The sequence below is a fragment of the Staphylococcus sp. 2S1 genome (genome assembly GCF_046721335.1).
Taxonomy (GTDB): Bacteria; Bacillota; Bacilli; order Staphylococcales; family Staphylococcaceae; genus Staphylococcus; species Staphylococcus equorum_A.
The window spans coordinates 1,268,773-1,384,115 of record NZ_JBEUUJ010000003.1; the positions used below are offsets into that span (position 1 = coordinate 1,268,773).

74 protein-coding genes and 41 pseudogenes (1 of these 115 running past the window's edge) are annotated in these 115,343 nt (G+C 32.8%); 82 read left to right on the top strand and 33 right to left on the bottom strand.

Annotated features, from left to right (window positions below; genetic code table 11):
* The 3 genes and pseudogenes from ABLV90_RS06655 to ABLV90_RS06665 form a co-directional block, all read left to right on the top strand.
* Nucleotides 1–129: the 3' portion of an SA0570 family protein gene (locus ABLV90_RS06655; protein ID WP_460872386.1), read on the top strand. It extends 378 nt beyond the left edge of the window; only the last 129 of its 507 coding nucleotides appear in the window; the start codon falls outside the window, past its left edge; its stop codon occupies nucleotides 127–129.
* Between the two features lie 150 nt (nucleotides 130–279).
* Nucleotides 280–991, top strand: a pseudogene (locus tag ABLV90_RS06660) (hypothetical protein).
* A gap of 207 nt (nucleotides 992–1,198) precedes the next feature.
* Nucleotides 1,199–2,012: pseudogene (locus ABLV90_RS06665) on the top strand (alpha/beta fold hydrolase).
* A 280-nt stretch (nucleotides 2,013–2,292) separates the two neighbouring features.
* Here ABLV90_RS06665 and sarA read toward each other — a convergent pair.
* From sarA to ABLV90_RS06680, 3 genes and pseudogenes are all read right to left on the bottom strand, one after another.
* Nucleotides 2,293–2,668: pseudogene (sarA, locus tag ABLV90_RS06670) on the bottom strand (global transcriptional regulator SarA).
* Between the two features lie 361 nt (nucleotides 2,669–3,029).
* Entirely contained in the window at nucleotides 3,030–3,968 is a 939-nt protein-coding gene (locus ABLV90_RS06675; RefSeq protein ID WP_427707556.1) for an efflux RND transporter periplasmic adaptor subunit, read from the bottom strand.
* Nucleotides 3,969–4,086: 118 nt separating this feature from the next.
* Nucleotides 4,087–5,017, bottom strand: a pseudogene (locus ABLV90_RS06680) (DMT family transporter).
* Nucleotides 5,018–5,248: 231 nt separating this feature from the next.
* Here ABLV90_RS06680 and ABLV90_RS06685 point away from each other — a divergent pair.
* Nucleotides 5,249–5,482 (top strand): hypothetical protein, encoded by a 234-nt coding sequence (locus tag ABLV90_RS06685; protein WP_069815159.1) that lies wholly within the window; start codon nucleotides 5,249–5,251, stop codon nucleotides 5,480–5,482.
* A 140-nt stretch (nucleotides 5,483–5,622) separates the two neighbouring features.
* Here ABLV90_RS06685 and ABLV90_RS06690 read toward each other — a convergent pair whose 3' ends face one another.
* Both ABLV90_RS06690 and ABLV90_RS06695 read right to left on the bottom strand, forming a co-directional pair.
* Nucleotides 5,623–5,805 (bottom strand): DUF2922 domain-containing protein, encoded by a 183-nt coding sequence (locus ABLV90_RS06690; RefSeq protein ID WP_460872387.1) that lies wholly within the window; start codon nucleotides 5,803–5,805, stop codon nucleotides 5,623–5,625.
* A gap of 53 nt (nucleotides 5,806–5,858) precedes the next feature.
* Nucleotides 5,859–6,065 (bottom strand): sigS mRNA-stabilizing protein SroA, encoded by a 207-nt coding sequence (locus ABLV90_RS06695; RefSeq protein ID WP_069815161.1) that lies wholly within the window; start codon nucleotides 6,063–6,065, stop codon nucleotides 5,859–5,861.
* Between the two features lie 148 nt (nucleotides 6,066–6,213).
* Here ABLV90_RS06695 and ABLV90_RS06700 point away from each other — a divergent pair, with 148 nt between their 5' ends.
* The 10 genes and pseudogenes from ABLV90_RS06700 (at nucleotide 6,214) to ABLV90_RS06745 (ending at nucleotide 15,475) form a co-directional block, all read left to right on the top strand.
* Complete coding sequence (locus ABLV90_RS06700; protein ID WP_460872388.1) at nucleotides 6,214–6,765, top strand: tyrosine-type recombinase/integrase; 552 nt, start codon at nucleotides 6,214–6,216, stop codon at nucleotides 6,763–6,765.
* Nucleotides 6,766–6,788: 23 nt separating this feature from the next.
* Nucleotides 6,789–9,184: pseudogene (locus tag ABLV90_RS06705) on the top strand (DUF4040 family protein).
* Entirely contained in the window at nucleotides 9,171–9,596 is a 426-nt protein-coding gene (gene mnhB2 / locus ABLV90_RS06710) for a Na+/H+ antiporter Mnh2 subunit B (RefSeq protein WP_002508405.1), read from the top strand. The pseudogene ABLV90_RS06705 and the gene mnhB2 overlap by 14 nt, the downstream one beginning before the upstream one ends.
* Nucleotides 9,593–9,943 (top strand): Na+/H+ antiporter Mnh2 subunit C, encoded by a 351-nt coding sequence (gene mnhC2, locus ABLV90_RS06715; RefSeq protein ID WP_460872389.1) that lies wholly within the window; start codon nucleotides 9,593–9,595, stop codon nucleotides 9,941–9,943. The genes mnhB2 and mnhC2 overlap by 4 nt, the downstream gene beginning before the upstream one ends.
* Nucleotides 9,930–11,437, top strand: a pseudogene (gene mnhD2 / locus ABLV90_RS06720) (Na+/H+ antiporter Mnh2 subunit D). The gene mnhC2 and the pseudogene mnhD2 overlap by 14 nt, the downstream one beginning before the upstream one ends.
* Nucleotides 11,437–11,919 (top strand): Na+/H+ antiporter Mnh2 subunit E, encoded by a 483-nt coding sequence (mnhE2, locus tag ABLV90_RS06725; RefSeq protein ID WP_069815169.1) that lies wholly within the window; start codon nucleotides 11,437–11,439, stop codon nucleotides 11,917–11,919. The pseudogene mnhD2 and the gene mnhE2 overlap by 1 nt, the downstream one beginning before the upstream one ends.
* Nucleotides 11,916–12,217, top strand: a pseudogene (mnhF2, locus tag ABLV90_RS06730) (Na+/H+ antiporter Mnh2 subunit F). Before mnhE2 ends, mnhF2 begins: the two are co-directional and overlap by 4 nt.
* Nucleotides 12,192–12,638 carry a Na+/H+ antiporter subunit G gene (locus ABLV90_RS06735; RefSeq protein WP_460872390.1) on the top strand — a complete coding sequence of 149 codons (447 nt, stop codon included), beginning with the start codon at nucleotides 12,192–12,194 and terminating at the stop codon, nucleotides 12,636–12,638. Before mnhF2 ends, ABLV90_RS06735 begins: the two are co-directional and overlap by 26 nt.
* Nucleotides 12,639–13,132: 494 nt before the next feature.
* On the top strand, nucleotides 13,133–15,184 hold the full coding sequence (locus ABLV90_RS06740) for a cation:proton antiporter (RefSeq protein WP_460872391.1): 2,052 nt from the start codon (nucleotides 13,133–13,135) through the stop codon (nucleotides 15,182–15,184).
* Between the two features lie 222 nt (nucleotides 15,185–15,406).
* Nucleotides 15,407–15,475 (top strand): hypothetical protein, encoded by a 69-nt coding sequence (locus tag ABLV90_RS06745; protein WP_460872865.1) that lies wholly within the window; start codon nucleotides 15,407–15,409, stop codon nucleotides 15,473–15,475.
* Nucleotides 15,476–15,922: 447 nt separating this feature from the next.
* On the opposite strand, the gene mntC is transcribed toward ABLV90_RS06745, so the two are convergent.
* The 3 genes and pseudogenes from mntC to ABLV90_RS06760 all read right to left on the bottom strand — a co-directional run bounded on the left by mntC (nucleotide 15,923) and on the right by ABLV90_RS06760 (nucleotide 18,445).
* A complete protein-coding gene (mntC, locus tag ABLV90_RS06750; RefSeq protein ID WP_427705324.1) occupies nucleotides 15,923–16,864 on the bottom strand; it encodes a manganese ABC transporter substrate-binding lipoprotein MntC in 942 nt (313 codons plus the stop codon).
* Nucleotides 16,861–17,698, bottom strand: a pseudogene (locus tag ABLV90_RS06755) (metal ABC transporter permease). The gene mntC and the pseudogene ABLV90_RS06755 overlap by 4 nt, the downstream one beginning before the upstream one ends.
* A gap of 23 nt (nucleotides 17,699–17,721) precedes the next feature.
* Nucleotides 17,722–18,445 (bottom strand): annotated as a pseudogene (locus tag ABLV90_RS06760) (metal ABC transporter ATP-binding protein).
* Between the two features lie 120 nt (nucleotides 18,446–18,565).
* Between ABLV90_RS06760 and ABLV90_RS06765 the strand changes: the two are divergent.
* Entirely contained in the window at nucleotides 18,566–19,210 is a 645-nt protein-coding gene (locus tag ABLV90_RS06765) for a metal-dependent transcriptional regulator (RefSeq protein ID WP_460872392.1), read from the top strand.
* 147 nt (nucleotides 19,211–19,357) lie between these two features.
* Here ABLV90_RS06765 and ABLV90_RS06770 read toward each other — a convergent pair whose 3' ends face one another.
* Nucleotides 19,358–20,107: a M50 family metallopeptidase gene (locus ABLV90_RS06770; protein WP_277575867.1), complete on the bottom strand. Its 750-nt coding sequence runs from the start codon at nucleotides 20,105–20,107 to the stop codon at nucleotides 19,358–19,360.
* A gap of 242 nt (nucleotides 20,108–20,349) precedes the next feature.
* On the opposite strand from ABLV90_RS06770, the gene tarA reads away from it, so the two are divergent.
* Nucleotides 20,350–21,096, top strand: a complete 747-nt coding sequence (gene tarA, locus ABLV90_RS06775) for an N-acetylglucosaminyldiphosphoundecaprenol N-acetyl-beta-D-mannosaminyltransferase TarA (RefSeq protein WP_427705321.1) — start codon at nucleotides 20,350–20,352, stop codon at nucleotides 21,094–21,096.
* Nucleotides 21,097–21,174: 78 nt separating this feature from the next.
* Here tarA and tagH read toward each other — a convergent pair whose 3' ends face one another.
* Entirely contained in the window at nucleotides 21,175–21,969 is a 795-nt protein-coding gene (gene tagH / locus ABLV90_RS06780; protein WP_069832639.1) for a teichoic acids export ABC transporter ATP-binding subunit TagH, read from the bottom strand.
* Between the two features lie 395 nt (nucleotides 21,970–22,364).
* Between tagH and ABLV90_RS06785 the strand changes: the two are divergent.
* The 4 genes and pseudogenes from ABLV90_RS06785 to tagD all read left to right on the top strand — a co-directional run bounded on the left by ABLV90_RS06785 (nucleotide 22,365) and on the right by tagD (nucleotide 25,956).
* A pseudogene (locus ABLV90_RS06785) lies at nucleotides 22,365–23,166 on the top strand (ABC transporter permease).
* Between the two features lie 152 nt (nucleotides 23,167–23,318).
* Nucleotides 23,319–24,410, top strand: a pseudogene (gene tarB, locus ABLV90_RS06790) (teichoic acid glycerol-phosphate primase TarB).
* Complete coding sequence (locus ABLV90_RS06795) at nucleotides 24,407–25,465, top strand: glycosyltransferase family 2 protein (protein ID WP_460872393.1); 1,059 nt, start codon at nucleotides 24,407–24,409, stop codon at nucleotides 25,463–25,465. Before tarB ends, ABLV90_RS06795 begins: the two are co-directional and overlap by 4 nt.
* A gap of 92 nt (nucleotides 25,466–25,557) precedes the next feature.
* Nucleotides 25,558–25,956 carry a glycerol-3-phosphate cytidylyltransferase gene (gene tagD, locus ABLV90_RS06800; protein WP_021339380.1) on the top strand — a complete coding sequence of 133 codons (399 nt, stop codon included), beginning with the start codon at nucleotides 25,558–25,560 and terminating at the stop codon, nucleotides 25,954–25,956.
* A gap of 230 nt (nucleotides 25,957–26,186) precedes the next feature.
* On the opposite strand, the pseudogene pbp4 reads toward tagD, so the two are convergent.
* A pseudogene (gene pbp4, locus ABLV90_RS06805) lies at nucleotides 26,187–27,481 on the bottom strand (penicillin-binding protein PBP4).
* Nucleotides 27,482–27,721: 240 nt separating this feature from the next.
* Between pbp4 and ABLV90_RS06810 the strand changes: the two are divergent.
* From ABLV90_RS06810 to ABLV90_RS06865, 12 genes and pseudogenes are all read left to right on the top strand, one after another.
* Complete coding sequence (locus ABLV90_RS06810) at nucleotides 27,722–29,440, top strand: ABC transporter ATP-binding protein (RefSeq protein ID WP_021339382.1); 1,719 nt, start codon at nucleotides 27,722–27,724, stop codon at nucleotides 29,438–29,440.
* Between the two features lie 389 nt (nucleotides 29,441–29,829).
* A complete protein-coding gene (locus ABLV90_RS06815; RefSeq protein WP_021339383.1) occupies nucleotides 29,830–31,059 on the top strand; it encodes a NupC/NupG family nucleoside CNT transporter in 1,230 nt (409 codons plus the stop codon).
* Nucleotides 31,060–31,627: 568 nt separating this feature from the next.
* Nucleotides 31,628–32,464, top strand: coding sequence for a YitT family protein (locus tag ABLV90_RS06820; protein ID WP_021339384.1), 837 nt, complete (start codon nucleotides 31,628–31,630; stop codon nucleotides 32,462–32,464).
* A gap of 458 nt (nucleotides 32,465–32,922) precedes the next feature.
* Entirely contained in the window at nucleotides 32,923–33,726 is an 804-nt protein-coding gene (locus tag ABLV90_RS06825; RefSeq protein WP_069832646.1) for an ABC transporter ATP-binding protein, read from the top strand.
* 9 nt (nucleotides 33,727–33,735) lie between these two features.
* A pseudogene (locus ABLV90_RS06830) lies at nucleotides 33,736–34,738 on the top strand (FecCD family ABC transporter permease).
* Nucleotides 34,735–35,753, top strand: a pseudogene (locus ABLV90_RS06835) (FecCD family ABC transporter permease). Before ABLV90_RS06830 ends, ABLV90_RS06835 begins: the two co-directional pseudogenes overlap by 4 nt.
* A 163-nt stretch (nucleotides 35,754–35,916) precedes the next feature.
* Nucleotides 35,917–36,884: pseudogene (gene dhaK / locus ABLV90_RS06840) on the top strand (dihydroxyacetone kinase subunit DhaK).
* 33 nt (nucleotides 36,885–36,917) lie between these two features.
* The gene (dhaL, locus tag ABLV90_RS06845; RefSeq protein ID WP_069832650.1) at nucleotides 36,918–37,493 is read left to right on the top strand and encodes a dihydroxyacetone kinase subunit DhaL; all 576 of its coding nucleotides are present in this window, start codon (nucleotides 36,918–36,920) and stop codon (nucleotides 37,491–37,493) included.
* Nucleotides 37,494–37,495: 2 nt separating this feature from the next.
* The gene (gene dhaM, locus ABLV90_RS06850; protein ID WP_069832651.1) at nucleotides 37,496–37,858 is read left to right on the top strand and encodes a dihydroxyacetone kinase phosphoryl donor subunit DhaM; all 363 of its coding nucleotides are present in this window, start codon (nucleotides 37,496–37,498) and stop codon (nucleotides 37,856–37,858) included.
* Between the two features lie 173 nt (nucleotides 37,859–38,031).
* Nucleotides 38,032–38,532, top strand: a complete 501-nt coding sequence (locus ABLV90_RS06855) for a hypothetical protein (RefSeq protein ID WP_002508377.1) — start codon at nucleotides 38,032–38,034, stop codon at nucleotides 38,530–38,532.
* A gap of 469 nt (nucleotides 38,533–39,001) precedes the next feature.
* Nucleotides 39,002–40,070 (top strand): annotated as a pseudogene (locus tag ABLV90_RS06860) (hypothetical protein).
* 272 nt (nucleotides 40,071–40,342) lie between these two features.
* Nucleotides 40,343–41,375: pseudogene (locus tag ABLV90_RS06865) on the top strand (alpha/beta hydrolase).
* A 226-nt stretch (nucleotides 41,376–41,601) separates the two neighbouring features.
* Here ABLV90_RS06865 and ABLV90_RS06870 read toward each other — a convergent pair.
* Nucleotides 41,602–42,109 (bottom strand): annotated as a pseudogene (locus tag ABLV90_RS06870) (N-acetyltransferase family protein).
* A 121-nt stretch (nucleotides 42,110–42,230) separates the two neighbouring features.
* Between ABLV90_RS06870 and ABLV90_RS06875 the strand changes: the two are divergent.
* The 5 genes and pseudogenes from ABLV90_RS06875 (at nucleotide 42,231) to ABLV90_RS06895 (ending at nucleotide 46,870) form a co-directional block, all read left to right on the top strand.
* The gene (locus ABLV90_RS06875) at nucleotides 42,231–43,148 is read left to right on the top strand and encodes a Rossmann-fold NAD(P)-binding domain-containing protein (RefSeq protein WP_069815222.1); all 918 of its coding nucleotides are present in this window, start codon (nucleotides 42,231–42,233) and stop codon (nucleotides 43,146–43,148) included.
* A gap of 16 nt (nucleotides 43,149–43,164) precedes the next feature.
* Nucleotides 43,165–43,840: pseudogene (locus tag ABLV90_RS06880) on the top strand (response regulator transcription factor).
* Nucleotides 43,833–44,862, top strand: a pseudogene (locus ABLV90_RS06885) (sensor histidine kinase). Before ABLV90_RS06880 ends, ABLV90_RS06885 begins: the two co-directional pseudogenes overlap by 8 nt.
* A gap of 369 nt (nucleotides 44,863–45,231) precedes the next feature.
* Complete coding sequence (locus ABLV90_RS06890) at nucleotides 45,232–45,849, top strand: DUF47 domain-containing protein (protein ID WP_002508370.1); 618 nt, start codon at nucleotides 45,232–45,234, stop codon at nucleotides 45,847–45,849.
* Between the two features lie 13 nt (nucleotides 45,850–45,862).
* A complete protein-coding gene (locus ABLV90_RS06895; RefSeq protein ID WP_460872394.1) occupies nucleotides 45,863–46,870 on the top strand; it encodes an anion permease in 1,008 nt (335 codons plus the stop codon).
* 326 nt (nucleotides 46,871–47,196) lie between these two features.
* Here ABLV90_RS06895 and ABLV90_RS06900 read toward each other — a convergent pair whose 3' ends face one another.
* Nucleotides 47,197–48,009 carry a LysM peptidoglycan-binding domain-containing protein gene (locus ABLV90_RS06900; protein ID WP_069815230.1) on the bottom strand — a complete coding sequence of 271 codons (813 nt, stop codon included), beginning with the start codon at nucleotides 48,007–48,009 and terminating at the stop codon, nucleotides 47,197–47,199.
* Between the two features lie 428 nt (nucleotides 48,010–48,437).
* On the opposite strand from ABLV90_RS06900, the gene ABLV90_RS06905 reads away from it, so the two are divergent.
* The 4 genes and pseudogenes from ABLV90_RS06905 to ABLV90_RS06920 all read left to right on the top strand — a co-directional run bounded on the left by ABLV90_RS06905 (nucleotide 48,438) and on the right by ABLV90_RS06920 (nucleotide 51,239).
* Nucleotides 48,438–49,097 carry a Bax inhibitor-1/YccA family protein gene (locus ABLV90_RS06905; RefSeq protein WP_069815232.1) on the top strand — a complete coding sequence of 220 codons (660 nt, stop codon included), beginning with the start codon at nucleotides 48,438–48,440 and terminating at the stop codon, nucleotides 49,095–49,097.
* A gap of 334 nt (nucleotides 49,098–49,431) precedes the next feature.
* Nucleotides 49,432–49,789 (top strand): annotated as a pseudogene (locus ABLV90_RS06910) (transcriptional regulator, SarA/Rot family).
* 230 nt (nucleotides 49,790–50,019) lie between these two features.
* A complete protein-coding gene (locus ABLV90_RS06915) occupies nucleotides 50,020–50,736 on the top strand; it encodes a YebC/PmpR family DNA-binding transcriptional regulator (RefSeq protein ID WP_069815234.1) in 717 nt (238 codons plus the stop codon).
* Nucleotide 50,737: 1 nt separating this feature from the next.
* Nucleotides 50,738–51,239 (top strand): annotated as a pseudogene (locus tag ABLV90_RS06920) (cupin domain-containing protein).
* A 112-nt stretch (nucleotides 51,240–51,351) separates the two neighbouring features.
* Here the strand turns inward: ABLV90_RS06920 and ABLV90_RS06925 are convergent.
* Complete coding sequence (locus tag ABLV90_RS06925) at nucleotides 51,352–52,464, bottom strand: 5-methyltetrahydropteroyltriglutamate--homocysteine S-methyltransferase (protein ID WP_460872395.1); 1,113 nt, start codon at nucleotides 52,462–52,464, stop codon at nucleotides 51,352–51,354.
* 212 nt (nucleotides 52,465–52,676) lie between these two features.
* On the opposite strand from ABLV90_RS06925, the pseudogene ABLV90_RS06930 reads away from it, so the two are divergent.
* The 5 genes and pseudogenes from ABLV90_RS06930 to ABLV90_RS06950 all read left to right on the top strand — a co-directional run bounded on the left by ABLV90_RS06930 (nucleotide 52,677) and on the right by ABLV90_RS06950 (nucleotide 57,703).
* Nucleotides 52,677–53,406, top strand: a pseudogene (locus ABLV90_RS06930) (DUF402 domain-containing protein).
* 215 nt (nucleotides 53,407–53,621) lie between these two features.
* A pseudogene (locus tag ABLV90_RS06935) lies at nucleotides 53,622–54,478 on the top strand (LysR family transcriptional regulator).
* 95 nt (nucleotides 54,479–54,573) lie between these two features.
* On the top strand, nucleotides 54,574–55,782 hold the full coding sequence (locus tag ABLV90_RS06940) for a sugar efflux transporter (protein ID WP_460872396.1): 1,209 nt from the start codon (nucleotides 54,574–54,576) through the stop codon (nucleotides 55,780–55,782).
* Between the two features lie 6 nt (nucleotides 55,783–55,788).
* Nucleotides 55,789–56,277 (top strand): DUF456 domain-containing protein, encoded by a 489-nt coding sequence (locus ABLV90_RS06945; RefSeq protein ID WP_069815247.1) that lies wholly within the window; start codon nucleotides 55,789–55,791, stop codon nucleotides 56,275–56,277.
* A 265-nt stretch (nucleotides 56,278–56,542) separates the two neighbouring features.
* Nucleotides 56,543–57,703, top strand: a complete 1,161-nt coding sequence (locus ABLV90_RS06950) for an MFS transporter (RefSeq protein WP_460872397.1) — start codon at nucleotides 56,543–56,545, stop codon at nucleotides 57,701–57,703.
* Nucleotides 57,704–57,940: 237 nt separating this feature from the next.
* On the opposite strand, the gene ABLV90_RS06955 is transcribed toward ABLV90_RS06950, so the two are convergent.
* Nucleotides 57,941–58,624 (bottom strand): DUF1129 family protein, encoded by a 684-nt coding sequence (locus ABLV90_RS06955; RefSeq protein WP_069832660.1) that lies wholly within the window; start codon nucleotides 58,622–58,624, stop codon nucleotides 57,941–57,943.
* A gap of 95 nt (nucleotides 58,625–58,719) precedes the next feature.
* On the opposite strand from ABLV90_RS06955, the gene ABLV90_RS06960 reads away from it, so the two are divergent.
* The 4 genes from ABLV90_RS06960 (at nucleotide 58,720) to ABLV90_RS06975 (ending at nucleotide 60,787) form a co-directional block, all read left to right on the top strand.
* The gene (locus ABLV90_RS06960) at nucleotides 58,720–59,190 is read left to right on the top strand and encodes a GNAT family N-acetyltransferase (protein ID WP_427705299.1); all 471 of its coding nucleotides are present in this window, start codon (nucleotides 58,720–58,722) and stop codon (nucleotides 59,188–59,190) included.
* A 42-nt stretch (nucleotides 59,191–59,232) separates the two neighbouring features.
* Nucleotides 59,233–59,445 carry an SA0632 family lipoprotein gene (locus ABLV90_RS06965; protein WP_460872398.1) on the top strand — a complete coding sequence of 71 codons (213 nt, stop codon included), beginning with the start codon at nucleotides 59,233–59,235 and terminating at the stop codon, nucleotides 59,443–59,445.
* Between the two features lie 380 nt (nucleotides 59,446–59,825).
* Nucleotides 59,826–60,122 (top strand): hypothetical protein, encoded by a 297-nt coding sequence (locus ABLV90_RS06970; protein ID WP_069832662.1) that lies wholly within the window; start codon nucleotides 59,826–59,828, stop codon nucleotides 60,120–60,122.
* A 98-nt stretch (nucleotides 60,123–60,220) separates the two neighbouring features.
* Nucleotides 60,221–60,787 carry a GNAT family N-acetyltransferase gene (locus ABLV90_RS06975; RefSeq protein ID WP_069832663.1) on the top strand — a complete coding sequence of 189 codons (567 nt, stop codon included), beginning with the start codon at nucleotides 60,221–60,223 and terminating at the stop codon, nucleotides 60,785–60,787.
* Between the two features lie 168 nt (nucleotides 60,788–60,955).
* Here the strand turns inward: ABLV90_RS06975 and ABLV90_RS06980 are convergent.
* Nucleotides 60,956–62,387: pseudogene (locus ABLV90_RS06980) on the bottom strand (PLP-dependent aminotransferase family protein).
* A gap of 182 nt (nucleotides 62,388–62,569) precedes the next feature.
* Here ABLV90_RS06980 and ABLV90_RS06985 point away from each other — a divergent pair.
* The gene (locus tag ABLV90_RS06985; protein ID WP_427705294.1) at nucleotides 62,570–63,187 is read left to right on the top strand and encodes a LysE/ArgO family amino acid transporter; all 618 of its coding nucleotides are present in this window, start codon (nucleotides 62,570–62,572) and stop codon (nucleotides 63,185–63,187) included.
* A 142-nt stretch (nucleotides 63,188–63,329) separates the two neighbouring features.
* On the opposite strand, the gene ABLV90_RS06990 is transcribed toward ABLV90_RS06985, so the two are convergent.
* The 4 genes from ABLV90_RS06990 to ABLV90_RS07005 all read right to left on the bottom strand — a co-directional run bounded on the left by ABLV90_RS06990 (nucleotide 63,330) and on the right by ABLV90_RS07005 (nucleotide 66,275).
* Nucleotides 63,330–63,896 carry an LOG family protein gene (locus ABLV90_RS06990; protein ID WP_002508350.1) on the bottom strand — a complete coding sequence of 189 codons (567 nt, stop codon included), beginning with the start codon at nucleotides 63,894–63,896 and terminating at the stop codon, nucleotides 63,330–63,332.
* Between the two features lie 2 nt (nucleotides 63,897–63,898).
* Entirely contained in the window at nucleotides 63,899–64,363 is a 465-nt protein-coding gene (locus tag ABLV90_RS06995) for a YaiI/YqxD family protein (protein ID WP_460872399.1), read from the bottom strand.
* Nucleotides 64,364–64,368: 5 nt separating this feature from the next.
* Complete coding sequence (locus ABLV90_RS07000) at nucleotides 64,369–65,070, bottom strand: hypothetical protein (protein WP_021339403.1); 702 nt, start codon at nucleotides 65,068–65,070, stop codon at nucleotides 64,369–64,371.
* Nucleotides 65,071–65,399: 329 nt separating this feature from the next.
* On the bottom strand, nucleotides 65,400–66,275 hold the full coding sequence (locus tag ABLV90_RS07005; RefSeq protein WP_460872400.1) for an undecaprenyl-diphosphate phosphatase: 876 nt from the start codon (nucleotides 66,273–66,275) through the stop codon (nucleotides 65,400–65,402).
* A gap of 265 nt (nucleotides 66,276–66,540) precedes the next feature.
* On the opposite strand from ABLV90_RS07005, the gene ABLV90_RS07010 reads away from it, so the two are divergent.
* Both ABLV90_RS07010 and cydC read left to right on the top strand, forming a co-directional pair.
* Nucleotides 66,541–68,172 (top strand): ABC transporter ATP-binding protein/permease, encoded by a 1,632-nt coding sequence (locus tag ABLV90_RS07010; RefSeq protein WP_460872401.1) that lies wholly within the window; start codon nucleotides 66,541–66,543, stop codon nucleotides 68,170–68,172.
* A pseudogene (gene cydC / locus ABLV90_RS07015) lies at nucleotides 68,169–69,846 on the top strand (thiol reductant ABC exporter subunit CydC). Before ABLV90_RS07010 ends, cydC begins: the two are co-directional and overlap by 4 nt.
* 144 nt (nucleotides 69,847–69,990) lie before the next feature.
* Here cydC and ABLV90_RS07020 read toward each other — a convergent pair.
* Entirely contained in the window at nucleotides 69,991–70,434 is a 444-nt protein-coding gene (locus tag ABLV90_RS07020) for a global transcriptional regulator MgrA (RefSeq protein WP_069815266.1), read from the bottom strand.
* Nucleotides 70,435–70,659: 225 nt separating this feature from the next.
* On the opposite strand from ABLV90_RS07020, the gene ABLV90_RS07025 reads away from it, so the two are divergent.
* The 5 genes and pseudogenes from ABLV90_RS07025 to mdh all read left to right on the top strand — a co-directional run bounded on the left by ABLV90_RS07025 (nucleotide 70,660) and on the right by mdh (nucleotide 74,577).
* Nucleotides 70,660–71,586 carry a CobW family GTP-binding protein gene (locus ABLV90_RS07025; RefSeq protein WP_285323620.1) on the top strand — a complete coding sequence of 309 codons (927 nt, stop codon included), beginning with the start codon at nucleotides 70,660–70,662 and terminating at the stop codon, nucleotides 71,584–71,586.
* A gap of 31 nt (nucleotides 71,587–71,617) precedes the next feature.
* Nucleotides 71,618–72,527, top strand: a pseudogene (locus tag ABLV90_RS07030) (aldo/keto reductase family oxidoreductase).
* Nucleotides 72,528–72,552: 25 nt separating this feature from the next.
* A complete protein-coding gene (locus ABLV90_RS07035) occupies nucleotides 72,553–72,843 on the top strand; it encodes a hypothetical protein (RefSeq protein ID WP_460872402.1) in 291 nt (96 codons plus the stop codon).
* A 69-nt stretch (nucleotides 72,844–72,912) separates the two neighbouring features.
* A complete protein-coding gene (locus tag ABLV90_RS07040) occupies nucleotides 72,913–73,524 on the top strand; it encodes a DedA family protein (RefSeq protein ID WP_069832670.1) in 612 nt (203 codons plus the stop codon).
* Between the two features lie 116 nt (nucleotides 73,525–73,640).
* Nucleotides 73,641–74,577, top strand: a pseudogene (mdh, locus tag ABLV90_RS07045) (malate dehydrogenase).
* 338 nt (nucleotides 74,578–74,915) lie between these two features.
* Here the strand turns inward: mdh and ABLV90_RS07050 are convergent.
* The 3 genes from ABLV90_RS07050 to ABLV90_RS07060 form a co-directional block, all read right to left on the bottom strand.
* Nucleotides 74,916–75,191, bottom strand: a complete 276-nt coding sequence (locus tag ABLV90_RS07050; protein ID WP_081325302.1) for a hypothetical protein — start codon at nucleotides 75,189–75,191, stop codon at nucleotides 74,916–74,918.
* Nucleotides 75,188–75,805, bottom strand: a complete 618-nt coding sequence (locus ABLV90_RS07055) for a DUF1361 domain-containing protein (protein ID WP_069815278.1) — start codon at nucleotides 75,803–75,805, stop codon at nucleotides 75,188–75,190. Before ABLV90_RS07055 ends, ABLV90_RS07050 begins: the two co-directional genes overlap by 4 nt.
* A 416-nt stretch (nucleotides 75,806–76,221) precedes the next feature.
* On the bottom strand, nucleotides 76,222–76,641 hold the full coding sequence (locus ABLV90_RS07060) for a PPC domain-containing DNA-binding protein (RefSeq protein ID WP_069832673.1): 420 nt from the start codon (nucleotides 76,639–76,641) through the stop codon (nucleotides 76,222–76,224).
* Between the two features lie 195 nt (nucleotides 76,642–76,836).
* Here ABLV90_RS07060 and norA point away from each other — a divergent pair.
* The 11 genes and pseudogenes from norA (at nucleotide 76,837) to ABLV90_RS07115 (ending at nucleotide 90,200) form a co-directional block, all read left to right on the top strand.
* Nucleotides 76,837–77,998: pseudogene (norA, locus tag ABLV90_RS07065) on the top strand (multidrug efflux MFS transporter NorA).
* 244 nt (nucleotides 77,999–78,242) lie between these two features.
* On the top strand, nucleotides 78,243–78,983 hold the full coding sequence (locus tag ABLV90_RS07070) for a hypothetical protein (protein ID WP_460872403.1): 741 nt from the start codon (nucleotides 78,243–78,245) through the stop codon (nucleotides 78,981–78,983).
* 173 nt (nucleotides 78,984–79,156) lie between these two features.
* A pseudogene (gene galU / locus ABLV90_RS07075) lies at nucleotides 79,157–80,030 on the top strand (UTP--glucose-1-phosphate uridylyltransferase GalU).
* Nucleotides 80,031–80,112: 82 nt separating this feature from the next.
* Nucleotides 80,113–80,601, top strand: coding sequence for a Cys-tRNA(Pro) deacylase (gene ybaK / locus ABLV90_RS07080; RefSeq protein WP_460872404.1), 489 nt, complete (start codon nucleotides 80,113–80,115; stop codon nucleotides 80,599–80,601).
* 226 nt (nucleotides 80,602–80,827) lie between these two features.
* Nucleotides 80,828–81,586 (top strand): DeoR/GlpR family DNA-binding transcription regulator, encoded by a 759-nt coding sequence (locus ABLV90_RS07085; protein ID WP_460872405.1) that lies wholly within the window; start codon nucleotides 80,828–80,830, stop codon nucleotides 81,584–81,586.
* A complete protein-coding gene (gene pfkB / locus ABLV90_RS07090) occupies nucleotides 81,583–82,521 on the top strand; it encodes a 1-phosphofructokinase (protein ID WP_427707568.1) in 939 nt (312 codons plus the stop codon). The genes ABLV90_RS07085 and pfkB overlap by 4 nt, the downstream gene beginning before the upstream one ends.
* Nucleotides 82,508–84,436, top strand: a pseudogene (locus tag ABLV90_RS07095) (fructose-specific PTS transporter subunit EIIC). The gene pfkB and the pseudogene ABLV90_RS07095 overlap by 14 nt, the downstream one beginning before the upstream one ends.
* A 218-nt stretch (nucleotides 84,437–84,654) precedes the next feature.
* Nucleotides 84,655–85,812: an N-acetylglucosamine-6-phosphate deacetylase gene (gene nagA, locus ABLV90_RS07100; protein ID WP_427705278.1), complete on the top strand. Its 1,158-nt coding sequence runs from the start codon at nucleotides 84,655–84,657 to the stop codon at nucleotides 85,810–85,812.
* Between the two features lie 303 nt (nucleotides 85,813–86,115).
* Nucleotides 86,116–87,465 carry a hemolysin family protein gene (locus ABLV90_RS07105; protein WP_285323633.1) on the top strand — a complete coding sequence of 450 codons (1,350 nt, stop codon included), beginning with the start codon at nucleotides 86,116–86,118 and terminating at the stop codon, nucleotides 87,463–87,465.
* A gap of 233 nt (nucleotides 87,466–87,698) precedes the next feature.
* Nucleotides 87,699–88,539 (top strand): annotated as a pseudogene (locus ABLV90_RS07110) (aldo/keto reductase).
* 596 nt (nucleotides 88,540–89,135) lie between these two features.
* The gene (locus ABLV90_RS07115) at nucleotides 89,136–90,200 is read left to right on the top strand and encodes a glycosyltransferase family 2 protein (RefSeq protein WP_460872407.1); all 1,065 of its coding nucleotides are present in this window, start codon (nucleotides 89,136–89,138) and stop codon (nucleotides 90,198–90,200) included.
* 298 nt (nucleotides 90,201–90,498) lie between these two features.
* Here ABLV90_RS07115 and ABLV90_RS07120 read toward each other — a convergent pair whose 3' ends face one another.
* From ABLV90_RS07120 to queC, 5 genes and pseudogenes are all read right to left on the bottom strand, one after another.
* Nucleotides 90,499–90,750 (bottom strand): GlsB/YeaQ/YmgE family stress response membrane protein, encoded by a 252-nt coding sequence (locus ABLV90_RS07120; RefSeq protein ID WP_460872408.1) that lies wholly within the window; start codon nucleotides 90,748–90,750, stop codon nucleotides 90,499–90,501.
* 64 nt (nucleotides 90,751–90,814) lie between these two features.
* Nucleotides 90,815–91,408: a hypothetical protein gene (locus ABLV90_RS07125; RefSeq protein WP_460872409.1), complete on the bottom strand. Its 594-nt coding sequence runs from the start codon at nucleotides 91,406–91,408 to the stop codon at nucleotides 90,815–90,817.
* Nucleotides 91,409–91,646: 238 nt separating this feature from the next.
* A complete protein-coding gene (queE, locus tag ABLV90_RS07130; protein WP_460872410.1) occupies nucleotides 91,647–92,363 on the bottom strand; it encodes a 7-carboxy-7-deazaguanine synthase QueE in 717 nt (238 codons plus the stop codon).
* Nucleotides 92,356–92,782 (bottom strand): annotated as a pseudogene (gene queD, locus ABLV90_RS07135) (6-carboxytetrahydropterin synthase QueD). The gene queE and the pseudogene queD overlap by 8 nt, the downstream one beginning before the upstream one ends.
* A 1-nt stretch (nucleotide 92,783) precedes the next feature.
* Entirely contained in the window at nucleotides 92,784–93,455 is a 672-nt protein-coding gene (queC, locus tag ABLV90_RS07140; RefSeq protein ID WP_069833304.1) for a 7-cyano-7-deazaguanine synthase QueC, read from the bottom strand.
* 253 nt (nucleotides 93,456–93,708) lie between these two features.
* Here queC and ABLV90_RS07145 point away from each other — a divergent pair, with 253 nt between their 5' ends.
* From ABLV90_RS07145 to ltaS, 7 genes and pseudogenes are all read left to right on the top strand, one after another.
* Nucleotides 93,709–94,302, top strand: coding sequence for an anthranilate synthase component II (locus ABLV90_RS07145; RefSeq protein WP_069833305.1), 594 nt, complete (start codon nucleotides 93,709–93,711; stop codon nucleotides 94,300–94,302).
* A pseudogene (locus ABLV90_RS07150) lies at nucleotides 94,286–95,429 on the top strand (chorismate-binding protein). Before ABLV90_RS07145 ends, ABLV90_RS07150 begins: the two are co-directional and overlap by 17 nt.
* Nucleotides 95,429–96,037, top strand: coding sequence for an aminotransferase class IV (locus tag ABLV90_RS07155; RefSeq protein WP_069833307.1), 609 nt, complete (start codon nucleotides 95,429–95,431; stop codon nucleotides 96,035–96,037). The pseudogene ABLV90_RS07150 and the gene ABLV90_RS07155 overlap by 1 nt, the downstream one beginning before the upstream one ends.
* 235 nt (nucleotides 96,038–96,272) lie before the next feature.
* The gene (locus tag ABLV90_RS07160) at nucleotides 96,273–96,476 is read left to right on the top strand and encodes a hypothetical protein (protein ID WP_069815314.1); all 204 of its coding nucleotides are present in this window, start codon (nucleotides 96,273–96,275) and stop codon (nucleotides 96,474–96,476) included.
* Between the two features lie 22 nt (nucleotides 96,477–96,498).
* The gene (gene pxpB, locus ABLV90_RS07165; protein ID WP_069815315.1) at nucleotides 96,499–97,206 is read left to right on the top strand and encodes a 5-oxoprolinase subunit PxpB; all 708 of its coding nucleotides are present in this window, start codon (nucleotides 96,499–96,501) and stop codon (nucleotides 97,204–97,206) included.
* Nucleotides 97,194–98,198 carry a 5-oxoprolinase subunit C family protein gene (locus ABLV90_RS07170; RefSeq protein WP_069815316.1) on the top strand — a complete coding sequence of 335 codons (1,005 nt, stop codon included), beginning with the start codon at nucleotides 97,194–97,196 and terminating at the stop codon, nucleotides 98,196–98,198. Before pxpB ends, ABLV90_RS07170 begins: the two co-directional genes overlap by 13 nt.
* A gap of 781 nt (nucleotides 98,199–98,979) precedes the next feature.
* Nucleotides 98,980–100,924 (top strand): annotated as a pseudogene (gene ltaS, locus ABLV90_RS07175) (polyglycerol-phosphate lipoteichoic acid synthase LtaS).
* Between the two features lie 192 nt (nucleotides 100,925–101,116).
* Here the strand turns inward: ltaS and ABLV90_RS07180 are convergent.
* A pseudogene (locus ABLV90_RS07180) lies at nucleotides 101,117–101,938 on the bottom strand (ZIP family metal transporter).
* Between the two features lie 128 nt (nucleotides 101,939–102,066).
* Between ABLV90_RS07180 and ABLV90_RS07185 the strand changes: the two are divergent.
* The 6 genes and pseudogenes from ABLV90_RS07185 to ABLV90_RS07210 all read left to right on the top strand — a co-directional run bounded on the left by ABLV90_RS07185 (nucleotide 102,067) and on the right by ABLV90_RS07210 (nucleotide 110,579).
* Nucleotides 102,067–103,951: pseudogene (locus tag ABLV90_RS07185) on the top strand (ABC-F family ATP-binding cassette domain-containing protein).
* 13 nt (nucleotides 103,952–103,964) lie between these two features.
* On the top strand, nucleotides 103,965–105,743 hold the full coding sequence (recQ, locus tag ABLV90_RS07190; protein WP_069833311.1) for a DNA helicase RecQ: 1,779 nt from the start codon (nucleotides 103,965–103,967) through the stop codon (nucleotides 105,741–105,743).
* Between the two features lie 290 nt (nucleotides 105,744–106,033).
* Nucleotides 106,034–107,000 (top strand): annotated as a pseudogene (locus ABLV90_RS07195) (ABC transporter ATP-binding protein).
* The gene (locus tag ABLV90_RS07200; protein WP_460872412.1) at nucleotides 106,997–108,511 is read left to right on the top strand and encodes an ABC transporter permease/substrate-binding protein; all 1,515 of its coding nucleotides are present in this window, start codon (nucleotides 106,997–106,999) and stop codon (nucleotides 108,509–108,511) included. Before ABLV90_RS07195 ends, ABLV90_RS07200 begins: the two are co-directional and overlap by 4 nt.
* A gap of 194 nt (nucleotides 108,512–108,705) precedes the next feature.
* Nucleotides 108,706–109,761, top strand: coding sequence for a histidinol-phosphate transaminase (hisC, locus tag ABLV90_RS07205; protein ID WP_460872413.1), 1,056 nt, complete (start codon nucleotides 108,706–108,708; stop codon nucleotides 109,759–109,761).
* A gap of 269 nt (nucleotides 109,762–110,030) precedes the next feature.
* Nucleotides 110,031–110,579 carry a 5' nucleotidase, NT5C type gene (locus ABLV90_RS07210; protein WP_069833315.1) on the top strand — a complete coding sequence of 183 codons (549 nt, stop codon included), beginning with the start codon at nucleotides 110,031–110,033 and terminating at the stop codon, nucleotides 110,577–110,579.
* A gap of 213 nt (nucleotides 110,580–110,792) precedes the next feature.
* Here the strand turns inward: ABLV90_RS07210 and ABLV90_RS07215 are convergent.
* The 3 pseudogenes from ABLV90_RS07215 to ABLV90_RS07225 form a co-directional block, all read right to left on the bottom strand.
* A pseudogene (locus ABLV90_RS07215) lies at nucleotides 110,793–111,753 on the bottom strand (diacylglycerol/lipid kinase family protein).
* Nucleotides 111,754–111,923: 170 nt separating this feature from the next.
* Nucleotides 111,924–113,322, bottom strand: a pseudogene (locus ABLV90_RS07220) (peptide MFS transporter); the annotation flags it as partial.
* 369 nt (nucleotides 113,323–113,691) lie between these two features.
* Nucleotides 113,692–115,208 (bottom strand): annotated as a pseudogene (locus tag ABLV90_RS07225) (peptide MFS transporter).
* Nucleotides 115,209–115,343 lie beyond the last annotated feature (135 nt).

Genomic DNA, 115,343 nt, shown 5'->3' on the forward strand with positions numbered 1-115,343 from the left:
CGTGAGCATTATAATAACGTAACTGGTAATTTTGGTTATGTGCAAGATGATGAAGCTTCATATCAATTCAGTTCGTCATCTCCAAGTGATAAAAACATCAAACTTTATCGTATAGATATTGGTGAATAAGTATTACTTGTAGCATTTAAAAGAATAATTTGACCGGCAAGTGTGAAACTATATACTTGTCGGTTATTTTATTGTTAAAATAAGTGTAAGTATGAGATTATAAATTAAATTATAATAGTTATAGTTCAAATATTATTAAAGGAGCTTGTCATGAGAGTTAACGACAAAGTACTAGTGGAAAACATTAATGATTATTTCACTCATAAAGGTCTTTCTCCAAATTTAATAGATGATATTAAAGTGAAATTGAAAAAAGATTTTCAGAAATCTGAAGAAAAAGATGAAGATTATATTGAATATAGAAAAAAATCACCTGCTGAAGTGATTTTGACGATACAACGTAATTTATTTACATTACAATTGAATCCTATTGTGTTTTTTATACTTAATTTTATATTGTTATCGTATTTATATGATAAACAATTTGTGCCATTCCAAGCAAGCAACAGGATTGTCTATCTTTTATTGTTTAATTATCTTACCAATTTCGATTTTTATATATTTGCGTATTGATTGGAAAAATTATCTTTATAGTAATAAAGTCGAAAGAATAATAGGATTAGTAGTGGCAGGAGTGTCCTTTATTCTCATTATTGCACACGCGTTTAATATGAATTTAGGCATCGTAGCAGTGACAGTATATGGGCATCAAGCCGTCTTTTTTGTAGGTATTATATTTAGTATTGCGGGTCTTTATTTTAGAAGATTAGAATTTACTGGTATTGGTTTACTACTTTGTCAAAAAACAATAGACGCTATGATTAGCAGTCCTGAAATTGCTCAAATTGGATCCATCGTTATTTGGTTCTTGCTATTAATTGTTATTATTTATTACACAATTCGTATTTCATCTAGAAATTAAAGTGAAAATAGTATATGTGAATATATTTTTAGAGCTCTCTTCAAGACGTTAACTGAAATCCTTCGTTAACTTGAAGGGAGTTTTTTGTTAGTTGGCACAGAAAAAAATAATAAATTAATAAACGATATATTCTGACAAAAACAAAAATAATAGCGTAATAAACATGAAATAAGGGTATATTACTTCTGTAAAGGGAGGTGGCCCATAATGATAAAAATCGAAACAAGTTGTAACAACGAGATAGCATATATCCGTGAGGGTCAAGGTTTTCCTGTTATATTAATACATGGACTAGATAGCAATATGGCTTCTTTATATAACTTGAAAGATGCATTGAAAAATAAATTTGATGTTATTGTTTATGATGTGAGAGGGCATGGTAAATCTTCCAAGCCGAACTCCTTTAATTTAGAAGATCATGTTGAAGATTTAAAAATATTAATGAAAAAATTAGATGTTGAAGTAGCACATTTAATTGGACATGATATGGGTGGCTTAATAGCTAAAAATTTTACTAATAAATATGAATCAATGGTTGCATCATTAACTTTAATTGCATCTAATCTGATAGATAGTGTACACGGGTTAAATAAATTAATGATAGAACATCAAGACGAAATAGAAGGCTTTGATAAATCTGAAGCACTTATTCTACTATTACCGTATATGTATAAAGACCAGGAAAAAGCGAAAAAATGGTTTCAAAACCAGCTCATTTATAGTAGACAATCAGCCGAAGATAGTGTCTGTTGCGACAAGAGCTTTAATGGGATTTCCAGTTTTTAATAAAGATATTGAGATTAAACATGTTAATGTACCAACTTTGCTAGTTAATGGGAAATATGATCCTTTATTTATGGGGGAATCAACGAATAGATACGATCATGCGTTTCAAACTTTAACTATTTTAGAATTTAACCAATCCGGTCATGCGCCGCATATTGAAGAACCCGAGCATTTTGTAGAAGTGTATTTAGATTTTATTAGCACTTTGAAATATCAAAAGAATGATTTAGTATAAATGCTTCTTGCAAAGTCGTTTTAAAATACGCGTTGTTATTTTATATAGTATAGATACTGCAATGCTTTTATTTCTTTATGAAATACTGTTGATATATGTCTCAGGACTTTATCAACGGTATTTTTACTATTTGTAAGGAATGAAGATTTTGAAGATGTGTTGGTAACATGCAAAAGGCAAGTACATATAAAAAGGGATTTTCCAATATATTGGAAAATCCCTTTAAAAATAAGTTGAATATATTATAGAAACTTGTTTGATTGTAGAAATTTAAAGTAACTTAAACTTCTTTTTCGTCGTTAGCTTCTTTAATACGATTATTAACGCGAGTTAATAATTCATTTATTTTTTTACGTTGTTTAGTGTTAACTAAGATTAATACAGTTCTTTCATCTTGTTCGTTACGTTTCTTATCAAAATAATCTTCTTGAGATAAGTTTTTAACAGCTTTAACAACTTGTGGTTGTTTGTAATTCAAGTGATTGATGATATCTTTTAAATAATATTCTTCACTTTCATGCTCGCTAATGTATGTTAATACAGCGAACTCCTCGAAACTTACTGAAAATTCTTTTTTGATAATACCTTTTAGTTTGTCGAGCATATGTGACCATAGCTAATAATTCAAAGCAATCATTGATTTTGGTGATAGCCATCCTAATTCCTCCCTATTCTAAATGCCCAATCAAATATACATATTAATAATTTTTTTGTATGATTATTTGTCTTAATTCAAAGTTAAATACAAAGTGTTTGTCATAATTTGTGGCTCGATTATATTTAAGTGAAATATATTAAAACCACTATTATTTAGTTTATTATAACTAAATAAAAATAGAAAGTAAACAAAAACATGTTTAAGCGTTACGTTAATGATTTCTATTATTAATTCAATTCTTTAAATACCAATACGCTAATCAAAATTTATTTTTCTGTTTTTCAATTTACCTTCATATGATAAAAAGGCTAAATAATCTCAATGGATTTTAAAATGATAACTTTTTATAACGTGTACGTCTAATTTTCGGACAGCACTGTATCAGCATTTCTAGCTATGACATCTCCTTGATTTAAACCTTCAAGAATTAGTACATCTTTGTTATTACCCGAATTTTGTGTTTTAATAACCCGTTTTATAAATTTTTTATTTCTTTGTATGAAAACAAATTGCTTATCATGTATTGCTGTTTTGGGAATTTCAATGATGTGATTAGATATTTCTACTTTGAAATGCTTACCTAAAACAGCGTTAGAATTTGAATTTATCTCAATTAAATATTTGGAATTTTTAGTTGATGGGTCTATATCTATTGGGAATTTAGAAATATAAGTCACTTCACCGTCAAATGTTTGCTGATTATTGTCTTTAATAGAAACTTTGTCTTTTAAATGAAGCTTATCAATAAGGAATTCATCAATTTCAGCTTTGATTATTGTAGTAGGATCATAAATTTGCATAACAGGAGATTTAGTTAGATTAGGCCATGATTTATTAATATGGACGATGCCAGTCGCTGGAGCATAAACTTTAATACGAAGTCGTTCTTGGAGTTGTGAGATTTGATTTTGTAAGCGTAATACTTCTGATTGTATCAGGGGAGTGGAAGATTTATTGTTTTGTTTTAATTGTGCAAGGTATTTTTGCTTACTATTAATTTGTTGCTCAATACGTGGATTGTAATATTCAAATAGAGGTTGGTTTTTTTCTATTTTGTCATGTGACTTAACGAACCAATCGTTAATATAACCTTTATGGGGTTCATAATGAACTGGAAATCGTTGCGCAGGTTCTTGCTTTCCTATAAAGGTATAGGGTTTATTATAGGTTATTTTCAAAGTATCAATAGGATGTTCTGGTTTACTTGTGACTATTTTAATTTTGAAATAGTAAAAACTTAGGGCGCCGATACTACAAAGTATTATCAACAGAGTAAATAAAACAATGATTTTCTTCAATGATGTCACCTCTTGATGTATTGATGATTTGATTATACAGCGAAAAGCAGGGGTTTTGTTATAAAAAAAGAAGTCATTTACTAAATGTTAAAAGTAAATGACTCGAGAGAACAATTTTTTAAAATAATCTCAATAAAATGATACCAATCATTATGGCAATAATACCGAAAACTTTTCTCTTAGTGATTTTATTTTTATATGTACCCAAGCAAACCGAAATGATCTATGATAATACCCATTAACATTTGACCTAGCATAACAATAATTGTAGTCAATGCAGCGCCAAGGTGAGGCATTAAAATAATATTCGTGGTCACAAATATCACACCTAAGATACCACCGATAAAGTAAATAGGCTTAAGACGTCCTTCTTTAGGTGTGAAAGTAGTAAGTTTAAGACTTCTATTAAAAATTAAAGTCAAAATAAATAATACGATTGTACCTACTGTGAATGAAATCAGTGAAGCCATTACAGAGGAATTTATTTGTTGACCCAATGCGCTATTAATAGCAGTTTGAATAGGTGGACAGAAACCAAATATAAATCCAATGATTAACCAAATATAAATTGAATTATTTTGATTTTTATCTTTTGGGTTTCTACGAACGTAATTCATCAGAATGATACCGAAAATTAAAAAGATAATACCCAGTACTTTAAATACTGTAAAGGCTTCTTTATCAGCTCCAAACCAGCCAAATGTGTCGATTGTTACACCCATAATGATTTGACCAACTACAGTAAGCACTACAGTAAGGGATGCACCTAAACGAGGTAAAAGGAGTAAGTTTCCAGTTAGGAAAATGACACCAAGCATACCACCGACAAACCATATGTAACTAAAAGATTGGTTGCTGTAAAATTGTGCAGTAAAGACATGAGGATTCGTTATAAGATTGATTAAAATTAAAAAGATTGTACCTGTAGCAAATGAGATTGTTGACGCATAGAATGAAGACTTTGTATAAAGGCTTAGTCTAGAGTTGATTGAAGTTTGGAATGGTACAACCATACCTGCGATAATCCCAATAATATATAAAAGGAACATTAAATCACGCTTTCTATTAGGATAATTACATTATATAGGAAAGGTTATGTTTTTCCTATGTTTAAATTATTTAAAAGAATATGAGCTTTTTAGTTTATTATGATGTACACAACACAGAAAATATAATAGAATACGTATGTTAATGGTTTTTGGGAAATAAGATTAACAACTATGAAGTAATAATAACTTTATAATAATAATAGCTTTTGAAGAAGTGAGTGACTAATTATATTGAAACAGCTTTCCATAATTCGACTAACAGATGAGGAAACTTTTTTTGTTGGAGCAGGAAGTAATGATGGCATTAAGAAAAATCAATTTATAGAAGTGTTGAATCCAAGAAGATCTTATAAAAATTTAGCTCAAATTGTTGAAGTGTATGATAAATATGCAATATGCAAGAAGTTAGGTAAGAAAAAGATATTTTTTGGTGATAAGGTTAGATTGAGACCCTTTAGAAATTAATGGTATAATTGAATAATATTGTGGTTAACTAATGTGCTGTATAAACAGTCAATTTTCTGCATAAAAGGAAGGCCTGAAACGTTTGTTTCAAGCCTTTTTTAGTTAATCATCTAACTCAATAGCTTTATATTGAGAATCAACTAATTTTCAAATAGAACGTTGGTTGTCTTATCTATTAATTGGGCACCAAATACTTTTGTGGGGATGCCTGTTTTGGGTCTCAAAATATCAAGCGTGATTAATTTATTCATGCCATCTTTAACTGTACTTTCATTTACTGGATGTTCAATCTTAGGTAGTTGCAATTTGATAGTTTTATTCACAAGCATCATTGAAAATAAGTTCTAATGTTTGGGACATCATGTCATTCTCCTCCTTAATTAATTATTTCAGTTTTAATAACTTCTATAGTGTCAAAGTGCTCTCCAGTAATTTGTTCAATAATAGATTTGAAGCTTTTTATTTGTTCGGGTGTTGATTCTGTATTTAAATTTGCGAAATGACGCTTGAACTTTAAAGCTTTTCCATCTTGATCGTACAAAACACGGGATAATGTGACTGCAAGCTGTTTAATTTGATTCATTTGCTTAACCTCCTTTCACTATATATATCGAATAAACATGTTAAAATGGTCAAAATTTTTTTGAGAAATTCGGTTTAAATACTTCCATGTGACATAAATATCATATATCATTAAATAAGAAACATTCAATTTGTTAAGAGGTGAATATATGAATCAAGTGGACCCTATAAGGGATATAAAAGAGATGAAGTCTATGTATGAAGTCTTAAGTAATAAGTCGAAACGAGACTATTTATTATTCAAATTTGCAATACATACTGGTGTTAAACTTTCTGAACTACTAAATCTTAGCGTGTCAGATATAAAAGACGAACACGATGATATTAAACAATATTGGCTAGAGGATCATGCTCCCAATATTCATATTAGATTACCCGACACATTGAGGAATGAGTTAATGATCTTTATTACAGAAGAAGATCTTAAAAATGATGAGCTATTGTTTCGCTCAAATAGAACTTTAAAAGGTTTATCAAGACAACAAGCATATCGTATTATTCATGCCGTCGCTGAAGAGTTAGGCATGTTACATATTGGTTTGACGACGTTAAGAAAGACATTTGCTTATCATGCTTATCAATCTGGTATTTCTATTTCTATTATTCAAAAATATTTAGGTCATCAAACAACTTTTGAAACGATGAAATTCATAGGTATTTCTGCGAAGACAACTAAAACAACAATAGCTTTAAACTTATAAAATATAATTAAGGGAGGGATATGATGAGTTTAATATATTTACTGGGTGCGTTGATTATAATCATGGTAGCGGTATTGTTCACGCTAACCAGTCCTAAATTGCAGCGATTTGCAGGTCAAATTGCTTTAATTGCACCGATTATTTCTTCGATTTACTTTTTATGGCAATTACCTCGAGTGATGGCGGGACATTTTGTAACGGTTAAGATTCCATGGCTGACACTTTTAGATATCAATATTGATTTTAGATTAGATGGATTGAGTTTATTCTTCAGTTTATTAATTTCACTCATTGGATTAGCCGTATTTTACTATGCAACTCAATATCTATCTAAAGAACATGATAATTTACCACGTTTTTATGTATATTTATTACTATTTATGCTCAGTATGCTAGGTATCGTTACTGCTAATAATACGATTCTGATGTATGTGTTTTGGGAGTTAACAAGTGTATCCTCATTCTTGCTTATCGCCTATTGGTACAATAAAGGTGATAGTCAATTTGGGGCCATACAATCATTTATGATTACAGTTTTTGGTGGTTTGGCATTACTAGCAGGCTTCATTATGATTTATACTGTAACTGGCACGAATTCAATAACTTCAATTATTGCACAGAGTGATAAAATTGCCCAAAGTGACTTGTTTATACCTATTATTATTCTCATCTTAATAGGGGTATTTACAAAGTCAGCTCAATTTCCATTTCACATCTGGTTACCGAAAGCGATGGTCGCGCCAACACCCGTAAGTGCCTATCTACATTCGGCAACAATGGTTAAAGCAGGTATATTCTTGCTCTTTAGATTCACACCTGTATTAGGTTTAAGTGATTTTTATATTTATTGTGTTACGTTCGTTGGTCTAATCACAATGATTTTTGGTGCAGTCAATGCAACACGCCAAGTCGATATGAAAGCAATATTAGCTTATTCTACTATTAGTCAACTAGGTATGATTGTATCAATGGTAGGACTTGGTGGAGGGTTTGCGCAACATCCGACAGGCGAACTTTCTAAAATTTATGGTCTAATACTGTTCGCAGCTTTATTCCATTTAATGAATCATGCTTTATTTAAAGGTGCACTGTTTATGGGTGTAGGTATTATTGATCATGAAACAGGCACAAGAGATATTCGTCGCTTATCAGGTTTAAGAAAAGTGTTTCCTATTACACATATCATAATGTTACTTTCTGCCTTATCGATGGCGGGTATTCCATTTTTAAATGGCTTCTTGAGTAAGGAAATGTTCTTTGACGGACTTGTGAGCGCGCACCAATTACCCCAATTCAATATATTCCTTACGATAATTATTGCAGTGATAGGTGTTGTAGCTAGTATATTCACTTTGATTTATGCAGTTTACATGATTAAGGAAGTTTTCTGGGGAGATTATCAGAAAGCAGATTTACCAATAAAAAATCCACACGAACCATTTATGTTCACACTACCTTCTGCAATTATGATGATTTTGTTACCGGTCATATTCTTTGTTCCAAATATATTTGGACATTATATTATTTTACCAGCGTTACGAAGTATCACAATTGGAGAAAATGTAGATAAAATAGCGCCACATGTATCGCAGTGGCACGGATTTAATTTACCGTTGATTTTAAGTTTGATTGTAATGATTGTTGGTTTCACAGCGGCATTTAAAATTGATTGGAAAAAATATGCTGATAAGATAAAAGTGAAATCAATTACAGATTTATACTTAGGGTCATATAAACAATTTGAACACTATTCAGGATATGGAATTCGTAGCTTAATGAATAACCGTTTAAATCATTACATCACATTAACTTTACTTATTTTTATAATGGTTGTGGTATATGGAGTTATTCAAGCAGATTTCCAAAAGTGCAACAAATTCATGTGAGTGAATTTGGCCCGTTAGAAGTAATTACATTAATTGTCGTATTTGTACTAGGTATTGCGTTAACATTTATACGTCAACGTTTAACAATGGTTATTTTAAACGGAATTATCGGTTATTGTGTAACGATATTCTTTATATTAATGAAAGCACCCGATTTAGCATTAACTCAATTAGTTGTAGAAACGATTACAACAATATTATTTATTGTTAGTTTTTCAAGACTACCTAACGTACCGCGTACAAAAGTTCACAAAAAACGTGAAGCGGTCAAAATTATTGTATCGCTCTTGATGGCAGTGATTGTAGTCATGCTCGTGTTTATTGCACAACAAAGTGACTCGATGCCTACAATTTCGACGTTTTACCATGATGCATATGAATTAGCAGGCGGAAAAAATATTGTGAATTCCATTCTTGGTGACTTCCGTGCACTAGATACTTTATTTGAAGGTATGGTGCTCATCATTGCTGGTTTAGGAATTTATACATTACTTAACTTTAAAGAACGGAGGGGTCAAGATGAAAGAGAATGATGTTGTATTACGAACGGTAACCAAAATTGTCGTTTTTATATTGTTAACTTTTGGATTTTATCTGTTTTTGGCAGGTCATAATAATCCAGGTGGCGGCTTTATTGGTGGTCTTGTATTTAGCTCAGCATTTATTTTAATGTTCTTGGCCTTCGATGTTAAACAAGTGTTAGTCGCTTTGCCTTTAGATTTTAGAATATTAATGATTATAGGTTCATTAGTTTCATTTGCTACTGCAGTTGTACCTATGTTTTTTGGTAAACCGTTCCTTTACCAAACTGATGCATATGTACAATTACCTTTATTGGGTGAAGTACATTTAACGACCGTAACGTTATTTGAAGCAGGTATTGTATTATCTGTTGTAGGTGTCGTCGTAACGGTTATGTTATCTATAAGTGGTGGTCGTTCATGAATCTTATATTATTAATGGTTATTGGCTTCTTAATATTTATAGGAACGTATATGATATTATCAGTTAATTTAATAAGAATCGTTATAGGTATTTCTATTTACACGCATGCGTGCAATTTAATTATTATGAGTATGGGTCAATATGGCAAGAATATGGTTGAACCCTTGATTGGAGAAGGTAGTAAAAACTTTGTTGATCCTTTATTACAGGCAATTGTTTTAACGGCGATTGTAATTGGCTTTGCAATGACAGCTTTTCTATTAGTACTTGTATATAGAACGTATCGTGTAACAAAAGAAGATGAAATCGATGTATTGAGAGGTGATGACGACGATGCTAATGAGTAATTTATTAATTCTACCGTTACTTCTTCCAGCAGTTTGTGCATTAGTCCTTGTCTTCATCCGTACAAACAGTAGATTGTCTCGAATGTTTTCAATTGGAACGATGGCTGTTACAACAGTTATTTCATTGTTCTTATTAATTCATGTGATGTATAACAAACCTATTGCCTTAGATTTTGGAGGATGGGAAGCACCTTTTGGTATTCAATTTGTTGGTGATTCATTAAGTTTATTGATGGTTACTACATCCAGTTTTGTTGTTACGTTAATTATGGCTTATGGTTTTGGTAGAACAGAGAAAAGAGCAATACGCTATTATCTACCAAGTTTCATCTTATTCTTAACTGTAGGTGTTATAGGTTCATTCTTAACAGCTGACTTATTCAATATATATGTCATGTTTGAAGTTATGTTATTGGCATCTTTCGTACTTATCACATTAGGACAATCCATCGAGCAATTACGTGCAGCAATTATTTATGTGGTACTTAATATACTTGGTTCATGGTTGTTACTTCTAGGTATTGGTTTGCTTTATAAACTGACAGGTACGTTAAACTTTGCCCTTGTAGCACAGCGGTTGAATGAGATGAATGACAAAAGTGCTATAACAATTGTGTCTATGGTCTTTTTAATTGCGTTTGGTGCTAAAGCTGCATTAGTGCTCTTTATGTGGCTACCTAAAGCCTATGCAGTTTTAAATACAGAACTTGCGAGCACTGTTTGCAGCATTAATGACTAAAGTAGGGGCTTATGCATTAATCCGCTTCTTTACATTGATTTTTGATGGTCATGAAGGCATCACGCATCCATTACTAGTATTTTTAGCTTGTATAACAATGCTGATTGGAGCATTTGGCGTACTCGCTTATCGTGATATTAAAAAGATTGCAAGCATATCAAGTTATACTTTCAATTGGATTTATCATATTAGGATTAGGATCAAATACCTACGCTGGTGTTAATGGCGCTATTTTCTATTTAGCTAATGACATTGTCGTTAAGACATTGCTATTCTTTATTATTGGTAGCTTAGTCTATATTACTGGATACAGACAATATCGAAATCTAAATGGTCTAGCCAAACAAGAACCATTCTTTGGCGTAGCTTTTGTAGTTATGATCTTAGCAATCGGAGGCGTACCGCCATTTAGTGGTTTCCCTGGTAAAGTATTCATTTTTAAAGGTGCTATAGAAAACGGTAATTATATTGGCTTAGCTTTAATGATAATTACCAGTTTAATTGCAATGTTTAGCTTGTTCAGAATCTTCTTCACAATGTATTTGGGTAATGAGAAGAAAGCTGAAGAAACAGCATTTAAAAAAATACCTACGTATCGTAAAGGTCTCATTGGCATATTAACAGCAGTGATACTAGCTATGGGACTTGCGGCGCCATTGATTTTCAAAGTGACGGATAATGCGACACATTTAAATATGGATGATGGACTATATGAAGAAATGGTTAACCCTCATTTAGTGAAGGAGGATAAATAATGCAACAAGTCTTGCTTAACATTGTCATTGCTTTTTTATGGGTGCTTTTTCAAGATGAAGAATCTTTTAAAGCATCAACATTCTCCGCAGGTTACCTTATTGGCTTATTAGTTATCTATATTTTACATCGCTTTTTCGGACAGCAATTTTATCTGAAAAAAGTTTGGGTAACAATTAAATTTTTAGCTGTTTATTTATACCAGTTAGTCACATCTAGCATGACTACAATTAATTACATTTTATTCAAAACTAAGGATTTAAACCCCGGCTTAGTAACTTATGAAACAACATTAAGTAGTGATTGGGAAGTTAGCTTTTTAACAATTTTAATTATTATAACGCCTGGTTCAACAGTAATAAGAATTTCAAAAGAAAAACAAAAGTTCTTTATACATGCAATTGATGTCTCAGATAAAGAAAAGCAAAAATTGCTGAAAAGTATTAGACAATATGAAGGACTCATATTGGAGGTGGCAGAATGATAGAATCCCTTATTGATTTTTTCATTACAAGTGCACTGATTTTGTTTGGAATTGCATTATTATTAACTTTATTTAGATTGATTAAAGGACCAACGACTGCTGATAGGGTAGTTGCTTTTGATACCGCAAGTGCGATACTTATGTCTATGGTAGGTATGCTCAGCATCGTCTTTGGTACATTCTCATTCCTTGATTCAATTCTACTGATCGCTATCATTTCATTTGTAAGTACCGTTTCCATTTCTAGATTTATAGAAGGGGGCATGTCTTCAATGCAAATAACAAGCGAAATCGTTAATTTAATAGCAACATTTATGATGTTTTTAGGAAGTATCATCGCATTAATAAGTGCAATAGGTTTAATTAAATTTCAAGATGTATTTTTACGAAGTCATGCATCGACTAAAAGTTCTACACTTTCAGTATTACTGACGCTTGTAGGCGTTATTATTTATTTTATTTCTTCACAAGGTTATTTAAGCGTGCGACTTATTTTGGCATTGGTGTTTATTAATTTAACGTCACCAGTCGGAGGTCACTTAATATCACGTGCCGCCTATCGCACAGGGGCTTACATGTATCGTAAAAGTGATGCGCCAAGACAAACAAATATATTGTTGAGTTCTAAAGAAAATAATACATTTGATATGTTGAAAAAACGTGCAGAAAATCGTGAAGAACGTAGACGTAATGCGTATGAAAAAGACCAGGATTACTAAAATATATAAATGCTTAAAATGATAAGGGTGAGACATAAATAGCTCATTATCAACTTTGAAACACCAATCTATTATTTTCTAATGGATTGGTGTTTTGTTTTTATAATCGGTATAAGTCGCTTTCATCATTTTTTTAATTATCTAGAGTACGTATGTATCATACTCATTTTATATATGCATTTTAGTGTCATTTTAATATTAAATTATGTAACACTATTTAATCGCTTATTAGACTGTATATTAGAAGATAAAAAAGAAAATTTAACTTTTCAAGTGTAATACGTTTAAGCAAAGGGTAAAAAAATGATAAAATAATATATATTTGTAATTGTGTTAATTTAAAAAATATTAATCAAATAGGTGATAGGGATTATACTATTTGTTATTAGTGTGTAAGAGTTTGAGACACAGTATGTTCATTTAAAAAACGATATTATTTATTGTTTCAACCTCAACAATTATGAAAAATAATTAAATTGAAAAGAGGTGAAACCTTGCAAATATTTGAAACGATACTCATTTTTTTAGCACTGGTTATCGTTAGCTCACTTGTGCACATTTTTATACCGAAAGTGCCTTTAGCCTTCATTCAAATTATACTCGGTATGTTGGTGTATGTGATACCTGTACCTGTTGAACTTCATTTCGATTCAGAATTGTTTATGGTTGCATTAATTGCACCATTACTTTTTGTAGAAGGGGTTAAGGTTTCGCGTGTCCACTTAAGGCGCTATATTAAACCGGTGCTAATGATGGCATTAGGTTTAGTTATTACTACTGTGATTGTAGTAGGGCTTTTTGTTCATTGGATTTGGCCCGAATTACCAATGGCTGCAGCTTTTGCGCTTGTCGCTATATTATGTCCTACAGATGCCGTTGCAGTTCAAGCTATTACAAATGGAAAAGTGCTACCGAAAGGATCTATGACAATTTTAGAGGGTGAATCACTTTTAAATGATGTTGCGGGTATCATATCTTTTAAAATTGCTGTAGCAACACTTGTGACAGGTGCGTTTTCAGTGACGCATGCTGTTGAACAATTTCTTATTTCTTCAATAGGTGGTTTTATTGTTGGACTTCTTATTGGGGTAGCTTTAGTAAGATTTAGAGTGGCGTTATCTAGACGTGGTATTGAAAATATTAATATGTTCACATTTATACAGCTTGTTACGCCGTTTGTGACATATATAGTGGCAGAAATGTTTCATTCATCAGGAATCATCGTCGCTGTAGTTGCAGGTTTAGTACATGGTTTTGAACGTGACCGTATTGCACAAGCACGTACGAGATTGCAAATGAGTTATAACCATACTTGGAATATATTAGGCTATGCATTAAATGGTTTTGTATTTTCTATTTTGGGATATTTAATACCTGAAGTAGTAGGAAGAATTATAGAAAATGAACCACATAATTTAATCTTCTTAATTGTCGTTACTTGTTTAATTGCACTTGCGATATATTTATTTAGATTTTTGTGGGTGTTCATACTATATCCTTACTTTTACTTACCAGTCAGTCCATTCCAAAAGATGATTTCTTATAATGAAGATAATAAGAAACCGACAGAAGCACCTCCAAAACGTGGCATGTATGCGTTTATTATGACGGTGTGCGGCGTTCATGGCACAATTTCGTTAGCAATCGCCTTAACTTTACCGTATGTGTTAGCGGATCATCATTCTTTTGTTTTTAGGGATGATTTACTTTTTATAGCATCTGGAATGGTAATTATTAGTTTGATTGTTGCGCAATTTATCTTACCATTAGTTACACCAAATGCTGAAAAACCGAAACAAAAAGGAATGAGTTTCAAGCGTGCACGTGTTTTAATATTAGAAAAAGTCATTGATAGTTTAAATCAAATGTCATCTGTAGAATCTAGTTTTCAATATGGTAATGTAATCAAGGATTATCATGAGAAATTAGCATTTTTAAAAACTGTGGAAAATGAAGATGAAAATACGAAAGAACTTCAAAGACTACAAAATATTGCATTTGCTGTTGAAAATAGTACATTGAATAGTTTAGTAGAAAATGGAGATATAACTTCTAACGTTCTAGAAAACTATATGCGTTATTCCGAACGTACGCAAGTCTATAAGCAAGCTTCTTTACTTCAACGTATAAAGGTTGAATTTAGAGCTTTGATTTTAAAACGAAGAATTAAACGTAAAGTTAAAACCAATGCGACTACTTCATTATCAATCATCGACAACTTGCGAGAAATCTCTAATGTTGTACGTACAGTACATTACCGTGTTGTAAGTCGTTTAGGTAAAGAAACAACTGAAGATAATAAGTTAGAAGTAGGAATGATTTGTGATAGTTATCTTATACGTATAGATAACTTAACACCATCTAATTTCTTTAATGCAAAAAACGAGAATTCAATAACAAAAATTAAATTAACGGCACTTAAAGAGCAACGCCGTGTGTTGAATCAACTTGTCGAAGACGAAGAGGTAAGTGAAGTTACTGCTTTGAAAATACGTGAAGCAATAAATTATGATGAAATGATTATTGTAGATAGTTTAACGGACTAATGAATGATTTTTAAATAGCATAAAAGTGACAGAATATATATTCTGTCACTTTAGAGTGTCGACAAAGTCTAAGATTTTGTCGGCACTTTTTTGTGCATAAATTCCGCGGAATAGCCTCAGCATGAAGTCTTCGGTTAGTGCTTTTCTCGCGAGAGTCGACCCAAATTACTGCCATTTTTAAACAGTAATAATATATGTAAATTAAATAGTGGAAGACCATCAATAGACCCTGTAATTATAGTGAATATATTACTTATTCAAAGGTTATTTGGAATAAAGTCAATGAGATAAACGATTGAGTAATACATTTGTAAAGGGAACACATAAGCGAAACTAACTTCCTTTTAGGAGATTAAAGGAAGGCCTGAGCTATTTTAGTGATCACATATGCGTAAGACTTACTAACCCAAATGAATTGGAAAGTAAGTCTTTATGCATAAGAGCCACTATCTTAACAGGGAGATTAAGGAACGCCCGCGTCAAGACGCATGCATAAGAGCCACTATCTTAACAGGAAGATTAAGGAACGCCTGCGTCAAGACGCATGCATAAGTGAAACTAACTTCCTTTTAGGAAGAAGTTTCGCTAAAAAAAGCTCCATCAATGGGGGAGGAATCTACCATTGATGGAGCTAAGGAGATGATTTTAAGGCTTGAATACCACCATGCCGTACGTTATAAGGAGGGTAACGAACGACATGGGGCTATTCACCTATAAAAGGTTAAATAGCCTATCGACTTATTCCATACTGCCATGTACTGTTTCGATATTTTCTTTCATCATATTGTAATAAGAATCACCTTTAGATCCTTTTTCACCGATTGAATCAGTAAATACTTCGCCAAAGATGTCTTTTTTCGTTTCTTCACTTAAACTTTGCATACTCTTCTTATCAACGCTCGTTTCAACAAGTAAATGTTTCAAGTTATTATCTTTTACGAATTGAACGGCTTGTTTCATTTGCTCAGGTGTACCTTGCTTTTCAGTGTTAATTTCCCAAATATAACCAGGTTTAATGTCATATTGTTTAGAGAAGTATTTAAAAGCACCTTCACTTGTAATCATTGCGCGTTGCTCTTTAGGAATATCATTGAATTTATCATGACTTTCTTTATTAAGTTGTTCTAGTTCTCCAAGATACTTTTCACCTTGGGCTTTGATTTCATCATTATGTTTTTTATCGTGTTTTAATATTGTATCTTTGATCGTTTCAACATATTTAATACCATTGTCTAAACTTAACCAAGCATGTGGATCTTGTTTTGATTTATCACCTTCGCCACCTTCTAAATATAAAGGTTCCACGTTTTCAGAAGGTCTTACTACGGAATCATCTTTGGTTGATTTATTGGCTTGACTTAATGCTTTTTCAAACCAACCATTTCCTGTTTCTAAGTTTAAACCGTTATAAAAAATTATATCTGCATCAGTTAACGCTTTTATGTCTTTTGGCTTAACTTCATATTCATGAGGGTCTTGGCCAATTGGTACAATACTATGTATTTCAACATTATCACCGGCAGTGTTTTTGACCATATCGTATAATATTGAATTTGTCGTAACAATTTTTAATTTATCGTTTGAAGCTGAATCATTTTTCTCATTTTTTTCATTGCTCCCATTGCTACATGCACTTAAAAAAAGGATGAAAACAAGTGCAATTGCTATTATTTTTTTCATATAGTTTGTCCTCTCTTATTAAAAATTTGAAATTTACTTAATATAAAAGTAACGACGTAAATCAAGAATGCGCATAATACAATTGTTGCGCCACTTGGTAAATTATAAAGATAGCTAAAGTAGAGACCAACAATCGCACTGATTGTACTAAACAGACTTGATATAATCATCATTGTATGTAATTTTTTGGCAATTAAGAATGTCGCTGAGGTCGGCGTAATTAATAACGCGACAACTAAAATAATACCGACAGTTTGAATACTGGCTACAGTTACAAGAGACAGTAACAGCATTACAAAATAATGAGTTATTGTAGTGTTTAGACCACTCATTCGGCTAAATACAGGATCAAATGTTGAGACCATTAACGGTCTGTAAAATAGTATGATTAATATCATAACAAGCACACCAACAACAATTGTTGACCAAAATGTTGATTGAGTTACAGCGAGCAAGTTACCAAATAATATGTGGTATAAGTCAGTGGTACTGTTAATCAAACTGATTAAAATAATACCCATTGCTAAAAATGCTGTAAAACTGATACCGATTGCGCTGTCTGGTTTGGTTTTACTGTTTTTCGTAATAAATCCAATGAATATGCTCGGCAATCATACCTGTAATGAGTGCCCCGATAAACATCGGTATACCGAATAAGAAAGATAGAGCTACACCAGGTAACACAGCATGGCTCATCGCGTCACCCATTAGCGAAAGCCCTCTAAGGACGATAAGACAGCCAACTGTACCACATACAATTCCAACTACGATTGAAATAATTAAGGCATTGCTTAAGAATTTATAATCGAGTAAATGTTGAATGAATTCCATAATAAATTTATCTCCTTTCTGTTGTTTTAAGTCGCTTCATTTTTTGTGGTTGAATTTAAAAATGTATTATTTAAATTCTCCGGTAGCATTGCAGTACTACTGTCACCAAAATAACGAATTGTTTTGTTTAGAAGTATGACACGATCAAAATACTCTTCAGTTTTTGATAAATCGTGATGGACAATTAAGAGTAATTTACCTTCACTTTTCAATTTTTGTAGTTGTGTCATAATGATTTGTTCACTATGGAAATCAATACCAACAAAGGGCTCATCTAACAAATAAAGCGTACTTTCCGTCATTAGCGCACGTGCGACAAGTACACGTTGTAACTGGCCACCACTTAATTGTGAAATTTGACGATGACGTAAATTTTCTAATTCCAAGGTTTCCATCAATTGATTTAACCGTTTTTTAGTTTCTGACGTCACCCATTTAATCCAACCAATATCTTTGTATGCACCTGATATAACAACATGTTCGACATCAATTGGAAAATCTAAGTCAATATGTGCTTTTTGTGGAATATAGGTGATAGATTTTAATGAATTATGTACATCATCATCGTTTAAGCGTGCAGTCCCAGTAGATTTAAACTCCCCAATAAAAGATTTGAGTAAAGATGATTTCCCAAGCACCATTTGGCCCCATTATGCCAATAATCTCGCCTTTTATAGGTATGTTTAAATCAATGTCTTCTAAGACATGTTTATTCCCTAAAGTTAGATTTAGATTTTCTACCTTTAACATATTAGACCTCCTTAATAATATTTTTAGGCTAACCTAATTTATTTTATAATATACCATGAAGATTTAGCGTGTCAAGTCGATTCGTGATACAATGAAGTGAATGAGTTGAGAGGTGAGATAATGCTAACTGAAGAAAAAGAAGACTATTTAAAGGCGATTTTAACGCACAATGGTGATCATTTTTTTGTTTCAAATAAGACACTATCCCAATATTTAAACATCAAACCACCTTCAGTCAGTGAAATGGTTCACCGTTTAGAAAAAACTGGGTATGTTGAAACAAAACCATACAAAGGTGTGCGACTTTCAGATAAAGGTTTAACATACACGCTGGATATTATTAAGCGTCATCGTTTAATTGAATTGTTTTTAATAAAAATATTGAAATATAATTGGGAAGAAGTACATCAAGAAGCAGAAGTTTTAGAGCATAAAGTATCCAATTTGTTTGTAGAACGATTGGATAAATTATTAGATTATCCAATCACTTGTCCTCACGGCGGCGTGATACCACGTGATAGTAAATACAAAGAACTTTATACCACGAATTTACTTACATTTGAGGCTGATGATAAGGTAACGATTAAACGTGTTCGTGATCGTACTGAATTACTGATATATTTATCGAGCAAAGATATATTAATTGATGAGGAAATTAAAATCATTAATAAAGATGATACAAATAAAGTGATTATTGTCCAAAAAGACGAAAACGTGACAATTTTAAGCTATGATAATGCGGCGCATATTTACGCTGAAAAATAAATAATATTTCTGGAGTGGATTGCTTTTAGCAACCACTTTTTTTGTTTTTTTAAAGCTTGAAATAAGCGCATTTTCAATTCAGTCAGCCCCTGCTAATATAAAAATAAGACTGAGACATGTGATATGTCCCAGTCTCAAGCTAAGTTATTAAGTAAAAAAGTACCCATGAAATAATTGATAAATGGTGAAGATATTAATCGCTATCCATATTAAGCTGTAAATAAAAGTAGGGACATGTGTTAATTCTTTTAAAGTACTACCATCCCAAGACACAGGTTGTTGTGAGAAGGTCAGTTTAAAAATAGTGACTGAAGATTGCAAGACTTCGCCTAATAAGACACCTAATATAAAGTGAGATGTAAGACTTACAATGTAAAACATCATCAATTGATTATCACTTTGGAACAAAAAATAGAGTAATGCAATAAGTAAAATAACCATGAAGATTGGCAGTATCTTTCTTGAAGTCAGTATTAAAAAATAAATAAATATAATTAAGTACGCACTTATAAATAAACTGGGGTATTGAAATTCAATAGCTAAAAAACCTAAAAATAACATGAGTGGTGGCATGATATAACCACCGAATGTAGTGATAGATTGACCGAAGCGACTTTTTGATTGTGTCACAGCGAATCCTTGTTGCGACGTAGCAACACGTTCAGTAGGAGATGCAACGATAACTAAATCTTTGGCTTTCCCACCACTTATTTTATTGAATAAAATGTGTCCAAATTCATGTGTTAATACAGGGATGTAATTTAAATATATATCTAAAATTCGGTTTATCGGTTTATTACGATAATTATGAATAATTATATAAAGCAGAGCTATAATCATAACCCAATATAAATTGAGTTGAATAGCTGAACTGAAAAATTCATGTATTTTTGTCATATGATTACCTCGATTTAATATTTCAACAACCTCATATTTATTAAAGAAGTAAGGTTGTCATAGCATAATCTATAGTATAAAGTAATTTAGACAAGAAAGCATTTAGACTTTTGATGTATATTATAAGAATGAAAGTAAGAACAGTTTTAAAATTTCTGTAAATCGCGTAATGTGTTAATATTACAATAATAATTAAACGTTAAATTACATTTGATGTATTTTGAGTTAGGAGATCACCAACCATGACGGAAAGCAACAAATTAAATAAAGTAAACGTCTTATCAGTATATTTTGATAATGTTACTTTAGAGGACATGCGAGAGAATGTTAAGCAGTTTTTCTTATCCAATAGTCCAGAAAATTTATTTATTGTTACTGCAAATCCAGAAATAGTGGATTACGCTACGGACAATGTTACATACCGTAATTTAATTAATAGTGCGAATTATGTCATCCCGGACGGCACAGGCGTTGTAAAAGCTTCTAAGTTACTTAGAACCCCCTTGAAAGAACGAGTGCCTGGCATTGAACTAATGGAAGAATGCTTGAAAATCGCTAATGCCAATCATCAAAAAGTGTTTTTACTAGGTGCAAAGAATGAAATTGTTATCAAAGCACAACAAAATTTAGCGCAAAAGTATCCAAACATTCACTTTGACTTTCATCATGGTTTTTTTGATTTAACAGATGAAATGGTATTAAGACAAATCACCTCATTTAATCCTGATTATGTTTTTGTGGGAATGGGATATCCTAGACAAGAACACTGGATTGAACGACACATGAATACATTTACTCAAACAGTATTGATGGGCGTAGGTGGCTCGATAGAAGTGTTTAGTGGCACGAAGAAAAGAGCGCCCGCATTATTTAGACGCTTGAATTTAGAGTGGGTTTACCGTGTGATTATAGATTGGAAACGCTTAGGAAGAATGAAATCAATACCTCGATTTATATTTAAAGTAATTAAAGAAACGCGCAAGAAGTAAAAAAGCGTAAACTGCAGTTTAAATTCACTGCAATTTACGCTTTTATTTTTTAACATGAAACCAGTAATAATTCTAGTGTTATTTAACTACAAACCTAGAATTATCTAAATCACTTCTAAATTTCTTTTGATCTGCTTTAGAACGTTTTTTAAAATCATTCAAGAATTTTTCATATTCAGGTAATACATCGTCTAATTCACCGAATTCTTTAAGTTTACCCGCTTCAATCCAAGCAATCTTAGTGCAGAAATCACGGACTTGTTTCATATTATGACTTACAAAGAAAATAGTTTTGCCTTGTTTTTTATATTCGAATATTTTATCTAAACATTTTTGAGCGAACGTTTGGTCACCAACAGATAACGCTTCATCGATGACTAAAATATCTGGATTAGTAGTGATATTGATAGAAAAGCCTAATTTTGCACGCATACCACTCGAATATTTTTTAACTGGTTGATAAATAAATTCTCCAAGTTCACTGAATTCAATGATTTCAGGTGTCAATGCTTTGATTTCTTTTCTAGTAAAGCCCATGCATAGCATTTTGAATTCGATGTTTTCGACACCAGAGAGTTGGCCATTTAACCCTGCGTTAATAGCAATCACACTTACATCGCCTTCACGTTTGATACCGCCACTTGTAGGAGATAATGATCCACCAATCATATTACTTAGTGTAGATTTTCCAGAACCATTGATACCAACAAGACCAATGACATCACCTTCGTGTGCCGTTATAGACAAGTCATTTAAAGCATAAAAAGTTTTATTTTCATGAAAAGGAAGAAGGACATCCTTTAAGCGTTCTTTGTTATTACGATAAATACGATATTCTTTAGTCACATTTTTAATATCAACCGATACATTCATAATTTTACCTTCCTTATTTACAGTTACTCTTATTATATTATATATTATATTAGTTGTTAAATTTATAAACCTATTGTAAAGTAAGTGAGTACAATTTAACGAAGTGAAGTTTTATACAGTTGTTAAATTTTACTGAACTTACGTTATAAAATCAACTATAAAGATAAATTAATGAAAAATATAAAGTTACGATAGCTTATATCTCATTTTTTCATTAACGTTGTTTCATCACTTAGTATACAAAAATATATCATTTATAGCACTTTTTAGCTATTCTGATTTACGATAGTAAATGAAAGTTGTTAAGATAGACAATAAAGCGTATATTAAATTTAAGTGTAACATCGCAAATGGAATGTGATAAGGTAAATCGATTGAAAGTGTGGTTTATTAAAATGAATGCAGTGTGGGTAGTTTTTAGAGAGCATTTTAAAAATTTCTATCTTATTCAGAGATTGGCTCAGTTCCAAATGAAAATCACTAATACAAACAACTATTTAGGCACAGCCTGGGAACTGATTAATCCAAGCAATGCAAATTATGGTTTATTGGTTTGTGTTTGGTTTAGGAATTCGAGATAACGGCCCGGTAGATGGCGTGCCATTTATTTATTGGTTGCTCGTAGGTATTAGCATGTGGTTCTTTGTTAACCAAGGTATATTAGAAGGTACAAAATCAATAGCGACTAAATATAATCAAGTGGCAAAAATGAATTTTCCACTGTCGATTATCCCATCGTATATTGTAATGAGTAGATTCTATGGACATCTTGCGTTACTTGTTGTAGTTATTTTACTTTGTATGTTAGCAGGTTATTATCCTACGATTTATACGTTGCAGCTGTTTTTATACGTGCCATTTGCACTAATTCTTACAACAGCAATTGCATTATTTACTTCAACGCTTGGTGTACTTGTGAAAGATACCCAACAAGCGATTCAAGCATTGATGAGAATGGTGTTCTTTGCATCTTCTATTTTGATTGTGCCACCAGAAGGCATTGTAAAAGATGTAATGAAATTAAATCCTATATATTATCTTGCAGAAGCATATCGTTCTGCAGTGCTACATAAAGAATGGTACTTTATTACGCATTGGGAATTGACGCTTTATAACATGTTTATTATTATCTTCTTATTTGTAGTAGGTTCTATTATGCATATGCGTTATAGAGATCAATTCGCAGACTTTATGTAAGTTGAAATTTAAAATACTAACTCATATTATTTGAGTAGCCATGAATCCTTTAATGACTGAAATAGTTGTTAAAGGATTTTTCTATAATTTTTAGTGTAAGACAGATATAATGTAAACAATAGTAGTCGAAATTTAAATTGGCGGTGGAATTTGTGAGACAGATAATCAAAAAGCTTTATATGTTTATCATTAGCTTATTAAATTTAATTTATAGTAAAAAAAGCTGAAGAATAATCATATCGTGGTCATGATGACATTTGCAGAAGATGTATTGCCCATTGTAGAAGCGTTAAATAGAAAATTATATAAAATTACAGTAATAGGTAACGAAGAAAATAGAAAATATATACAACAATTTGAAAATGTGACATTTCTACCTGCAGGTAATAAAAAAGTATTTCAACATATTAAAGCATTAAGCACTGCCAAGGTGATAATAATTGATACGTATTATTTAATGTTTGGTGGTTTCAAGAAAAAGACGAATCAGACAGTGATTCAAACGTGGCACGCTGTCTGGTGCACTTAAAAACTTTGGGCTCCAAGATCACCAAGTGGACTTATCGAATAAACCAATGGTCAATCAGTATCAAAAGGTTTACCGAGCAACAGATAAATATTTAGTTGGTGGAGAACCTATGGTCACTTGTTTTAAAGATGCATTTGAAGCCGCCGACGAACAGTTTTTAAAAACAGGCCTGCCAAGATTAGTACCTTATACATTATTAAATGTTGAAAAAAGACAGCAAGAGCTTAAGAAACAATATGGTATAGAAGGAAAAGTAGCAGTATATGTGCCGACATATAGAGAACATAAGCAATCTAACCGTAATATTGATAAAGTGAATTTTGAAACTGCACTGCCGAACTATACTTTATTGAGTAAATTACATCCCTCTATAGCAAACGATAATCAAACAACGATTAACTTGCAATCTCTGATGATTATGGCAGATGTGATTATAAGTGATTATAGTTCATTGGCAATTGAAGCAAGTATTTTAGATAAACCTACATTATTTTATGTATACGATGAGAAGCAATATGAAAAGGAACGCGGTTTGAATTCATTTTATTATGACATACCCGCCCAATATAAAGCTTATAGTGAAGATGAGTTAGTGCGTAAACTACAAGAAAATAGTATAGTATGGTCTCCACTATTTGAAACTTGGCATGAGTACAATGCTAAAGATAGTTTAACGCAAGTCATTCACTATATAGAGGAAATGGTGAAACTATGAAAATATCAATAATAATTCCTGTATATAATGCGGCAAGTACAATTCGTAGAGCGATTGCATCGGTAGATACGAAACAAAATTATGAAATTATCTGTATCAATGATGGCTCTACCGATGAGAGTAGAACAGTTCTAGAGCAATTACAAAAAGAGTACCCAAATATTACGCTAATTAACCAGGAGAACAAAGGTGCAGCTGCAAGTAGAAATAAAGGACTTGCGCATATGACTGGTGACGTATTTATGTTTTTAGATGCTGATGATGAATTTTTAACGAGTAGAATTGATTTTATGGCAGATTTTTATCAAAAAGCGGAAGATGTGGATATCGTTTTAGGTCAAATCGCTAAAGGTAAACATGGTGAGTGGCAACCAATATATACGCATCAAGAAATTCAAAAGCTAGAGAAGGTAGAGTTAGCGCAATGCCCTGATATCATGCAGTCAATTGGTCCAGGTGGGAAAATGTTTAGTGCACAGTTTGCTGATTTAAGATTTGATGAAGACGTTGTTTTTTGTGAAGAACATTGTTTTATTATAACAGCATATAAAAAGGCGAAAAAAATTCAATTATTACCTAATATTGTATATGGATACAATGAAATAGAAGGATCTGTTACAAATCAACGTGCAGAACAGTTTGAATCTTACATGTTAGATGCTTTAAAAGTAAGAACACGTGTAATGGACTTGTTGTCATCTAAAGATGAAAGAACGTATTATAGCTATCGAATGGATGAATTAATAGTAAGTTATTTACTACAAGCGTATATCGAAAAGAATAATGTGATTACTAAAAAATTATTAGATACTGTAACAACATATATCAACGAAATGCAAAAAACAGATTACTCTGGTAAGGCTATGTTTAGAATAATTAAAGTAGTTGAGCAAGGGAGTAAAAAATGGAATAAAGCACTTTATCAACAATGGAGAGAAACACTATTAAGTGTTGGAATCGGTAGACCTAATTATTATCGTTTTAAAGTAGAAGTGTCGCCAAAGCGTGCAAAATCAAGAGGAAAGATGAAATTAAAATATTATTTAAAACGCTAAAAAATGACAGAATTCGTAAACTTTTGAGCAATATGCTATAATTTTTAAAAATGTAAATTTTAAATTAATATTCTGTAAAGGGAGATATACTTATGAAACGTGTGATTACTTATGGTACGTATGATTTATTACATTACGGACATATAGAATTATTGAGAAGAGCGAGAGAAATGGGCGATTACTTAGTTGTAGCATTATCAACGGATGAGTTCAATCGTGTGAAAAATAAAAAATCATATTACAATTACGAACAACGTAAAATGATGTTAGAATCAATTCGTTACGTTGATTTAGTCATTCCTGAAGGCGGTTGGGGTCAAAAAGAAATCGATGTTGACCGTTATGAAATAGATACATTCGTTATGGGCCACGATTGGGAAGGTGAATTTGATTTCTTGAAAGAGAAATGTGAAGTCATTTACTTAAATCGTACAGAAGGTATCTCAACAACTAAAATTAAAAAAGAGCTTTATGGTGACGCAGAAAAATAAAGTGAGTTTGATATAGATTTTTTGTCGAAGGCATCACTTTTTAAAACTGAATATTAAAGTTAACTAACCCAAGTCATCTCGTTTTTGTGTTTACACAAAATTGAGATGACTTGGGTTTTTATATTGAAAAAACCACTTCCATATAAATTCATTTTAAATCGAATTTAATGAAAGTGGTTTTAAGTTAAATGTATTGAATAGGAGCAGTGCTATTCAACGAGCAAGACTAATTATTTACGTTTTGATTTTTTTCTGAATTTATCTAAAATGAGATAAACAATAATTGCAAGTGCAGTAATGATTAAGACCGTACCCGAGCAATGTTAGTATTGGATGGTCATCCCATGATGATTGGACAACTGTAGTTGTTTTATGAACGAGTGGTTTTTTCACACTTACTGTTGGTGGACCATATTTATCAGAAATAAATTCTCGATCATAATCAACATGTATTTTGCCATCTTCCACCACGAGTTTGTAATCATTTTTATCAAACTCTTTTGGTAACACATCATAAAGGTCTTTTTCTACATAATACGTATCGCCATTAATTTCTTGTTCACCTTTAGATAATATCTTTTCACGTTTATATTGATCAAAAGACATATTCATTAAGGCGTTCCCAATCTTATTACGTTCTTTCTCTCCACCGAGCGACTTATAATCGCCGGCTCCCATGATAGCTTGATTAATTCTAAAACCATCACGTTCGGTTGTAATGGTGTGGTTGTAATCTGCGATGTCGCTTGAACCAGTTTTCAAACCGTCAGTACCTTCTAAACTCATATCAGCACCTTCAAGTGAATGGTTGAAGGTGTAATAAGTAACGCCGTGTTGTGTAGGTGCAAGTTGTTTTGTAAAGTGTAGGATTTTTGGTGTGTCTTGAACTGCACGTTGTGATAAAATAGCAAAATCTTTCGCTGTTGATGTAGAACTCTGTTGATCTTTATATTTCTCTGGCGTAAAATCCTTTAACAGAGTGTTTTCTGCGCCTGTTGGGTTAACGAAATGAGTGTTTTTCATGCCTAGAGATTTTGCTTTTTCATTCATTGCGTCTGTAAAATCTGAAACATTACCAGAAACTTCTTTTGCTAAAATAAGTGCAGCGAGCATTACTAGAGTTTGAGACTGTTATTTGAAGTAATTCTTTGATAGTGTATGTCTCACCTGGATATAGTTTCGTGTTACTAATTTTTGGTAAAGTGGACATTCGATAATGATCTTCTGTAATTTCTACAGTATCATCTAAAGATAACTTTCCTTTATTGACTGCATCAAGTGTGAGGTACATTGTCATCAGCTTGGTCATTGAAGCAGGGTACCAATCTTTATCCATCTGATACTGATAAAGAATTTGACCTGTTTGTGCAACATTAACTGCACCTTCTGGTTGGTAGTCTTCGGAAACACTTTGACCATATTGGTTTGCCGCTTGAGTAGGTGTTACTGTTTCTGCATCGGCAAAAGGTGTTATAATTGTACCAACGAAGAGTACAGTTATGATTGTCAGAATTAACTTTCTCATAATTACATTCCCTCTTAATATATTCAGTTTTAGTGCAATAGAAATATCTTAGCACATTTAGGTCAATAATAAAATGTTATAACAATGGTTTTTAGCCTTGTTGTGCTATAGATAAATGATTGTATGAAACCTTGTTGTGTGGAGTTGTATGCGTAACATCTGTATTACTATTATGGTGAACTGCTCATTTTCATTAAATAGTAACTGAATTTCAAAATAATTTTAGAAGAGGTAATAAACATGAAGCAAGAGAATCCATTGTTCTACTTATTTAAAAAATTATCTTGGCCAGTGGGGCTGATTGTGATTGCTGTAACAATTTCTTCATTAGGTAGTATCACAGGACTAGCCGTACCTTTTTTCACTGGTAAACTTGTTGATGAATTTTCTTTTGAAGATATTAACTGGATGTTCATTGCCGCATTTATAGCTATATTTATCATAAATGCGTTACTGAGTGGTTTAGGCTTATATTTATTAAGTAAGATTGGTGAAAAGATTATTTATGCCATTCGCTCAGTCCTATGGCGACATATTATTCATTTGAAAATGCCATTCTTTGATCAAAACGAAAGCGGTCAATTAATGAGTCGTTTAACAGATGATACAAAAGTAATAAATGAATTTATCTCGCGTAAATTGCCCAATTTATTACCTTCCTTATTAACAATTATAGGTTCGTTAATTATGCTTTTTATAATGGATTGGAAAATGACATTATTAACTTTTATCACAATCCCATTATTTATTCTTATCATGATACCTTTAGGTAAGATTATGCAAAATATATCTAAAAAAACGCAATCAGAAATTGCTAACTTTAGTGGTTTGCTTGGCCGCGTATTAACAGAAATGCGCTTAGTTAAAATATCAAGTACTGAAAAGCTTGAATTGGATAATGCGCATAAAAATTTGAAAGAAATTTATTTTTTAGGTTTAAAACAAGCAAAAATTACAGCTATCATACAACCTATAACTGGAATGATCATGTTACTTACGATAGCTATTATTTTAGGTTTTGGTGCGATTAGAATTTCTACTGGTGCGATTACGGCCGGAACATTAATTGCAATGATTTTCTACGTTATTCAACTTTCTGCGCCACTCGTTAATTTATCTACTTTAGTGACGGATTATAAAAGAGCAGTAGGTGCTAGTAGCCGTATTTATGAAATTATGGAAGAACCTACCGAACCACTGGAGTCAAATCAAGGAAGCGAAATCATTGATGGTAGCCTAACATTTGCAAATGTTGATTTTAAATATGGCGTTAAACCGATACTTTCAAATGTCTCTTTTGATATACCACCAAGCAAAGTAACAGCATTCGTTGGGCCATCGGGGTCAGGTAAAAGTACAATCTTTAATATTATAGAACGTATGTATGAAATTGAAGAGGGTCACATTACATATGGTGGTAAATCTATTTACGATATCTCGCTAGGAGATTGGCGTGAGAAAATTGGTTACGTGATGCAATCTAACGCATTAATGAATGGTACGATTAAAGATAATATTTTGTACGGTATCAACCGTGAAGTGACAGAGGATGAGCTAATCCATTATGCACAGTTAGCCAATTGTCATGAGTTTATCGAACAATTTGATGATGGCTACGATACGATAGTGGGCGAACGTGGTTTGAAATTATCTGGTGGACAACGTCAACGTATAGATATTGCACGAAGCTTTGTTAAAAATCCAGATATTTTATTACTAGATGAAGCTACTGCCAATTTAGATAGTGAAAGTGAACGTAAAATTCAGGATGCATTAGAAGAACTAATGGAAAATCGTACGACAGTTGTTATTGCACATAGACTTTCTACTATTAAAAAAGCAGAACAAATTATCTTTATTGATGGTGGTGAAGTTACAGGTAAAGGAAGCCATCAAGAATTAATGGAAAATCACGAAAAATATCAACAATTTGTACGCACGCAAAATTTATCAAAATAGTAAAAAGCGAAAAACACGTTTGAAAACCACATTGATGTATTCGCTTTCATAAGAAAACTCGGACATTTCCCGTTTGAAATTATGTTTCTCACTGTGATAATCGAACTATAAAATTGTTATTTTATATAAAGTCCATACATGCTATAATTATTGTGCATTATTAAGAAACGATGACTTGAAAAGTATATAACTAAATTTATAAATAACTGAATTAACTAAACAGGGATAAGTAATATAAAAGTAAACACATTAAAGATTGTTATAAATGTGCCATTATCTGCTTTGACAATCATTTAATGTGTTTGCTTTAGTTATTCCGATACATAGCAACAAGTTACTTTTAGAAGTTCATTGTTATCATCGATTTAAAAAGGAATGGTGGGTGTATTATGTTTTTAGTGATTAACATAATTGGATTATTTGTTTTCTTAGGGCTTGCTGTATTATTTTCTAGAAACAAAAAAAATATCCAATGGAAATCGATTGGGATATTAGTCGTTTTAAATTTATTCTTAGCTTGGTTCTTTATGTCTTTTACTTGGGGAAAAACAGCTGTACAAGGTTTAGCAAATGGAATTTCTTGGGTAATTGATTCTGCCCATGCGGGGACTGGCTTCGCTTTTGCGAGTTGGGTAGAACCTGGCGCGATGGATATGGCAGTAAGTGCGTTATTTCCTATATTATTAGTTGTTCCATTATTTGATATTTTGATGTATTTCAATATATTACCAAAATTAATTGGTGCAATTGGCTGGGTATTAGCTAAAATTACGCGCCAACCTAAATTCGAATCATTCTTTGGGATAGAAATGATGTTTTTAGGTAATACTGAAGCACTTGCAGTATCAAATGAACAATTGAAACGAATGAAAGAAACGCGTGTACTAACAGTCGCAATGATGTCGATGAGTTCGGTATCTGGTGCGATTGTAGGTGCATATGTGTCTATGGTGCCGGGAGATTTAGTATTGACGGCAATTCCATTAAATATCATTAATGCGATTATTGTGTCTTCAATTTTAAATCCTGTATCTGTAGAGGAAAAAGAAGATATTATTTACAGTATTCGCAATGATGAAATAGAGCGTCAACCATTCTTCTCATTCTTAGGAGATTCAGTTTTAAATGCCGGTAAATTAATTTTAATTATTGTTGCATTCGTTATCAGTTTTGTAGCACTTTCTGATTTGATTGATCGCTTTATCAACTTGCTAACAGGTATTATAGGTGGTTGGGCAGGTCTTAAAGGAAGCTTTGGCTTAGATCAAATATTAGGTGCATTCATGTATCCATTCGCATTACTGCTTGGTTTACCGTGGGATGAAGCATGGATTGTAGCACAACAAATGGCGAAGAAAATTGTAACGAATGAGTTTGTAGTAATGGGGCAAATTAAAGATGTAATAGATTCTTATTCTCCTCATAGACGAGCTGTTATTACGACATTCTTGATATCATTCGCGAACTTCTCAACAATCGGTATGATCATAGGTACTTTAAAAGGTATTGTTGATAAAAAAACATCAGACTTCGTATCTCAATACGTGCCAATGTTATTACTTGCGGGTATTTTAGTGTCATTAATGACTGCGGGGTTTGTAGGATTGTTTGCTTGGTAAGAAGTTGTAGATAAAATATAGTTTCAGAATGCCAACAAAGTCGGAGACTTTGTTGGCATTTTTTTATGCACGCTTTTACAACGAGTGGTTTACCAATGTTCTAAAATTATAGACAATAAAACTTTGTGGGTAGTTTTTACGTTTTTGAAAATACTTCATAGTTAAACATTTCACATAAAAATAAAGCCAAGTAAATGAAGTGAGGAGACACATTCATCATTACTTGGCTTTTACGGGAAATGAATTAATTATATATTAATAGTAAGGACTAGGTACCATTAATATACTCGAGCAAAAATTGTTTTGTTTGTTACTATAAACAACACAAAGGAGATGGCTTCTTATTGGCTATCAATAAGAAGATAGATTTTATTATAGCAAAGGAATGCGCTAAAGTAAACCGAAAATTCAGAATTTTTAAAAATTGAAAAACTTAATTTTATAATTCACTTTATAATTGCTTTTTGAATATAATTTTCATGTGTTTTTATGTCTGGTGGATGTTGTGGTATTGGTCATTTTTTGCTAACATTCAATTGATTGAAGCAAATACAAGGGGGTCGTGTAGGTGAATAAAACAGTACGTGATTTAATATTAGTCCTATTTGGATCATTTGCATTCTCGGCAGGGGTAAATACATTTATTATATCTGCTGATTTAGGTGAAGGAGGAGTGACTGGTTTAGCAATCGTACTATACTATGCCTTTCATATTTCTCCTGGTATTACCAATTTTGTATTTAATGCTGTGCTTATTGCAATTGGTTATAAATTTTTAAGTAAAAGAAGTATGTATTTAACGATTGTGGCTACAATATTAATATCGATATTTTTAGAATTAACAGCAAGTTGGCAAATTGAAACTGGAAATATATTAGTTAATGCGGTATTTGGTGGTCTATGCGTTGGTTTGGGTATCGGTGTTATTGTACTTGCCGGTGGTACAACAGCTGGAACAACGATTTTAGCAAGAATTGCTAATAAATATTTGGATATAAGTACACCATATGCATTGCTATTCTTTGATTTAATTGTAGTAGCAATTTCACTAACAGTAATTCCAATTTCTAGCGCGCTAGTAACAGTTATTTCATTGTATATTGGTACTAAAGTAATGGAATATGTAATAGAAGGTCTAAATACGAAGAAAGCAATGACAATTATTTCAAGCAATCCTGACGAAATAGCAAAAGTCATTGATGAACAAGTTGGGCGTGGACTGACTATTTTAAATGGTAGAGGTTATTTCACTAAACAAGATAAAGATATACTTTATGTTGTAATTACTAAAACACAAGTTACCAAGGCGAAGCGTTTGATAAGAAATATAGATGAGGAAGCCTTTTTAGTTATTCATGATGTGCGTGATGTTTATGGTAATGGTTTCTTGATTGATGAACATTAACTTATTTTAAAATATAAGTGCTTGAAATATAAATAAAGATTTTTATACTGCCATGAAGTCTCCTGACCTCATGGCAGTTTTTTTAAGTACGCCTTTTGTTGTCACAACTTAAACCTGTAATTTATGGGTTTTGTTAGATTATCTAGATAGCTGTCTGGTGGATATTGAAGTTATTATATTAATGGTGAAACAACTAGTTATTTTTAACGTAATTTAACATTATATAAGATTATAAAAGGGATATTGTCTCTTTTTAATGTATATTAAATTAATCAAAAAGAGCGTTGAAAAGGATGAGATTTAATAGTCATAATATATAAAAAATGATATAATGTCATCTGTGATAATGATTATCATTTATTAAATTGAACTAATGATATATACGATGAATTGAGACAAATTAAATGTAAAAAAATATATAGTGCATTATGCTTATTTATATAGGAAGAAGGGAATTTATGAGTCGCTTAGAAGGAGAACAAGTTACTATTGGTTATGGGGAGAACGTAATTGTTGAAAACTTAGATATCCATATACCTGACGGTAAAATCACATCAATTATAGGGCCGAATGGTTGTGGCAAATCCACATTATTGAAAGCGTTATCGAGATTATTACCTATTAAAAGTGGCGTAATCAAATTAGATGGTGAGAACTTACACGCACAAGCAACCAAAGATATTGCTAAAAAAATTGCGATTTTACCACAATCTCCTGAAGTTGCGGATGGCCTTACAGTGGGAGAATTAGTATCCTATGGACGTTTCCCTCATCAAAAAGGATTTGGACGTCTTTCAGCAGAAGATAAAAAAGAAATCGATTGGGCGTTGTCAGTTACAGGCACATATGAATTTAGGCTACGTCCTATTAATGATTTAAGCGGAGGTCAACGTCAAAGAGTATGGATAGCTATGGCATTGGCGCAACGTACAGATATTATCTTTTTAGACGAACCAACGACATTTTTAGATATTTCACATCAATTAGAAATTTTAGAGTTAATCACGCAATTAAATAAAGAACAAGGTTGTACTATTGTTATGGTTTTACATGATATTAACCAAGCTGTGCGATTTTCAGACCATTTAATCACTATGAAAAATGGAAATATTGTTGCTAATGGTGAGACTGAAGAGGTATTAACTAAAGAAATTTTAGAAAAAGTATTCAATATAGATGTTGAAATTAGCACAGATCCAAGAACAGGGAAACCTATGCTAGTGACGTACGATTTATGTAGAAAAAGTTATTCGGAAGTTTAGAGGCTAATTATGACCACAAAGAAAAAGGGCAAGTTGAATTTTACAACTACATTTATAATAGTGTTTATATTATTAGTAGTTGCTTTAATTGTGTCGATTCTATATGGGGATGCAAAAATCCATATATCTACTATATTCGAGGCAGTGTTCAATTATAATCCTAAAAACCAACAACATAATATTATAAGTGAAATACGTATTCCAAGGGATCTCGGAGCAATCTTAGTAGGGGTTGCCTTAGCAACTTCAGGCGCTGTAATTCAAGGGGTTACTAAAAATGGTCTAGCGGATCCAAGTTTAATTGGACTAAATGCTGGTGCTTCATTTATGCTGGCACTGACCTTCGCATTTTATCCGTCAGCACCATTCATCATATTGATGTTAGCAGGCTTTATTGGTGCGCTCATAGGTGGCTTTTTCGTCTTAATGATAGGAAGATCAAGAAGCGATGGTTTTAACCCGATGCGAATTATATTGGCCGGAGCAGCAGTTAGTGCGTTACTAACAGCCTTAAGTCAAGGCGTAGCGCTATTATTTAGATTGAACCAAAGTTTAACATTTTGGAGTGCTTGGCGGTGTATCTGGAACAACTTGGAATCAGTTGATGTGGGCAGCACCTTTTATTTTGGTGGCGCTTATCATTATGGTGAGTATGAGTAAACAATTAACGATTTTAAATTTAGGTGAAACATTGGCTAAAGGCTTAGGGCAAAATGTGGCGTTTACACGTGCTATCACTTTAATTTTATCTATGGTAATGGTCGGTGTAGCTGTTGCTATGGTAGGACAAATTGCATTTGTTGGCTTGATGGTACCACATATTGTGAGATATATAGTCGGTACAGACTACGCCCGCGTTATTCCACTCACAGCATTAGTTGGTGGTTTGTTGATGCTTGTAGCTGATACGGTTGCCCGTATGTTAGGTGAAGCGCCAGTTGGAGCCATTATTTCCTTTATAGGTGTACCTTACTTCTTGTATTTAGTTAAAAGAGGAGGTCGCTTCTCATGATAGATCCGAAACTGAGATATAAACAATGGTTAACAATGGTGATTCTGATTATACTTGTGCTTCTCGCTTGTGCGTGGAGTATGACTTCAGGTGAGTATAAGATGTCGGTAGGTACGTTCTTTAAGACCTTATTTGGTCAAGGCGCATATACCGATACATTGATATTAATGGAATTTAGAATGCCACGGATGATTATTACGATTTTAGCCGGAGCGGCATTAGCTATGAGTGGCGCGATTATCCAGAGTGTTACCAAGAATCCGTTAGCTGAGCCAGGTATATTAGGCATTAACGCAGGTAGTGGTTTTGCTATAGCGCTGTTTATGGTTATAGGGAATGTAGATGCTTGGAAACTTTGTCTATGTTCTACCAATCATAAGCATGATTGGTGGCATCTTAACAGCACTTATTATCTTCTCGTTTAGTTATAATAAAGGTGAAGGTATTACCCCTTCAAGCATGGTACTTGTAGGGGTAGGCATGGCTACTGCATTAAGTGGTGGTTCAATGACTTTGATGTCCACATTTGATGAAGATCAATCAGAGTTTATTGCATCTTGGCTCGCGGGTAATATTTGGGGTGATGAATGGGCATTTGTAATTGCGTTTTTACCATGGGTTCTCATATTAATTCCATTTTTATTATTTAAGTCTAATGTTTTAAATTTATTAAATACACATCAACACATAGCTCAAGGTGTAGGCGTAAAAATTGGAAGAGAACGTATTGTATTATTACTCGTTGCAGTTATATTATCTTCTACTGCTGTTTCAGTAGCGGGTTCAATTGGCTTTATTGGCTTGTTAGGACCACATATCGCTAAATCGATTGTTGGTCCAAGACACCAACTCTTTCTACCTATTTCAATATTAATAGGTGCATTTTTACTCGTGTTAGCAGATACGGTGGGGCAAGTGATATTACAACCTTCAGGTATCCCAGTCTGGTATCGTCGTCGCAATCATTGGTGCACCTTATTTCTTATATTTAATGTATAAATCAAAATCAATATAAATATTAAAAAAGGAGTTTGGACAAAAGTACATGTCCAAGCTTCTTTTTTTAATATTTTTGGTAATAATTACAAAAGAAATCATTATCAATTTTCATATGTTAGCGTTTGCATTCATGTGTAGGGTATACTATAAATGAACATTCAAATTAGGAGGTCATCTCTATGAAAAAACTAATTAAAGATAAAACACAATTTTTAACAGATATGTTGGACGGACTTTCGATAACGAATAATGAAATTGAAGTCATTGCAGATACTGTTGTTGTAAGAAAAGAGAAGAAAAAGCAAGGTGTTGCTCTAGTTTCTGGTGGTGGAAGTGGTCACGAACCTGCACATGCTGGTTATGTAGCAGAAGGGATGCTCGACGTCGCTGTCTGTGGTGAAGTATTCACATCACCAACACCTGATAAAATTCTAAGTGCGATTAAAGCAGTTGATAATGGAGATGGTGTATTACTTGTAGTAAAAAACTATGCTTGGTGATGTTATGAATTTTGAAATGGCACAAGAAATGGCAGAGATGGAAGACATACAAGTAGCAACAGTTATTGTTAAGGATGATATTGCAGTAAGCGATGATGATAAAAGAAGAGGCGTTGCTCGGTACAGTATTAGCACATAAATATGCTGGATATTTAGCAGACCAGGGTGAGTCATTAACTAACATTAAAGAAAAAGTAGACCAATTTTTACCAAGTGTAAAAACATTAGGTATGGCTTTAACTGCGCCAATGGTACCGACAACTGGACAATATGGATTTGATATTGAAAGTGATGAAATGGAAATCGGTGTAGGCATCCATGGAGAAAAAGGATTATCTAGAGAAAAAGTGGAAGCTGTAGATCAAATTGTCGAGCGATTAATTAAAGCTTTAATGGAAGAAGTAAGCTCAGAAAAACTTATCGTTATGGTGAATGGTATGGGTGCAACACCATTATCTGAACTTAATATAGCAACAAAATATGTAGCAGAAAATTTCCAAGAAAAGCATATTGATGTTGTACATTGGTTTGTGGGAGATTATATGACTGCATTAGATATGCAAGGCTTATCTTTAACATTAGTCCCATATACAGAAGAAGTGTTAACAGCTTTAACTGAGTCTACAGCAAGTCCTTACTTTAATTAATAAGTCATAGATACGATAAGGAGTGGAACATAAATGAATGTAAGTGAATTAAAGGAAAGATTACTTAATTTAGTAGAAGTGTTTGAAGAAAAAGAAGCGCTATTAACAGAATTAGATCGAGCTATAGGCGATGGTGACCATGGAGTGAACATGGTTAGAGGATTTAAAGCATTACCAGAGAAAATAGATGATAGTTCCATGCAAAATTTATTGAAGTCTACAGGTATGACATTGATGTCTAATATCGGTGGTGCTTCAGGCCCACTGTATGGTTTTAGTTTTGTGAAAATGTCTCAAGTTGTTGGCGATGAGTTAGATGCTACAAACTTAAAAGAAGTATTGAATTCATTTTCTGAAGCAATTAAGCAAAGAGGTAAAGTTGAATTAAATGAGAAAACAATGTATGACGTCATAGAACGCGCAAACGAAGCGGTACAACAAGGAGAAACTTTAAATGCAGATGTGCTACAAACATACGCAGACGAAACAAAAGATATCGTTGCTACAAAAGGCAGAGCATCGTATTTTAAAGAAGAATCAAAAGGTCACATTGACCCTGGTGCACAGAGTAGTGTTTATATATTAAACGCATTGATTGGAGATGAATAATTATGACGAAAATTGTAATTGTGAGTCATAGTGAAGATATTGCAAACGGTACAAAAGCATTATTGGAACAAATGGCAGGAGATGTTCCAATATTAATACAGGGTGGCGTTGAAGGTAAAATTGGAACATCTTACGATCATATACAAGAAATGATTAATGATTTAGACGATGATGCACTTTGTTTCTATGATATTGGTTCTGCAGAAATGAACTTAGATTTAGCTATTGAAATGTATGAAGGTAAGTATCAAGTAGAAAAAGTCGATGCACCGATTGTTGAAGGTAGTTTTACAGCCGCTGTTAAATTATCAGTAGGCGGTTCTATCGAAGAAATTGTTGATGATTTGAAACGCAATTTCGGATAAATAATTTACTTATTGATGTTGATAGACTATTGGTAAAGGTTAGGTAATTAATATATTATAAGGACTTCAATTAATATGGCAAAAAGTTTCATTTTTATATGAATATATAAATAGTCTGTGGTAGAATAGAACCTAACTGTTATAGAAATCTGGATACCTAGGAGGACATTGCCATGAAAGATTTAATACAAAAGCATGTCTTAAACGGCGAATTCGAGTCAGTAAAACGTTTAATGTCCCAGACAGATTTTATGGAATTTGAAGAGGCGTACATTTCAAGTGCACATGAAGTAGAAAGTGTCATGTTTTACACATGTATTTTAGATATGATGAAAGTAGAAGAAACTGCAGAAATGCATGATTTAGCTTTTCTATTATTAGTTTATCCATTAAGTGAATTACAAGGTGCATTGGACTCAGCTTATTATCATGCAGAATCATCCATAAAACTTACGGACAGTAAAGAAGTAAAAAGTCTGTTACAAATGTTATTGTTACATGCAGTTCCTGAACCAGTCATTTCTGATAAAAAAGCATTTGATGTGTCTCGACAAATACTAAAATTAGATCCGTCTAATAGTGTTGCGCGTAATGTGCTTAAAGAAACGGCTAAACGTATGGATAATGTCGTTGTAGACTTTAATGAACTAAATCGCTATAAAAATGCACATTAATTAACATGCTTAGCAATAAAAACATATTCAACCGAAAATCTCTTTTTTAAATTGAGGTTTTCGGTTTTTAATTTTATTTTTTCTAAAAAGCATTATTAGGTTGCATATACATAATAAAATTTCACTAAAATTATAGAAATACAGTGACAATTTAAATATTGTGATATATGGTTAACTTGAAAGCAATAAAAAATTTAAAAAATTTATAGTTTTTAAGTAGAGATAACAAGTGCATAATAAATGTATAAAATTACAGAGAATAAAAGCCTCAACCTGTTGTGAGCTTGATAATACAGAGTTTTTATTTATATTTAAAAATAAAAATGAATTTTTAAATGTATGTAAATTCACTAGATGATTAGTGTAAAAATTAATTAATAGTGTGAATTTGAAATTTGTCGTGTTGCAAAATAATGACAGTGCGTTATAATAACTCAATGTGTTAACTTAAGAGGAGGTTATAAATCACATGGGCTTGAATAAAGAAGCTATAAAAATTGGTTTCGCTTATGTTGGTATCGTAGTAGGTGCTTGGCTTTTCAACGGGACAAGAAGTAATGCAATTCTTTACTCCTTATGGGCTTTGGTCGTATCTAGGAGTTATTATATCAGGATTGATATTAGGATTTGCAGGTCGACAAGTTGCTAAGATTGGTACTGCATTCGATGCGCAAAATCATGAATCCACTTTAGATTATTTATTCGGTGGTGTATTTAGTAAGATAATTGACTATTTACTTATCTTCTTCTTATTTGGTATCTCAGTCACGATGATTGCGAGTGCAGGATCAACGTTTGAAGAAAGTTTTGGCATACCAACGTGGTTAGGTGCATTAATTATGGTGATTGTTATCTACATTACATTATTAATGGACTTTAACAAAATCGTACGTGCGTTAGGTATGGTAACGCCATTCTTAATTATTTTAGTTGTTATCATTGCAGTATTTTACTTATTTAATGGAAATATTTCCTTTGCAGAAGTGAACCAAACAGTTCCAGAGGCGAGTATTTGGAAAGGTATCTTTTACGGTATTATTTATGGTGGGTTAGCATTCGCAGTTGGTTTTAGTACAATTGTTGCGATTGGTGGAGACGCGTCCAAACGTAAAATATCTGGTGCGGGTGCATTATTTGGTGGTGTTGTATATACAATATTACTAGCGCTAATTAACTTTGCATTACAATCAGAGTATACGACAATTAAAGATGCTTCTATTCCAACACTAACGTTAGCAAATGAAATTCATCCTTGGATTGGTTTAGTATTATCTATTATTATGTTAGCAGTTATGTACAATACAATTCTTGGTTTAATGTATTCGTTTGCCGCAAGATTTACAGAACCATATAGTAAAAATTATCATGTGTTTATAGTTGCAATGGTGCTCGTAGCTTATGCATTAAGTTTCGTAGGTTTCGCAGACTTAATTAACTTCTTATATCCAATCATGGGTGTAATTGGCTTAGTTGTAGTTATTGCAGTACTTATTAAATACTATTCAAGAAAAAATCAAAATAAAGATCACATAGCGTAACCGTGATGAAATAAAGTATAAATAAAATTAGGACATAAATCCTAGATTTAATAAATGGCTGTTAGAATCCTATTGGATATCTAGCGACCATTTATTGTTTTGAAATATGATATGAACCTATATAGAGATGAATTTATAATTATAAACGTTAGTTGCTCAATTTGATTTTTAAAATAAAGAAGAAGGCAGTTTAGTCTATTATAATCGTTCAAATAAATACTACTACGTAATTATTAATTATGATACAATGCATGCGAAAGGGAAGGTCGAGCATGAAGAAAAAACATAAATGGACAATTATCGCTATTGTTGTTTTTGTTGTCGTTGCAATTGTGATTGCAATATTACTTAAGCAACAATATGACCGACAAAATGCGCAAGAATTTAAAGAAAAAGTACAAATTAATAATGAAAATGTAAATGCATTTACTAATATAACTTATAGCAGTGGGATACCCAATAGTCGCTTAGATATTTTAACGCCTACTGAATTAGATCAAGATAATAAATTGCCTGTCATTTTTTGGTTACATGGTGGAGGATTTATCGCAGGAGATAAACAATATAAAAATCCGTTATTATCAAAATTTGCTGAACAAGGTTATATCGTAGTGAATATTAATTACGCACTTGCACCTGACTATAAATACCCAACACAGTTAAAACAAATTGATCGTGCAGTTCAGTTTATCAAACAGAATAAACATGAGTTGCCTATAGATTTTGATCAAGTTGTTTTCGGTGGTGACTCAGCAGGCGCCCAATTATCCAGTCAATTTACAGCTATCCAAACAAATGAATCATTACGAGAAGATATGGAGTTTAACCAACAGTTTGAACCGGAACAAATAAAAGCGAGCAATCTTTTTTGGTGGCTTTTATGATATGAAAACGGTGAAAGAAACAGAGTTTCCTAGAATCCAGCTCTTTATGGAAAGTTACACTGGCAAGAGAGATTGGGAACAACAATTTAAATATATCAGTGAAATGTCTACGATAAACCAAGTGACAAAAGATTATCCACCGACATTTTTATCAGTAGGGGATGCAGATCCATTTTATAGTCAAAACATTGATTTTTATAAAAAACTAAAAGAAAAAGATGTTCCAGTTGATAAACTATTTTATGATGGATCACATAATTTGAGACATCAATACCAATTTCATATGCAATTACCGGAGTCACAGCAAAATATGAAAGATACATTGAGTTTCTTAAGTAGAAATACAAGCGCTTCTGGTGTAGAGAGAGAATTGAAGCCCGAATCAAAAAATCCTGAGGGTGTTCAATTGAATCCTTACTAATGAGTAAACAGTAAAATCAACTAGACGTAATAAAGTTATATAAAAGATTTCAAAAAAACAGCTTATAGATCTCCTGTAATGGAAACTATAAGCTGTTTTTAGTTCTAGTCGTGGGCTCATACAACGAAATGTTATGAGCAAAATTGGATTGCTGTTCCATTCCCATGTATTAATTTATACTTAAACAAGAATAGTGAAACGTTTAATATATAAACATTGAGGTAGACTAAAGTAATAACTTAGACATTATATATTTATTGAAATAACGCCCATCGATATAAAGTTTATCTCGAAGTTCGCCGTCAATTTGATATCCAGCAGACTTTAAATAAAGCTACCGCTGTTTCGTTTTCAGGGACTACAGAAACTTCAATGCGGCGAATGTTATGGTTTAAACACCATGCTTCAATAGAATTAATAAGTGATTGGCCAAGCCCTTTTTCGCGATAGTGTCTAATAACACCCATTGAAAAATGTGCTTCATGACGTGTACGTTCAAACTTTTCAGTTGTTACGATTGAAAAACCAACAAGTTCTCCGTTATTTTCGGCAACATATATCGCATTGGACGGTGATGTTATATAATGTTCCAAGTTTGAAACGGCATCACTGTTAGATGGCGCATATTCACCAGGATTATATATTAAATATTCAGATTCATCATAGATAGTAGTTAATAATTTTACAAATGGATCTATATCATTGATACCGATTTCACGAATTTGATGAACCATATGTGTCCACTCCTCATTTCTATTTTGCTGTTACTCAGTTATAGTATAACTTAACATCATTAGCATGATTTTACTAGGAGATATTTAAATAGAGACAAATTAAAATAAAGGAAGTATAACTATGAAACCTAATATTTTATTAGCAGGTGTAACAGGCTATATAGGGAAAAACTTAATACAATCTATTAAAGATGAGGCGACGCTTTTTACGATGTCGAAATATCCTAAAGAAGATGAGTTTCAAGAAGTGACATGGTTAAAAAAAGATATTTATAATTATAATGATGTCCTTGAGTCAATGGAAGGTATGGATATGGCCATCTATTATTTAGATCCAACCAAGCATTCAGCAAAGCTGACCAAAGCAACAGCTAGAGATATGAATTTAATTGCCGCTGATAATTTTGGACGTGCGACAGCTAAAAAAGGAATTAAAAAAATCATTTATATTAGTGGGAGTCGCTTTGATAATGAGTCAATAGAGCGATTGTCGGCGTATGGAACGCCTGTCGAAAAAACAGAAGTAAAAGTTTCACGACCTCATGTTGCAGTCGAGTTACAAGTTTCAAAGTATGATGATGTACGAAGTGCACTTAATGTACAATTGCCAATGAACTGGACCTTAAATCAAATGGTGGAATATTATTTTGATTGGTTAAATAAAACTAAAGGAACGATGTTACATACTTATAATGAAGGCGATAATTTTGTTGTCTATATCAAAGATAAACGCAATCCAATACTTGTACTTCATAAAACGATAACAGAAAGCGATATGATTACATTAAATTTAGTAGGTGGATCGATAGTAAAACCGAATCTAACGAAACAAGGAAAGTTAGAATTCCGAAAGCTGGAAGGAACACAAACTGTAATCGTCCATTTATATGATTATATTCCTAAACTCATCTGGCCAGCGTATTACTTGTTCCAATCGCCATTTCAAGATTTGATGATGAGAGGATTTGAAATAGATTGTCGTATAAAACATTTCAATGGTCGTATACAATCAGGTGAAGAAATAAAATATACTAAATAATTGAAAAGGTGATCATGTGGACATTTTATTAGTAGAAGATGATATGACATTATTTAAAGAACTGAGTGAAGAATTAGAACAATGGGACTTTCAAGTGCATGGCATCAGTGATTTTAATGATGTTATGTCAAAATTTGAAGAAGTGAATGCTCGCAATTGTAATTATGGATGTTAAATTGCCTAAGTATGATGGTTTCTATTGGACTCGAAAAATTAGAGAGGTCTCCAATACACCTATTCTATTCTTATCTTCACGGGATAACCCAATGGACCAAGTTATGAGTATGGAATTAGGCGCAGATGATTATGTCCAAAAACCATTTAATACGAGTGTACTTATTGCAAAACTACAAGCTATATATAGACGCGTCTATCAATTCAGTATTGATGAGAAGCGTGTACTGTCTTGGCAGGAAACGACTTTAGATTTATCTAAAGATAGCATTAGTAAAGGTGATGCTCAAATCTATTTATCTAAGACTGAAATGATTATCTTAGAAATGCTAGTGAAAAAGCAAAATCAAATCGTTACTAGAGATACTTTGATTACAGCATTGTGGGATGATGAAGCATTTGTAAGTGATAACACGTTAACTGTTAATGTGAATCGTTTAAGAAAAAAGTTAGCTGATATTGATATGAATGATGCGATTGAAACTAAAATAGGCAAAGGGTATATGGCGCATGGCTAACATTCAATGGTTATTTATCTTTCTACGCTCACGATTAAATTGGATACTTTGGCTCATATTATTACATTTCATTTTTCTATTTATTGCATATTTAGATTACGATATCAGTGTAAGTAGTATTTTTTATATTATTATTTTGAATTTAGGGATCTCAGTTATTTTTTTGTTATATACATATATAAAGGAAGTAAAATTTTTCAAACATTTGTACAATAACATCGAGCCTGAAGAACTAAAGCATAAATCTCTTGCCGATACACCATTTCAACAAGAGATGGTCAATTATTTGTATAATCAAATTACAAGTCAGAAAATGTTAGTTACAACTCAGAAAAAACAAATTCAAACAACTGAAGCGTCATTAACTGATTTCGTGCATGATATTAAGACACCAGTAACGAGCAATGAAGCTACTGATCGAAAAAGAGCAAGATGTAGAGCGAAAGTACGCCTTGCTTTTTGAGTGGTCGAGAATTAATGGAATGTTAGACAGACAATTATTTTTAACGAGATTAGAGTTTCAAAATAATGATTTATATTTTGAACATGTAGCATTAAAACGTCTTATTATAGAAGAAATACAAATCACAAGGTATATTAGTCAATCTAAAGGCATTGATTACGATCTTGATTTTGAAGCGGACTATGATGTCTATACAGATACAAAATGGTGTCGGATGATGATAAGACAAATTTTATCTAATGCTATTAAATATAGTGAAGATAGTACAATTCACATTAAAGCTCATATAGTTAATAAACATGTAACACTTGAAATTATAGATGAAGGTAGAGGAATTAGTAAGAAAGATTTGCCGAGAATTTACGATAAAGGATTTACTTCCACTGCTTATCGTAATGAGACCACTTCATCGGGCATTGGTCTATATTTAGTAGGTAACGTTAAAGACAAATTAGGAATCCGAGTGGATATCACTTCAGAAGAACAAATTGGAACCAAGGCTTCATTTATGTTTCCTAATCAAAATGAACTTGTTGCAAGATTATCTGAAAAGCAATGAAATCTGTTATGATTTCATTGCTTTTTAATTATGAAATTCGCAAATTTAAAATGTGAACTATAATAAATTTTAGAAAAATATATTTCGGACAAAATTTTTGCTCCTACAAATTTTAAATGTTAAGAGATTGTAAATTTAATTGTGGAATTGTAAATTTTGTGCTATTTTCATATAAGGACAAATCAACATTTGTGAGATTTTTTAACCGGTATAGAAGCAAAGACTCATTTCCATGAACGTAAGGACACATTAAGTGATGATGAGTGAATTGTTAATCTTGCCAATTTTAATTTGTCTTAAAAGAGTTTTGATTTTTTAAATTTATTGAAGCTGATTGGAAACAGTCGCTGTAAATGGAGGATTTTTTGGATGTTTAACAAGAAAAAAGATAAGTTCATGGTGCAACTTGAAGAAATGGTCTTTAACTTAGATCGAGCGGCAATTGAGTTTGGGAAAATGGATTTTAATACGCACTTAGATCTGAAAGCTTATTCAGACAATATTAAAAAATATGAATCACACGGTGACGAATTAATGCATCAAGTGATTTCCGATTTAAACCAAACCTTCATCACACCAATTGAACGTGAGGATATCCTTTCATTATGTAATGCAATTGATGATGTTTTAGATGCAATAGAAGAAACGTCAGCGATGTTTGAAATGTATTCAATTGAATATACAGATGAATACATGGCTGAATTTGTTGATAATATCCAAAAAGCTATTGCAGAAATGAAATTAGCTGTTGGGTTACTTGTTGATAAAAAATTATCGCATATGCGTATTCATTCTATTAATATTAAAGAATTTGAAACAAATTGTGATGGCATTTTACGTCAATCAATCAAACATATTTTTAACAGTGAAACAGATCCAATAACGCTTATTAAAATAAAAGAAATTTATGAAAGCATGGAAGAAATTGCAGATAAATGTCAAGCTGTAGCGAATAACTTTGAAACTATAATTATGAAAAATAGCTAAGGAGTCCTAACTAATGGAATATATTTTAATCATCACAGTAGCTATCGTTATTTTTTCACTTATCTTTGACTTTATCAATGGTTTTCATGATACAGCCAATGCTGTCGCTACTGCTGTTTCAACCCGTGCATTAACGCCTAGAACTGCTATTATATTAGCATCAGTTATGAACTTTATTGGTGCATTAGCTTTTACTGGAGTTGCGGGTACAATAACTAAAGATATTGTAGACCCATTTAAATTAGAAAATGGGCTTGTTGTGGTGTTATCAGCGATCATTGCAGCAATTTTTTGGAACTTGCTTACTTGGTTTTATGGTATACCGAGTTCATCTTCTCATGCGTTAATTGGTTCCATTGCGAGTGCGGCTATCGCATCGCAAGGGTCGTTTGCCGTATTACACTATGAAGGTTTTACAAAAATCATTGCTGTATTACTGATATCACCAGTAATTGCTTTTTGTGTAGGTTTCATTATGTATTCAATTGTTAAAGTCGTATTTAAAAATGCAAACTTAACAAAATCAAATAGAAACTTTAGATTCTTCCAAATTTTCACAGCGTCGTTACAATCATTTTCACATGGTACCAACGATGCTCAAAAATCAATGGGTATTATTACATTAGCTTTAATCGTAGCTAACTTACAACCAGGTGGTTCTGTTGAACCACAATTGTGGGTTAAAATTGCCTGTGCCACTGCTATGGGGTTAGGAACAGCTGTTGGTGGTTGGAAAATCATTAAAACAGTTGGTGGTAATATAATGAAAATTCGTCCGGCTAATGGTGTCATGGCAGATTTATCATCAGCTTTAACAATCTTTGTAGCATCTTCATTACATTTTCCGTTATCAACGACGCATGTTGTTTCTTCATCTATTCTAGGTGTAGGCTCATCTAATCGTATTAAAGGCGTGAAATGGAATACTGCGCAACGTATGATTGTTACATGGGTTATCACAATGCCGATTTCTGCAATTGTTGCCGCCCTTGTTTATTTCGTTATGAATATCTTCCTATAATTAGGTATGTTATAGCGTGATTAGCGTTTGAAGTATAAAAGAGTTTGGGCGTGATTGTCTATTCTCAAAATAAGACCGAGGCTGAGCATGTATTTTATGTCCCAGCCTCGGTCTTTTATTTATAGACATCAGTGACTTTGTTATAAGCATTTAATAAGATATGTTAGTAAGTAGGCAGTAAAAGCTATTTACAAGCTCATAAGACGACTGAGTGAGCTTATGAGTGATGTTGTATGTGATCTTGTTTAAAATAGTTCAAATAAAAAAGCAGTTAGCATTCTAAATAGAAGTCTAACTGCTTTTTTATTCAATATGAAATTCATACATTAATGAATATAATTATAGCTTGAAGCTTGTGAAGCTGGGATTGTACGATAATCTACTGTCCCTGGTGCAGTATTATAATTCATTTCTGAAATTAAAATACTACCATCTGGATTAACTTGTTCTACATAAGCTACGTGACCAATAGGGCCTTCGTAATTTTGCATAATTGAGCCAACGCTTGGTGTATTATTTACAGTATAACCATCTGCTGCTGCATTGTTTGCCCAATGATCAGCATTCCACCAATATGTGCTAATTGGTTTACCAGTCTCAGCTCTACGATTAAATACGTGCCATGTACATTGACCCCAATCGTATAGATTAGCATCACTTGCTGATGAACTACCTGTATTTTGGTTTGGTGTTGTTGTACCACCAGAACCGCCAGAACCACCAGTTGCCCCTGGAATTGTTAATGTTTGATTCGGATAGATTATGTATCCACTCAAATTGTTTGCTGATATAAGCTCATCTACTGAAACACCATAATTGTTTGCAATTGTGTTTAATGACTCACCAGATTCTACAGTATGCGTTGAGCCGCCAGATGATTGTGAAGAAGAGTTTGAACTTGAGCCTTGCTCTTGTGAACCACTTCCACCAATTTCAATAACTTGTCCCGGAAATACAATATTGTTATTGATATCATTACTTTGTTTGATTTCATCTACTGAAACACCGTATTGTTGTGAAATTGTCCAAAGTGACTCACCAGATTTCACTGTGTGTTGTGTTGATGCATCGGCTTCATGATTAGAAATAACCGCTGCAGCGCCTGAAGCAGCTGTTACTGCAAATGCTAACTTTTTCAAAAGAACTCCTCCTTCAATTCCTATATACCCTAAAAGCAGATATGTATTAAATATATGTGATAGTTTCTTTAATCTGAATTCACGTTCCATACTATCAAAAATCAGATGTTTTGTGTGTGTTGTTATAAAGATGTAATATTATTAATATTTGAGTGCAAAAAGGGTTAAGTCCCTCAAGACGCTTATTATGCGATTTATAAGACTTTATAAAGAGAGAATGGTATTTAGTTTTTTCGTATTTGTAACAATTAAGTTGCTTGTAGTTAGAAATAGATAGGATTAGCTCAATACACTTGGAAAATTATAAGAATTATGTTTGGTATGGTTTGAAATAGTGAAAGTTAAAGTATTACGTTTATTGAAGGTTATTGATGTTATTATAATATTCAAGTATTTAAATATTATTTTATAGTTAAGGAGTGAATCAATTGGCTGAAACGGCACAACATATAAATAAGCATAAACAACAGTCTAAAGATAAATCTAAGTCTCATGCTTATGGAAAAGTATGGCTCTTTTTTGTCTATTACTGGATTATTTTTGGCATTGGTTGTTACTTCGGACAATACTTGCCATTGGAATGGAGAAGACCTTTATCATTCGTATTACTTGGTTTAGTTCTTATCACTGTTATTTTTAACAGAGCGCGTAAATATGGTTTAGTCATTTCTCACATATATGCAATTGTAGTAGGATTGCTATCATTCGCAACATTTACGACATATATGCAAAATTTAGGACCTGAAGTATTCTATAAAAATGTAATTCTTGCCATTGCAGGATTTATGGTGTTCGGCATTATAGGCTTTTTTGTAATTGGTAATGCCGCAAGTATGGGTAAATATTTATTTGTAACATTAATAGCGCTAATTGTTGCAAGTTTGATTGGTATGTTTATTCAAAATTCATTGTTCCATACGATTATTACTGTGGTAGGTCTATTATTGTTCCTTCTTTACACATTATACGATTTTAATCGTATGAAACGGGGGCAATACTCACCAAGAGAAATGGGCTTTAATTTATTCATCAATTTATTACACATTATAAAATATGTTTTAAGACTAGCGAATAAATTTAGAAAATAAAGAAGCAACTATCGATAAAGTATTTGCTTTTTGATAATTAAGTAATTAACATGAGTACACCCTTAAAGTTGATTTTAGTATTTAACTTTAAGGGTGTATTTTTACATTCAGCGAATATTTAGTGATGAGACGATTTTAAAAAAGTGACCTAATTAGTGTTTATTATAATTTAGTTAAATTAATAAAAAAGTGTTGACAAATTTAATTATTTTATTCAAAATTACGTAAAGATAAAAGTATATTGATTCAAATAAAAAAATACAAAAATAAAACAGTGTTACTTCGCAAGGTGTTAGATACATTCATCATAATTTCAATTGGAGGTGTGATAGCAATGAATGAAGAGAAAAAGGCGCAATTTTTAAATGTTTATAAAGAATATAAAAGTTTAACGCATTACATAGAACAAAAATATAAACTGACAATCAATGATGTAGCAGTTTTAGAACTCATTCAGCAAAATTGTAGTGAAAAGCATATGTTGATGCGACCATTTTTAAAAATTGCTACTGCGGAATTGGATTTGAGTAGAACTAAAGTGCTTGCTTCCATTCGTCGTTTGATTGATCAAGATAGAGTAAGTAAGATACGTTCAACAGAAGATGAACGTAAAGTATACTTATTAATGAACGAAAAAAACGCAAGCACATTACAAGGCATTATTAGATGAAATTGAATCATATACTGAATAAAAAATGTGGATCAAGTAATGAGATGTCCTTTATTGATTCATATTTTGAGATGATTTAAAAGACTAGTGATACACATGAAATTCTGTTGCGTATGACTAGTCTTATTTATTATGTAATATATAAGGTGTGGTTATTTGTCATTTATATACGTAGTTCTATGTAATAGAGCTAAATTATTGTATAATATATCATGTTAATAAAAATATTTTTCGAGAAAGTGTGATGAAAGTATGGGACGTAAGTGGAATAATATTAAAGAGAAAAAAGCTCAAAAGGACAAAAATACAAGTCGAATTTACGCTAAATTCGGTAAAGAAATTTATGTAGCGGCTAAATCAGGTGAACCAGATCCGGAATCAAACCAGGCGCTAAGATTAACTTTAGAAAGAGCTAAGACTTATTCTGTACCGAATCATATTATTGATCGAGCGATAGAAAAAGCTAAGGGCGCAAGTGAAGAAAACTACGATGAATTAAGATATGAAGGCTTTGGACCAAATGGGTCAATGATTATCGTAGACGCATTAACAGAAAATGTGAATAGAACTGCTTCTGATGTACGTGCGGCTTTTGGTAAAAATGGCGGTAATATGGGTGTTTCTGGGTCAGTTGCGTATATGTTTGATCATACGGCTGTGTTTGGTATTGAAGGCAAATCAGCAGATGATACCTTAGAGGCATTGATGGAAAAAGATATCGATGTGAGAGACATTATTGAAGAAAATGGGTTAACTATTATTTACGCTGAGCCAGATCAATTTGCTCAAGTTCAAGATGCTCTACGTGAAACAGGTGTTGAAGAATTTAAGGTCGCTGAATTTGAGATGTTGCCACAATCAGATATAGAATTATCTGAAGAAGATCAAGAAGCGTTTGAAACCTTAGTTGATGCTTTAGAAGATTTAGAAGACGTTCAAAATGTTTTCCATAATGTGGATTTGAAGTAATATGGATGGAAATATTCAGTATTGGCTTAACCAATTAGATTTACAGCCACATCCAGAAGGTGGCTATTATAAAGAGGTTATCAAAGCTAATTCAAATTATCTAAATGAAAGAGCAAGCATATTCAAGTATTTATTTCTTGTTAACACATGACAATATATCGCATTTTCATCGTATTGATGCAGATGAAATATGGTATTATCACGCTGGGGATTCTCTAACAGTGCATATGATTGATCCGGATGGACATTATCAAAGTGTGACAATTGGTAAAGACCTTGAAACAGGTGATGTTCTACAATACGTGGTTCCAAAAGGGACGATTTTTGCGTCTTCGATTGAAGGTCAAAATGGTTATGCACTTGTTGGTTGCATGTGCCAACCCGCATTTGAATTTGAACATTTTGAACTACTTAGTAAAGAATGGTTAAATAATCAATTTCCAAGTTTAAAAGATGTTCATGAACGTTATGCCTTATCCGAAAGTGATATAGCTCGAAATTAGTTAATTTCTAATTTAAAACATCTGTATATGAATAAAGGCCTATCAGATTTTTAGAATCTGATAGGCCTCTCATTTTTAATATTAATACTTCGTACTGGTTAGTGAAGTAAGTTTATTTTGCTGTTCCAAAGACTTCATTTGCAATTTCTACAACGTAAGCTAGTTTGTTCCATTGCTCATCTTCAGTCAATTTATTGCCTTCTTCTGTTGAAGCAAAGCCACATTGTGGACTCAAACAAATTTGATCTAAATCAACATATTGTTGTGCTTCTTTAATACGTGCTAGGATGGCAGATTTATCTTCTAAGTCACCAGTTTTTGAAGTGAAAAGACCTAATACAGCTGCTGAATTTTCTTTAGGGAAGAAGCGTAATGGCTCAAAATCACCAGAACGATCATCATCATATTCTAAGAAAAAACCACCTAAATTTTCTTTGAATAAATAAGGTGCGACTGGCTCGTAACCACCTGAAATTGCCCAAGTAGATTGATAATTACCACGACAAATATGTGTAGTAATAAGTAGGTCTTCTGGTAAATCTTGGACTGCTTCATTTACAACACGATATGCAAGTTGACGTGTCGCTTCTTTGTCTGCTTCAGTACGATCACGTCCACGTGTTTTCTGAGAACCAGAAGTTAGGTTAGCCCAATAAACATCATCTAATTGAATGTAACGCGCGCCTAATTCATAAAATTTGAGTAAACTTTCACGGTAAGCCTGAGCCACATCATGTGCATAAGCTTCGATATCTGGATAAATGTCTTCATTTAATATATTTGGATGGAACAATTGGTTTGGACTTGGGATAGATACTTTTGCTGTTGCACGTCCGTTAACTTTGTCATATAAAAATTTAAAGTGTTCAAAATGTGGATGATTTGGGTTAAAAGCGACTTTACTTTCAACTTTAACATTATGATTTCTTGTCTCAACACCTTCAAATGCTAAACCACGATCAGATGTATAGCCTTTGACGCCACCTAAATTTTCTAAGAAATCGAAATGCCACCAGCTTCTGCGGAATTCGCCATCAGTGATGCTATGTAAACCTACTTCTAGTTGTTTCTCTATGATGTGCTCAATTTCTTCGTCCTCGATATCTCGTAATGCTTGTGCATCGATGACTTCATTTTGATAATCTTTACGTGCATCTTTTAGGCGTTGTGGTCTTAATAAACTACCGACATGATCGGCTCTAAAAGGTCTTTGAATGACTGCCATGTTACTAGCTCCTTTATTTATAGAATTTTCAGAAAAATATAGATAAAATCTATCAAACTTTATTATAATTGTCAATTTCGCTTTTACACTATGAAATATAGTACAATAATAATAATTAAATTCGTGATACAAAATTGGAAGACGTTCAGTATAATCCATAAGATGACATAAAGTAAACAGTTTTATATAATAATGACAAGGAGTTGGTGACAGTGAAAGTAAAATATATTGATAAGCGTCAACTGGCGTCGTATCATTGACAAAGAGTATACAGAAGTCAAAGTAAACAACAACAAGTTCAAGGGTATTATTGGTTTGGTGACGATGAAAAAAGTACGAGAACCATTAGAGGTCACAGTGGTGGGTCAAAATATTATTGTTGCGGATGATAACTATCAATGGCTACAAATCTTGCCCGAAAAAAAACGATATAGCATTACAGTGATGCTAGATGACAAGGGCAACCCATTAGAATATTACTTTGATATAAATATTAAGAATGTTACACAAAAAGGAAATGCACGTACAATAGATTTATGTTTAGATGTACTTGTATTGCCAAATGGGGAATATGAACTTGTAGATGAAGATGATTTACAACGTGCTTTAGACCAAGGACAAATTACTAAAAAACAATATCACGAAGCTTATATTATTGCGCATCAATTAATGATAAAAATTGAAGCTGATTTTTCAACTATGAAAGATAAAATTATGTATTGTTATTACAAGATTAAACAAAAATCAAAAAACCACAACCACCCATTACATGGTAAAACCAAACATAATGAGCATAAACATAAACCATATAAACATAAACCACACAAGCCACACGATCATAAACATCCAAACAAGCATATTAAAAATGAAAACCACAATCAGCAAAGTCACAATTACAACCAAAATTATCCAACGCATCGCGACTCAGAGCCAGAACATTAAGCTTATATGCACTTATATAATTGGATGATCTATGCATGGTGAATCGGTGTATGAGTATGATGTGAATCATGTTATAGTGACACTGCTAGATGATAAAGAATAAAGAACAGACATCATTTAAAGATTGAAATGATACTATGAAATGTTTTGAGAAAATGAATAACAATCAATAAATGAAGTGATTAAAAGTGCTTTTTAAAATATAGGGGGATAATATGAAGATTGACGATTATCGCTTGTTAACCACTTTAGATGAAACAAGAACACTAAGGAAAGCAAGCAGAAATATTATATATTTCACAACCTCGCAGTAACACAACGTTTAAAATCAATTGAAAATGCTTTTGGTGTAAATGTTTTTATACGTACTAAGAAACAATTGATTACCACAACAGAAGGTTCGATGATTATAGAGCATGCAAGAGATATGCTAAATAAAGAGCGTTTGTTTTTAGATAAAATGCAAGCGCACATTGGTGAAGTCAATGGTACGATTTCAATCGGTTGTTCTTCATTAATAGGACAAACTTTATTACCGCAAGTATTAAACTTATTTACACGCCAATTTCCTAATGTAGAAATTCAAGTTCAAGTAGGTTCGAGTGAACAAATTAAAGCAAACCATAGAGATTACCATGTGATGATTATACGTGGGAATAAAATTATGAACTTAAGTAACACACACTTATTTAATGATGAGCATTATTTTATTAATCCTAAAAATCGATATGAGGATGTTGATAAAATGCCATTTATTGAATTTCAAGCAGATCCCATTTATATTAACCAAATTAAAGAATGGTATGGGAGTCAAATTGGTCAAGATTATCATGCTATGATTACTGTTGATCAAGTGGCTACATGTAAAGAAATGTTGTTGAATGGTGTCGGTGTAACAATTTTACCTGAAATCATGATGAAGCATCTAGACCGTGATCAGTTTGAATTTAGACGTGTAAATATAGATGAAAAACCATTGATTCGTTCTACATTTTTAAGTTACGATTCTAGCATGTTACAATTGCCTCAAGTAGAATCATTTATCAATTTAATGATGGAATATGTTGAATAACATCAATGAGAGCTAATACATAAGCATTGATACATTGCGTATTTAAGTAATATACAAGAATTGACACCTAATTTATTAGAATAGAGGTTTGTTATATGTTTAGTGCTTTATTACATATTAAGAATTACAAACTATTTGTAGTCAATATGATGCTTTTAGGTATGGGAATCTCAATCACTGTACCTTATCTTATTTTATTTGCGACCAATGATTTGGGTATGACTTCTACACAATATGGTCTGCTATTAGCATTAGCAACAATCAGTCAATTTATAATGAACACGATTGTTGCACGCTTTTCTGATACACACAATATAAATAGGAAAGTCATAATTATTACAGCACTGTTAATGGGTGCTGTCAGTTTTTCTATTTACTTCTATATTCATGAAATATGGATATTTATTGTTATGTATGCTGTTTTTCAAGGATTTTTCGCGCCTGCAATGCCTCAAATGTACGCTTCAGCTAGAGAGTCTATCAATGTTTCTGCTTCAAGAGATAGAGCGAAGTTTGCGAATGCCGTATTGCGTTCCATGTTTTCATTTGGATTCCTGTTTGGTCCGTTAATCGGCGCTTTATTATTAGGTGTAAATGGTTATGCAGGGTTATTTACTGGAACTGTTACCATTATTTTATTTACACTGATGTTACAGGTATTCTTTTTTAAAGATATCAAAACTAAACAAACAACAACTGATGTGAATCAAGTTGAGGCGAAAGCCCCTAACATGTTACATGACAAGGCATTATTAGTTCCATTTTTAGCCTTTATTTTATTACATATTGGCCAATGGATGTATACATTGAATATGCCGTTGTTTGTCACTAAATATTTGAATGAAGCTGAAGGATATGTAGGCGGGTTAGCCAGTCTATGTGCCGGTTTAGAAGTTCCATTTATGGTCGTGTTAGGTATTTTATCAGCTAAGCTCACGACACGTGTTTTACTGATGTTAGGTGGACTATTTGGTGGGCTATTTTACTTTAGTATTGGCGTATTTGAAAGTCTAGTGATGATGTTTGTGGGACAAGTATTTTTAGCTATTTTCTTAGCAATATTACTTGGTTTAGGCATCAGTTATTTCCAAGATATTTTACCGGATTTTCCAGGATATGCATCTACACTTTTTGCTAACGCGATGGTGATAGGTCAGTTATGTGGGAACTTATTAGGTGGAATTATGAGTCACTGGGTAGGTTTAGGTAATGTATTCTTTGTATCGGCGACAGCTATCTTTTTAGGTATGATATTAATATACTTTACGAAAGATCAAAAATTCACAGAAGAAAGTATGGAGTAGATAAAAATGACAGTAATTTTATGGCTATTAATTATCGCATCATTCGTCTTAGCATTTGTAGGTTTAATTAAACCTATTATTCCATCAGTGCTTGTATTATGGGTAGGGTTTTTAATTTATCAATTCGCATTTCATAATGGTAATTTATCATGGATATTCTATGTATCAATGATTTTATTCACTGTGTTTATTCTGGTAGCAGATTTCGTCATGAATAAATATTTTGTGAATAAATTTGGTGGTTCTAAGCTCAGCGAGTATGCGGCACTTATTGGTGTAATCGTAGGTTGCTTTGTATTTCCACCATTTGGAATTATTATTATTCCATTTATTGCGGTACTCGTTGTTGAAATGATACAAGAACCTAACTTTTCAAAGGCTTTAAAAGCAAGTTTTGGATCCATCGTAGCATTTTTAGCGAGTGCTGTTGCGCAAGGGATTATCATGTTTATCATGGTCGTGTGGTTCTTTATTGACGCATTACTAATTAATTAAAATTAGCGAGTTAGCTATTGTCATAAGAAGGGTAATTAAGTGTTCTAAGCGCTTTTAACTTTCATTTGATGATTGCTAACTTTTTTTGTGTTCTTAGTAGTATGATGATGTAATGCAATTTATTAAATGGATACAGCTAAAATTAAATGTAAGCGAATTATTTATAAAAATGGAAAGAAATCAAGCAATACCCTTGTTTTTGGCAACTGAATTTTAGTATAATCACAAAATGTGTGAAAAAATAAGAGTTTTGAAGGGAGTCAAAATGAAATATCCAATTGCTATATGGATGCTTGCAATCGGTGCGTTTGCAATAGGTATGACAGAATTTGTAATTATGGGGTTATTACCTAATATTGCACGAGATTTTGACGTAACTGTAAGTCAGGCAGGACAACTTATAACTGGCTATGCATTAGGTGTTGCAATCGGTGGGCCTATCATAGTTATGTTAACGATTAAATGGAATAGAAAATATTTATTACTCGCATTAATGGGTATTTTTATATTAGGGAATTTTGTTGCTTCATTTAGTACGAGTTATGGCTTTATGATGACGAGTCGTATTATTACATCGTTGGCTCATGGTTCATTCTTTGGTATAGGTTCTATTTTAGCTGCGAATATGGTGCGGCCAGAGAAACGTGCAAGTGCGATGGCACTAATGTTTATGGGATTAAGTTTAAGTAATATTTTAGGTGTACCATTCGGGACATTAATAGGTCAAAACTTTGGGTGGCCGATGACGTTTATCATTATTTCTATTATAGGGACATTAGCACTTATAGGTATTATTATTTTTGTGCCTATGCAACGTGACACGATAAAATCATCAATGAAAAAAGAATTACAAATTTTAAAAGAAAAACGTTTATGGTTAACATTAGCAGTGACATTATTTGGTTTCAGTAGTGTGTTTGCATACTTCACTTATATTTCTACGGTATTGACTGATGTATCAAATGTACAAGAAAACTTGATCTCTTATCTGTTAATTATTTTTGGAGTAGGTGTGACATTAGGTAACGTCGTAGGTGGTAAACTTGCGGATTGGAATTTAAATAAAGCATTACAAATTATTTTTTCTATCTTTATCGTTTACTTCCTATTATTATACTTTATACAAATGAATGGTTTCTTTATGGTAGCAGGCATATTCTTCTTTGGTTTAATCGGCTTTAGTATGAGTCCATCATTACAATTTAAAAGTACGATTATTTCTAAAGATGCGCCTACGCTTGCAAGTACATTAAACCAATCTGCATTTAATTTAGGTAATGCGCTAGGTGCCTTTATTGGTGGCGTTGTCGTGACGAATTTACCGATAGCATCATTAAGTTTAATTGCACCAATCTTAACTGCAATCGGTCTGGTATTCTTGTTTATTAGTATCGCTGTGGAGAGAAAAGAAGGCATGGCGCCTTAATAGCAACGCATATCACGTAACAATATGAATAAGAGAACTGGGACATAAATATCTCATTCTCAAATGAAAAGCACTAATCTATTAGTTTATAATAGATTAGTGCTTTTCTATTTAAAATATGTCGCTTTTGAAGGTGGACGCTAGGTGCACGTAGAAAATCAGGTGGTAGTAAGTACAGTACTTTATTAAAAGTCTAGGCATTATAACGAAATAGCCGCTGTTATTCAAAGAACAAAATTATAAAGATGTATTCGCATCTTTATTTGTATAATGATGATCAATAAATAAAGCGATAGGTATAACGACAAATGAGATTATAATAAAAGACCAATTACTAATTAATATATAAGGCCCAAATGCTAAAAATGATTGAGGAATGAAAAATACATAAAATATTGCATATAATAGTAATAAAATGACGATATACGTTAATATCCATGTCCAATGAGACTTTGTAAAACATTGCATTTGCACAGTTCGGAATATCATCCATATAAATAGAAAAATGATAAAAATGCCCACTAACACGACAAGAGGAAATGAATATAAATATAATCGTTTCGCACCAATGAAAAAGCCAATAAATCCTTTAAGAAAACAAAATATCCCAAATAACAAGAAAATATGCTGAATAATGTATTTGAAAATATTTAAAACTGTTTCGTTTGGTAATTTTTTGAGTTCCTTTTTGGCATGTGACTTAGGATCATGTTCAAAGAAATCCATGGCGAGTATGCCTTCTTTTTCAGCTTCTAATAATTGATTTAAAATACGATTTAACATTTTTTCAGAATCGTGAGGGTTAACACTTAAATCCGCTCGGACGTATGTCATGTAATTTTCGAATGCATCTCTATCTGTATTATTTAATCGTAAAGCTTTTACATTATTTTCTCGCATTAATTTGTCAGTAGATTTCATTTGAATTTCGCAGTCCTTTTTATAGAATGTAATGATAAGGATTATTATGACGAATATAACATTATAAATCAACATTACTTTTTAAAGGAGAAAATATGGAGAAACTTACACTTAAACAAAAACAATATATTACTAAAATCGCAGACATACATGAAAGTGAGCTTGCAAAACAAAATGAAGATTATCGGAAAAGTCGTTTATCTGTTGTACTACGTGAAGAAATGATAAATCATGGATTGAAATATAATACAGATATAGTATGGCTTGAAACACAGAAAGAACAACTTATAGGTTTTATTTGGGCACGCTATTTAAATGATTATAATAAAGTGATCATAGAAATGCTTCATGTTAATGAAGCATTTCGTAAACAGGGGATTGCTACGCGTTTTAAAAATGAAGTCGAAGCATGGGCAAGAGCACAAGGCGCTCAAAAAATTGAAAGCACAGTGGCCAACCACAATATTCAGATGCAACAATTAAATCTAAATATGGATTATCATGTTAGTAAAGTCATAATGACTAAAAATTTAAGGGTAAATAATGAAGATAATACAGAAAAATGATAAAATTAATTTATTATAATAGCATGAAAAAGGAGTATTTATATGAAAAAGTGTTTAGCACTCATATTAGCATCGACGATTGCATTAACCGCTTGTGGGAAAGATGATGAAAAAGCTTCTTTAGAAAAAGATATTGATAAATTAGAGAAGAAGAATAAAGATTTGAAAAAAGAAAAAGAAAAACTGGAAAAAGAACAAGATAAACTACAAGACCAGTCGAAAAATTTAGAGAAAGAAATCAATGTCGAAACATAAAGCATACGATTTTAAGGCGTTATTCATTACTATTCTTATGTGTAATCTATAGTAAAAATGATTGGCTTTGTTACAAAATTGACGAACGAATTTCCGGAAAAATAAAATATTATTTGTATAACATATAGAAATCACATTTAATGCTATTTTAGATGATATTTCTTTATTTCCTAGGAAATCATTGTATTATGGTTTTAGTAATTGGTATAATGGGTATCATTAAACATAATAAAGATTAATATAAAACATACAAAATAAATTTTTAAAATATGAATTTTGGAATATAGGTCGATTATTATTCAGTAATATTCACTTCATAGGACAAATGTAAGAATGAAGTAGATTAATAAGTCGTCTATATAGAAAGAGGGGTAAGCATTATGCATGAACAAGATTTTAATTTATTAGAAGGTCGTTCAATTACTTTACCTGAATTAGGTAGAGAATTAGAAAGTATTACAGGTAGAGAAATAAAAGATTCAACAGGTGAAATCAAACGCGTGATTGCGCATTTACCTAACTTTGAATCTGATACAGATACGTTTGTTGCTACTTATAAATTAAACCATAAAAATGATTTTATTGATGCAACATTTACTGCACCCAAAAGTGAACGTAATCGCTTAAAAGAAGTAGCTGTTAATCTTGAATTAATTAGCTATATTACAAGAGCATAATCAAATTATAAATAATATTATGGTAGCGCGATATGAAAAGATTCATAACGCGTTACTTTTGTATAGAAAATTATATTTCCAGTATAGAGGTGTAACATATGACAGTTTATATTGAAACTGAACGTTTAAGGTTACGAGACTGGCAAGAGGAAGACTTATTATCATTCCAACAAATGAATGCGAATCAACAAGTTCGTAGATATTTCCCGAGTTTATTAAGTTATCAACGTTCAGAACACGATATGAATAAAATGAATGAAATGATATTAGATGATGGCATTGGTTTATTTGCTGTAGAACTTAAAGAAACCAATGGGTGGTTAGGTTTTATAGGTTTGAATTATGTGACAGAAGAGAGTAAATTTCCATTTGAAGAGTTACCATTTTATGAAATTGGTTGGCGACTCATTCCAGAAGTTTGGGGCAATGGCTTAGCTACTGAAGGTGCAGAAGCGGTATTGAAGTATGCGAAGGAACAAGGTTTAAATGAGGTATATGCTTTTACTGCGGAAAGTAATGAACCTTCACTCAAAGTGATGGAAAAAATAGGGATGGAAATTTATGATTATTTTGAACATCCAGAATTAAGTAAACATCATCCACTTCATAGACATGTAAGATATTATAAAAACTTAGCTATGTTAGGTGATGAAGGCTTAAGATAAGGTGTTTAATACGATGTGAAGTAAGCAGTTTATCTGAATATGTTAGTGGATTCAATGAGAAAAATTGTGAATATACATGAATTCAGGGTATACATCAACTTTTTTAAAATAATAAATCTCATCATTAGTTTTGAACCTAGTGATGAGATTTTCTTTTTTTAATATTACTTAATTTAAAGCAGTGGGTGTTTGAAATTGAATCAATTCACTTAATGATTTTAATGCTTTATCTATATCGTTAACATCTATATATGAATAAGAAAAGCGTATATAATCTTTGGATTTTGTATCATATATTTCTCCGGGATTGATTAAAATTTTGTGTTTTATAGCTTCGTCAAACAATATTTTCATATCAATAGGTACATTTAATTTAAACCATATATAAAAGGAACCTTTTGGTGTTTTCCAAGTGCCTAAAGCAATTAAGTGCGTGTTCAATGAATGTAAAAACACATCTCTTTTCTTTAAAAGTGCGTGCTTCAATTTGATTAAATGTCTTTCATGATAAGAAGGTGTATTGAGCCATTCAGTAGCAACGAATTGTGAAAGTGAACTTGCTCCATAATCATTTTGCATTTTTAAGTCGGCTAAATGTTGTACTACTGAAGGTTTTCCTATAATCCAACCAATTCTCAGGCCAGGACTCACAGTTTTCGACAAACTATTGAGATATAATATATTATCATTATCCTCAAAAGACTTTAATGGAAGTGGACGTTCATCACCAAAATATAAATCGCCATATACATCATCTTCTACAATTGGTATTCCAGCTTTTTTACATTGAATGATTAATTTTTGTTTTTCGTCTATTGTATATGAATGCGTGGTTGGATTATGTAATGTAGGAATACAATAAAAAATACTATTATTGTATGCTCGATGTTGCATTAAAAATATTATTAATATTTCTTTTTATTTCAAAAATAGGTATATGTTTAATATCAGCTCTAATATTATGCCAAGTACGTATAGAATTAATGTATGATGGCGTTTCTATAATGATTTTCGATTGTGGGACGAGTAAGCCATCAGCAATTAACTTCAGGCCTTGCAAAGCACCGGAAGTGATACAAATATTCTCCTCATTACATATTATGCCTGATTTTTTTACATGGTTTGATATCGCTTGTCTTAATTTTAAACTACCTTGTGGGTGCTCATAGTTTGTATTAAGTAAGTCTTTTTCGCTTGTAGAAAGAATTGCTTTGAATTTTTCATTTGGAATTAAATCTGGACTAAGTTCTCCAGTGCTTAAGCGAGTTAAATTAGATTCAAACTCTAATTTGTTAATCATTTGTATAAAGTATTGATTGTTTTTTGAACTACTATTACTAATATATTTTTGCCAATTTGTATTGTTATTTATGTAAGTGTTCCACTTGTTGTCTGAAAGATAAAGTCCACTTCTTTCTTTTCCTTCTATAACACCATAACTTTGAAGAATATCTAAAGCTTGTATAATAGTTGAACGGTTTACATCGTAGTAGTTTGCCATTTCTCGTTGCGATGGCAATTTCATACCACGTTTAAATGTCTCATTATTTATTTTTGAAATGATATCATCGACGATTTTTTTGTATTTGGGTTTGAACATATATACGCTCCTATATAAAATCTGGTTGGTATTTTAATTAGCTTCTGGTTGGTCCGATTTCCTTGGATTTATTATAGTATAGTACTTATAGACCTTATATTCATATATTTTTAATGGAAAAAGATTTTGAAATTGGTCTGGTTTAATTTTGTAAATTTAAAATTGAGAAATGAGGAATAAACATGTTTCAACCATTAGCTCACGGCTTTTTACTAGCGCTGGGGTTGATTTTACCATTGGGTGCGCAAAATGTATTTGTATTTAATCAAGGTGCCAATCATAAGCGTATATATAAGTCGTTACCCGTAATTATTACAGCAGGTCTGTGTGATACATTTCTTATTGTGTTGGCAGTGTTGGGTGTGTCGGTTATTTTACTCTCATTTCCCATATTGCAAGTTACTATTTATTGTATAGGTTTCGTTTTTTTATTATATATGGTTTGGTCGTTATGGAAAGTAAGGCCAGATGAAGTGAAGCGTTATCGACCAATGACAGCGAAGAAGCAAGTTGGTTTTGCGATTTCTGTATCGTTACTGAACCCACATGCAATTATGGACACGATTGGGGTCATTGGAACGAATGGGGCTATTTATGATGGTTTGGATAAAGTCGTGTTTACTATTTCAACTATAGTTATATCATGGGTTTGGTTTTTCTTTTTAGCAATTTCTGGAAAAATGATAGGTAACGTTGATAAAACAGGTAAATACATTCTGATATTAAATAAAGCGTCTGCTATTATCATTTTAATTGTTGCGGCTATGATTCTAAAACAATTAATAACGCTTTTACTATAGGAAGATGTAGTGAAATGAATGTGCGAACTTTTTTGTTAGAAAGCGCATAATAACATAAAAGGAGATAAGATTTGAGAAATCTTATCTCCTTTTATTGAAGTTTAGGATTTATATCCCAACGTTATGTTTTTATACGATATATTTAATCATAAGTTCTAATGCCAAGTGGTTTATAATTGTTTATCGCTTCGAATAGTGATTCTTTCGTATTGCACAAAGGAGCAAGGTTTTTGTATTTAGAATCTATGAAACCTTCTTGAATCATGTGATCTAAAAGTGCTTGTAAGGGCTCGAAAAAACCATTGATATTGAACACGGCAATAGGTTTCTCGTGAATACCGATTTGAGACCAACTATACATTTCGAAAAATTCTTCTAATGAACCTGCGCCACCTGGAGCCATTACAAAAGCATCAGCTAATTCAGCCATTTTATTTTTTCTTTCATGCATAGAATCTACTAGTATCAACTCGCTTAATTTTCCACTTGTGATTTCTTTTTCATTTAACATATTTGGCATGATGCCTACAGCACGACCGCCATGATCTAATACGCCGTCTTGAATAGCGCCCATGATACCTACAGAACCAGCACCAAATATTAATTCATAACCTTGTTCAGCCATATACTTACCTAACTGATAAGCTTCAGTAATATAGGTTTCATCGTTTCCTTTACTGGCACCACAATACACCGCAATACTTTTCATTTTTATTCCTCCTTGTTCGACATCTGATTTGCTATGATAGACGAAAAGATAGCTTCAAATTCAGCTACATCTTGATCAGTAAAAGCTGAGGGGCCTTTTGTACGTCCGCCGCTTCGTCTAAATTGAGCACTCGCATGACGTTGCTCTAATAATGTATCAATATTTTGTTGCGTGTAGATGTAACCTTTATGATGCATAACTATTTTCGTCTTGTTTAAAAGTAAGTCGGCTAAGCCATAGTCTTGTGTGATCACAATGTCACTAGGGCGTACCAGTTTTACAATTCTAAAATCAACAGCGTCTGGTCCATCGTCTACATAGATAATATTCACGTGGTCTGGTTGTACTACTGTAGAAAAGTGACTGAAGCTACGAACAACGGTAACAAAAATGCCTGTCCCTTCAGTCAATTCAATTACTGAATTGGTTACAGGACAAGCATCTCCATCAATAATGACTTGTGTCATTAGGCTTATTTACCATTTTCTTCTTTGTTTTGTTTAACAACACTTTTGGCCACGTAGTCTTTATATTTTTTGAATTCAGATAAGCGTGCTTTTTTGTTTTTCTCTTGCACTTTTTCTTCTTCTTTATGACGTTTGTCTATATTCTTTTGCAGTAATTTATCAAGCTTGCTTACTTCTTTGCGATTTTCTTTTTCTAGTTTTTCGCCTTTTTTCTCTGTTTCATCATCAAGTTTACCTGGAGTTAATCCAACTTTTTCCATGTGTTTATTTGATTTTTTCATGTCTTTGATACGTTGTTTCTTATTATCTTGACGTGCTTTTTCTTCTTCTTTATGACGTTTGTCTATATTTTTTTGCAGAAGTTTGTTCATTTTATCTGCTTCTTTGCGATTTTCTTTTTCTAATTTTTCGCCTTTTTTCTCAATATAGGCTGGATCATGTTCTTTCGCGATACGTTTAAGTTCACGTTTTTGATCCATGTCATGTTTTTTATCTGCAACGTAGTCTTTTGCGTGAGAAGATTTTTCTACAACGTTATCTTTAACGCGTACAGATTTATCTGCAACTGTTTTAGAAGCACTAACTGTTGCGTCACTTGCTTTTTTCACATCAGGATGATCCTTAATACGTTTGCGTTCAACGATTAGCGGTACTAAAAACACAGGTGCTACTGTGATGATTGTTTTGATTAATTGCTTTTTGTCCATACTCGTTGCCTCCATTTACTTTTATACTATCTACACATTACCCTATAATACACGAAAATAAACGCTAAATACAGTCTGTACAGAAAGATATACGTCATTTATGATAGCGATAATAAACAGAAGAGGCTAAGACAAATTTGTGTCTTAGCCTCGATTATTATTTTGGTAGTAGCTAACTGAACTAAAAAAGCACTTGCATTCTTTTGCTAGTCAGCTTTATTAATCTGAGTTTATACAACGAAACTTTATTAGAAAAATTAGATTTCTGTTTCACTGTTTCAAAACATTGAGTTATATTGATGCATAAGCACATAGAGTCCATTGAAATATTATTCGCCTGTAATACCTTGTCCAATACCGAAACCGAAATAAAGGATAGCGATAATAATAACTAAAACAATTCTATATATAGCAAAAGGAATTAATTTAACTTTACTAATTAAGTACAAGAATGTCTTAATTGCAATTAAACCTACAACGAAGGCAGCAATAAAGCCTAATGCATAAAAACCAATATGGTCTAAATGAATATATTCAAAGTTTTTAACAAGTGATAAACCACTAGTCGCTAGCATTACAGGAACAGCCATAATGAAAGTGAAGTCTGATGCTGATTTGTGATCCATCTTCATTAATACACCCGTAGATATTGTAGAACCAGATCTACTGAAACCAGGCCACATTGCAACTGCTTGTGATAGTCCAATTATAAATGCTTGAACATAATTGATTTGGTCAACTGATTGTGGGTTTGTAACTTTTTTACTATAAATATCGGCTATGATCATATAAATAGCGCCAATAAACAATCCAATCATTACAGTTGGTACACTGAATAAGTATTTTTGAATAACGTCATCAAATAATAACCCAAGGATACCTGCAGGAATCATACCGACAATAATATGTAGTAAGTTTAAGCGATTCGGTTTTTGACCAACGCCATCGATAGAAGATGCTCTGTACTTACCAATATGAAGCATTTCGAAATAACGTTCACGGAATACCCATGCACCCGCAAAAACAGAACCAAGTTGTATTACAATTTTAAAGGTAAAAGCTGATTCTGATCCTAAAAATTCACTTGATTTTAACCACATGTCATCGATAAGGATCATGTGACCTGTTGAAGAAACAGGTGCAAACTCTGTTAACCCCTCAACAATACCTAGAATAAGTCCTTTAATCAATTCAAGTATTAACATAATTTACCTACTTTCATATTACTAATTAAATTTCATAGATTTTCATTTTATAATGATAGCACAATAAAAATGTAACGCGCCACATATAAATGTAATTTTAGACTAAAGACTGAGATTAATATAATAAAAGGAATTCAAGCATTGAAAAAGAGAAATTTCTAATTATGTCTGAAATATGAAATTAACATAAAAAAGTACTAATAATAATGAGCGAATTCATTTAATTTTCAATGAATCAGTTTATAATATGTGGCAGGTGATAATTGTGAAAAGATTAACAAATTTAGCATTTAAATATAAAATATACCCAATGTTCATGTTTGTAATCAGTACATTATTAGCTATTACCGTGGTCGTTCAGAATATTTCTATTGCAGAAATTTTAAATGCAATGTTATTAGAAACGAACCAAAATTTGTTAATACTATTACTGTTTACATTATTTATTTTAATCGCACGTGCAACATTTAATACAATAAATCAAATGATAGGTAATCGCATGTCTACAAAAGTGAAATATGATTTGCGACGCCAACTTATTTTAAAACAGTCAAAAGAGCCAATTGGGGTTCAAATGAATACCTTGACTGAAAGTATTGATGGAATTGTTCCATTTTTTAATAGTTATTTCCCACAAGTATTTAAATCAATGATGATTCCATTGTTTATCATTGTTGCTATGTGTTTTATTCATTTAAATACGGCTTTAATTATGATAGTCACTGCACCATTTATTCCTCTTTTTTATATTATTTTTGGATTAAAAACACGTGATGAATCTAAAGATAAAATGACCTATTTAAACCAATTCAGTCAGCAATTTTTAAACAAAGTTAAAGGACTTATCACTTTAAAACTTTTTAATAGAACAGCTCAGACAGAACAAGAATTATATGAAGAAAGTACGACATTCAGAGATTTAACTATGCGTATTTTAAAAAGTGCTTTTCTATCCGGGCTCATGCTTGAATTTATCAGTATGCTTGGGATTGGTCTTGTAGCTTTAGAAGCTGGGTTAGGATTGATTTTATTCAATAGTATTGATTTTAAAACAGTCGCCATTGCAATCATATTAGCGCCTGAATTTTATAATGCTATTAAAGATTTGGGACAATCGTTCCACACTGGAAAGCAAAGTGAAGGATCGAGCGATGTGGTTTTCGAATTATTAGATAAACAAGAAAAAGCATTGAAACCTGAAGTACGTGTTAATGCACAACAATCTGCATTAATTAAATTGGCGAATGTTAGCTTTAAATACGATGATGCACAACAAAATGCTTTAAATAATATTAATTTGAATATTTCTAGAGGAGAGCAAATTGCGCTCGTCGGGAAAAGTGGTGCCGGTAAATCTACACTAGCACAGGTTATTGTACAACGTTTCGATGCTCAGTCAGGTGAAGTGACTTATCAAAATGCTAACTTGAAATTAGGCTTTTTAAGTCAAATGCCCTATATCTTTAATGCTTCTATACGCGATAATATTACTATGTTTCAATCTATAGATGAAAACAAAATATTAAAAGTATTAGAAGATGTTGATTTAAAAGAAAAAGTACTATCTTTAAAGGATGGATTAGATACATGGATTGGAGAGGGCGGTGAGATGCTCTCAGGCGGTCAAATGAGGCGTGTAGAACTATCTCGAGTACTAATGATTCAACCAGACGTACTTATCTTTGATGAGCCTGCTACTGGCTTAGATGTGAAAACAGAAAATATTATACAAGATATAATTGCACAACAATTTGTAGATACAACTGTAATTACGATTGCACATAGAGAAAATACTATTAAAAATGCTGATAGACGTATATATATTGAAAATGGCTATTTGACATCGATAGATACACGAGAGAGAAGAAACAATGATAAAGGTGGTGACGTAACATGAAGCCACATATTCAATTTAAAATAGATAGAGATTTGATACTTTCGATTATTGTGGGTGTTCTAGGAAGTTTAGTAGCACTTAGCATGTTCTTTTTAAGTGGTTATATGGTAACGCAAAGTGCGCTCGGGTGCTCCGTTATTTGCATTAATGGTTCTGATAGCTTCAGTAAAATTATTTGGATTTATAAGAGCAATTGCCAGATATATTGAAAGATTGCTATCACATAGAGCGACTTTTACAATGCTTAGAAACGTTAGGGTTCAATTTTTTAAACATTTAATTCCGGTGGTTCCCGACGTATATCGAAAATTTAATTCCAGTGATTTAATCGCACGAATGATTGGCAGAGTTGAAGCACTGCAAAATATATACTTGCGTGTTTATTATCCACCTGTAGTAATCGGCGTTACAGCAATCATTTCTACAATCGTAATGATTTACTTCTCATATGTACATGCAATTATCATATGTATTAGTATGATTGCTACCTTAGTAGTAATACCATGGTTAAGTGCTAAGCGTGCACGTATATTGAAAAGACAAGTTAACGACGTTCAAGGTGATTTTTTAAACCGATTTTATGATTATAAAGAAGGTTATGAAGAGTTGGATCGTTTTGGTCGAACAGAATTTTACAAAAAACAAGTGCTTAATCAATTGAATGACTATGAAGCGACTCAAGCAAAAGAGCAACGATTTTTATCGTTATACGAATATAGTCTAAATATTGTTTCGATGATTGCATTATTTTTCACACTGTATTTAGGTGTGGTTCAAGTACAAAATCAAGAATTAGACGTTGTTTATTTAACAAGTATTGTATTAATGATGTTGACACTTTTTGAACAGGCCATACCTATGAGCAATGTAGCTTACTTTAAAGCGGATACTGACGAAGCTTTCCATGATATTAATGAAGTGATTGCTCATCCTATGAAGCAGGGCGAGGAAGCAATGCATTTAGAAGTTTTACCTACCGAGCCGTTGTACGAGGTTCGAGACCTCAACTTCAAATATTGGAACCAAGCAAGTTATGTATTACAAGATATCCAATTATCCATTGATAAAGGCGAACATGTTGCTATTATTGGGCCTTCAGGATCCGGTAAAAGTTCGTTATTGCAACTCATGTTAGGTTTGTATCAAAGTGATAAAGGGGAGATATTATTAAATCATCAAGATATTACAAATATCGTAGATGAAGAAAAATATAGTCAAATCAATGCCCTATTACAAACACAACAGTTATTTGATGGCACAGTGAGAGAGAACTTGTTTACTGAAAAAGATGATGCTGAGCTACGCAACATTTTAGTTGATTTAGGTTTGGGTCATATCGATTTAGATAGAGACATTACCATATCTGGTAATACATTATCAGGTGGTGAAATACAAAGACTTGGAATTGCAAGATTATTATTAAGAGATGCACCAATTTGGATTATGGATGAACCTACTACAGCACTCGACATATATCATACAGATAGCGTAATGGATAGCATTCATGCCAAAGCTCAAACCTTAGTTGTTGCAACTCATGATTTAAGGTTGCTACCGTATTTTGATAAAATTGTAGTTATGAGTGAAGGGGAAATCGTAGAAACTGGTAGTTATCCATCTCTAATTAAAGCAAGAGGCTATTTATATCAAATGGTTGAGATGAATGTTTCATAAACGAAAAGTTACATTATTTTGCTTATAAGTAAAAAAATGGAGCTCAAACACAAATGTGTTTGAGCTCTCATCATAAATCAAGTATATTTAATGAATAAATTTTGATAGAAGAACTATCTAATATTTACCATTGCCATTGAAAAATTATTTTGCTTTTTCTTCTGTGAAGGCAGTGATTACTTTTGAAAGTAATCGATTTAGTTCTTTAGATTCATCTGAGCTTAATGAAGATGCTACTGCAACATCTTGACAAGCTGTATCTAATTCAGGGCGAATTGCTTCGCTCTTATCAGTTAAATGAATGAATACTTCACGTTGATCGATTTCAGAACGCTCGCGTTTGATTAGGTCAACTTGTTCCATTCTTTTAAGTAATGGAGATACAGTACCAGTATCAAGTGCCAATTCAGTAACGACTTTCTTAACATTGACAGGTGAATCAGCCCATAAGATTGTTAAAACTAAAAACTGTGGATAAGTCAGTTTGTATTTCTTAAAGACATTATTTGAGTAATAGCGATTTACTTGTCTTTGAGCATTATACAAACTGAAACAAAGTTGTTCTTTTAAATTAAGTGGTTCAGACATAAAGTTCTCCTCCAGACATTCTATCCGTTTTCTTCTGTATCGGACCTGAATCCGTCTTATGATGTGTGTGTGACACTTCCTCAAAACACTTTTGCACTGTGCCATGCTAAAATGTAGTGTACGTATAAAGTTTAGAAGAAATCTAAAGTTTTATCAAGTAAAAGTTTAATTATACGAATAATTGTACTTTTATGCAGACATTTGTATTAAGAAATGAGTGGTTATATGAAAAAAATTAAAAATCCAAAAACGTCAATTACAATCATAACAGGTTTTTTAGGTAGTGGAAAAACTACTTTTCTCAGTAATTATGTAAAATATTTACTAAGTAATGATGAAAACCCGAGTATCATCGTAAATGAATACGGCAATTTAGATGTAGATAGCCGTGCAATCGGCGATGATATTGAGGTTGCGTCAATATTAAATGGTTGCGTATGTTGTGACTTGCAACAAGATTTAATAAAACAATTAAAACATTTTCTAAACAAAAGTGCAATGCACCACATTATTATTGAAGCGACAGGTATAGCACATCCAATCGAAATTATTGCGGCATGTCAAGATCCTGAAATCATTGCAAACGTTAATCCACCAGTCGTTATTGGCTTAGTTGACGCTCCAAGATTTTTGACCAGAGCCCAATATAGTCATAGTACAACACAATTGATGGAAGAACAATTATCTGCGAGCCATACAGTTGTAGTCAATAAAATGGATTTGATTGATGAAGTAGAGCGGGAACGTATAAATGAAACTTTTGAAATTAATCCATATGCGCCGATCTTCTATACGAGTTATGCAAATTTAGATATGGAACAATTAATTTCAGTTACAAAAAATGAAGGACAAAATATGAAACAACATACACATCATCATGGGATTAATAGTATGCAATATCAGTTTACTGGACCAATAGATAGGCAACTATTCTATCAATTTATTTTACGGTTGCCAGATAATGTTTTAAGATTAAAGGGATACGTTAAGTTTCGTGATATGCCAAATGATACATATGAATTTCAATATGCGTTTGGTTTGCCAGACTATCAAGTTATCGATGCATCCATGCCTTTAACCATTGTGCTTATTGGCGAACAAATAGATGTTAATCGCATACGCAACCAATTAGACATGCTACAATTCACTTAATTTTTTAAATACTAAAAGGGGTGTTGGTAATATGGATAAAGTAAAGATTAATCAACATGTTTCATTTTCAAAGGTAATACAAGGTTTCTGGAGAGCAAAAGATTGGCAGTGGACGCCACAACAATTAAATCGTTATCTCAATGAATTAGTAGAACGTGGTATTACTACTATGGATCATGCTGATATATATGGTGGATACTCATGTGAAGGCATATTTGGAGAGGCACTGAAATTATCTCCTCAATTACGTGAACAAATGGAGATTGTTACTAAATGTGGCATTGTGTTGCCTTCAGAACGTATACATGGAGCAAACGGTCACCGTTATGATCATAGTAAGCATCATATTCGAACGTCTGTAGATCGTTCTCTGCAAGAGTTGCAAGTAGATCATCTGGATTCACTACTTATTCACAGACCGTCACCATTAATGGATCCTCAAGAAGTGACTGAAGCAATCACTGCGTTGGTTAATGAAGGGAAAGTGAAATCATTTGGTGTTTCTAATTTTAATAAATCAGAATATGATTTATTGAGCAAACATCTTGTTTCTGATAAGTTGCATATTACATTAAACCAATTAGAAATTTCGCCATATACTATAGATGTACTTGAAAATGGTTTGATGAATCATATGTATAAAGATAATGTTAAAATGATGTCATGGAGTCCTATGGCAGGCGGTAAATTGTTCGATTTAGAAGATGAAAAATCTGTTCGAATTATGGCCGTAATTTCACCCTTGGCACAAAAATATCATTCTAGTGTGAATGGCATTGTCATGGCATGGTTAAATAAACACCCAAGCAACAATCATGCCTGTATTAGGTACTCATAAAATAGAACGTATTGACGAAGCAATCGAAGGTTTAGAAGTAACAATTACAGATCAAGAATGGTTTGATATTTATACAGCTTCCCTAGGCCACGATATCCCTTAAAGTACATGTTGAAGGAGCGAAACTCATGAATACACAGAACGAACAACATCAAAGAAATCAACTTAAATTTCAACGTAATTTTATTAATTTCCCGTTTTTAGGATTTGCACTTGTCATCGCAATTTTAAATTTAGCATTCCCTGATATAACTTTAATGATGACGCTATTTGGGCTGTTTTTCTTTTATAACGCGGGTATATTATTTGTAGCATTTATAAAACATTACAAGCGTACTGCATTATTATCATTAATATTAACGGTTTTATCTATGGCATTATTCGTCAGCATCACTTTATTTATATGCAGCGGCAAATAATTTATTTTAATTTATGAACGTCCAAAGTAATAAATATCATGTATTATCGAACAAAATAGGAGGAAGTAAATGGAACAGTGGATTACACAATTTATGGAGCAATATGGATATTGGGGCATAGGCCTACTTATCTTTTTAGAAAATATATTTCCACCAATTCCATCTGAAATCATTTTAACATTCGGTGGTTTTATGACTACCCAATCTGGCTTAGGCTATACTGGCGTTTTAATTACCTCGACAATTGGTTCTGTAGTCGGAGCAATTGTGTTATATGGTATAGGCGCTTGGATTGGTGAACGTAATTTGTACCGTATTGTAGATAAATATGGAAAGATTTTGCGTTTAAAGACGAAAGATTTAGATAAGACAATTCAATGGTTTGAAAAATATGGTTATTGGACAGTCTTTTTCTGTCGCTTTATTCCTTTATTGAGAAGTTTAATTTCAATACCTGCTGGTTTAACGCGTATGAATATCCCCTTATTCATACTATTTACTACGGTAGGTACTATTATTTGGAACGCAGTATTAATTTATTTAGGCCAAGCTGTAGGTGGTAATTGGCACACAATTGTTTATTATATGGATATATATTCTCGTATTATTTATATTATTTTAGCTATTTTAATTATTTTTGTTATTTGGAAATGGTTCAAACGACAAAGAAAGCAAAAATAAGATTGATATTACCCCTAAATTAAATTTAAGGTTCTTATGATTTAAATAGCGCGATACATAATTTGGATGTTATAATAAACATACAATATGTATTGACGATATAGGGGGATTGCATTATGACAAAGCAAAAAGTTTCGATTATAGGTGCTCGGAAATACTGGCGCAACATTAGCTTTTATTGTGGCCCAACAAGAACTCGCAGATGTCGTACTCATAGACCGTCCGGAGAGTGAAGGCCTTGTGAAAGGAAAAGCACTAGATATATTGGAAAGTAGTCCGATATACGGTTTCGACGTTAGTGTAACAGGATCTATTGATTATGCTGATTCAGCCAACTCTGATGTAGTTGTCATCACTGCCGGTGTGGCACGCAAACCTGGTATGAGTCGTGATGACTTAGTTCAAATCAACGAAGCTGTGATGCATGATGTAACAAAAGAAATTGTAAAACATTCACCTGAATGTAAAATAATCGTGCTTACAAATCCTGTAGATGCCATGACTTATTCTGTATTACAAGCCTCTGGATTTCCAAAGGAACGTGTAATCGGACAGTCGGGGGTCTTAGATACAGCTAGATACCAAACATTTATTGCAGAAGCACTCAATGTATCGGTTAAAGATATCAGAGGATTGGTATTGGGTGGCCATGGAGATACGATGTTACCTTTAATAGCATCAACAAATGTAAACGGCGTGCCTCTGAAGAAACTTTTGAACGATTCGCAAATTACACAAATTGTAGAACGTACGCGAAAAGGTGGCGCAGAAATCGTAGAATTACTTGGAAATGGTTCAGCGTATTATGCACTCGCATCCGCAGTCTATAGTATGGTTGAAGCAATTTTAAAAGATCAGAAACGTTTATTACCAAGTATTGCACTATTAGAGGGAGAATACAGTTTCTCTGATATATGTTTAGGTGTACCAACGATTTTAGGATCTAAAGGTATAGAGCGTATCGTAGAATTACAATTATCTGAAGATGAACAAGCACAATTACAAGTTTCTGCAAACGCAGTTACAGAAGTAAAACAATCACTCAAACAATAAACAATATTGGAATAAACTAGGAAAGATGATTAGAATTATGAGGCTGAGACAAAATATATGTTTCAGTCTCAATTATTAAATTGGCAGTGGCTGACTCAATTGAAAATACGTTTATGCAAGAGCTTCAGCGATTTCGCTCTTGTATTCTTTTTCTAGGCAGACTTGTGGTCGAGTAGTTAAGGTCAAATTACAACTTTTGATTTATGTATTAATGTTCCATTTTATTTCAATACAAAAAGAGGGCTGTTAAGTTTCCGTTATGGAAACTTAACAGCCCTTTATTCAACTTAAAGTTATATTCTAGGTTTACTTATATTTATAATCAAAATTCAAATTAATTACAATCTAAAAATACAGATGTATAAAGCAACATATTCAAAGAACGTTAGTATATACATGTATTTTAGCCTTAATCTTATTTTTTTAGGTACGTTCCAATTAGGAAAGTGGCGTTCATAATAAAATAATTGTAGATAAAATAATCCAATACCTAAAGGCAGACACATGAGTATGATACTGCGTGTATATGAAAATCCTATATCATGCAATAGATGCCCAATAATTAATTGGAATACGATAAGCACAATAAGCAAAATTATAATGTTAAATGTCATCTTGCACTTCGTACTCCTTTCGCAAATAAAATTAGTAAGCCTTGTAATACTACAAGCAACAGCACAAAGCCTATTGCTTCAAGATTTAAATTTGACCATACTTCATTGATAATGCGAAGCGGTTCATTAATAAGATAGACTGAATGTAAACGCAAGAAACGTCCAATATAAATGCCTAAACCGTTTAAAAACATCATTGCAATGATTATTGTTCTATTTAACCAGAGGTGAGGCGTGAATTTTTCCATTTCTAAAAACATTAAAATTAATAGATACAGTGCAAGTAACACTGCCGATACTAGAAAAGTGAAATATGCCCATTCTACTAATATTAAACCTTGATAGAAATTGAATGTAAATTGATTTAAGTGAATTAAATCTGTAACCATATAAAGTGTGTTAGGTACCATAAATAAGAAAATAAGGGCAAAAATAATAAATAGTGGCCATTCGTATTTATGTACAGGTTTAAATAGATTTAAGAGTAAGCATAGTTCAAATGGCACATATGCTAGAAATAAATTTAAAGTCATAAATTGATAATACTCATTAAAGAAAATAGAAATGATCATTAATATTAGAAATACCGTTCTAGCGATATAACGAGCCTTCATAAATACACCTACTTTCTTTCTGAATAAAGCATTTAAATATATTGTGAAAATTACTAAGGATAGTAATTTTATTGAAAAATAAAAAATGCCGATAAAAATCCCAACTTTTAATATTAAAAAGCTAAGGGGAAAATTAACTCGTATTTTTGAATATGAGATTATATAATACATTTTTTAAATGTAAATATCAATGATAATGATGAATTGTTAATAACTAAATGATTTACAGTTGAATAAAATAGAGAATGATTGTAGCTGTTACATATTTTAAAAGAATGATTAAATGAAAGGTTAAATAATTTAAGCTAGGAAAGAAGTAAAGACTGATGAATCACGTATATGTGGAAACTTTTCATCAGTCTTTAATGAGTGGATAGTGCAACGGGTCTGCGTGCTATCCACTGGTCAGTATACAGTTATAAATTTAATAAATTAAGGCCAATTGCTTCATCATGTTTACGGTTAATATCTAAGTCGGTCATAGTGATTACAATTTCGGCTGTAGCTGAAACGACCGCTTTCGTTAAATGACCGCTAAGTGTTGCGTAAGTATTAGTCCCAAAGGTTGCATGTAAATGCGCAAATGGTTTGTCATCGATGTGAGAAATATTACCTAAAAGACTAATTAATTCTAATGGTTCTTTAAAGGATTTTTTCTCATAAGTTTTCGTGTCTATGTTATAAAAATTAAGTTCTACATCGTCACAAGCACCGATGCCACTTACTGTACCGAATTTACCGCCTTGCTCTTTAGCTATATCTGTCACTGATTCTACAATGTCTTCGCCTCGCTCTAAAACAAGCACAATTGTCTTTCCGTCAACTTGATATACCATGTGAAACCTCCATTCTTAAAATTGATTACAACTATAGTATACAAGTTCTTTTTTATAGTTTATATAAAAGTGTTTAGATGAACAAAATTTTCTATTGTCTTTTGATGTATTAATGTTATAAAATACTCTAATATTATATATATATTAAAAGAACATATCATGATATGAATGGTATAAACGAATGGAGTGAGAAACGTGAATAAGCAATTTGTAATTTTATATTTTAATATTTTCTTGGTCTTTTTAGGTATTGGTTTAGTTGTTCCAGTTCTTCCTGTCTATTTGAAAGATTTAGGATTAAAAGGTAGCGATTTAGGGGTTCTTGTTGCCGTCTTTGCATTGGCCCAAATGGTTATCTCGCCATTTGGTGGGACGTTAGCAGATAAATTAGGTAAAAAATTAATTATTTGTATTGGGTTAGGGCTCTTTGCTATATCAGAATTCTTGTTTGCCGCTAGTCATACTTTCTCACTCTTAATTGTGTCCAGAATTCTTGGTGGGTTCAGTGCTCGGTATGGTTATGCCTGGTGTTACTGGGATGATTGCAGATATTTCAATAGGTAAAGATAAAGCTAAGAATTTTGGTTATATGTCAGCAATTATTAATTCAGGCTTTATTTTAGGACCGGGTCTAGGAGGATTTCTTGCTGAATTTTCTCATAGGCTACCATTTTATGTAGCAGGCTTCAGTGGCTGTTTAGCATTAGTACTTTCTATTATCTTGCTTAAAAATCCTAAAAACGAAACACAAGATGGTTTTACAGTGTATCAACCTGAATTACTTACTAAAATTGATTGGAAAGTCTTTCTTACACCAATTACCTTAACCCTTGTGCTTGCTTTTGGCTTATCAGCATTTGAAACATTGTTCCCGCTATATACAGCAGATAAAGCACATTATTCACCTTTAGATATTTCATTTGCAATTACTGGTGGAGGTATACTAGGTGCTGTATTCCAAGTCTTCTTCTTTGATAAATTCATGAAACATTTTAAAGAACTCACATTTATCAATTATTCGTTGATATATTCAGCAATTGTATTACTCGCTTTGACATTTGTGGATAGTTATTGGTCTATCATGTTAATCAGCTTCATTGTGTTTATTGGTTTTGATATGATTAGACCTGCAATCACGAATTATTTTTCTAACATTGCAGGGGATCGACAAGGTTTTGCAGGCGGTTTAAATTCCACCTTTACGAGTATGGGGAATTTTATAGGACCATTAGTGGCCGGGACGTTATATGATGTTAACTTTGAATATCCTTTATATATGGCAGTTGTAGTAATGATACTTGGTATGTTTGTTATTCTAGTTGAAAAAATGATAAGAACGAGCCTTAGAAGATCATAACTTAAAAAATGATAAATAAAGTAGAACGTACGTAGGCTTATACACGTACGTTCTTTTTAATATATATAATTTGTGCGATATAACACTCGTAATATGACATTAAGATTAAATAAAGTCATATTGCGTAATATTAATGTTACAGAGATTACGATTGGTTTAAATTGTGGCCTATATAAGTTTTGAGTTAATAAAATATGCTAATATGTAGGAAATATTAAAAAGTAATGTAAGTAAGGGGATGAACTTGAAAAATTTAATTTTATCAATCATGGCATTCCTTCTTGCTTGTTGTTTATGTTTTCTTTTATTCATAGCTACAAATCAGCAAGCACTAGCAAAAGTTCATGAAACAATTTCTAGTTGTTCAGACAATGATAAACGAACTGAAACTAAAAGTAACGACCATCACAACAGTGATAATACTATTAGTGCGACAGTGAGAGATGTTGAACAAGAAGAACCTTATAATGCCGAAGCATATGTACCAATAGCTGAAAAAACGACACACAATCTAAAAAACAAGGAAATTGGAAATGCTAATTTACCAAAGTTTTCCGATGCACAAAAAGAAGCACAAACACTTGTGAATAAAGATAATAATGTCGCTAATGCATATAATGATTATGGTATTGATCGTACATGCCAAGGGGCTTATTATTATATTTTTACTTTTGAAAATAAAGAACAACCCAATACTTTTTATAGGGTTACAGTAGATAAAAATAATAAAGCGCACATTTTTGATAAGTCATATCGTGTGAAAGACCAACAAACTTCTAATGCACCTAGTATTTCACCTCAAGAATCCAAAGTAATTGCTGAAAAGTATGCTAAAGATGAGCTCGGTGAGAATGCAGTGCTCAAAAAAGTTAAAACGTCTAAAGAAGGTATGTTTTATACTTTTTATGAGTCTAAGTTAGGAAAAGAGTATAAGGTTGTAGTAAACAAAGCGGGCGACGTAATCCGTCAACCATCGTTAAATTAAAAGTAGAATAAAAGTCGCGTAAACTGATGTTAAATTGAAGTTGCGCGGCTTTTTTATGTTATGAAATCAGTATAAAGCAATAAGTATCAATGTTATGATAATATTATCAATTGAAATGAGTGAGTTCTATATAAACCAGAGTTAAAATATTTTAATGAAAAGGATGAGCATTTTTGAAAAAGATAAAAAAAGCAATCATACCTGCAGCTGGCTTAGGAACAAGGTTTTTACCAGCTACGAAGGCTATGCCAAAAGAAATGTTGCCTATATTAGACAAACCTACAATCCAATACATAGTCGAAGAAGCAAGCACGTGCGGGCATCGAAGATATCATTATAGTTACTGGTAAACATAAACGTGCAATTGAAGACCATTTTGATAATCAAAAAGAATTAGAAATGATCTTACAAGACAAAGGAAAAACGGACTTACTAGAAAAAGTTAAATATTCTACAGAACTTGCCAATATATTTTATGTAAGACAAAAAGAGCAAAAAGGCTTAGGTCATGCTATTTATTCCGCACGTCAATTTATAGGTGATGAGCCATTTGCTGTGCTTTTAGGTGATGATATTGTTGAATCTGATAATCCAGCGATTAAACAATTGATAGAAGCTTATGAAGAAACTGGAAAGTCTGTCATCGGAGTACAAGAAGTAGAAAAAAACCAAACGCATCGCTATGGTATCATCGATCCATTAGAAAAATTAGGTAGAAAATATGAAGTGAATCAATTCGTTGAAAAACCAAAACAAGGCACTGCACCGTCTAATTTGGCAATTATGGGTCGCTATGTTCTTACAGCTGATATTTTCGATTATTTAAAAACTCAAAGCAAAGGTGCAGGTGGAGAAATTCAACTTACGGATGCAATTGAAAGATTAAATAAACACGATCAAGTTTATGCTTACGACTTTGAAGGCGATCGATTTGATGTAGGTGAAAAATTAGGTTTTGTGAAAACTACGATTGAATTTGCTTTGAAAGATGAATCTATGCATGAAGAATTAACTCGTTTTATAAAAAACTTAGACTTAGATAAATAAATATTAGATTTTAGATAAAAGTATGATTGATATCAGTTATAACTTAGTGAACTATTACCAACATATGATATGAGGTGTTGTAATGAAGGAAGTTAAAACAAATGCAATGCGTATGCTCGATCGATTGAAAATTGAGTATTGCGTCAATACTTACGAGGTATCAGAAAGTCATATGGATGGAAAGACTGTAGCTGAAAAAGTCGGTGTAGATGTAGCACAAGTGTATAAAACACTCGTGTTAGAAAATGCTAAGCATGCGCACTTTGTATTTATTATTCCTGTAAATGCCTCTCTTGATATGAAGTTAGCGACGCAAGCAGTTAATGAAAAGAAATTACATTTAATGCCACTTGATGATTTAAAAAAAGTGACTGGCTACGTCCGTGGCGGCTGTTCCCCGATTGGTATGAAACGGCAATTCCTAACAATTATTGATACACAAGTTGAAGAGTTGGAGGCTATCTATGTCAGTGGTGGAGCACGTGGTACACAAATTAAAATAAATGTAGCGCATTTAATTAAAACAACACGAGCAAAAGTTAAAAAAGTGACGCATGATGAACATAATTAAATATCATTAAGCTAATGACCATAAAGTAACGGATTATTTCCTGCTTTATGGTTTTTTTGTTTTATGAAATAAATGAAAACTGATTTTATTTTTAAAGCAGATAGCTAAATGAAGAGATTTTGAAAAGAATGTGTCATATTTTTGATTGTTTTTGATTGTTTTTGGTAAATAATGATTGAAAAATGAAAACGGAAACATTATAATAGTGTTGAGATGAGGTGAAGCGATGATCACGGAAAAACGCCACGAGTTAATATTGGCTGAATTGTCACAAAAAGACTTTTTAACACTACAAGAACTGATTGATCGAACAGGTAGTAGTGCCTCAACAGTTCGTCGCGATTTATCAAAATTGCAACAAATGGGAAAGTTAAAAAGAATACATGGCGGCGCAAAGCTAAATCAATCATCTTTATTAGAACCTAATTTGGCTGATAAAAGAAGTACCAATCTAAGAGAAAAACAAGAAATTGGGAGATTAGCAATGAGCCAAATAGATGATGACGATTGTGTGTTTTTAGATGCGGGTTCAACAACTTTAGAAATGATCCCATATATTAATGCAAATGACATTATTGTAGTAACAAATGGTTTAACGCACGTAGAAGAATTACTAAAACGAGGTATTAGAACACTCATTCTTGGTGGAGAAGTTAAAGCAACAACATTTGCGACAGTAGGTGCGAGTGCATTGAAGACGCTGAATCGTTATCGTTTTGATAAAGTGTTTCTCGGTATGAACGGCATTGACATGAAATATGGACTGACTACACCAGATGAACAAGAAGCAATCATAAAGCATCATGCTATGGAATTAGGAACGCAAGTTTATGTATTAGTAGACCATGCTAAATATGAAAAAGTATATTTCGCACATGTGCCTTTACTAGAGAATGTGGCCTTAGTCACTTCTGCAAAAGCGATGCAAGGCGTGACTTTTCAATATTATGCTGAAAAATATAATTTTATTGGAGGAACATTATGATTTATACAGTAACTTTTAATCCTTCTATTGATTACATTATGTTTTCAAATGAATTTGAGCTTAATGGGTTAAACAGAGCAACTGAAACAAATAAATTTGCAGGTGGTAAGGGTATAAACGTTTCAAGGGTCTTGAAAACATTAGGTGTCCAATCTACAGCGTTAGGTTTTACAGGTGGATTTCCAGGTAGATTTATTGAAGAAACATTAAAACAAGCAGAAATTGATACAGATTTTGTACATGTCGGTGAAGATACACGTATTAATGTCAAATTGAAAACAGGTAATGAAACCGAAATTAATGCACCAGGACCTAATATCACTAAGGTGCAATTTGAATCCTTATTAACACAAATCAGAGATACTTCAGAACACGACACAGTTATTGTTGCGGGTAGTATTCCTAAAAGTGTACCTGCTAACGCATACGAACAAATTGCGGAAATTACGCAAGATACAGGCGCGAAACTAGTCGTTGATGCTGAAAAAGAACTCGTTGAATCCGTTTTAAAATATCACCCATTATTTATCAAACCAAATAAAGATGAATTAGAAGTGATGTTCGATACGACCATCACTTCAGATAAAGAGGTAATGAGCTATGGGCGTGAAATTTTGAAAATGGGTGCCACTTCAGTCATTATCTCTCTTGGTGGAGATGGAGCTGTATATGTAGATGAGCAACAAAGTTATAAAGCACTTGTACCAAATGGACAAGTAGTAAATACAGTGGGATCAGGTGATAGTACTGTAGCGGGGATGGTTGCGGGGCTGAATTCTGGTTTATCTATTAAAGAAGCATTTAAACAAGCTGTATCGGCTGGGACGGCAACAGCATTTAACGATGACTTAGCAACGAGAGCGTCTATTGAAAATATTAAGTCACAAGTGATGATTACAACATTAGGTGGGAGTGAATTAGATGAGAATAACTGAGTTATTAACAAAAGATACAATTGCAATGGACCTTTCTTCAACAGAGAAAAACGGTGTTATTGATGAGTTAGTGAAGCGACTTGATAAAGCCGGCAAACTCAATGATGTAACAACTTTTAAAGAAGCGATTCATAACCGTGAATCTCAAAGTACTACAGGTATTGGTGAAGGCATCGCGATACCTCATGCAAAAGTAGCGGCAGTAGACACACCGGCGATTGCGTTTGGTAAATCCAAAACAGGTGTTGATTATCAAAGTTTGGATATGCAACCTGCACATTTATTCTTTATGATTGCAGCGCCAGAAGGTGGAGCACAAACACATTTAGATGCATTAGCTAAGCTATCAGGTATTTTAATGGATGAAAAAGTGCGTGAAGATTTACTTCATGCAAATTCTCCACAAGAAGTGCTTCAAATTATAGATAAAGCAGATGATGAAGCAACTGAAGAAGAGGAAGCAGAAGTAGTCGCGACAACGACAGCAACAGATTCAGATGACCCCTATATCTTAGCTGTTACAGCATGTCCGACAGGCATCGCACATACTTACATGGCTCGTGATGCTTTGAAAAAGCAAGCTGAAAAAATGAACGTAAAAATAAAAGTTGAAACGAATGGTTCAGGCGGCATTAAAAATCACATTACTGATGAAGATATTCGTCGCGCAACTGGTGTTATTGTTGCGAGCAGATGTAAATGTGGAAACAGACCGTTTTGATGGTAAAAATGTTGTGGAAGTACCAGTTGCAGATGGTATTAAACGCCCTGAAGAACTGATCAATATAGCACAAGACACTTCTCGTAAACCATTTGTAGCCAAAGGCAATCATAAAGCGTCAAATCAGTCTGGAAGTAATGAAAAACAAGGCTTTGGTAAAACAATTTATAAACACTTAATGAATGGTGTTTCCAATATGTTACCGCTTGTTATTGCCGGTGGTATTTTAATGGCAATCGCCTACTTATTTGGACCAAACTCGTATGATCCAAATAGTTCTGAGCATAATGCATTTGCTGAACAATTATGGAATATTGGTAATCAGAGTGCCTTTGCGTTAATTATCCCAATTCTCGCAGGTTATATCGCGCGTAGTATTGCAGATAAACCAGGTTTTGCGACTGGTTTAGTTGGTGGTATGTTAGCCATTTCAGGTGATGCAGGGTTTATCGGAGGTATTCTTGCAGGTTTCTTAGCAGGTTATTTAACACAAGGTATTAAGAAACTTTCAAGCGGTTTACCTCAATCATTAGAAGGTTTGAAACCTACATTAATTTTCCCAGTATTATCAGTAACAATCACAGGTTTAGTAATGGTTTATGTATTAAACCCTCCAGCGTCGTGGTTGAATAATTTACTACTTAATGGTTTAGAAGGTTTATCAGGAACGAATATTATGCTCTTAGGATTAGTCATTGGTGCAATGATGGCTATCGATATGGGTGGACCATTTAATAAAGCGGCATACGTATTTGCGACTGCGGCTGTTAACGGAAGGCAATGCTCGCACCAATTACAGCGACGATGATTGGTGGTATGGTACCTCCAATCGCAATTGCAACAGCGATGTTAATTTTCCGCAAGAAATTCACTAAAGAACAAAAAGGCTCTATCGCACCAAACTATGTAATGGGGTTATCTTTCATTACAGAAGGTGCAATTCCATTTGCGGCAGCTGATCCACTAAGAGTCATTCCATCAATGATGGTAGGTTCAGGGGTTGCAGGTGCAATCGCGTTAGGACTAGGTTCTTCAATTCAAGCACCACATGGCGGCATCTTTGTTATAGTAGGTACTGATTTCAGCCACGTGATACAATCACTCATTGCGATTATTATAGGATCTATCGTAGGAGCAATCATTTATGGTTTGTTAAAACCAAAAGTGACAGAAGAAGAAATACAAAGTTCTTAAGTTATAGCTAACTAAAGCATCAAGCTTTATAAATTGAATAAATATAGAAAAACCAGTAGAAGCTCACAAGTTAATGAGTATTTCTGCTGGTTTTTATTTATATGTGATACTGAAATTCAAAAACTTTTGAATATAATAAAGGACTTAAGTTTGGTAAAATGGAAACGAAATGCTGAAATAGACACATAGCGTAAAACAAAGAAAAGAAGGTAGAGAAAATGGCTGAATATGTGATTGAAAATGGGAGAATTTATACTGAAGCAGAACTAATAGAGCGAGGATATATTATTGTTAAGGACGATAAAATTACTGATATAGGCAAGGGGGATTATGAAGGTGCGTTAACAACTTATGATGCTCAAGGTCAGCATGTTTTACCAGGTTTTATAGATATCCATATGCATGGTGGTTATGGAGAAGACGCAATGGATGCATCATATGAAGGGTTGAAACATTTAGCAGAATCACTATTATCTGAAGGAACGACAAGTTTCTTAGCAACAACAATGACACAGTCGGATGATAATATTACAAAAGCATTAGAAAACATCATTGAATATCAGAAACAACAAGACGTTCTAAAAGCAGCTGACATCGTAGGTATACATTTGGAAGGACCATTTATTTCTGAACATAAAGTAGGAGCGCAAAATCCAGCCTATGTACAAAGACCGTCTATAGAGAAAGTACAACAATTTCAAAAAACAGCGAACAACCAAATTAAAGTGATTACATTTGCACCTGAGGTTGAAGGTGCTCATGAAACATTAGAAGCGTTACATAATCAAATACGTTTCTCTATTGGGCATACGGTTGCAACTTTTGATGAGACAAATGAAGCGGTAGCACGTGGGGCTAAACATGTGACACATTTATATAATGCCGGAACACCATTCGAGCATAGAGAACCAGGCGTTTTTGGTGCGGCGTGGACAAATGATAGCTTAAGTACTGAACTTATCGTGGACGGTATTCATTCACACCCTACAGCGATACAAATTGCTTATAAACAAAAGGGAAACACACGCTTTTTCTTAATTACTGATGCAATGAGAGCGAAAGGTATGCCAGATGGTGAATATGATTTAGGTGGCCAAAATGTTATTGTAAAAGGTTCTGAAGCTCGGTTAGCATCTGGCGCACTTGCGGGTAGCATACTGAAAATGAATGAAGGGCTGAAAAATCTAATACAATACACAGGTGATACACTAAATAATTTATGGCGTGTAACAAGTTTAAATCAAGCAATTGCATTAAATATCGAATCGCAAAAAGGAAGTTTGAAGGTTGGGAAAGACGCAGACATCGTTATTGTAGATGATGAAATTACAGTTCAAACTACTATAAAAGCAGGCGCAATACACAAATTTTCTTAATAACAAACTGGAATTTAACTCATTTTAAAATGTATTATGTAAAGTGTAAATTGAATCAAAAAGTTGACGCAACTGAAAATTTGCGTTTAAATGTTAAGTTAGAGAAATAAAATTTCATACGTACAATTTACATGATGACTTAAGATTGTGATAAAATAGAAGAAATGCGTATTTTTCGGGAGGTGTCACCAATGGGAAGGATTTAGTATATAACATGAAAATGCAACATAGCAATGAATCTTATGTACGGTCATCTATTGTGACACGATATTTGGAGGTGAATCCCTAGAAATAGGGAACTAATTGGAAACTGTGACCATAATAAATTTAGCATTATTTGTTTTTTTAATAGCATTAACAACGGTATTCGTAGGATCGGAATTTTCATTAGTGAAAGTCCGCGCGACAAAAATTGAACAACTCGTAGCAGAAGGCAATGGTAATGCACGTATAGTGAAAAAAATGATTAAAAACTTGGACTACTACTTATCAGCATGTCAATTGGGTATTACAGTGACATCTTTAGGATTAGGTTGGTTAGGTGAACCGACCTTCAGTAAATTATTGCATCCATTATTTGAAGCAGTTAATTTACCTGAAGCGTTAACAACGACAATTTCATTTATTGTCGCATTTATCATTGTGACCTACTTGCACGTAGTACTCGGTGAATTGGCACCAAAAACTTTGGCCATTCAACATACTGTGAAAGTAGCGTTGATATATGCTAGACCATTGTATTACTTCGGCGCTGTTATGAAACCGTTAATCTGGCTAATGAATGGTTCTTCAAGAATGATTATACGTATGTTCGGAGTAGATCCTGATGCAAATAACGATGCAATGTCAGAAGAAGAAATAAAAATTATAATAAACAATAGTTATAACGGTGGAGAAATAAACCAAACAGAATTGGCTTATATGCAAAATATCTTCTCATTTGATGAGAGACAAGCCAAAGACATCATGGTGCCACGTACACAAATGGCTACATTGAACGAACCGTTTAATGTAAATGAACTGTTAGACACGATTAAAGAACATCAATTCACACGTTACCCGATTACAGAAGATGGGGACAAAGATCATGTGAAAGGTTTTCTTAATGTAAAAGAGTTTTTAACAGAATATGCTTCAGGTAAACCTATTAAAGTAGGTAATTACGTTCATGATTTACCAATGATTTCTGAAACGACACGTATAAGTGATGCGTTAGTACGTATGCAACGTGAACATGTTCATATCAGTTTGATTATTGATGAATATGGTGGTACGGCAGGTATCTTAACGATGGAAGACATCTTAGAAGAAATCGTTGGTGAAATTCGTGATGAATTTGATGACGATGAAGTAAACGATGTTGTAAAAGTAACGGACAGCAGATATCAAATTAGTGGTCGTGTATTATTAGACGATTTAAATGATGAGCTCGGCATTGAATTTGCTGATTCTGAAGACATTGATACAATCGGTGGTTGGTTGCAAGCACATAATACAAACTTACAACAAAACGATTATGTCGATACGGAATATGATCGTTGGATCATGTCTGAAGTCGATAACCATCAAATTATTACTGTTTTATTAGAAGTTGAATACAATGCAACACGTCCGACACCTGAAAATAATGAAGACGATGAAGATAACGATTAATCATTGTCTTATACATTTAAGCTATCGATAAAGTCTCTGATTTTGTCGATAGCTTTTTTTGTATCTTTTTTCACATAAATCGGCTCTAATCACTGTCGTTATATGAACATAATAGTGGAGTGTTGATATTGGAATAAATATGCGTGATTCAAGTATTATGTATTGCTATAATGAACAGAGTATAACGATATATCTTTAAAATAATTTCAACTTAGTTGAAGGGGGATTAAATCATGTTAGAAGACGTGTATTATTTAAATAATGGTTATCCAATGCCGAGAGTGGGTCTTGGAGTATATAAAATTACAGATGAAGAAATGGAACCCGCAGTAACAGCTGCCATAGAAGCGGGCTATCGTGCATTTGATACCGCTTATTTTTATAAAAATGAAATAGCATTAGGTAATGCATTAAAACAATCTGAGATACCGCGTGAAGATTTATTTCTTACATCAAAAATTTGGAATGATTATCAAGGTTATGACAATACAATCAATTTTTTCACAAAATCAATAGAAAACTTAGGTACTGATTATTTAGATTTATTTTTAATACACTGGCCATGTGAAGCGGATGGTTTATTTGTTGAAACTTATAAAGCCATGGAAAAACTATATGAAGAGGGCAAAGTTCGTGCAATAGGTGTTTGTAACTTTAATGCGCACCATTTAGAAAAATTAATGTCGCAAACTGACATTGTACCCGCTGTGAATCAAATAGAGGTGCATCCATATTTCAATCAACATGAACTACAAACTTTTTGTGATAAGCATGATATCGCTGTGACAGCATGGATGCCACTGATGAGAAATAGAGGTTTATTAGAACATGAATTGATCACAGAGATGGCAAGCCGTTATGGTAAAACGCCAGCCCAAATTGTATTACGTTGGCATTTGTCACATGATCGCTTAATTATTCCAAAATCAAAAACACCAAGCACGCATTAAAGAAAACTATGATATTTTCGACTTTAATTTGGAATTGACAGACATCGCTGAGATAGATCGTTTGAATTGTGATGACCGTCAAGGAAATGATCCAGATAAAGTACGTATAGGTAGTTTAAAATAAGAATTGATAACACAACCTAGGACGTAAATCTTACAAGCTTAAATAGAAAGCATCAATCTATTAGTTTTTTTAATAGATTGGTGCTTTTAATTTAAGCTTTTTAAATTTTTTTAAGTGCATGTTTGTCTAATTTTTTATAATAAGGCTCGAACTTGTAGTCTCTGGCCCTTACTATGCATTAGTTATCAGCACTTAAAACAAACGATATGTTTATAAATGTATAAAAACAAGAGGGTTTCAAATAGTTCTAGTAGCGATAATAAAGGGTTTTGTTTCCAAATTCATCAAATAGTTGATAGACTAAAGTTACAAATTATAACTTTTAATAATTTTAATACCGAACAATATTAGTAACCACATTTAAATTTCAAGGTTTTATCTTATTTTGTAACGCTTAAATCATTTTGCTCTGTTTTTTTAAGATGTATTTAACCTAAATAACTAGATATTTTTAAAAAACAAGTTGACTAAGTTAAGTTTGAGCAATGAATATTAAGGCTATATAAAGATTGTGTAAATCTAATTGGTTAGTATAGCAATATAGTGATAAAAATTGATAAAGTGAAATTGAAGTAATTGAAATGAAGGTGTTTAATATGCAAATAAGAGTTATAGTACCCTGTTATAATGAAGGTGAAGTAGTATTAAAGACTTATCAACGTTTGACTGAAATATTATCAAAAGATAGTCAATATCATCAATATGACTACGATTTACTATTTGTAGATGATGGTAGTAAAGATCAAACAATAAAATTTATTCAAGATGTAGCGACTAAAGATGACCATGTGAAATTTATTTCGTTTAGTCGTAATTTTGGAAAAGAATCTGCAATGATTGCAGGTTTCCAAAATAGTAAAGACTGTGACGCAGCAATTATGATAGACGCTGATTTACAACACCCGCCTGAATTAATACCCCAAATGATTGCTGGCTATATGGACGGTTATGATCAAGTTGTTGCGAAGCGTGACAGAAAGAACGAAAAACCAGCTAGAAAATTTATGACAAAATTGTATTACAAAATGATTAATCATTTTGTAGAGGATATTAAATTGGAAGATGGTGTTGGCGATTTCAGATTACTGAGTCAACGTGCAGTGCATTCATTGACTGAATTAGATGAATACAACCGCTTTTCAAAAGGGCTATATGAATGGATTGGATATAACACCAAAGTGTTTACTTACGAAAACGTAGAAAGAGAAGACGGAGAATCTAAATGGTCATTTGGTAAATTATTAAATTACGGTATAGATGGCTTGATATCCTTTAACAACAAACCCTTACGTGCAATGATTTATCTTGGTTTTATTGTGTTCTTTATCAGTTTGTTGTATATCGGTTATAGTTTTGCGGGCATTGTGTTTAATGGCATTGAAACACCAGGTTATTTCTCCACTATTGTTGCGATATTACTACTAGGTGGTATACAAATGATTTCAATTGGAATCGTTGGAGAATATATTGGACGTATTTATTACGAGGTCAAACAACGCCCGAAATATATTGTACAGGCATCGAACTTAAATTGCTCGAGTCAAAAAGTAGAGCGTAGCTTTGAAGAAGATATGAATGAGCGTTTCAAACAACATAATCAAAATTATGAAAGTAAGGTTAAAGAAGACGAAGAAGAGAAAAAACTTGTTAAAAGCAGATAAAATTTAGGTTGTTATAGAGTGTCAACAAAGTTTCTGACTTTGTTGGCATTTTTTTGTATGCGCTTTTCTGAGAGCACAGCTTTAGCCTTTAGACTTCGGCTAGTACTTTATTAATTCGTCAGGAGTTGATTCAAATCAATGCCATTTTCAATAGGAATTAAATAATAAAATTGAGGAACAAAGATTGACTCAAGGTGTTGCATAACTAAAAAAATAAACCAAATGCTACAAAGGCATTTGGTTTATTTCCTTGATTTAAATTATTAATGTTTTAGATTAGTAATTTTACTTTTTGCTTTTATTTTTTACGTAACTTACCGAAAATAAATGAAACAATTGCTACTAGAATGATTGTCCCGATAAGTGCTGGGAATATCGCGATGCCACCTAAATGCCAACCCCAATCACCAAGTAACCAAGAGCCTAGCGCTGAACCTACAATACCGGCGATAATATTACCTAAAATACCACCTGGTATATCTTTACCTACGATAGCACCGACTATCCAACCGATTAAACCACCGACTATTAACATAAGTATAAAGCCCATATTGATTTGCCTCCTTTATTATTCGTTCGACTTCTAATCTATACCACAAAATATAAAAGGTTAATCATTTATGTGAAGAAAATATATTCTGCCATAATAAGAATGATATAAACAATAAATGAATAATTACAAAAGCATACCAATAAGGCGTTAATAGCGTCATTACTGACGACGATGCAATAATTAATATTTGACCGATAAAGATAGGGCGTCGAATACGATTCATAAATTTAAGTTGTTCTTTTTCCTTTGGTTGAAATGTGCTATAAAAAAGCATGATAGCGCCTATGATAAAAATGGTCAGGGCTAAATAAGGAATAGACATATAAAATGAATCATGACTTGTACTATAAGTAAGTATTAAGGATGTGCTCATTATAATAGTAAGAACAACCGCAATGAATTTTTGGTCTGTTATAACGTATACAGTTACTTTTCTATTTATATACAATTGTAATATGGTCCAAATGATGAGTTGCGCACTTGTATAAAATGCGATGTAGTCATATTCACCGACGAGAAATAAATTGATGAGACCATTTACAGATAAAGCAATGAGTATAGAGCTAAACTTAAGTTGTTTGAAATTCTGACGATATAAACCAATTCCGAGAATAATTAATACCGCGACTATATTTATAATTATATTTATTAGCATGTTGCTCTCCTAACCTAGATACTTCACTGCAACATTATACCAATTAATATTACGTTAATCATTTAATAACAATTAATTATTTAAATTTACATAAAAATATTAGGTTAAATAGAAACAAATTTTTTTCCTTTTATATATTAGCAGTGATAGTTATCCTAACGATTTAAAGTCACTAAAAATAGAGACACCGTTATACGGATAAGAAGCATTATACAACGTATCGGACGAAATACTCAATTTAAACACCTTTTTTGTTACTCCATAGTAATGTATGTAGCTGTGGTAAGACATAAACATTATTCATATCACTACTTGTCATGACACGGTCGACGAGTGTTTCATATAATGATAATAACTTTTCGGTATGTGATTCGACGTAATCACCATCTAGGTAGGGATTACCTACTTGTAAATAAAAAGGAATCGTAGGGTATCTATGGTGTATCATTTTAGCAAAATCGTAATCCTGGTCATCAAATACTACAACTTTTAAATTTAAAGAAGCAGGTATACAATTTTTGATAACTTCATCTAATATTGGTAGATTAGGTTTCATTTTTGAACTTGGGGGTTTCGGACTAATAGTTAAGTCATCAATTTGTGTCATCCAAGGTTGGAATTTACTCCCCTGTGTTTCTAATGCGCTATAAATGTTTTTAGTTTCAAAAAGATCGACTAAATCCTGAATGCCTTTAATCAGAGCAGGGTTACCTCCAGAAATTGTGACGTGATTAAATGATTCACCGACAATTTCATAAAGTGAGTCGTATATTTCTTCAGCGGTCATCATGCGTATATCTTCTTTGGCACTACCATCCCAAGTGAAGCTAGAATCACACCAACTACAACGATAATCGCAACCAGCTGTGCGAACAAACATCGTTTTTCGTCCAATCACACGGCCTTCACCTTGAATTGTTGGACCGAAGATTTCTAAAACAGGAATTTTACTCATATTTGGACTCCTTTGGTCTATAGACAACATAACTCGTAGGTGTTTCTCTAACATAAACTTGTAGACATTTAGGCTGGTTGTCTCGTTCATTTAATGAAGCTTGCACCATTTCATAAACTGTCTGTGCAACGATTTCGGTTGATGGACTTTTACCTTTGAATTGAGGTAAATCATTGAGTAAATGGTGGTCGAATTGGTCATGAACTAATTTTTTTAGGTCACTAAAATTCACTAAAAAACCATTATGATCTAATGTATCGCCACCAATTGTTAAATTTACGAAGTAGGTATGACCATGTGTACGCATACATTTTCCAAGCATCTTCACTAGGAATATAATGGGCTGCAGAAAAGTTGAAGTCTTTATTAAGCTCAAAGCTGTAAGGATGTTGAACGCTAGGGTAATTTTGTTGGAACATGTTATTCAGCTCCTTTTTCTTTTAGATAAGCGTCTAAACCTCGTGCTCTTAATTCACAAGCAGGACATTCTCCACAACCTTCACCAACAATGCCATTGTAGCAAGTGAGCGTATTGTATCTAATATAGTCTAGTACGCCAAGTTCATCACTTAGTGCCCAAGTTTCTTTTTTATCTAACCACATTAATGGTGTGTGTATAACGAAATCTTTATCCATAGATAGCGATAAAGTAACATTCATTGATTTAATAAAACTATCTCTACAGTCAGGGTATCCAGAGAAATCAGTTTCACAAACGCCAGTAATAATATGTTTCGCATTTGTTTGATATGCGAGCGCACCCGCAAATGATAAGAATAAAAGATTTCTGGCCGGTACAAACGTATTTGGCACGCCGTCTTCGCCAACTTCAATATCCATATCATGCTGTGTTAATGCGTTTGGTGTAAGTTGAGAAAGTAAAGACATATCTAATATGTGATGTTTTACATTTTGTGCTTCAGCAATTTGCTTAGCTACTTTAATTTCTGTATCGTGTCTTTGACCATATTCAAATGTTACTAATTCGACATCGTCATAATGTTGCTTTGCCCAAAATAGGCAAGTTGTGCTATCTTGTCCTCCACTGAAAACGACGATGGCTTTATTACTGTTTAAAGATTGTTGCGTCATATATCTTGCACTCCTTAATAATGTCATACTAGCTTTTACTCAATTTCGCTATGACACCATAAAAAAACGCCTATCCTTATAAAAAAGATAGACGTTGTTTACGTGTCTAGTTTTTTATAGAGGGTGTCAGCTAGGAACCTCTTTATATTCATTTATACGGTGATAAGAATAATACATTTAAACTGTAAAATCAAGTTGAGATTTGGGATAATGAGTATAATAGATAGTGAAAGATACATAAAGAGGTGATGAAATGATACTAATCATTGATAATAAAGATTCATTTACATACAATATTGTAGACTATATTAAGCAAAGTTTCAGTGGATCAGTTAATGTGGTAGATGTTGAAGAAGTTTCTATGGAGAAGATTACGCAAATTTCTCCTGATGCTATCGTTATTTCTCCAGGACCAGGATCACCTGATGATTATCCTATATTAAATGAGGTTATAAAAGTTTTTTTAGAACAAATTCCAATTCTAGGTGTATGTCTAGGATTTCAACAATTAGTGACTTATTTTGGTGGAGATATTATAAAAGGTTATAAACCGATTCATGGTCACACAACTCAAATTCAACATGATAATAGTGGTATTTTTAAAGGTTTAGCCGATACATTTTATGTTATGCGATATCATTCTTTGATTGCTGATACTGAGACATTTCCAAAAACATTAAAAATCACAGCAACGAATCAAGAAGGTATCATTATGGCATGTGCACACCAAACATTACCTGTTTATGGTGTACAGTACCATCCTGAATCTATCCTGAGTGAATGTGGCATTGAACAAATAAAATTATTTATAGAAATCGTGGAGGGTGCTCATGCAAATACAATTTAATTATCGCTATTTATTAGACGAATCAGAATATGAAACCCACGAATACCAATTTACGCAGTGTAAAGATAAATTAATCGCATATCACTTAGACGAAGTAGGAAGTGTTATACAATTTGCAGAAATGCATCAATGCCAAGGTGGTTATGTAGCATTGTATTTACCCTATGAAGCGGCGCCTTTTTTCAATGAACAGATGGCTACAGTACAAATAAAGGATGAATATGTTTTTGCAACTGCTTATGTTTTCGACAAAAAGGAAGATATAACATTAACTGACAAAAAAGAACGATACATACCAAAATGTGATTTTAAATTTCAATTAAATAAATCACAATTAATCACCCATATTAAAGCAGTTCAATCTGCAATCATTGAAGGTAATACATATCAAGTGAATTATACGACACGTTTGACTGATGATATACATTATCCGATTGCTACATTATATGAAGTGTTACAGCGTCAAAATCATGGCTTTTATTCTGCTTTAATAGATACAGATGAAGTACAGTTAGCTTCACTTTCACCAGAATTATTTTTTCAACGTGGACCGTTTGAAAATCGGAAAGATGTATTATTAAGTAAACCCATGAAAGGCACTATAGCTAGAGGGCATTCTGAAACGCAAGACCAAGCAAAATTTACATACGTTAATGTATTCAGCTAAAGATAAAGCGGAAAATGTCATGATCGTGGACTTGTTACGAAATGATATTAGTCGTATCGCAGAGACAGGAACTGTAAAAGTCTATAAACCATTTCATATAGAACGCTACAGCACTGTATTTCAAATGACGTCGATGGTCACAGGGACTTTACCTCAAGAGACTAAACTCATACACATTTTAAAAGCATTATTTCCGTGCGGTTCTATTACAGGAGCACCAAAAATCAATACCATGAAATATATTAAAAAGTTAGAGCAAACTCCGAGAAATGGTTATTGTGGTACAGTTGCCTTGCTGTTGCCAGACGGAAAGTCTATTTTCAATGTGCCTATTCGAACGATTCAATATATAGATGACCAAGCTATATATGGTGTAGGCGCAGGTATTACCATAGACTCTAATCCTGAAGATGAAGTACAAGAATTTAAGGATAAAACAAAAATACTGGAGAGATTATAATGCAGTTATTTGAAACAATGCGTTTGGAAGAAGGTAAGTTTCCGCGCTTGCCTTATCACAAAAAACGAATAAAACAGTCTGCTGAGCAACTTAAATTTGACTTGGATGAAGCGAAATGGAATCAGTTAATCGAAATGTTAATGAATGACTATCCTACAGGTGTGTATCGTATAAAAATATTATTAGACCAAGATGGTTCACTAGATTATGTTGTTGCAGCATTATCTGATAAAAATAAATTTACCGCAAAATTAGTACCTTTAGCAGATAATGTAAATAAACCCGAATTAATAAATAAAACAACCGTTAGAAAACATTTATCACATAATCATCAGACTGACCTAGTGCTGTTATATGATTCTAATGGGAAATTATTAGAATTCGATATTGGAAATCTCATGATAAAAGAAGGTGGATGCTATTATACACCTCTATATAATGAAGATTTCTTACGTGGCTGTATGAGACAATCACTTATAGATGATGAGAAATTATCGCAAAAAAATTACAATATAAACGATTTTAAAGATAAAATATTGAAAAATCAGATACAGGTTTTTCTTATAAATAGTTTGCGAGAGGTTGCCGAGGTTGAAATTTATCTATAGAATATAGAAAGTATAAACATTGGGTTTGCCATGAATTCAGAGATGGTGACCATTATAGAAAACGGCAACGTGAAAATATGAGAGTTGTGACAAATTAGCCTTTGATTTGCATACGCGTGATAAGGCGTATCATAGTATTAAATCCAGTGATACACAAGTAATCCTAATAGACTATAGACAAGGGTGCACTTAAATAATTACGTAATAAATTATAAACAGCGAGTGAGGCATAACGATGATATTGGTTTGGATACTGACAATGATTTTAATAACCTTGCTTTCAAAATGGTATGTAAACCGTTTGCTGAAAAAACAACAGATTTATATTGCAAGATTCGTAATTACAATCTCTTGCATGATTCAATTTGTAGTAGTCTATTTTCTAGTGAAAGCACTTGTGGGTTATTTGGTACAAGGATTAAATGTGTTTTATCGTTAGTAAGAATATAAGAGGTGAGCCTATGAAAATATATAGCCAGGGAGACCAAGCAATTGTAGTTTCTATTGAAAAAGAAGTCTCTAAGGATTTAACAGAAGATTTATTAGCATTAAAAACGTATTTATTAGAAAAAGACTATCCTTTTATAACCGAAATTGTACCTACTGAATCAGATATGATGATTTGTTATGATGCGCGAGATATGATTAAACACTACAATATTAAATCACCATTTTTATATATGAATGCATTAATGCAAACCGTGCAATTAGAGATTAAACACGAAGCGCAAGAGATTGAGCCAATGGAAATTCCAGTTATTTATGGGGGAGAATTTGGTCCTGATTTAGCGGCTTTATTAACGCATTACAAATTAGATTTTGAAAAATTTGTGAAGCTGCATACTAAACATACGTATTTTGTCTCAATGATGGGTTTTACACCTGGATTTCCTTATCTTACCGGAATGGATAAGCGCCTGTTTGTTAATCACACAGGTGGCAAAAAAACGTTTATTCCAGCAGGCTCTGTCGTTATAGAAGGGAAAAAGACAGGTATTACTACAATAGATACCTATGGCGATTGGTTAGTCATTGGCTACACACCCATTCGCTTATTTGACCCAGAAGAAACTGATTTTACTAAGCTAAAATTAGGCGATAACGTTACATTTAACGCAATAACAGAAGAAACGCTGGATTTAGGAGGCTTTGAACCATGTCAATCATAATAGAAGGTGAAGGATTATTCTCAAGTTTCCAAGATTTTGGGCGTAAAGGCTATGAGCACAACGGCGTTATTCCTGGCGGCGCACTAGATCCGTTATCCCATGAAATAGCGAACAGACTCGTTGCAAATGATAAACGTGAAGCTACGTTAGAGATGACAAATAGAATGTCGAGCATTCGCTTTACTGAATCAACATTGATTGCATTAAGTGGTGGTAGTTTTAAAGCTAAAACAGAACATATGAAAGTATTACCAAATAAGTTGTACTTAATGGAAAAAGGTGACGTACTTGTATTTACAGAGACAAATCGCACATCTAGAGTATATTTAGCAATCGGTGGTGGTTTGGAATTAGATGAGTGGTTAGGTTCAACCTCAACTGACTTTAAAGTGAAAATTGGCGGTTTTCATGGACGTAAATTGCAAAAAGGTGACGAAATTAATATGAAACGTGACTACACTGAACGCCACCTTAAATTGTTTGAAAATCTAGAAGAAAAACATCAAACAGACTGGGGCATTGATGGTTACGCACTTTCCTTTAATTATATGTCAGATGTTTTTCATGTCATTAAAAATAAAGGGACAGAAGACTTTGAACAAGAAGCATTAAGTCACTTTACGCTTGGGGAATATAAAGTCACGAGTAAAGCGAATAGAGTCGGGATGTATGTAGAAGGACAACCCGTGAAGGCTTTTTATGAAGATATGCCGGCGCATCAATCTGTACAAATAGGCACGATACAAGTTAAAAGAGATGGCACACCGATTATTTTACTCAATGACCACTACACAATAGGTAGTTACCCACAAATTGGGACAATTGCGAGTTATCATTTAACTAAGCTAGGGCAAAAGCATCAAGGTACAAAATTAAAATTCCAGTTTATAGATATTGAAACTGCAGAAAAGAATTTAATTAAATATACAAATTGGTTAAACCAATTGTTTCATGGTATTGAATATAGAATGCAGTTAGAGATGTTGAAATAAAAAATAGAAGGTCTATGTATATTACTAATTGAAGGATAATATAATGGTTACTGATAAGCTGTAACGCCTCAAGATAATTGTGTGAGGGTTACGGCTTTTTTTAATAGTGCGTATAGAGGTATAACTTTTAAAATTTTTGTAACATGTTTTATAGAACGGTATTATTATTTCATAAAATATTAAAATAAAAATTCATTTCATATACGACTCTAGTCTGATTAATATAAAAATCAAACAGCGTATAATTAAAAAGCATATTATTTCTTAATGATATATTCACAGCCCATTAACAAGCCTTTAACAAAACAAGAGCAAAACGTTAAATTACGTTTGAAAGTGTGTTTTTACTTGAAATTTGACCAGAATTGCTTTATATTTATACATTGAACTATATGCGTTTTGTTACGGAAACATTACAAAACGATAAAAATTGTGAAGATGACGTTAATCGATAAACGAAAACGTTTACGCAATTTACACTATATAGACAAATGAAAAGTTTCTAATTAGAATATAAAACTTAAAATTTTAAAACTATAACTTTAGTTCACAATTGAACAAGCTAATAAAATTCTAGTGTATAGAAATTTAAATTACATACACAGCTGTTTAGGATTTTAAAGAACATAACCTAAAGAAGATAACTTTTGCCAATAACGACCTTTGTATAGTTAGGGATACTAATATCGCTAACAACATATGATCACAGTAACTTTGCCATTTTTTTACTAGGTATGGATTATTTTCCAACCTATATTAATCTATATCGGGGGAAACAAACATGAGTCTACACAAAAAGAAATTAACTCTTTTTGCGTTTTTTATTCTGACCGTGCTCACTGTCGCATTTAAAACGTATTTTTCATATTATGTTGATTTTTCTTTAGGTGTTAAAGGGTTAGTACAAAACCTAATCCTATTAATGAATCCATACAGTTTAATCGCTTTAGTATTAAGTATTTTCTTATTCTTTAAAGGAAAGAAAGCATTCTGGTTTATCTTTATTGGTGGCTTTATTTTAACTTTCCTACTATACGCGAACGTTGTTTACTTCAGGTTCTTCTCTGATTTCATAACGTTTAGTACATTGAACCAAGTTGGAAATGTTGAATCAATGGGCGGCGCAGTGACAGCTTCATTCAAATGGTATGACTTTGTATACTTTATTGATACAATCATTTACCTTTTTATCTTGATATTTAAACAAAAATGGTTAGATAAACGTGTATTCAGTAAAAAGTTTGTGCCAGTAGTTATGGCAGCTGCAATTGCGTTATTCTTCCTGAATCTAGCTTTTGCAGAATCAGATCGTCCTGAATTATTAACACGTACATTTGATCACAAATATTTAGTTAAATATTTAGGACCATATAATTTCACTGTCTATGATGGTGTGAAAACAATTCAAAACAATCAGCAAAAAGCTTTAGCAAATGAAGATGATTTAACTAAAGTGTTAAATTATTCGAAGCAAAAACGAGTTGAACCAAATCAAGAGTATTTTGGTGCGGGTAAAAAGAAAAATGTTATTAAAATACACTTAGAAAGTTTCCAAACTTTCTTAATTGATAAAAAAGTAAATGGCGAAGAAGTAACACCATTCTTAAATAAATTATCATCAGGGAATGCAGGTTATAGATATTATCCAAACTTCTTCCATCAAACGGGTCAAGGTAAAACATCAGACTCAGAGTTTACAATGGATAATAGTTTATTCGGTTTACCACAAGGTTCAGCCTTTTCATTGAAAGGTGATAACACTTACCAATCATTGCCGAGCAATTCTTGATCAAAAACAAGGTTATACATCTAATGTAATGCATGGTGATTACAAAACATTCTGGAACCGTGATCAAGTTTATAGACACTTTGGTATAGATAAATTCTATGATGCGACATATTATGATATGTCTGAAGAAAATCTTGAGAATCTAGGTCTTAAAGATAAAGAATTCTTTGAAGAATCAGCAGATTACTTAGCTAAAGAAAAAGAACCATTCTACAGTCATTTAATTACATTAACAAACCATTATCCATTCACTGTATCACCAGAGGATGCAACAATAGAATCACCAAATACTGGGGATTCAACGGTAGATGGCTATGTTCAAACAGCTAGATATTTAGATGAATCACTAGAAGAATTTGTTAATGAATTGAAGAAAAAAGGTATTTATGATGATTCTGTTATAATGATTTACGGTGACCACTATGGTATTTCTGAAAACCATAATAAAGCTATGGAAAAATTATTAGGTGAAGAAATTACACCAGCTAAATTTACTGACTTAAACCGTACTGGTTTCTGGTTGAAAATACCAGGCAAAGAAGGCACAGTAGATGAAACTTACGCTGGTCAAGCAGACGTTATGCCTACACTGCTTCATTTAATGGGTATTGATACTAAGAATTACCTAATGATGGGGACAGACATGTTATCGAAAGATCATAACGACACAGTACCATTCAGAAATGGTGACTTTATAACGAAAGATTATAAATATGTTAATGGTAGAATTTATAATAATAAAAACAATGAACCAGTAACAAAAAAACCTGAAGATTTCGAGAAACGTAAACAACAGGCTGAAAAAGATCTACAAATGAGTGATGATTTGATTAATGGTGACTTATTGAGATTCTATGACAACCCAGATTTCGAAAAAGTGAAACCTTCTGAGTACGAATATAAGCCTGGTCCAAAATCAAAAGAGCAAAAAGAATAGATAAATTACAGAGCCAACATACCTAATCTAGGTGTGTTGGCTCTTTTTTAAAATTCACTTTAGATGAATTCGCGTATATATGTATATAAAATAAAGACATAAAAATAGCTATGAGGCTTTTTCAAACGTCCATAGCTATTGTTTACTTATTTGGTTTATGTCTAAACCATTTTTAATACTAAATTTAAGTCCTTATCCAAGTGCGACATCAAGTATCATCATGATTGTGAATCCTAACATTAGACTTAACGTTGCAAGGTCTGTATTGTTACTTGCCTGAGAATCTGGTATAAGTTCTTCAACCACAACGAATATCATCGCACCTGCAGCAAATGCTAAAGCATATGGCAACATAGGAGTGATCATTATCACGGCAGCAGCTGCCGACTACAGCAAATATAGGCTCGACGATGGCTGATGCTTGTCCATAATTAAAAGCTTTCCATCTTGATGCACCTGCAGTCGCGTATTGGCATTGATAGCGCCGCACCTTCAGGAATATTTTGTATTCCGATACCGATGGCTAATCCAACAGCGCCTAAAAATGTTGCTTGACCATTACCAGAAACAATACCACCAAAAGCTACACCTATAGAAAGGCCTTCGGGAATATTGTGTAACGTAATTGCCAATACAAGTAATGTATTTTTGTTGAGTTTTTTAGTACCCACACCTTCATGAAATTGTTTGGTGTCTTTGGTATTTGGATGTATATGAGGAATAACTAAATCTAATCCCCGAATAAATAATCCACCCAATAAAAAACCAATAGCAGCTGGCAACCATGGGAATGCTGTGCCTTCACCATAAGCAATGGCTGGCTGTAATAATGACCAAAAACTTGCGGCGATCATAATACCCGCAACAAAACCTTGCATTGAGTTTAATAACTTATCGTTAACTCTTTTGAAAATAAATACCGATGCTCGCTCCTAATGCAGTAAGTAGCCATGTGATAAGACCAGCTATTAATGCTTGGATGTAAGGAGGTAAGTTTTGGAAAAATTCCGACATAAGCTTTGCTCCTTTGTATCATTTGAGTTCAAAAAGGTGTATAATATATAGAACTGAAATTAAGTTTAACAGATATAATTACTATTTTCGATATTTAAAAATTTCGATATTAAAAAGGATGTAGAATGATGGAAGCATACAAAATTGAACATTTAAATAAGTCATATGCCGATAAGACTATTTTCGATGATTTACATCTCTCTATTTCTGAAAGAGAAAAAATAGGACTCGTTGGTATAAATGGGACTGGCAAGAGTACTTTGTTAAAAGTAATGGCAGGACTAGACGAAGATTACGATGCGGAAATATCGCATCCCAATGCATATCGCGTCCGTTATTCTTCTCAAAAACAAGATTTTGATCGAAACATGTCTGTTTTTGAAGCAGTATTGACCTCAGAAACTAAAACACTTCAAGTTATACGTGCATATGAGTCTGCACTGAATCAATATAGTACGACCCAGAGTGAGTCAGATTTACAAAAAATGATGCAAGCACAAGATGCGATGGATGCGAATCAAGCATGGGACTATAGTGCAGAAATCAAGACGATACTTTCTAAATTAGGTATTCATGATACAACAAAAGAAGTAAGTGAACTTTCAGGCGGTCAACAAAAAAGAGTGGGTCTTGCGAAGACACTTATTGAACAACCTGACTTATTACTTCTAGATGAGCCTACCAACCACTTAGATTTTGAATCTATCAATTGGTTAATCAATTATGTGAAACAATATCCACACACTGTATTATTTGTAACGCATGATCGCTATTTCTTAAATGAAGTATCCTCACGAATTATCGAATTAGATCGTGGAAAATTACGCACTTATTCTGGTAATTATGAAGCTTATATTGCACAACGTGCGGAAAATGAAATCATCGAACAAAAACAACAATCGAAGCAACAGTCATTATATAAAAAAGAACTTGCTTGGATGCGTGCGGGTGTAAAAGCACGAACTACAAAACAACAAGCGCGTAAAAATAGATTTAGCGATTTAGAACAAGATGTCAAAAATCAACATCAACAAGATAAAGCATCTTTAAATCTTGCTTATTCAAGATTGGGTAAACAAGTTTTTGAATTCGATGCTTTAACTAAACGCATAAATGGGAAAACGCTGTTCGAAGATATCACTCAAATTATTCAAAGTGGTCAGCAAATTGGTATTGTTGGTCCTAATGGTGCTTGGTAAAACAACATTGTTAAATATATTGAGTGGAGAAGATCAAGCTTTCGAAGGTAATCTGAAAATAGGGCAGACTGTAAAAGTTGCTTACTTTAAACAAAGTGAAGAGCGATTAGATCGTGATGTCAGAATGATTGATTATTTAAGAGAAGAAAGTGAAGTAGCAAAAGAAAAAGATGGTACGTCAGTTTCAATTACACAACTACTTGAACGCTTCTTATTTCCAAGTTCCACACATGGTAAAAAAATATATAAATTATCAGGTGGCGAACAAAAAAGATTATATCTGTTGAGATTATTGGTCCATCAGCCGAATGTCTTATTATTAGATGAGCCAACAAACGACTTAGATACTGAAACGCTAACAATACTTGAAGATTATATTGAGACATTTGGTGGTGCGGTAATTACAGTAAGTCATGATAGATACTTCTTAAATAAAGTAGCCCAAGAATATTGGTATATTCACGATGGAAAAATGGAACGTATCATAGGAACATTTGAAGATTATGAAGCATATAAAAAAGAACAAGATAAAGCTCAAGCACAACAAAAGCAACAGAAACAACAAGCGCATGTAAAACAAAATGCGAACAAGAAAAAAGGGCTCTCTTTTAAAGAAAAGCAAGAATATGAAACGATTATTGAACGTATTGAAACTACTGAGCAAAGATTAGAAACCATCGATGAAGAAATGGTTGCGGCAAGTTCAGATTATGCTAAAATCAAAGAATTAAATGAAGAACAACGACGTCTTAATCAGACGTACGAAGATGATATGGCAAGATGGAGCGAACTAGAAGAACTAAAAGAACAATGAGGGATTGTTAAACATGGAATCAACATTATCGCATTATTTTGGCTACGATACATTTCGTCCAGGTCAAAAAGAAATTATAACAAAAGTAATGAATCATCAAAATGCGCTAGGTGTATTACCTACTGGCGGGGGAAAATCAATTTGTTATCAAGTGCCGGGATTAATGTTGGGCGGTACGACGATTGTTATCAGTCCATTAATTTCGCTAATGAAAGACCAAGTTGATCAATTAAAGGCCATGGGTATACGCGCGGCGTACTTAAACAGTAGTTTAACTCAGAAACAACAAAAAGAAATAGAGGCACAACTTAGAAAAGGTGAAATTCAATTTCTATATGTGGCACCCGAACGTTTCGATAATGCTTATTTTGTTCAAATGGTGCAACAATTAAATATACCGCTAGTTGCTTTTGATGAAGCACACTGTATTTCTAAATGGGGCCACGATTTTAGACCGAGTTATCGAGATGTGATTCATAAGGTATTTGCATTACCACAAGATTTTACAATTGTGGCGCTCACTGCAACGGCCACAATTGAAGTTCAAAAAGACATTATGGATCGCTTGAACATTAATAAAAACGACGAGATTAAAACAAGTACAAAACGTCGAAATCTAATCTTTCAGGTCAATCCTACATATCAACGACAAAAATTTGTGTTGGAATATGTTAAAAAATATCAAAAAGAATCCGGCATTATTTATTGTTCAACACGAAAACAAGTTGAAGAATTACAAGAAGCATTAGCGATTAATGATATTAAGAGTACAACCTATCATGGTGGACTATCGAACAAAGAGCGTGAAGCTGCCCAAAATGATTTTGTTTACGATCGAGTACGCGTAGTTGTAGCTACGAATGCTTTTGGTATGGGTATCGATAAGTCCAATGTGAGATTTGTTATTCATTATAATATGCCTGGCGATTTAGAATCGTACTATCAAGAAGCGGGTCGCGCAGGTCGTGATGGTTTAAATAGTGATTGTATTTTATTATTTAGTGAACGTGATATCGGCTTACATCAGTATTTTATATCTTCGTCGAAAGCAGATGATGATTATAAAGATAAGATGGGCGAAAAATTAAATAAGATGATACTTTATACAAAAACTAAAAAGTGTTTAGAAGCAACGCTCGTACATTATTTTGAGCCGAATGAAAAGCTTGAAGAATGTGAACAGTGTAGTAATTGTGTAAGAGAAAATAAAACGTATGATATGACTAATGAAGCAAAAATGATAGTGAGTTGTATCGCACGTATGAAACAAAAAGAAAGCTATAGCGTCATTATACAAGTATTAAGAGGCGAAGAATCTGATTATATTCGCTACTGTGATTATAATGAATTGTCAACACATGGTATTATGAAAAACTATACTACATCAGATTTAAGCCATCTTATTGATGAATTGAGATTTAAAGGCTTTTTAAATGAGTATGATGAAATATTAACTTGTGATAACTCCGTGAAAAGTTTATTGAGTGATCAGGTCGCTATATTTACGACACCATTTAAACGCAAAACTACAGAAAAAGTTAATATCAATACCGTAGAAGGTGTGGATCGTGCATTATTTGATGAACTTATAGCTGTACGCAAACAGCTAAGTGAGGACTTGAGCATTCCACCAGTAAGTATATTCTCTGATTTTACACTAGAAGAATTTGCTAAAAGAAAGCCAGAATCAAAACAAGATATGATTTTAATTGATGGCGTAGGTAGTTACAAATTAAAACATTACTGTCCAATGTTTTTAGAAACCATTCAATCATATAAAGCAAAGATATAATTAACTTAAGTTTTGTATCTCCACATAACTTTCTGCTTTAAATAAATATGACCATAACTGCGAAGTTAAATTTCAAATTTTAATATACTATGTAACAAAAAGATCATAGGTATATTTTTGATTTGAGTTAACTTCGCTTTTTTGTAATAACAAGATTTTATTGAAGTAAAACAAAACTTTTGAAAATTGCTTGATAAATACATGAATTATATGAAAATAGGGAATAATTGTGGTAAATGTGAATTTAAGCTAATTTTAAAAATAGAGGACAGTAAAGTGAAGGTGACAAAGTGATAGAATTTAAAAATGTAGTAAAAAAATATGGAGATAAAACTGCAGTCGATGACATCAGTTTTAATATAAAAAAAGGCGAATTTTTTGTGTTAATTGGGCCTTCAGGTTGTGGCAAAACAACGACCTTAAAAATGATCAATCGCTTAATTTCTTTATCTGAAGGGTATATTTATTTTAATGATAAACCAATTAGTGATTATTCTATTTATGAAATGCGTTGGGATATTGGTTATGTATTGCAACAAATCGCACTTTTCCCACATATGACAATCAAAGAGAATATTGCACAAGTGCCACAAATGAAAAAATGGAAAGAAAAAGATATTAACCAACGTGTGGATGAATTATTGGATATGGTCGGTTTAGAACCTGAATTATATAAAAATCGTAAACCAGATGAGTTGTCAGGGGGACAGCGAGCAACGTGTAGGCGTGGTGCGTGCATTAGCCGCCGATCCACCAGTGATATTAATGGATGAGCCATACAGTGCGCTAGATCCGATTAGTCGTGAAAAGTTACAAGATGATTTGATAGAATTACAACAAAAAATTAAAAAGACGATTATTTTTGTAACGCATGATATTCAAGAAGCAATGAAACTTGGTGATCGTATATGTTTATTAAATGAGGGACGAGTTGAACAAATTGATACACCAGAAGGTTTTATTAAAAATCCTAAAAACGACTTTGTGAAGCAGTTTATGGGAGATAAAGTAAAACGCACGGTTAATGATATGAAATTATCTGAACTGGTTAGTAATTTACCGGACAATAAATTAGAGACGCCTCATGAAAGTTATCCTGTCCTTCAAAGTGATTATTTTGTACGTGATATTTATGAGCATTTAATTGACCATGAAGGCATTATTGTCGATGATGAAGCGACTTCTACACAACATGTACTAAAACGAGAAGATATATTTAAAGTTTTGTCAGAAGGCAAAGGAGGTCATAATGGATGAATGAATTCATTAACACTCTTGTAGAGCGCAAAGGTCAATTATTAACAACCATTTTCGAACATATGCAAATATCTTTTATTGCTTTATTAATAGCGACATTAATTGGCGTTCCCTTAGGCATTCTACTTACAAAAACACGTAAACTTTCTGAAGTAGTGATGAATATTGCCGCAATACTTCAAACGATACCATCACTTGCATTACTCGGTTTGATGATACCACTATTTGGTATAGGTAAGGTACCTGCAGTGATTGCTTTAGTGGTCTATGCATTATTACCTATTTTAAGAAATACATACACGGGTATTAACGAAGTTGATGCTTCGTTAATAGAAGCGACAAAAGGTATAGGTATGAAACCAGGACGCCGTTTGAGTAAAGTAGAATTGCCAATTGCGATGCCGGTAATTATGGCGGGTATTCGCACAGCTATGGTATTAATCATTGGTACGGCAACATTGGCGGCTTTAATTGGTGCAGGTGGTTTAGGTGACCTTATATTATTAGGTATCGATAGAAATGATACGTCATTAATACTTATTGGTGCCATTCCAGCGGCCTTGCTCGCAATTTTATTTGATTTAGCCTTACGCTTTATGCAAAAAATGTCATACAAAAAGTTACTGATTGCATTAGGTGCCATCGTACTGATCTTATTATTGTTTATAGTCGGTCCGATGTTAGCACAAAAAGGAGATAAAGTGACCTTAGCGGGTAAGCTTGGTTCAGAGCCTTCAGTGATTACCAATATGTATAAGATTTTAATTGAAGAAGAAACGGATCATACTGTTGAAGTTGAAGATGGATTGGGTAAAACAGCTTTCTTATTTAACGCCCTAAAATCAGATGATATAGATGGTTATCTCGAGTTTACAGGGACAGTGCTCGGTGAATTAACGAAAGAAGATTTAAAGTCTAAGCAAGAAGACAAAGTATATGAGCAAGCTAAATCGAGTTTAGAAAATAAATTTGATATGACGATGTTAAAACCAATGGAATACAATAATACGTATGCCTTAGCAGTGAAAAGAGACTTTGCAGAAGAGTATGATATTAAAACAATTGGTGATTTAAATAAAGTCAGTGGTAAAATCAAGCCTGGCTTTACATTAGAATTTAATGATCGTGAAGATGGCTATCCAGCTGTGAAAAAAGCATATGACCTTGATTTGGGGGATGTTAAAACGATGGAACCTAAATTACGTTATCAAGCAATTGAAAGTGGCGATATCAATTTAATAGATGCATATTCAACAGATGCAGAATTAAAACAATATGATATGGTCGTTCTAGAGGATGATAAAGATGTCTTTCCGCCATATCAAGGTGCGCCTATGTTTAAAGCATCTTATTTAGAAGAACATCCTGAAATTAAAGCACCGTTAAATAAATTAGCAGGTAAAATTTCAGATGAAGAAATGCAACAAATGAACTACGATGTGACTGTGAAGAAAGAAGACCCATATGAAGTTGCAAAAGCATATCTAGAAAAGCATCATTTAATAGATTAAACATTATCTCTTTTATTACGGGTTCGGATGATGAGCGATAGGAATAACACGCGCTTAATTTATCTGAACTCGTTTTTTTACTGTTTACAAATCAAACTGTTTGATGAGGACACATTGATTTTAAGCTATTATTGGGTTTATAATAGTTATTAAGTTTTGAAATTTCTGTAAATTTAAGGAGGCCCGAAGCAACAATGAAAAAGCAAATTGAACAATTATCAGCATATGAACCAGGTTTATCGCCTAGAGCATTGAAAGAAAGTTACGGGATTGAAGGTGAATTATATAAATTAGCTTCAAATGAAAATTTATATGGTCCATCACCAAAAGTTAACGAGGCGATTCAAGCACATTTAGATGAATTGCAATTTTATCCTGAGACCGGTTCTCCATTAATCAAAGAAGCAATCAGTAAGCACTTAAATGTTGATGCATCACGCATTTTATTCGGGGCAGGCCTAGACGAAGTCATTTTAATGATTTCACGTGCGGTACTCACTCCTGGAGATAAAATAGTAACAAGCGAAATGACATTTGGACAATATTATCATAATGCAACCGTAGAAGCCGCAAATGTAGCTCAAGTACCTATGCAAGATGGATGTTTTGATTTAGAAGGTATTTTAGCAGAGATTGACGATGATACGAAACTCGTATGGTTATGTAATCCAAATAATCCCACAGGCACTTATTTTACGCATGAAGAATTACAACACTTCTTAACACGAGTTCCAAGTCATGTTCCAGTAATTATAGATGAAGCCTATGTGGAATTTGTAACGGCGGAAGATTTCCCTGATACATTAGCTTTACAAGAACAATTTACAAATGCGTTTTTATTACGTACATTCTCTAAAGCCTATGGTTTAGCAGGTATGCGTATTGGTTATGTAGTTGCGACTAAAGAAGCGATTGAAAAATGGAATATTATACGTCCACCTTTTAATGTAGGACGTTTATCTGAATATGCGGCGTTGGCGGCATTAGAAGACCAAGCATACTTAGCATCTATTCGCGAACGTAACGCGCAAGAGAGAGCCAAATTCTTTGAATTAGCTGTAAGTGATAAATTTTATCCAAGCCAAACAAACTTTGTCTATATCAATACAGACAAACCACATGATTTATATGAAGCATTTTTAAATGTTGGCTGTATTACAAGAGCATTTCCTAAAGGTATTCGAGTGACAATAGGCTTTCCAGAGCAAAATGATAAAATGATCGAAGTACTTAAAAGTTTTGACTTTTAATCATAATGAATGATGTTGACGTTCAACGATACTAAAATGTGTATGGAATTTTAAATATAATAACACGATTCATTAAGGTGCTGTGAAGTATGATGTAGATAGCATTAAACATGATTTGAATTATATTTATAAGTACAATTTTGGTTTAGTTGAACGTTATTTGCTATACTTAGAAGTGAAAATAGGAGTTATATGTAGTCACTTGTCACATAGAACTTTGCCTATATATAATAAAGATGGAAGCTATTGAAAAGGGAGTAGAGTAGTAGATGACGAGAAAATCGATTGCTATTGATATGGATGAGGTACTTGCCGATACAGTAGGTGCATTGCTTGAAGACGTGAATAAACGTACGGATTTAGGAATTACATATGAAATGTTAGATGGAATAAAGTTGAGACATGCAATGCCTGAGCATGATGGTCTACTAACAGAAATTTTAAGGGAACCTGGCTTTTTCAGAAGATTACAAGTTATGGATGATGCACAAGATGTCGTTAAAAAACTAACTGAACATTATGATGTATATATTGCAACTGCGGCAATGGATGTACCGACTTCATTCCATGATAAATATGATTGGTTAAGACACTTCTTCCCATTTTTAGACCCTCAGCATTTTGTATTTTGTGGTCGAAAAGACATTGTTAAAGCGGATTATTTAATCGATGATAACCCTAGACAGTTAAGCATCTTTACTGGTACGCCGATTATGTATACTGCAACGCACAATATCAACGATGACAGATTTGATCGTGTGAATAATTGGAAAGATGTTGAGAATTATTTCCTAGGAGATAGTGAGTACAATATTTAATCTTTCAAGTGTTTGAGATATGAGTTTGAGATACAAATATATAGCAACAATACGCTTGTTTAAAAAGAAGGGAGTGGGGCAGAAATATCCCATTCTCAAATTAAAAGCATCAATCTATTATAAACTAATAGATTGATGCTTTTCTATTTAAAATATAACGATTTTTGGAACTACGTGATTGTTTATAATTTAAATCATCGTGTTAAAGCTTAATTACTCTGATTCAGTATCGTTCACTTGTTTATGTTCTGGAAGTGTCAGTATTTGAATAGCATTTGGCACAACTTCGATTTGAAGCGGCGTTTTTAAGTCAACTTCACCATCAATGTCAACTTTCATCTGTGGGTCCGTAGCGATGGTGATTTTCTTCGCTAATACATGTTTAATACCATCCGTCATATTATTCCAATTCATGCTCGTCACGTTGTTTAAACACATCGTTTAAGACACTTGTTCTTTCTTCTGTGAAGATAAACGTATTTAAATAACCATCATTAGGAGATAAGTCGGTTAAAGGTATACGACTACCACCTATGAAGGGTCCATTCGCTACTACAAGCATTGTGGTATTACCTTCAATTTCCTTCTCATCGACAGTTAGTTTATAGTCAAAGTGTTCTGGGTTAAGTAAAGTTTTTACTGTAGAACCAACGTAACTTAATTTACCAAAGACATCTTTGTTACCTTCTTGTACGTTCTCGGCATTTTGTACAATAAGCCCCATGCCTACAAAGTTTAAAGCATATTCATCATTTACTTTCATAACATCATAAGATCTTAGTTCTGCTTCCTTAAGTTGTTCACTTGCTACTTTATGACGTGGGTGTAAATTTAATGTTTTTACAAAATCATTAAAAGTCCCGCCAGGTATAATACCGATTGGAATATCTAACTGACTTTGCATCATGCCATTAACGAGTTCATTTACCGTACCGTCCCCACCTAAAATAAAGATAATATCTACATCATCACTATAACTTTGTTCTTTTATTTTTTTACAATAAGTAATAATGTCTCCTTCATTTTCACTTAATTGGATAGAGAGATGCTTACAAAATGTTGTAAGTGATGAGGCAACGTCTCCGAGACCTCTATAAATATCTTTTATACCTGAGTGTTCATGGTAAAATAATACGCCGTGTTTAAATTTTGATTGAGTCAATTTATTCACCATATTTCTTAGAATTTTGATTTACTTATTAAGTTTACCCGATTTTCAAAAAAATAAATAAAAAAGAGAACGGGAGAGAAATCAAAATTTGAAATTTGATTTCGTATTCCCGCTCTCATAGGGCTGACTAGATATGAGACAGCTACTGTGCATGCTTTTATATCATTAAACTATTATTTAATACCACGCATACCCTTGACGATTTTTGGTACAAAGGCAAGGATGATTAGGCTGACTACAATTGCAATTACTCCTAGGAATAGGAAATAATTTTTATAGCCAAGTGGTTCGATAAGTTTGACTAAAGTACCGTTAATGGCTTGAGCACAGGCGTTTGTTAGTAACCATAAACTCATCATTTGCGTGTTGAAGGCTTTAGGTGCAAGTTTTACTGCCGCACTATTACCAGTAGGTGATAAACATAATTCACCAATAACGCAAATAACATATGACAAGATAATCCAGTTTACACTTATCATTGCACCACCCGATGAAATGCCAATTAAGCCAATCATTATGTAAGAAGCACCTGCTAAAAATGCACCTAAGACAAATTTCGTAGCTAAACTTGGCTGACGTCTTGCCATTTTAGCCCAGATAATTGAAATTACTGGTGCAAGTAATACGATGAATAGAGGGTTAATAGATTGGAACCAAGTTGGTCCAAAATCTGTTGTCCATCCAAATAGATTTAATGACATATCACTACTTTCAAGCGCGAAAATGTTTAGCACATTTGCACCTTGTTCTTGAATTGACCAGAAAACTACACCTAAAATAAATAGGGGAATAAAGGCAATGACACGTGAACGTTCATCGGATGTAACTTCTTTACTGCGAATCATAATTGTAAAGTAAATGATAGGTAACGCAACCCCAAGTATCAATACAGTAGTACTTACAATGTTAAATGAAAGTGTTCCAGTTAATCCAGTGATGATTAATACCGCCGCAATAACTACGGCTGCAGCTGCAAATATTAGACCGTATTTCTTTTTCTCACTTTGATTTAAAGGATTCGTAGGTTTCGTTCCTACATCGCCAATATTTTTCTTATTGAAGATCATATACCAAATTAAACCTAATGCCATACCTACTGCGGCTATTAAAAAGCCAGCATGGAAATCGCCCGATTTAACGAATTGATCTAATATTAATGGTGAAAGTAGTCCACCTAAATTTACAGACATATAGAAAATAACGAATCCGAGCATCCATACGTGTATCATTTTCAGGATATAGTCTACCTACAATATTAGAAATACTTGGTTTCATTAAACCTGAACCCACGATAATAAAGAACATGGATATGAATAAACCGACAATATCTAATGGTAAACTTAAGAATACATGACCAATGATGATTAGTACGCCACCGTAAAATGTGGCTGAACGCGTACCAGTGATTCTATCAGATATCCAACCTCCAAGTACTGAAGTCATATAGATTAAAGCACCATAAACAGCCATGACTGACTGTGCAGTACCCTTGTCCATACCGAGGCCGCCGTCTTTGATCGCGAAATACATATAAAAGATAAGTAACGCGCGCATCCCGTAATAACTAAACCTCTCCCAAAATTCAACGAAAAATAAAACCCCTAGACCTTTAGGATGTCCAAAAAATCCTTTTTGTGGAATGGATTGGATGGCTTGGTCTTGGGTTTTGTCCTGATTTTGCATAAAAAATTCCCGTCCTTTCTTGCTCCCAATAAAAAAATGTATAAAATAGATTTTACTCCTAATAAAACTAAATTTCAATAATATTCTCACAATAACAATATTCGGAAAATTCAGTTATTTTTTGCAAGTTATTTTATTTGATTTTAATTTTAAAGCATTAACATTTAGTAAAATTAGTCTTTGTTGATAATGTACACAAAAAAGTAGTGGCACAATGAAGTGACACTACTTTTTTAAATCGTATTTAGTTTTGATTGTTTAGTAAACGCCTTTCATAGCACGTCTTACTTTTGGTGAAATCATAAGTAATAGAATACCAATGATTACGGCGATAAGACCTGAGTACATAAAGTAGTCACTTTGATTGATCTTTGTATAGACAACAACAAGTTGAGCGTTAAGCCCTTGTGCAGTTGCATTACTTAGCATCCATAGGCTCATCATACGTGCAGTGAACGTTATTGGTGCTAATTTAGTAGTTGTAGATAAACCTACTGGTGAGATACAAAGTTCACCAATCGTAATCAATAAGAAACTTAGTACAAGCCATAATGGATTGATTAACGCGTTGCCTGTAGCTAATGGAATAATCATAATTAAATAGGAGAAGCCCGCGATAATCGTGCCGATAGCAAATTTATGTACGGTAGGCGGGTTGTACTTTCCTAATTTCATCCAAAGTGTTGCAAAAATTGGTGCTAAGAGCACAATGAAAATTGGATTTAATGACTGCGCCCATGCTCGCAGGTATTGAAAAATCAATTAAGCCGTTTGTTAATTCAGACATTTCTAATTGTGTTTTTTTATCTGCAAATGTTGCAAGTATCGTTGAACCTTGTTCTTGAATCATCCAGAAAGCCACGGAAGTGATATATAAAGGTACGTAACTATAAACACGTGAACGTTCATCTTTTGTTATATTTTTACTTAATATCATATTAAGGAATATGTATACCGGTAATACAATACCTAACAATGTAATTAAGAAACTAAAGTTACCTAATGTTAGAGCATTGTTTAAATGTAAGATCCATAAATATATTAAGAATAAAACGATAACGCCAACAGTAATAAGTACGAATTTTTTGATTTCTGGTCTTGTTAACGGTATTGGCACATTGCGACCGACTAAACCTAAATTCTTTTTACGTTTGAGTGCAAAAACGATTAGACCAAAAAACATTCCAATTGCTCGCTGCTAAAAAACCAGCGTGGAAACCAATTCTAGTTTGCAATTGCCCAGTAATTAAAGGTGAAAGCAAAGCCCCTAAATTAATTCCCATGTAAAATAACGTAAATGTTGCATCACGTCTTGGATCATTGCGTTCGTATAATTCACCAACGGTAGTAGAGATATTTGGTTTTAATAACCCTGTACCTGCGATAATTAGAAGTAAAGCTATCATTGTCGCTGTTAAATTACCCGGAATGGATAAAAGGATATGTCCAAACATGATGAGGAACCCACCATAGAAGACGGCATCTTGCGTTCCAGTAATCCGATCTGCAATCCACCCGCCGATAAGACCAGACATATAAATTAAAGTTCCGTAAATAGCAACAATTTGCATAGCAACTGCTTGGCTAAGCCCGAAGCCACCGTCAGCAACACTATAATATAGATAGAAAATTAATATGGCTTTCATACCATAATAACTGAATCTCTCCCAAAACTCAGTCAAGAATAGTGTGCTTAGTCCTTTTGGATGTCCGAAGAAACCTTTGTTTGGAATACTTTTCATGATTTCTTCGTGACTATGATTTACTTTTTTCATAATTTCCCTCCCCTTAAATGGTTGGATTTATTCTATACTGTTTTCATAAAAAAAACAAGTGTGTCCCTGAATTATTCAAATGTAAGTAAATTTTACACTATACATTTAAAAAGTATGGAAATAGGGTGAGAATAT

What these genes read in the sequence shown, in the direction of transcription:
- ABLV90_RS06815 (WP_021339383.1), top strand. Translation starts at nt 29,830, where the DNA reads ATGTTTTTAGTGATTAACATAATTGGATTATTTGTTTTCTTAGGGCTT.
- ABLV90_RS07160 (WP_069815314.1), top strand. Translation starts at nt 96,273, where the DNA reads ATGATATTGGTTTGGATACTGACAATGATTTTAATAACCTTGCTTTCA.
- mnhC2 (WP_460872389.1), top strand. Translation starts at nt 9,593, where the DNA reads ATGAATCTTATATTATTAATGGTTATTGGCTTCTTAATATTTATAGGA.
- ABLV90_RS07055 (WP_069815278.1), bottom strand. Translation starts at nt 75,805, where the DNA reads ATGAAGGCTCGTTATATCGCTAGAACGGTATTTCTAATATTAATGATC.
- tarA (WP_427705321.1), top strand. Translation starts at nt 20,350, where the DNA reads ATGACGGAAAGCAACAAATTAAATAAAGTAAACGTCTTATCAGTATAT.
- ABLV90_RS07210 (WP_069833315.1), top strand. Translation starts at nt 110,031, where the DNA reads ATGACGAGAAAATCGATTGCTATTGATATGGATGAGGTACTTGCCGAT.
- ABLV90_RS06950 (WP_460872397.1), top strand. Translation starts at nt 56,543, where the DNA reads ATGAAATATCCAATTGCTATATGGATGCTTGCAATCGGTGCGTTTGCA.
- ABLV90_RS06765 (WP_460872392.1), top strand. Translation starts at nt 18,566, where the DNA reads ATGCTAACTGAAGAAAAAGAAGACTATTTAAAGGCGATTTTAACGCAC.
- ABLV90_RS07155 (WP_069833307.1), top strand. Translation starts at nt 95,429, where the DNA reads ATGCAGTTATTTGAAACAATGCGTTTGGAAGAAGGTAAGTTTCCGCGC.
- ABLV90_RS06700 (WP_460872388.1), top strand. Translation starts at nt 6,214, where the DNA reads ATGAATCAAGTGGACCCTATAAGGGATATAAAAGAGATGAAGTCTATG.
- ABLV90_RS07170 (WP_069815316.1), top strand. Translation starts at nt 97,194, where the DNA reads ATGTCAATCATAATAGAAGGTGAAGGATTATTCTCAAGTTTCCAAGAT.
- ABLV90_RS07050 (WP_081325302.1), bottom strand. Translation starts at nt 75,191, where the DNA reads ATGACATTTAACATTATAATTTTGCTTATTGTGCTTATCGTATTCCAA.
- ABLV90_RS07085 (WP_460872405.1), top strand. Translation starts at nt 80,828, where the DNA reads ATGATCACGGAAAAACGCCACGAGTTAATATTGGCTGAATTGTCACAA.
- ABLV90_RS06825 (WP_069832646.1), top strand. Translation starts at nt 32,923, where the DNA reads ATGAGTCGCTTAGAAGGAGAACAAGTTACTATTGGTTATGGGGAGAAC.
- ABLV90_RS06795 (WP_460872393.1), top strand. Translation starts at nt 24,407, where the DNA reads ATGAAAATATCAATAATAATTCCTGTATATAATGCGGCAAGTACAATT.
- ABLV90_RS06735 (WP_460872390.1), top strand. Translation starts at nt 12,192, where the DNA reads ATGCAAATAACAAGCGAAATCGTTAATTTAATAGCAACATTTATGATG.
- ABLV90_RS07060 (WP_069832673.1), bottom strand. Translation starts at nt 76,641, where the DNA reads ATGGTATATCAAGTTGACGGAAAGACAATTGTGCTTGTTTTAGAGCGA.
- pxpB (WP_069815315.1), top strand. Translation starts at nt 96,499, where the DNA reads ATGAAAATATATAGCCAGGGAGACCAAGCAATTGTAGTTTCTATTGAA.
- ABLV90_RS06895 (WP_460872394.1), top strand. Translation starts at nt 45,863, where the DNA reads ATGGAATATATTTTAATCATCACAGTAGCTATCGTTATTTTTTCACTT.
- queC (WP_069833304.1), bottom strand. Translation starts at nt 93,455, where the DNA reads ATGACGCAACAATCTTTAAACAGTAATAAAGCCATCGTCGTTTTCAGT.
- ABLV90_RS06975 (WP_069832663.1), top strand. Translation starts at nt 60,221, where the DNA reads ATGACAGTTTATATTGAAACTGAACGTTTAAGGTTACGAGACTGGCAA.
- ybaK (WP_460872404.1), top strand. Translation starts at nt 80,113, where the DNA reads ATGAAGGAAGTTAAAACAAATGCAATGCGTATGCTCGATCGATTGAAA.
- ABLV90_RS06890 (WP_002508370.1), top strand. Translation starts at nt 45,232, where the DNA reads ATGTTTAACAAGAAAAAAGATAAGTTCATGGTGCAACTTGAAGAAATG.
- ABLV90_RS06810 (WP_021339382.1), top strand. Translation starts at nt 27,722, where the DNA reads ATGAAGCAAGAGAATCCATTGTTCTACTTATTTAAAAAATTATCTTGG.
- tagH (WP_069832639.1), bottom strand. Translation starts at nt 21,969, where the DNA reads ATGAATGTATCGGTTGATATTAAAAATGTGACTAAAGAATATCGTATT.
- ABLV90_RS07120 (WP_460872408.1), bottom strand. Translation starts at nt 90,750, where the DNA reads ATGGGCTTTATACTTATGTTAATAGTCGGTGGTTTAATCGGTTGGATA.
- ABLV90_RS06995 (WP_460872399.1), bottom strand. Translation starts at nt 64,363, where the DNA reads ATGACACAAGTCATTATTGATGGAGATGCTTGTCCTGTAACCAATTCA.
- ABLV90_RS07020 (WP_069815266.1), bottom strand. Translation starts at nt 70,434, where the DNA reads ATGTCTGAACCACTTAATTTAAAAGAACAACTTTGTTTCAGTTTGTAT.
- ABLV90_RS07200 (WP_460872412.1), top strand. Translation starts at nt 106,997, where the DNA reads ATGAATGAATTCATTAACACTCTTGTAGAGCGCAAAGGTCAATTATTA.
- ABLV90_RS06955 (WP_069832660.1), bottom strand. Translation starts at nt 58,624, where the DNA reads ATGAAATCTACTGACAAATTAATGCGAGAAAATAATGTAAAAGCTTTA.
- ABLV90_RS07035 (WP_460872402.1), top strand. Translation starts at nt 72,553, where the DNA reads ATGAATACACAGAACGAACAACATCAAAGAAATCAACTTAAATTTCAA.
- ABLV90_RS07000 (WP_021339403.1), bottom strand. Translation starts at nt 65,070, where the DNA reads ATGGACAAAAAGCAATTAATCAAAACAATCATCACAGTAGCACCTGTG.
- mnhE2 (WP_069815169.1), top strand. Translation starts at nt 11,437, where the DNA reads ATGCAACAAGTCTTGCTTAACATTGTCATTGCTTTTTTATGGGTGCTT.
- ABLV90_RS06960 (WP_427705299.1), top strand. Translation starts at nt 58,720, where the DNA reads ATGGAGAAACTTACACTTAAACAAAAACAATATATTACTAAAATCGCA.
- ABLV90_RS06855 (WP_002508377.1), top strand. Translation starts at nt 38,032, where the DNA reads ATGAAAGATTTAATACAAAAGCATGTCTTAAACGGCGAATTCGAGTCA.
- ABLV90_RS06695 (WP_069815161.1), bottom strand. Translation starts at nt 6,065, where the DNA reads ATGAATCAAATTAAACAGCTTGCAGTCACATTATCCCGTGTTTTGTAC.
- ABLV90_RS06990 (WP_002508350.1), bottom strand. Translation starts at nt 63,896, where the DNA reads ATGAAAAGTATTGCGGTGTATTGTGGTGCCAGTAAAGGAAACGATGAA.
- queE (WP_460872410.1), bottom strand. Translation starts at nt 92,363, where the DNA reads ATGAGTAAAATTCCTGTTTTAGAAATCTTCGGTCCAACAATTCAAGGT.
- ABLV90_RS07040 (WP_069832670.1), top strand. Translation starts at nt 72,913, where the DNA reads ATGGAACAGTGGATTACACAATTTATGGAGCAATATGGATATTGGGGC.
- ABLV90_RS07145 (WP_069833305.1), top strand. Translation starts at nt 93,709, where the DNA reads ATGATACTAATCATTGATAATAAAGATTCATTTACATACAATATTGTA.
- ABLV90_RS06770 (WP_277575867.1), bottom strand. Translation starts at nt 20,107, where the DNA reads ATGACAAAAATACATGAATTTTTCAGTTCAGCTATTCAACTCAATTTA.
- ABLV90_RS06875 (WP_069815222.1), top strand. Translation starts at nt 42,231, where the DNA reads ATGAAACCTAATATTTTATTAGCAGGTGTAACAGGCTATATAGGGAAA.
- ABLV90_RS06985 (WP_427705294.1), top strand. Translation starts at nt 62,570, where the DNA reads ATGTTTCAACCATTAGCTCACGGCTTTTTACTAGCGCTGGGGTTGATT.
- ABLV90_RS06945 (WP_069815247.1), top strand. Translation starts at nt 55,789, where the DNA reads ATGACAGTAATTTTATGGCTATTAATTATCGCATCATTCGTCTTAGCA.
- ABLV90_RS07125 (WP_460872409.1), bottom strand. Translation starts at nt 91,408, where the DNA reads ATGCTAATAAATATAATTATAAATATAGTCGCGGTATTAATTATTCTC.
- ABLV90_RS06965 (WP_460872398.1), top strand. Translation starts at nt 59,233, where the DNA reads ATGAAAAAGTGTTTAGCACTCATATTAGCATCGACGATTGCATTAACC.
- tagD (WP_021339380.1), top strand. Translation starts at nt 25,558, where the DNA reads ATGAAACGTGTGATTACTTATGGTACGTATGATTTATTACATTACGGA.
- ABLV90_RS06925 (WP_460872395.1), bottom strand. Translation starts at nt 52,464, where the DNA reads ATGGCAGTCATTCAAAGACCTTTTAGAGCCGATCATGTCGGTAGTTTA.
- nagA (WP_427705278.1), top strand. Translation starts at nt 84,655, where the DNA reads ATGGCTGAATATGTGATTGAAAATGGGAGAATTTATACTGAAGCAGAA.
- pfkB (WP_427707568.1), top strand. Translation starts at nt 81,583, where the DNA reads ATGATTTATACAGTAACTTTTAATCCTTCTATTGATTACATTATGTTT.
- recQ (WP_069833311.1), top strand. Translation starts at nt 103,965, where the DNA reads ATGGAATCAACATTATCGCATTATTTTGGCTACGATACATTTCGTCCA.
- mnhB2 (WP_002508405.1), top strand. Translation starts at nt 9,171, where the DNA reads ATGAAAGAGAATGATGTTGTATTACGAACGGTAACCAAAATTGTCGTT.
- ABLV90_RS07005 (WP_460872400.1), bottom strand. Translation starts at nt 66,275, where the DNA reads ATGTTAATACTTGAATTGATTAAAGGACTTATTCTAGGTATTGTTGAG.
- ABLV90_RS06940 (WP_460872396.1), top strand. Translation starts at nt 54,574, where the DNA reads ATGTTTAGTGCTTTATTACATATTAAGAATTACAAACTATTTGTAGTC.
- mntC (WP_427705324.1), bottom strand. Translation starts at nt 16,864, where the DNA reads ATGAAAAAAATAATAGCAATTGCACTTGTTTTCATCCTTTTTTTAAGT.
- dhaL (WP_069832650.1), top strand. Translation starts at nt 36,918, where the DNA reads ATGAATGTAAGTGAATTAAAGGAAAGATTACTTAATTTAGTAGAAGTG.
- hisC (WP_460872413.1), top strand. Translation starts at nt 108,706, where the DNA reads ATGAAAAAGCAAATTGAACAATTATCAGCATATGAACCAGGTTTATCG.
- ABLV90_RS06915 (WP_069815234.1), top strand. Translation starts at nt 50,020, where the DNA reads ATGGGACGTAAGTGGAATAATATTAAAGAGAAAAAAGCTCAAAAGGAC.
- ABLV90_RS06970 (WP_069832662.1), top strand. Translation starts at nt 59,826, where the DNA reads ATGCATGAACAAGATTTTAATTTATTAGAAGGTCGTTCAATTACTTTA.
- ABLV90_RS07025 (WP_285323620.1), top strand. Translation starts at nt 70,660, where the DNA reads ATGAAAAAAATTAAAAATCCAAAAACGTCAATTACAATCATAACAGGT.
- dhaM (WP_069832651.1), top strand. Translation starts at nt 37,496, where the DNA reads ATGACGAAAATTGTAATTGTGAGTCATAGTGAAGATATTGCAAACGGT.
- ABLV90_RS07115 (WP_460872407.1), top strand. Translation starts at nt 89,136, where the DNA reads ATGCAAATAAGAGTTATAGTACCCTGTTATAATGAAGGTGAAGTAGTA.